97 protein-coding genes, 2 tRNA genes and 1 pseudogene (1 of these 100 cut by a window edge) are annotated in these 114718 nt (G+C 73.1%); 25 read left to right on the top strand and 75 right to left on the bottom strand.

Translation table 11 applies throughout. The features are described from left to right. Positions 1-22: 22 nt before the first annotated feature. Positions 23-94, top strand: a tRNA-Val gene (locus tag ACIGZJ_RS16350). Between the two features lie 41 nt (positions 95-135). Continuing rightward, positions 136-207 (top strand) — tRNA-Val (locus ACIGZJ_RS16355). 328 nt (positions 208-535) lie between these two features. Here ACIGZJ_RS16355 and ACIGZJ_RS16360 read toward each other — a convergent pair. Beyond that, the gene (locus tag ACIGZJ_RS16360) at positions 536-733 is read right to left on the bottom strand and encodes a hypothetical protein (RefSeq protein WP_392933803.1); all 198 of its coding nucleotides are present in this window, start codon (positions 731-733) and stop codon (positions 536-538) included. A 439-nt stretch (positions 734-1172) separates the two neighbouring features. Between ACIGZJ_RS16360 and ACIGZJ_RS16365 the strand changes: the two genes are divergently transcribed. Then, positions 1173-3422 (top strand): protein kinase, encoded by a 2250-nt coding sequence (locus ACIGZJ_RS16365; RefSeq protein ID WP_396457828.1) that lies wholly within the window; start codon positions 1173-1175, stop codon positions 3420-3422. Positions 3423-3751: 329 nt separating this feature from the next. On the opposite strand, the gene ACIGZJ_RS16370 is transcribed toward ACIGZJ_RS16365, so the two are convergent. Continuing rightward, positions 3752-4558 (bottom strand): TrmH family RNA methyltransferase, encoded by an 807-nt coding sequence (locus ACIGZJ_RS16370; RefSeq protein ID WP_396457829.1) that lies wholly within the window; start codon positions 4556-4558, stop codon positions 3752-3754. Between the two features lie 97 nt (positions 4559-4655). Here ACIGZJ_RS16370 and ACIGZJ_RS16375 point away from each other — a divergent pair, with 97 nt between their 5' ends. Continuing rightward, complete coding sequence (locus ACIGZJ_RS16375; RefSeq protein ID WP_396457830.1) at positions 4656-7427, top strand: SpoIIE family protein phosphatase; 2772 nt, start codon at positions 4656-4658, stop codon at positions 7425-7427. Between the two features lie 300 nt (positions 7428-7727). Here the strand turns inward: ACIGZJ_RS16375 and cobA are convergent, their stop codons facing one another. The 17 genes from cobA to ACIGZJ_RS16460 all read right to left on the bottom strand — a co-directional run bounded on the left by cobA (position 7728) and on the right by ACIGZJ_RS16460 (position 29713). After that, on the bottom strand, positions 7728-8975 hold the full coding sequence (gene cobA, locus ACIGZJ_RS16380) for a uroporphyrinogen-III C-methyltransferase (RefSeq protein WP_396457831.1): 1248 nt from the start codon (positions 8973-8975) through the stop codon (positions 7728-7730). 106 nt (positions 8976-9081) lie between these two features. Beyond that, the gene (gene cobT / locus ACIGZJ_RS16385) at positions 9082-12867 is read right to left on the bottom strand and encodes a nicotinate-nucleotide--dimethylbenzimidazole phosphoribosyltransferase (protein WP_396457832.1); all 3786 of its coding nucleotides are present in this window, start codon (positions 12865-12867) and stop codon (positions 9082-9084) included. A gap of 582 nt (positions 12868-13449) precedes the next feature. Further along, positions 13450-14712: a precorrin-6y C5,15-methyltransferase (decarboxylating) subunit CbiE gene (gene cbiE / locus ACIGZJ_RS16390; RefSeq protein WP_396457833.1), complete on the bottom strand. Its 1263-nt coding sequence runs from the start codon at positions 14710-14712 to the stop codon at positions 13450-13452. 197 nt (positions 14713-14909) lie between these two features. Next, positions 14910-15611 carry a GNAT family N-acetyltransferase gene (locus ACIGZJ_RS16395; protein WP_396457834.1) on the bottom strand — a complete coding sequence of 234 codons (702 nt, stop codon included), beginning with the start codon at positions 15609-15611 and terminating at the stop codon, positions 14910-14912. Between the two features lie 185 nt (positions 15612-15796). After that, the gene (locus ACIGZJ_RS16400) at positions 15797-16624 is read right to left on the bottom strand and encodes a MetQ/NlpA family ABC transporter substrate-binding protein (protein WP_396457835.1); all 828 of its coding nucleotides are present in this window, start codon (positions 16622-16624) and stop codon (positions 15797-15799) included. Positions 16625-16683: 59 nt separating this feature from the next. Beyond that, on the bottom strand, positions 16684-17430 hold the full coding sequence (locus ACIGZJ_RS16405) for a methionine ABC transporter permease (protein WP_396457836.1): 747 nt from the start codon (positions 17428-17430) through the stop codon (positions 16684-16686). Further along, complete coding sequence (locus ACIGZJ_RS16410) at positions 17427-18467, bottom strand: methionine ABC transporter ATP-binding protein (RefSeq protein WP_392933780.1); 1041 nt, start codon at positions 18465-18467, stop codon at positions 17427-17429. Before ACIGZJ_RS16410 ends, ACIGZJ_RS16405 begins: the two co-directional genes overlap by 4 nt. Positions 18468-19029: 562 nt before the next feature. After that, positions 19030-19533, bottom strand: a complete 504-nt coding sequence (locus tag ACIGZJ_RS16415) for a GNAT family N-acetyltransferase (protein ID WP_396457837.1) — start codon at positions 19531-19533, stop codon at positions 19030-19032. A 401-nt stretch (positions 19534-19934) separates the two neighbouring features. Continuing rightward, complete coding sequence (locus ACIGZJ_RS16420; protein ID WP_396457838.1) at positions 19935-20192, bottom strand: hypothetical protein; 258 nt, start codon at positions 20190-20192, stop codon at positions 19935-19937. A gap of 106 nt (positions 20193-20298) precedes the next feature. Then, positions 20299-21732 (bottom strand): argininosuccinate lyase, encoded by a 1434-nt coding sequence (gene argH, locus ACIGZJ_RS16425; protein ID WP_396457839.1) that lies wholly within the window; start codon positions 21730-21732, stop codon positions 20299-20301. Positions 21733-21841: 109 nt separating this feature from the next. Beyond that, a complete protein-coding gene (locus tag ACIGZJ_RS16430) occupies positions 21842-23035 on the bottom strand; it encodes an argininosuccinate synthase (RefSeq protein ID WP_396457840.1) in 1194 nt (397 codons plus the stop codon). Positions 23036-23364: 329 nt separating this feature from the next. Continuing rightward, complete coding sequence (locus ACIGZJ_RS16435) at positions 23365-23913, bottom strand: arginine repressor (protein WP_392933766.1); 549 nt, start codon at positions 23911-23913, stop codon at positions 23365-23367. 17 nt (positions 23914-23930) lie between these two features. Further along, positions 23931-25139: an acetylornithine transaminase gene (locus tag ACIGZJ_RS16440; RefSeq protein ID WP_396457841.1), complete on the bottom strand. Its 1209-nt coding sequence runs from the start codon at positions 25137-25139 to the stop codon at positions 23931-23933. After that, the gene (gene argB, locus ACIGZJ_RS16445) at positions 25136-26011 is read right to left on the bottom strand and encodes an acetylglutamate kinase (RefSeq protein ID WP_396457922.1); all 876 of its coding nucleotides are present in this window, start codon (positions 26009-26011) and stop codon (positions 25136-25138) included. The genes ACIGZJ_RS16440 and argB overlap by 4 nt, the downstream gene beginning before the upstream one ends. Positions 26012-26106: 95 nt before the next feature. Next, complete coding sequence (argJ, locus tag ACIGZJ_RS16450) at positions 26107-27261, bottom strand: bifunctional glutamate N-acetyltransferase/amino-acid acetyltransferase ArgJ (protein WP_396457923.1); 1155 nt, start codon at positions 27259-27261, stop codon at positions 26107-26109. Positions 27262-27275: 14 nt separating this feature from the next. Further along, the gene (argC, locus tag ACIGZJ_RS16455; protein WP_396457842.1) at positions 27276-28304 is read right to left on the bottom strand and encodes an N-acetyl-gamma-glutamyl-phosphate reductase; all 1029 of its coding nucleotides are present in this window, start codon (positions 28302-28304) and stop codon (positions 27276-27278) included. A gap of 209 nt (positions 28305-28513) precedes the next feature. Next, entirely contained in the window at positions 28514-29713 is a 1200-nt protein-coding gene (locus ACIGZJ_RS16460) for a methyltransferase (RefSeq protein WP_396457843.1), read from the bottom strand. Between the two features lie 98 nt (positions 29714-29811). Between ACIGZJ_RS16460 and ACIGZJ_RS16465 the strand changes: the two genes are divergently transcribed. Continuing rightward, positions 29812-30213 (top strand): VOC family protein, encoded by a 402-nt coding sequence (locus tag ACIGZJ_RS16465; RefSeq protein ID WP_392933758.1) that lies wholly within the window; start codon positions 29812-29814, stop codon positions 30211-30213. A gap of 55 nt (positions 30214-30268) precedes the next feature. Further along, positions 30269-30646 carry an RNA-binding S4 domain-containing protein gene (locus ACIGZJ_RS16470; protein WP_396457844.1) on the top strand — a complete coding sequence of 126 codons (378 nt, stop codon included), beginning with the start codon at positions 30269-30271 and terminating at the stop codon, positions 30644-30646. A gap of 183 nt (positions 30647-30829) precedes the next feature. On the opposite strand, the gene ACIGZJ_RS16475 is transcribed toward ACIGZJ_RS16470, so the two are convergent. Next, complete coding sequence (locus ACIGZJ_RS16475) at positions 30830-31720, bottom strand: SAM-dependent methyltransferase (RefSeq protein WP_396457845.1); 891 nt, start codon at positions 31718-31720, stop codon at positions 30830-30832. A gap of 262 nt (positions 31721-31982) precedes the next feature. Between ACIGZJ_RS16475 and ACIGZJ_RS16480 the strand changes: the two genes are divergently transcribed. Beyond that, positions 31983-32906 (top strand): polysaccharide deacetylase family protein, encoded by a 924-nt coding sequence (locus ACIGZJ_RS16480; RefSeq protein ID WP_396457846.1) that lies wholly within the window; start codon positions 31983-31985, stop codon positions 32904-32906. A 43-nt stretch (positions 32907-32949) separates the two neighbouring features. Here ACIGZJ_RS16480 and ACIGZJ_RS16485 read toward each other — a convergent pair whose 3' ends face one another. Next, positions 32950-33768: an SDR family NAD(P)-dependent oxidoreductase gene (locus ACIGZJ_RS16485; RefSeq protein WP_396457847.1), complete on the bottom strand. Its 819-nt coding sequence runs from the start codon at positions 33766-33768 to the stop codon at positions 32950-32952. 259 nt (positions 33769-34027) lie between these two features. Between ACIGZJ_RS16485 and ACIGZJ_RS16490 the strand changes: the two genes are divergently transcribed. Further along, positions 34028-34897: a 3-hydroxybutyryl-CoA dehydrogenase gene (locus tag ACIGZJ_RS16490; RefSeq protein WP_396457848.1), complete on the top strand. Its 870-nt coding sequence runs from the start codon at positions 34028-34030 to the stop codon at positions 34895-34897. A gap of 63 nt (positions 34898-34960) precedes the next feature. Here the strand turns inward: ACIGZJ_RS16490 and ACIGZJ_RS16495 are convergent, their stop codons facing one another. From ACIGZJ_RS16495 to infC, 8 genes are all read right to left on the bottom strand, one after another. Next, positions 34961-35800, bottom strand: a complete 840-nt coding sequence (locus tag ACIGZJ_RS16495; protein ID WP_396457849.1) for a chitosanase — start codon at positions 35798-35800, stop codon at positions 34961-34963. A 265-nt stretch (positions 35801-36065) separates the two neighbouring features. After that, a complete protein-coding gene (gene pheT, locus ACIGZJ_RS16500) occupies positions 36066-38567 on the bottom strand; it encodes a phenylalanine--tRNA ligase subunit beta (RefSeq protein WP_396457850.1) in 2502 nt (833 codons plus the stop codon). Then, positions 38567-39688 carry a phenylalanine--tRNA ligase subunit alpha gene (gene pheS, locus ACIGZJ_RS16505; protein WP_396457851.1) on the bottom strand — a complete coding sequence of 374 codons (1122 nt, stop codon included), beginning with the start codon at positions 39686-39688 and terminating at the stop codon, positions 38567-38569. Before pheS ends, pheT begins: the two co-directional genes overlap by 1 nt. Before the next feature lie 242 nt (positions 39689-39930). Further along, entirely contained in the window at positions 39931-41034 is a 1104-nt protein-coding gene (locus ACIGZJ_RS16510) for an ATP-binding protein (RefSeq protein WP_396457852.1), read from the bottom strand. A 51-nt stretch (positions 41035-41085) separates the two neighbouring features. Then, the gene (locus tag ACIGZJ_RS16515) at positions 41086-41961 is read right to left on the bottom strand and encodes a TrmH family RNA methyltransferase (protein WP_396457853.1); all 876 of its coding nucleotides are present in this window, start codon (positions 41959-41961) and stop codon (positions 41086-41088) included. Positions 41962-42174: 213 nt separating this feature from the next. After that, positions 42175-42570 (bottom strand): 50S ribosomal protein L20, encoded by a 396-nt coding sequence (rplT, locus tag ACIGZJ_RS16520; protein WP_030055649.1) that lies wholly within the window; start codon positions 42568-42570, stop codon positions 42175-42177. Positions 42571-42679: 109 nt separating this feature from the next. Then, positions 42680-42874 (bottom strand): 50S ribosomal protein L35, encoded by a 195-nt coding sequence (gene rpmI / locus ACIGZJ_RS16525; protein ID WP_329486877.1) that lies wholly within the window; start codon positions 42872-42874, stop codon positions 42680-42682. A gap of 140 nt (positions 42875-43014) precedes the next feature. Further along, positions 43015-43764 (bottom strand): translation initiation factor IF-3, encoded by a 750-nt coding sequence (gene infC / locus ACIGZJ_RS16530; protein ID WP_396457924.1) that lies wholly within the window; start codon positions 43762-43764, stop codon positions 43015-43017. A 484-nt stretch (positions 43765-44248) separates the two neighbouring features. Here infC and ACIGZJ_RS16535 point away from each other — a divergent pair, with 484 nt between their 5' ends. Continuing rightward, on the top strand, positions 44249-44626 hold the full coding sequence (locus ACIGZJ_RS16535) for a DUF1844 domain-containing protein (RefSeq protein WP_387949410.1): 378 nt from the start codon (positions 44249-44251) through the stop codon (positions 44624-44626). Between the two features lie 92 nt (positions 44627-44718). On the opposite strand, the gene ACIGZJ_RS16540 is transcribed toward ACIGZJ_RS16535, so the two are convergent. Then, complete coding sequence (locus ACIGZJ_RS16540) at positions 44719-45462, bottom strand: SseB family protein (RefSeq protein ID WP_396457854.1); 744 nt, start codon at positions 45460-45462, stop codon at positions 44719-44721. Positions 45463-45578: 116 nt separating this feature from the next. Between ACIGZJ_RS16540 and ACIGZJ_RS16545 the strand changes: the two genes are divergently transcribed. Both ACIGZJ_RS16545 and ACIGZJ_RS16550 read left to right on the top strand, forming a co-directional pair. Then, a complete protein-coding gene (locus ACIGZJ_RS16545; protein ID WP_396457855.1) occupies positions 45579-46823 on the top strand; it encodes an amino acid deaminase/aldolase in 1245 nt (414 codons plus the stop codon). A 270-nt stretch (positions 46824-47093) separates the two neighbouring features. Further along, positions 47094-48014 carry a lytic polysaccharide monooxygenase gene (locus tag ACIGZJ_RS16550; protein ID WP_396457856.1) on the top strand — a complete coding sequence of 307 codons (921 nt, stop codon included), beginning with the start codon at positions 47094-47096 and terminating at the stop codon, positions 48012-48014. Between the two features lie 139 nt (positions 48015-48153). On the opposite strand, the gene ACIGZJ_RS16555 is transcribed toward ACIGZJ_RS16550, so the two are convergent. The 4 genes from ACIGZJ_RS16555 to ACIGZJ_RS16570 form a co-directional block, all read right to left on the bottom strand. Beyond that, positions 48154-49314 carry a DUF2510 domain-containing protein gene (locus ACIGZJ_RS16555; protein ID WP_396457857.1) on the bottom strand — a complete coding sequence of 387 codons (1161 nt, stop codon included), beginning with the start codon at positions 49312-49314 and terminating at the stop codon, positions 48154-48156. A gap of 98 nt (positions 49315-49412) precedes the next feature. Then, positions 49413-50219 carry a 3-oxoacyl-ACP reductase gene (locus ACIGZJ_RS16560; RefSeq protein ID WP_396457858.1) on the bottom strand — a complete coding sequence of 269 codons (807 nt, stop codon included), beginning with the start codon at positions 50217-50219 and terminating at the stop codon, positions 49413-49415. 8 nt (positions 50220-50227) lie between these two features. Next, positions 50228-50470, bottom strand: a complete 243-nt coding sequence (locus ACIGZJ_RS16565) for a hypothetical protein (protein WP_396457859.1) — start codon at positions 50468-50470, stop codon at positions 50228-50230. After that, on the bottom strand, positions 50467-51855 hold the full coding sequence (locus tag ACIGZJ_RS16570) for a glutamine synthetase family protein (protein ID WP_396457860.1): 1389 nt from the start codon (positions 51853-51855) through the stop codon (positions 50467-50469). The genes ACIGZJ_RS16565 and ACIGZJ_RS16570 overlap by 4 nt, the downstream gene beginning before the upstream one ends. 155 nt (positions 51856-52010) lie before the next feature. On the opposite strand from ACIGZJ_RS16570, the gene ACIGZJ_RS16575 reads away from it, so the two are divergent. From ACIGZJ_RS16575 to ACIGZJ_RS16585, 3 genes are all read left to right on the top strand, one after another. Further along, complete coding sequence (locus ACIGZJ_RS16575; RefSeq protein ID WP_396457861.1) at positions 52011-52745, top strand: gamma-glutamyl-gamma-aminobutyrate hydrolase family protein; 735 nt, start codon at positions 52011-52013, stop codon at positions 52743-52745. Positions 52746-53084: 339 nt separating this feature from the next. Continuing rightward, positions 53085-54143 (top strand): cation diffusion facilitator family transporter, encoded by a 1059-nt coding sequence (locus tag ACIGZJ_RS16580; protein WP_396457862.1) that lies wholly within the window; start codon positions 53085-53087, stop codon positions 54141-54143. A gap of 104 nt (positions 54144-54247) precedes the next feature. After that, entirely contained in the window at positions 54248-55189 is a 942-nt protein-coding gene (locus tag ACIGZJ_RS16585) for a 5'-3' exonuclease H3TH domain-containing protein (RefSeq protein WP_392933713.1), read from the top strand. Positions 55190-55249: 60 nt separating this feature from the next. On the opposite strand, the gene ACIGZJ_RS16590 is transcribed toward ACIGZJ_RS16585, so the two are convergent. Next, a complete protein-coding gene (locus tag ACIGZJ_RS16590) occupies positions 55250-58105 on the bottom strand; it encodes a DEAD/DEAH box helicase (protein ID WP_396457925.1) in 2856 nt (951 codons plus the stop codon). A 253-nt stretch (positions 58106-58358) separates the two neighbouring features. Between ACIGZJ_RS16590 and ACIGZJ_RS16595 the strand changes: the two genes are divergently transcribed. Beyond that, positions 58359-58736 carry a hypothetical protein gene (locus tag ACIGZJ_RS16595; RefSeq protein ID WP_392933711.1) on the top strand — a complete coding sequence of 126 codons (378 nt, stop codon included), beginning with the start codon at positions 58359-58361 and terminating at the stop codon, positions 58734-58736. A gap of 28 nt (positions 58737-58764) precedes the next feature. Further along, complete coding sequence (locus ACIGZJ_RS16600) at positions 58765-59097, top strand: ArsR/SmtB family transcription factor (RefSeq protein WP_396457863.1); 333 nt, start codon at positions 58765-58767, stop codon at positions 59095-59097. A gap of 22 nt (positions 59098-59119) precedes the next feature. Here ACIGZJ_RS16600 and ACIGZJ_RS16605 read toward each other — a convergent pair whose 3' ends face one another. Next, a complete protein-coding gene (locus tag ACIGZJ_RS16605) occupies positions 59120-60292 on the bottom strand; it encodes an aminotransferase class V-fold PLP-dependent enzyme (RefSeq protein ID WP_396457864.1) in 1173 nt (390 codons plus the stop codon). Between the two features lie 78 nt (positions 60293-60370). Between ACIGZJ_RS16605 and ACIGZJ_RS16610 the strand changes: the two genes are divergently transcribed. From ACIGZJ_RS16610 to ACIGZJ_RS16620, 3 genes are all read left to right on the top strand, one after another. After that, positions 60371-62437: a prolyl oligopeptidase family serine peptidase gene (locus ACIGZJ_RS16610; RefSeq protein ID WP_396457865.1), complete on the top strand. Its 2067-nt coding sequence runs from the start codon at positions 60371-60373 to the stop codon at positions 62435-62437. An 84-nt stretch (positions 62438-62521) separates the two neighbouring features. Further along, complete coding sequence (locus tag ACIGZJ_RS16615; RefSeq protein ID WP_396457866.1) at positions 62522-62899, top strand: DUF2568 domain-containing protein; 378 nt, start codon at positions 62522-62524, stop codon at positions 62897-62899. Between the two features lie 206 nt (positions 62900-63105). After that, a complete protein-coding gene (locus ACIGZJ_RS16620) occupies positions 63106-65472 on the top strand; it encodes an immune inhibitor A domain-containing protein (RefSeq protein WP_396457867.1) in 2367 nt (788 codons plus the stop codon). A 127-nt stretch (positions 65473-65599) separates the two neighbouring features. Here the strand turns inward: ACIGZJ_RS16620 and ACIGZJ_RS16625 are convergent, their stop codons facing one another. The 7 genes from ACIGZJ_RS16625 to ACIGZJ_RS16655 form a co-directional block, all read right to left on the bottom strand. Beyond that, a complete protein-coding gene (locus ACIGZJ_RS16625) occupies positions 65600-67963 on the bottom strand; it encodes a collagenase (protein WP_392933696.1) in 2364 nt (787 codons plus the stop codon). 236 nt (positions 67964-68199) lie between these two features. Beyond that, entirely contained in the window at positions 68200-70632 is a 2433-nt protein-coding gene (locus tag ACIGZJ_RS16630) for a collagenase (protein ID WP_396457868.1), read from the bottom strand. Positions 70633-70820: 188 nt separating this feature from the next. Beyond that, positions 70821-71798 (bottom strand): ABC transporter ATP-binding protein, encoded by a 978-nt coding sequence (locus ACIGZJ_RS16635; protein ID WP_396457869.1) that lies wholly within the window; start codon positions 71796-71798, stop codon positions 70821-70823. Continuing rightward, on the bottom strand, positions 71795-72826 hold the full coding sequence (locus ACIGZJ_RS16640; RefSeq protein ID WP_396457870.1) for an ABC transporter ATP-binding protein: 1032 nt from the start codon (positions 72824-72826) through the stop codon (positions 71795-71797). The genes ACIGZJ_RS16635 and ACIGZJ_RS16640 overlap by 4 nt, the downstream gene beginning before the upstream one ends. 2 nt (positions 72827-72828) lie before the next feature. After that, positions 72829-73815, bottom strand: coding sequence for an ABC transporter permease (locus ACIGZJ_RS16645; RefSeq protein WP_392933688.1), 987 nt, complete (start codon positions 73813-73815; stop codon positions 72829-72831). After that, positions 73812-74771 carry an ABC transporter permease gene (locus tag ACIGZJ_RS16650; RefSeq protein WP_396457871.1) on the bottom strand — a complete coding sequence of 320 codons (960 nt, stop codon included), beginning with the start codon at positions 74769-74771 and terminating at the stop codon, positions 73812-73814. Before ACIGZJ_RS16650 ends, ACIGZJ_RS16645 begins: the two co-directional genes overlap by 4 nt. Positions 74772-74784: 13 nt before the next feature. Beyond that, the gene (locus tag ACIGZJ_RS16655; protein WP_392933684.1) at positions 74785-76536 is read right to left on the bottom strand and encodes an ABC transporter substrate-binding protein; all 1752 of its coding nucleotides are present in this window, start codon (positions 76534-76536) and stop codon (positions 74785-74787) included. Between the two features lie 285 nt (positions 76537-76821). Between ACIGZJ_RS16655 and ACIGZJ_RS16660 the strand changes: the two genes are divergently transcribed. Then, on the top strand, positions 76822-78222 hold the full coding sequence (locus ACIGZJ_RS16660) for an aminopeptidase P family protein (RefSeq protein ID WP_396457926.1): 1401 nt from the start codon (positions 76822-76824) through the stop codon (positions 78220-78222). Positions 78223-78305: 83 nt separating this feature from the next. Here ACIGZJ_RS16660 and ACIGZJ_RS16665 read toward each other — a convergent pair whose 3' ends face one another. Both ACIGZJ_RS16665 and ACIGZJ_RS16670 read right to left on the bottom strand, forming a co-directional pair. After that, entirely contained in the window at positions 78306-78953 is a 648-nt protein-coding gene (locus tag ACIGZJ_RS16665) for a response regulator (protein WP_396457872.1), read from the bottom strand. Next, on the bottom strand, positions 78950-80176 hold the full coding sequence (locus ACIGZJ_RS16670; RefSeq protein ID WP_396457873.1) for a sensor histidine kinase: 1227 nt from the start codon (positions 80174-80176) through the stop codon (positions 78950-78952). The genes ACIGZJ_RS16665 and ACIGZJ_RS16670 overlap by 4 nt, the downstream gene beginning before the upstream one ends. 162 nt (positions 80177-80338) lie before the next feature. On the opposite strand from ACIGZJ_RS16670, the gene ACIGZJ_RS16675 reads away from it, so the two are divergent. Further along, on the top strand, positions 80339-81415 hold the full coding sequence (locus tag ACIGZJ_RS16675) for an ABC transporter permease (RefSeq protein WP_396457874.1): 1077 nt from the start codon (positions 80339-80341) through the stop codon (positions 81413-81415). Next, positions 81412-82092, top strand: coding sequence for an ABC transporter ATP-binding protein (locus ACIGZJ_RS16680; RefSeq protein ID WP_396457875.1), 681 nt, complete (start codon positions 81412-81414; stop codon positions 82090-82092). The genes ACIGZJ_RS16675 and ACIGZJ_RS16680 overlap by 4 nt, the downstream gene beginning before the upstream one ends. A gap of 1 nt (position 82093) precedes the next feature. On the opposite strand, the gene ACIGZJ_RS16685 is transcribed toward ACIGZJ_RS16680, so the two are convergent. The 26 genes and pseudogenes from ACIGZJ_RS16685 to arc all read right to left on the bottom strand — a co-directional run bounded on the left by ACIGZJ_RS16685 (position 82094) and on the right by arc (position 107594). Next, the gene (locus tag ACIGZJ_RS16685) at positions 82094-82690 is read right to left on the bottom strand and encodes a Uma2 family endonuclease (RefSeq protein ID WP_396457876.1); all 597 of its coding nucleotides are present in this window, start codon (positions 82688-82690) and stop codon (positions 82094-82096) included. 101 nt (positions 82691-82791) lie between these two features. Next, on the bottom strand, positions 82792-83505 hold the full coding sequence (locus ACIGZJ_RS16690) for a GntR family transcriptional regulator (RefSeq protein WP_396457927.1): 714 nt from the start codon (positions 83503-83505) through the stop codon (positions 82792-82794). A 338-nt stretch (positions 83506-83843) separates the two neighbouring features. Beyond that, entirely contained in the window at positions 83844-84812 is a 969-nt protein-coding gene (locus ACIGZJ_RS16695) for an ornithine cyclodeaminase family protein (protein ID WP_396457877.1), read from the bottom strand. Next, complete coding sequence (locus ACIGZJ_RS16700; RefSeq protein WP_396457878.1) at positions 84809-85837, bottom strand: proline racemase family protein; 1029 nt, start codon at positions 85835-85837, stop codon at positions 84809-84811. Before ACIGZJ_RS16700 ends, ACIGZJ_RS16695 begins: the two co-directional genes overlap by 4 nt. Beyond that, positions 85834-87210, bottom strand: coding sequence for an aldehyde dehydrogenase family protein (locus ACIGZJ_RS16705; RefSeq protein ID WP_396457929.1), 1377 nt, complete (start codon positions 87208-87210; stop codon positions 85834-85836). The genes ACIGZJ_RS16700 and ACIGZJ_RS16705 overlap by 4 nt, the downstream gene beginning before the upstream one ends. 22 nt (positions 87211-87232) lie before the next feature. After that, positions 87233-88237 (bottom strand): proline racemase family protein, encoded by a 1005-nt coding sequence (locus ACIGZJ_RS16710; protein WP_396457879.1) that lies wholly within the window; start codon positions 88235-88237, stop codon positions 87233-87235. Positions 88238-88331: 94 nt separating this feature from the next. Then, positions 88332-89267 (bottom strand): dihydrodipicolinate synthase family protein, encoded by a 936-nt coding sequence (locus tag ACIGZJ_RS16715; RefSeq protein ID WP_396457880.1) that lies wholly within the window; start codon positions 89265-89267, stop codon positions 88332-88334. 97 nt (positions 89268-89364) lie between these two features. Then, positions 89365-90780 (bottom strand): NAD(P)/FAD-dependent oxidoreductase, encoded by a 1416-nt coding sequence (locus ACIGZJ_RS16720; protein ID WP_396457881.1) that lies wholly within the window; start codon positions 90778-90780, stop codon positions 89365-89367. After that, positions 90761-91075: a (2Fe-2S)-binding protein gene (locus ACIGZJ_RS16725; protein ID WP_392933659.1), complete on the bottom strand. Its 315-nt coding sequence runs from the start codon at positions 91073-91075 to the stop codon at positions 90761-90763. Before ACIGZJ_RS16725 ends, ACIGZJ_RS16720 begins: the two co-directional genes overlap by 20 nt. A 235-nt stretch (positions 91076-91310) precedes the next feature. Beyond that, positions 91311-92471: an NAD(P)/FAD-dependent oxidoreductase gene (locus ACIGZJ_RS16730; protein WP_396457882.1), complete on the bottom strand. Its 1161-nt coding sequence runs from the start codon at positions 92469-92471 to the stop codon at positions 91311-91313. Between the two features lie 130 nt (positions 92472-92601). Continuing rightward, a complete protein-coding gene (tatC, locus tag ACIGZJ_RS16735) occupies positions 92602-93492 on the bottom strand; it encodes a twin-arginine translocase subunit TatC (protein WP_392934646.1) in 891 nt (296 codons plus the stop codon). A 161-nt stretch (positions 93493-93653) separates the two neighbouring features. Further along, positions 93654-93974 carry a Sec-independent protein translocase subunit TatA gene (gene tatA, locus ACIGZJ_RS16740; protein WP_396457883.1) on the bottom strand — a complete coding sequence of 107 codons (321 nt, stop codon included), beginning with the start codon at positions 93972-93974 and terminating at the stop codon, positions 93654-93656. Between the two features lie 211 nt (positions 93975-94185). Then, positions 94186-94362, bottom strand: a complete 177-nt coding sequence (locus ACIGZJ_RS16745) for a hypothetical protein (RefSeq protein ID WP_387949486.1) — start codon at positions 94360-94362, stop codon at positions 94186-94188. A gap of 36 nt (positions 94363-94398) precedes the next feature. Beyond that, the gene (locus ACIGZJ_RS16750) at positions 94399-94788 is read right to left on the bottom strand and encodes a hypothetical protein (RefSeq protein ID WP_396457884.1); all 390 of its coding nucleotides are present in this window, start codon (positions 94786-94788) and stop codon (positions 94399-94401) included. A 27-nt stretch (positions 94789-94815) separates the two neighbouring features. Beyond that, positions 94816-95772, bottom strand: a complete 957-nt coding sequence (locus ACIGZJ_RS16755; protein WP_392933647.1) for a helix-turn-helix transcriptional regulator — start codon at positions 95770-95772, stop codon at positions 94816-94818. Next, on the bottom strand, positions 95769-96782 hold the full coding sequence (locus ACIGZJ_RS16760; protein WP_396457885.1) for a helix-turn-helix transcriptional regulator: 1014 nt from the start codon (positions 96780-96782) through the stop codon (positions 95769-95771). Before ACIGZJ_RS16760 ends, ACIGZJ_RS16755 begins: the two co-directional genes overlap by 4 nt. A 178-nt stretch (positions 96783-96960) precedes the next feature. Further along, positions 96961-97335, bottom strand: a complete 375-nt coding sequence (locus ACIGZJ_RS16765) for an FKBP-type peptidyl-prolyl cis-trans isomerase (protein WP_396457886.1) — start codon at positions 97333-97335, stop codon at positions 96961-96963. A 160-nt stretch (positions 97336-97495) separates the two neighbouring features. After that, positions 97496-98809: an FKBP-type peptidyl-prolyl cis-trans isomerase gene (locus ACIGZJ_RS16770; protein WP_396457887.1), complete on the bottom strand. Its 1314-nt coding sequence runs from the start codon at positions 98807-98809 to the stop codon at positions 97496-97498. A 294-nt stretch (positions 98810-99103) separates the two neighbouring features. Then, positions 99104-100090, bottom strand: coding sequence for an FKBP-type peptidyl-prolyl cis-trans isomerase (locus ACIGZJ_RS16775; RefSeq protein WP_396457888.1), 987 nt, complete (start codon positions 100088-100090; stop codon positions 99104-99106). Between the two features lie 128 nt (positions 100091-100218). Next, positions 100219-101580 (bottom strand): Pup--protein ligase, encoded by a 1362-nt coding sequence (pafA, locus tag ACIGZJ_RS16780; RefSeq protein ID WP_392933633.1) that lies wholly within the window; start codon positions 101578-101580, stop codon positions 100219-100221. 269 nt (positions 101581-101849) lie between these two features. Further along, entirely contained in the window at positions 101850-102617 is a 768-nt protein-coding gene (gene prcA, locus ACIGZJ_RS16785; protein ID WP_396457889.1) for a proteasome subunit alpha, read from the bottom strand. 31 nt (positions 102618-102648) lie between these two features. Continuing rightward, on the bottom strand, positions 102649-103446 hold the full coding sequence (prcB, locus tag ACIGZJ_RS16790; RefSeq protein WP_387949578.1) for a proteasome subunit beta: 798 nt from the start codon (positions 103444-103446) through the stop codon (positions 102649-102651). Then, positions 103443-103520 (bottom strand): annotated as a pseudogene (locus ACIGZJ_RS16795) (recombination endonuclease VII); the annotation flags it as partial. The gene prcB and the pseudogene ACIGZJ_RS16795, both read right to left, overlap by 4 nt. A 134-nt stretch (positions 103521-103654) precedes the next feature. Further along, entirely contained in the window at positions 103655-103873 is a 219-nt protein-coding gene (locus ACIGZJ_RS16800; protein WP_387949497.1) for a ubiquitin-like protein Pup, read from the bottom strand. Between the two features lie 174 nt (positions 103874-104047). Next, the gene (dop, locus tag ACIGZJ_RS16805; RefSeq protein ID WP_392933627.1) at positions 104048-105559 is read right to left on the bottom strand and encodes a depupylase/deamidase Dop; all 1512 of its coding nucleotides are present in this window, start codon (positions 105557-105559) and stop codon (positions 104048-104050) included. A 268-nt stretch (positions 105560-105827) separates the two neighbouring features. After that, positions 105828-107594: a proteasome ATPase gene (gene arc, locus ACIGZJ_RS16810; protein ID WP_392933624.1), complete on the bottom strand. Its 1767-nt coding sequence runs from the start codon at positions 107592-107594 to the stop codon at positions 105828-105830. Between the two features lie 284 nt (positions 107595-107878). Here arc and ACIGZJ_RS16815 point away from each other — a divergent pair, with 284 nt between their 5' ends. After that, a complete protein-coding gene (locus ACIGZJ_RS16815) occupies positions 107879-108181 on the top strand; it encodes a ferredoxin (RefSeq protein WP_392933621.1) in 303 nt (100 codons plus the stop codon). Positions 108182-108337: 156 nt separating this feature from the next. Here the strand turns inward: ACIGZJ_RS16815 and ACIGZJ_RS16820 are convergent, their stop codons facing one another. The 3 genes from ACIGZJ_RS16820 to ACIGZJ_RS16830 form a co-directional block, all read right to left on the bottom strand. After that, on the bottom strand, positions 108338-108922 hold the full coding sequence (locus ACIGZJ_RS16820; protein ID WP_396457890.1) for a hypothetical protein: 585 nt from the start codon (positions 108920-108922) through the stop codon (positions 108338-108340). A 163-nt stretch (positions 108923-109085) separates the two neighbouring features. Next, positions 109086-110045 carry a tRNA (adenine-N1)-methyltransferase gene (locus ACIGZJ_RS16825; RefSeq protein WP_392933617.1) on the bottom strand — a complete coding sequence of 320 codons (960 nt, stop codon included), beginning with the start codon at positions 110043-110045 and terminating at the stop codon, positions 109086-109088. 100 nt (positions 110046-110145) lie between these two features. Further along, positions 110146-111372 (bottom strand): site-2 protease family protein, encoded by a 1227-nt coding sequence (locus ACIGZJ_RS16830; protein WP_396457891.1) that lies wholly within the window; start codon positions 111370-111372, stop codon positions 110146-110148. Between the two features lie 174 nt (positions 111373-111546). On the opposite strand from ACIGZJ_RS16830, the gene ACIGZJ_RS16835 reads away from it, so the two are divergent. Together ACIGZJ_RS16835 and ACIGZJ_RS16840 are read left to right on the top strand one after the other, a co-directional pair. Next, positions 111547-112455, top strand: a complete 909-nt coding sequence (locus ACIGZJ_RS16835; protein ID WP_392933612.1) for a RecB family exonuclease — start codon at positions 111547-111549, stop codon at positions 112453-112455. Then, positions 112456-113127, top strand: a complete 672-nt coding sequence (locus ACIGZJ_RS16840; RefSeq protein WP_392933609.1) for a response regulator — start codon at positions 112456-112458, stop codon at positions 113125-113127. Positions 113128-113266: 139 nt separating this feature from the next. Here ACIGZJ_RS16840 and ACIGZJ_RS16845 read toward each other — a convergent pair whose 3' ends face one another. Beyond that, positions 113267-114718 carry the 3' portion of an ABC transporter substrate-binding protein gene (locus tag ACIGZJ_RS16845; RefSeq protein ID WP_396457892.1) on the bottom strand. 162 nt of this gene lie beyond the right edge of the window, so the window shows 1452 of its 1614 coding nt (coding positions 163-1614); its start codon lies beyond the right edge, outside the window; the stop codon is at positions 113267-113269.

A 114718-nucleotide genomic window follows, 5' to 3' on the forward strand; every position in this document is an offset into this window, starting at 1 on the left:
TGCTGCAGGACCGCCACACCAGGCGCGATTAGCTCAGCGGGAGAGCACTACCTTGACACGGTAGGGGTCACTGGTTCAATCCCAGTATCGCGCACGTCGGATCCTTCGGGGTCTGCTGCAGGACCGCCACACCAGGCGCGATTAGCTCAGCGGGAGAGCACTACCTTGACACGGTAGGGGTCACTGGTTCAATCCCAGTATCGCGCACAGTACAGGCAGAGGCCGTGATCCGTGAGGATCGCGGCCTCTGCCTTTTGTCATAGGTGCGCCCTGGCTTGGCTGCCTGTCGCGCGTGGGCGGAGAGGGATCGGGCCCGGCTGTACCGGCGGGCCCGGTAAAGATGAAGAGCCGCGTACGGACGCCCTCACCGACGTCCATACGCGGCATCTCCGCCTGCCGGGGTGCTCTGCGCACCGCTTCACGCCCGTCCGCGTGTCACCGCGGGCGCGGCCTTCCCCGGCGGCACCGGCTCCCCGTCCCCAGGGGATCCAGTGCCCGTTCAGTGGCCGGCCGGGCTGAGGCGCCCGGCCGGGTGTCAATGGCCGATCAGGTCGACGACGGCCTGGGCCTGGTTGGCCATCTGCTCCCAGCCGCCGAACAGCATGATCAGGAGCACCGCGCAGGGCAGCGCCATGGCCAGCGCCACCGCCGGGTGCCTGGTCGGCTCGGCGGCCTGGCGCTGGGCGAAGGCCGGCCGACGGCGGTGGGAGGATCCCGTGAGCTGCGGTGCCATGCCCATACTCCTGATTCGTGCGCTAGCTGTGCGCGCTGCCCGTGCTGATCGCTCGATGTTGGCGCGGTGGACGGCTTACCTCGGGGGACGAGCTCCCCGTCCACCGCTGAGCACAACGCTATTGCCCGAGGGGGTAGTCGGACGTCATGCCGTCGTACTGTTCTCCGGGCATCCCCGAGGATGACGATCAGACTTCGGGACTACTACCGCAGGGGGAGACGGTCTCGACCGAACCCCCGAGGGAACCCTGAGAGCCGACCCCGAGAAACGATTCGGCACCCTCACCACCCCGATGTCAGTGCAAGATCCGACAATCGCACGGCGGCTTGAGGTGTTGCGTATCAGCACACCGCAGCAGGCAGTCCGTAAGCTGTGCCAGACAGGAACTGACGATGCCCCAACGGACGGGGCCTCACCCACAGGCTGACGGGGAACGAAGATGGCGATGATGCGGCTGAGGCGTGAGGACCCCCGCATCGTCGGGCCGTACCGGCTGCACCGACGGCTGGGGGCCGGCGGCATGGGCGTCGTCTACCTGGGGTCGGACCGGCGGGGGCAGCGGGTCGCGCTCAAGCTGATCCGCGCCGAACTCGCCGAGGACCTGGAGTTCCGCACCCGCTTCGCCCGGGAGATCGCCGCCGCCTCCAGGATCCGGGGCGGCTGCACCGCCCGTGTGGTCGGTTCCGACATCGAGGCCGACCGGCCCTGGCTGGCCACCGCCTACGTCCCGGGGCCCTCGCTGTACAAGCGGGTCGGCGACGAGGGCGCGCTCAACTGGCCCGAGGTGGCCAGGATCGGGGCCGCACTGGCCGACGGACTGGTCAAGGTGCACGAGGCCGGGGTGGTCCACCGCGACCTCAAGCCGTCGAACATCCTGCTCTCCCCCCGGGGCCCGCGGATCATCGACTTCGGCATCGCCTGGTCGCGCGGGGCCAGCACGCTCACCCACGTCGGCACGGCGGTCGGCTCGCCCGGCTTCCTCGCGCCCGAGCAGGTGCGCGGGGCCGCCGTCACGCCCGCGACCGACGTCTTCGCCTTCGGGGCGACCCTGGCGTACGCGCTCACCGGGGACACCCCGTTCGGTTCGGGGGCCTCCTCCGAGGTGATGCTGTACCGGGTCGTGCACGAGGAGCCCGATCTGTCGGCCGTGCCACCGCAGTTGGCGCCGCTGATCCGGGCCTGCCTGGCCAAGGAGCCCGGCGAGCGGCCCGGCGCGGCCGCGCTGCACGAGCGGCTCAGCGAGCTGGCGGCGCGCGGTGCGGCGGGTGGTCCGGCTGCGGGATTCGGCGGGGCCGGGCAGGGTGGTCCGGGCTTTGGCGGCGCGGCGGCGGGCGGTGCCGGTGCCGCTCTCGGTGGAGTCGGGGTTGGTGGCGCGGGAGTCGGTGGCGCCGGAATCGGCGGCGGTGCCGGGGTCGGTGGTGGTGCGGTCCGTGCGGGTGGCGGGCGCCCGGGGGTTCGGCCGGCGGCCGGTCCGGGCGGCGGTGCGGTGCGCGGCGGGCCCACCACGCCGGTGCAGCCGTCCGGCCCCCCGCCGCAGGGTCCGGCGCAGCATGGCGTCCCCGCGCCCGGTCGGGCGCCGGACCCGGCGCGGGCCCGGGCCGCGGCGGGGAGCCGTCCGCACTCCGCGCCCCCGGCCGGGCAGAGCCCCTACCAGGGCGGTCACCGGGCTGCGCCGCAGCGACGGCCGCACGGGCAGTCGCCGACCGCGGCGATGCCCCGGCCGGAGGCCGCCCAGACCACTCGGCCGCTGCGCGAGCGCCAGCAGACCCCGCCGCCCGGACGGGCGGACCGGCCGGCCGGGCCCGGTGGAGCGGAGGGCTTCCGGGATCGGGAGCAGCGGGCCGACCGGCCCCGCGGGCGGACTCGGGACCGGCAGCACACGCCCGCTCCCGGCGTCCGTCCGAGCACCTCGCGGCAGCGGCTGCTGCGGCAGCGGGTGGTCGTCTTCATCACCGTCACGCTCGGTGTCGCGCTGGCCATCGCGGCGGCGCAGGGCTGTGAGGACCGCGGCAACCAGGGCCTCCGGGCGCCTGGCGGTACGCGGGTGAGCGCGGCGCCGGCCGAGCAGCCGACTCCCCCGGGGGCCGGGCTGTCGGCGGACGGGGCTACACAGTCCGCCGCCCCGCCGCCGGCGACACCGCTCTCGGCGGCGGCCCGCAGCAGCGCGCCGGCCGCGGAGGGGGCGCTGGCCCCTGCTCAGGGGGCCGTGCCGGTCGTGGACTGGCCGAACCGCAGCTACCCGGACCCGGCGGGCGGCCCGTCCGTCGCGCTGCGCGACGGACGCTCGGCGGGCAACGGGCCGCAGGTGGCGCTCAGCGCCGTACTCCCGGCCCGCTACAAGGGCGCGCCGGCGGCCCTGGTGATGCTGCGCCGGACGGAGGGCTCGGTGCCGCTCGACCTGGTGCAGCTGTTCTCGTTCAACGGGGACGCGCCGATGGCGCTGGCGTCCCGTTCCTCTGCCGCAGACCCGCAGGCGACGGCCACCTGGCGGCTCGACGGCGGCGCGCTGGTCCGCGAGGAGCGCGTCACCCAGACCGGCGCGGTCGCCTCGACGCGGTACACGGTGCGGGCCGACGGGAGCATCGAGGAGTCCTGGCCCGGCGCCGGCGCCTCCGGTGGCGGCACCGGCCTCACCAGCGTCCCGCCCCCTGCCGCCGCCCCGGCGCCGCCCACCGCGCCCACGGGCTGAGTAGCCGCCTCGGCAGGCGTTCGCGGTGTGGTCGGCTTGTGGGGGCGCCGTCTGCCGCACGCTTTCCCGGCCTGGCGTGGCAACCGGCCACTGCACAGGAAGTCGGGCAGGCCGACTTCCTACTCCTCGGCCTTGTGTTGGGCGTTCGGGGCGCAGCCAGGCGAAGCGGAGACGGGCAACCGCGGCCCGAGCCCGAGTGCGCTCCCCCGTGACGGCGCCGGTTATGAGCGTACTCTCCGGCCGTCTCTGCACTTTGCAAAGTGCAGACGGCAGACAAGGGCGGAGGTGGGAAGGGGCGCAGGCCCGGGGGTGGGAGCGGGGGGTGAAGGTCAGGCGGTGGTGACGGCGTAGAAGGCGACTGCGGCGGCTGCTCCGACGTTGAGGGAGTCGATGCCGTGGGACATCGGGATGCGGACGGGGTGGTCCGCGGCGGCGAGGGCCTGGGGGGTGAGTCCGTCGCCCTCGGCGCCGAGCATGAGGGCGGCCTTGGGGAGGCGGTTCGGGGTGAGGGAGGCCAGGTCGACGGCGGTGTCGGCGGGGGTGAGGGCGAGGAGGCTGAAGCCGGCCGCGCGGACGGCGTCCAGGGCCGCCGGCCAGGGGTCGAGCCGGGCGTAGGGGACGGCGAAGACGGCGCCCATGGAGACCTTGACGGCCCTCCGGTACAGCGGGTCGGCGCAGTCGGGCGAGAGCAGGACGGCATCCATGCCGAGCGCGGCCGCGCTGCGGAAGATCGCGCCCAGGTTGGTGTGGTCGACCAGCCCTTCCAGGACGGCCACCCGGCGGGCCGCGGTGAGCAGCTCGGCGGCCTCCGGCAGCGGCTTGCGCTCCATCGAGGCCAGCGCCCCGCGGTGGACGTGGTAGCCGGTGACGGCCTCGGCGAGCGCGGGCTCGACCACGTGGACCGGGGCGTCCACCTCCGCGATGACGTCGGCCATCACGTCCAGCCACTTCGCCGTCAGCAGCATCGACCGCATCCGGTAGCCGGCGTCGAGGGCGCGGCGGATGACCTTCTCGCCCTCGGCGATGAACAGGCCCTCGGCGGGCTCGCGGCGGCGGCGGAGTTCGACGTCGGTCAGGCCGGTGTAGTCGCCGAGGCGCGGGTCTGCGGGGTCGGTGATGGTGCTGGGTTCGGACACCCTGCGATCTTGCCAAGTCGGGGTGGCGAAGGCCAAACGGCCGACGGCCGGGATCGCTTAGCCTGGCCCTGCGGCTGCCGGAGTGCAAATATGCAGTATGGCCCGTTTTCCGGGCCGATCTTGGGCTCCGTCGGCCTCTGGTGATTCTGGTTCCGCCGTGTCCTCCCGATCCACCGGCACCGCCGGATCCGCCGGTGGGCGGCGCCCACACGGTCGGCACCAGCAGCCGCGAGCGGCGCGGCCGGGGTCGGCCGTGCGCCGGTCCGTGGCCGGTCAGGTGTTCGCCCTGCAGGTGCTCGTGGTGCTGCTGCTGGTGGCATCGGCCGCAGTGGCGCTGGTGGTGCAGTCCCGCAACGACGCCGCGCAGGAGGCCCGCAACCGGTCGGTGGCGGTCGCGCAGACCTTCGCCAACTCCCCCGGCATCGTCGCGGCGCTCCGTTCACCGGATCCGACGGCCCTCCTGCAGCCGAAGGCGGAGGACGCGCGGGTGGCCTCCGGCGTGGACTTCATCGTCGTCCTGAACACCGACGGCATCCGCTACACGCATCCGAACCCGGCCCGGATCGGCCAGAAGTTCGTCGGCGACTACCTGCCCGCGCTCAACGGGCAGGTGGTGACCGAGCGGGTCAACGGCACGATCGGGCCGCTGGTCCAGGCGGTCGTGCCGGTGCCTGCTCCCGACGGCTCGGTGGTCGGCATGGTCTCGGCGGGGATCACGATCGCCAATGTGAGCAGCGCGAGCGAGCGGCAGCTGCCGATGGTGCTGGGCGCCGCCGCGGTCGCGCTGGGACTGGCCACCTGCGGTACGGCGCTGATCAGCCGACGGCTGCGCCGCCAGACGCACGGGCTCGGCCCGGCCGAGATGACCCGGATGTACGAGCACCACGCGGCGGTGCTGCACGCGGTGCGCGAAGGGGTGCTGATCGTCGGCGGTGACGGGGTGCTGCTGCTCTGCAACGACGAGGCGCGCCGGCTGCTGGACCTGCCCGCGGACGCCGAAGGGCGTCCGGTGACGGAGCTGGGGCTCGACCACGCGCCGGAGCAGCTGCTGACGGCCAACCGGCCGATCACCGACGAGGTGGTGCTGGCCGGCGAGCGGCTGCTGGCCGTCAACGTCCGGCTGACCGACCGGGACGGCGGCCCGCCGGGCTGTGTGGCCACCTTGCGGGACTCCACCGAGCTGCTGGCGCTGTCCGGCCGGGCGGAGGTGGCGCAGCGGCGGCTGCGGCTGCTGTACGACGCCGGGGTGACGGTGGGCAGTTCGCTGGACGTGACGCGGACGGCGGAGGAGCTGGCGCAGGTGGCGGTGCCGCGGTTCGCGGACTTCGTGAGTGTGGACCTGGCCGAGCAGGTGCTGGAGGGCGAGGAGCCTCCGCCGGGGACGGCGCTGGGGAGGATGCGTCGGGCGGCGTTCTGCGGCGCGCGCGACGACTCGCCGTTCTACCCGGCGGGCACGGTGCTGGAGGTGGTTCCGGCCTCGCCGCTGGCCGGGACGCTGGACAGCGGGCTGCCGGCCGTCGAACCGCGGCTGGCGGAGGCTGAGGAGTGGCGCCGGCAGGACCCCGAGCGGGCCGCACAGGTGCTGGAGTACGGGGTGCACTCGCTGGTTCGGGTGCCGTTGCGGGCCCGCGGGGTGCCGCTGGGGGTGGTGCGGTTCTGGCGGGCCGATCGACCGGAGCCGTTCGAGGAGGACGACCTCGCGCTGGCGGAGGAGCTGGTCTCGCATGCCGCCGTCTGCATCGACAACGCCCGGCGGTACACCCGGGAGCATGCGATGGCGGTGACGCTGCAGCACAGTCTGCTGCCGCGCAGTCTGCCGGTGCAGAACGCGTTGGAGGTGGCGCATCGGTACCTGCCGGCCCAGGCGGGGGTGGGCGGGGACTGGTTCGACGTGATCCCGCTTCCGGGGGCACGGGTGGCGCTGGTGGTCGGGGACGTGGTCGGGCACGGACTGCATGCGGCGGCGACGATGGGGCGGCTGCGGACGGCGATCCACAACTTCTCGACGCTCGATCTGCCGCCGAACGAGCTGCTGGGGCATCTGGACGACCTGGTGAACCGGCTCGACCAGGAGGAGTCGGCGACCGGTGGCGGGGCGGCGCTGACGGGGGCGACCTGCCTGTACGCGATCTACGACCCGGTGTCGCGGCGGTGCACGTTGGCGAGTGCGGGGCATCCGCCGCCGGCGCTGGTGCACCCGGACGGGCGGGTGGAGTTCCCGGAGCTGGCGACCGGGCCGCCGCTGGGACTGGCGGTGCTGCCGTTCGAGACGGTGGAGCTGGAGGTGGCGGAGGGCAGTCGGCTGGTGCTGTACACGGACGGGCTGGTGGAGGACCGGCAGCGGGACATCGACGTGGGGCTGGAGCTGCTGCGGGCGGCGTTGTCCGGGCCGGACCGGACGCCGGAGCAGACCTGCGCGGATGTGCTGGGCGCGCTGCTGCCGGCGCATCCGCAGGACGACATCGCGTTGCTGGTGGCGCGGACGCGGGTGCTGGCCTCGGACCAGGTGGCGGAGTGGGAGGTGCCGTCCGACCCGGCGGCGGTGGGCGGCGTGCGGGCGGCGGTGGCGGAGCGGCTGGCTCTGTGGGGGCTGGACGAGGCGGCGTTCGTCACCGAGCTGATCCTGAGCGAGCTGGTGACCAATGCGATCCGGTACGGGACCGGGCCGATCCGGGTGCGGCTGCTGCGCGACCGGGCGCTGATCTGCGAGGTGTCCGACACCAGCAGTACCTCGCCGCACCTGAAGTACGCGGCGACGACAGACGAGGGCGGCCGCGGGCTGTTCCTCGTGGCGCAGTTCGCGGACCGGTGGGGCACCCGGTACACGGCCACCGGGAAGGTGATCTGGACCGAGCAGCCGTTGGAGTGAGTGCGTGGGGTGGGGTGGGGCAGCGCAGCACGGGGCTGGGCTGGGGCGCGGGCGGGGCGGCCAGGTGGAGGGCGGAGTGGGAAGTCGGGCGGGCCGACTTCCCACTCCGGACTGTTTGCAAAGTCGCACTTTGCAAACAGCCCGAACTACCCGGGGCCGCTTCGTTGAGCCGGTGCTGCACTTTGCAAAGTTGGACTTTGCAAAGTGCAGCACGCTCTCAGGGCGCAGGGGTCCGCTGAGGGCGGGGGTGGGCTCACGGCGGGGTGACGCCGTGGGCGGGGGGTGCTGGGGGTGGGAGGGTCAGGCGGGGAAGGCCGGGGCGAGGACGTTGACCACGTCGCCGATGACGATGACGGCGGGGGGCTTGATCTGCTCGGCGGCGACCGTGGCGGCGACGGTGGCGAGGGTGGCGTCGACCCGGCGCTGGGCGGCGGTGGTGCCCTCCTGGACGACGGCGACCGGGGTGTCGGCCGGGCGGCCGCACTCGATCAGCCTGGCCGCGATCGCCCCGATCTTGTCCACGGCCATCAGCAGCACCAGCGTGCCGTTCATCCGCGCGGCGGCCTCCCAGTTGGTCAGCGAGCGCTCGTCGTCCGGGCCGACGTGGCCGGAGATCACGGTGAACTCGTGCGTCATGCCACGGTGGGTGACCGGGACGCCGACCGCCGCCGGCACGCTGATCGAGCTGGAAATGCCCGGCACCACGGTGACCGGCAGCCCGGCCTCGACACAGGCCAGCAGTTCCTCGCCGCCGCGCCCGAACACGTACGGGTCGCCGCCCTTGAGCCGGACCACGAACCTGCCCGCCTTGGCGTGCTCGATCAGCGTGCGGTTGATCGCCTCCTGGGCCATGAACCGCCCGTACGGGATCTTGGACGCGTCGATCACCTCGACGTGCTCCGGCAGCTCGGCCAGCAGCTCGCGCGGGGCGAGGCGGTCGGCGACCACCACGTCCGCGTCCGCGAGCAGGCGGCGGCCGCGCACGGTGATCAGGTCCGGGTCGCCCGGGCCGCCTCCGACCAGGGCGACGCCCGCGCCGTGCGAGCGGAACTGGCGGGCGGCCAGCGAACCGTCCCGCAGGCCGTCCACGATGGTGTCGCGCAGGGCGGCGGAGTGCCGCGGGTCCCCGGTGAGGACGGCCACGGTGGCACCCGCGTCGCGGCCGCTGGCCGGGGTCCAGGCGGTGGCGGCCGCCGCGTCGTCGCTGCGGGCGCAGAACACCCGCTCACGCTCGGCCTCGGCGCTGACCGCCGTGTTGACCGCCGGGTCGTCGGTGGCGACCAGCGCGTACCAGGCCGCGGTGAGGTCGCCGTCCTGGTAGCGGCGCTCGTGCCAGGTCAGCTCGCCCGCGTCGGCCATGGCCTGGACGGCGGGGGTGGTCACGGGGGATATCAGGTGCACGTCCGCACCGGTGGCGAGCAGGGCCGGCAGTCGCCGCTGGGCGACGTGGCCGCCGCCGATCACGACCACGCGGCGGCCGGCGAGCAGCAGGCCGACCGGGTAGGGGGTGCGGCCCTCGGTGCTGGGGTGAGGAGTGGGCGCGGTCATGGGCGGTGCTCCTGGATCGGGGGTGAGGGTGGTGGGGGTACGGCGCGTCACCGCTTCGCGTACCGGCGCGCCCTCGGGCCGGTACGGGAAGCGGTGACGATGTGCGTCAGGCCTTCTCGGTGACCCCGGCGGAGTCGAACGTGGCTACATCGTGCATCGCACGGGCCGCACTCTGCACCAGCGGGAGGGCCAGCAGGGCACCGGTGCCCTCCCCCAGTCGCAGGTCCAGGTCGATCAGCGGCCGCAGTCCGAGCTTGGCGAGCGCGGCCTGGTGGCCGGGCTCGGCGGACCGGTGCCCGGCGATGCAGGCGGCCAGCACCTCGGGGGCGATCGCCTTGGCGGCCAGCGCGGCCGAACCGGCGATGACTCCGTCCAGGATGACCGGGGTGCGCAGCGAGGCGGCGCCCAGCAGGAAGCCGGCGAGGGCCGCGTGCTCCAGGCCGCCGATGGCGGCGAGGACGCCGATCGGGTCGCTCGGGTCCGGCTGGTGCAGCGCCAGTGCGGTGCGGATCACCTCGATCTTGCGGGCGTGCGTCTCGTCGTCGATGCCGGTGCCGCGGCCGGTGACCTCGGCCGGGTCCAGGCCCGTGAAGACCGAGATCAGGGCGGCCGAGGCGGTGGTGTTGGCGATCCCCATGTCGCCGGTGACCAGGGCCTTGTTGCCGGCGGCGACGAGGTCGCGGGCGGTCTCGATGCCGACCTCGATGGCCTTGAGGGCCTCCTCGCGGCTCATCGCCGGGCCCTGGGTCATGTCGTCGGTGCCGGGCTTCACCTTGCGCGGGAGCAGGCCGGTGGTGCGGCCCTGCTGGATCGCGTCGGGCAGCTCGGAGGCGACGCCGACGTCGACCACGCAGACCTCGGTGCCGATCTGCTTGGCGAAGGCGTTGACCACCGCTCCCCCGGCCAGGAAGTTGCCGACCATCTGGGCGGTGACCTCCTGCGGCCAGGGGCTGACGCCCTGGGCGTGCACGCCGTGGTCGGCCGCGAAGATCGCCACGCAGGCGGGCTCCGGGATCGGCGGCGGGCACTTGCGGGAGAGCCCGGACAGCTGGGCGGAGATGATCTCCAGCATGCCGAGGGAGCCGGCCGGCTTGGTCATCCGCTTCTGGCGGTCCCAGGCCTCGCCGAGGGCCTTGGCGTCCAGCGGGCGGATGCCGCGCAGGGTGTCGGCGAGCAGGCTGTGCGGCTCCTCGCCGGGCAGTGCGCGGTTGCCGTACTGCTCCTCGTGGACGACCCAGGAGAGCGGGCGCTTCTTGGCCCAGCCCTGCTGCTGGAGCTCGGGCTCGTCGGGGAAGACGTCGACGTAGCCGACGCAGAGGTAGGCGACGACCTCCAGGTGCTCGGGCAGGCCGAGCTCGCGGACCATCTCGTCCTCGTCGAAGAAGCTCACCCAGCCGACGCCGAGGCCTTCGGCGCGGGCGGCCAGCCAGAGGTTCTCGACGGCGAGGGCGGCCGAGTACGGGGCCATCTGGGGCTGGGTGTGCCGGCCCAGGGTGTGGCGGCCGCCGCGGGTGCGGTCGGCGGTCACCACGATGTTGACGGGCGTTTCGAGGATGGCCTCGATCTTGATTTCCTTGAACTGCTTGGCCCGGCCCTTGGGCAGCGAGTCCGCGAACGCCTCGCGCTGGCGCTCGGCGAGTTCGTGCATCTTGCGGCGGGTCTTGGCCGAGCGGATCACCACGAAGTCCCACGGCTGGGAGTAGCCGACGCTGGGCGCGGTGTGGGCGGCCTCCAGGACGCGGATCAGCACCTCGTGCGGGATCGCGTCCGGGCGGAAGCCGTTGCGGATGTCGCGGCGCTCGCGGATGACCTGGTGGACGGCGTCGCGGCCGGCCTCGTCGTAGCCGGGGGCGGCGGGGCCGCGCGGTTCGGCGGGCTCCTCGACGGGCTCCTCCGCGGCGGCCTCCTGGGCGGTCTCCTCAATGGGGCCGCCGGGGAGGACCTCGGCCTGGGCGTCGGTCGGGGCGTCGGCTGCGGCCTCGTCCTGTGCTTCGGCCGGCGGAGCGGCCGCGGTGTCCGGGGTGGACTCCGTCTCGGCGGCGGCCTCGGGCTCGGTGACCGGCTCAGCGGAGGGCTCAGCGGCCGGCTCGGGCTCCACGGCGGACTCGGTGGCGGGGGCGGCCTCCTGCACGGCGGCCTCCTGCGGCTGCTGCTCGGTCTCCGGGGCGGTCACGGCCTGGCCCGAGGGCATCTCGCCGGTGCCGACGGCGGTCTCCGCGGCGGTCCCGGCCTCGGCAGCGGGGGCGGCCTCGGCGGCGGGGGCGGCCTCGGCGGCGGGGGCGGTGACCTGGGTGTCGGCGGCATCGGGTGCCTGGTCGGCAGGCTGTGCCTCGATGGCGTGTTCTGCCACTGCGGCAGCCTCCGCCACGGCGGCCTGGTCTGCCTCAGGGGCACGGTCTGCCTCGGTGGCGCTCTGCGCCAGAGTGGCATCCTGCGCCGGGTCGGCATGCTGTGCCACCTCGGCAGGCTGTGCCTGCTCGGCGGTCGGCACCTCGGGCTGCGCCGCGGTCGCTATGGGGGCGGGCTGCTGCGGCGCGGCCGACTCGACGGGCTCGACCTGCGGCAGGCCGTGCGGGGTGGGCGCGGCGAGGAACGCCGAGATGCGCCGGGGCTGACCGGCCGGAGCGGCCGGCTGCTGCTCGGGCTGGGCAACGGCGCCGGGCTCGGTGACGACGTCGGTGGCGGTGACAGCGTCGGTGGCTGCCGGTGCGTCGACGGGAGCGGGCTGGACGACCGGTTCGGCCTGCGGCGTCTGCTCGACCGGCAGGGCCTGGTCCGCCACGGTCTCCGGGGCCGCCACGGCCTCCGCGGCCTCGACGGGCACCGCCTCGACGGTCGGCTCGGGCTGGACCTCGGGCTGGACCTCGGCCGCGACCGGCTCGACGGTCACCACGGGCTCGGCGGCCGGCTCGGCGATCTGCTCTGCGACCGGCTCGGCGACGAGGGCCTGCGGGGCCTCGACCTGCTGCGGAGCCTGCTGCACGTCCTGGACCGGCCGCACGTCCTGGACCGGCTGACCCGAGACGACCGGGACGCCCTGCGGCTGGGCCGGGGCCTGCACCGGAGCGGCCGTCGGCGCGGCGAACTGCGGCTCGGGCTGCCCGACGACGGGGATGACGACCGGGATGCCGTGCGCGGGCGTGCCGCCCTGCGACGGCCCGCGGTCGGCGAGCGAGCGGACCGGGACGTGGCCGGTCATCAGCGACGGGTCCGGGATCGGCGGACCGGCGTGCAGCGGGCGGCGCGGCGGCTGAGTCGCCGTCAGCGCGTCCTGGCCCGTCGCCTGCAGCGGGTTCTGGACGGCCTGCGGCTGGCCCTGGGCCTGCGCAAAGGCCTGGGCCTGCTGCGCGGCCGGGTCGGCGGCGCCGAGCAGCGGCGGCTCCAGCGGCGGCCAGGAGGGGTCGACCGGGATGCCCGGCGCGCCCGCCGCGGCCTGCTGCCCGTCCCCGTACTGCGCGGCGGCGTCCGGCTCGGTGGCGGAGGCGAGCGGCTCGCCCCAGGAGCCCTGCGGACCGGGCATCAGCAGGACGTCGTCATCCTCGTCGAGCAGGTCCGGCTGGTCGGGCTGGTCCAGGAAGTGGAAGGCGGGGCGGGGCGCACCGCCCTCGGCGGGCCAGCCCTCCCCGGGGACACCGGCGACCGGCACGCCGAAGCCGGGGGCCTGCCCCACGACACCTGCGCCCTGCGGCGGGATCACGGCGGCGCCGGGCGCCATCGCGCCCGGCAGGCCCGTCCCCGGCACCGCGGGGTTCGGCACGACACCGCCGTCCGTCGCGATGCCCTGCACGGGTGCGACGGGTACCGCGACGCCCTCCGGGCCGCCGAGCGGGTCGGGCCCGGCGAGCAGGTGCTCCGGCAGTCCCTCGTTCGGGACGTGGCCGCCATCGGTCATGTCAAAGCTCCTTCCAGGCCGCTGCCGCGTCCTTGGCGACGCGATCACCGACCGCAGCGCCCATCCGCACGGGCCGGGCCTGCACCGGCCCGCCCCTCAATCACACGCGGCCGCCGCGCCGGGGCGCTGCGGCCGAAGTCCTTCCGGCGCACTGCGGCACACCGGCCCGCGCACCACCCGTCAGGGTCGGCGCGCCATCTGAAACAACGACAACCCGGGGCAACCGGCACGACCGCACCGGACCCTACGGCATTCTCCAGGTCCGGCACGCGGCCCGTCGAATTGCCCACACTCCGAGCCACATCGGGTTGCAGCACGTCAAAAAGGCGACAAACCGACTGGATCGGGCAGGTCACCGGCCGCCGCAGCAGCCCAGGACGCCACACTACCGGCCCGGCACTGTCACCTCTCGAATCGGTGTCCGGATGCGACCTGGATCACCGCACGAGGGCGCGGGGAGGGGCCGCGGGCCGGCGGCCGACGTCGCACCGAAAGCCCACTGGAAGCCCCCCGGAGGCCTGCCGCAGACGCCCCGGGAACGCTTGGAAGCATGCCCGGGCCGGTGTCGGCGGCGCACTGTCTTCACACGATCTGCTCACCCCAGAGCAGGAGCACGCCCGGCTCCCCCGCCCCGAACCGCAGCCCCCCGCCGGCGGTCGCGCTCAGCGGCGCCGACTGCAGCAGGGCGCCGTCCGCCCGGTAGCCGGCCCCGGTGATCGCCCGGCGGAGCTCCTCCGCCTCCGCGAGGGTGCCGGCCACCGCCACGAACCGCTCGGGGCGGCGGGCCAGCACCGCGCGCACGACCTCCGGGCCGCCGGCCTCGACCACGGCCGCGTCCGGCTCCGGCAGCCCGCCCAGCACCTCCGGGCCGCGGCCGTGGACGGTCTCCACCTCGACGCCGTAGCGGCGCGCGTTGACGGTCAGCCGGGCGCAGGCCGCGCTGTCGGCCTCCACCGCCACCACGGCCGCGCCGAACCGGGCGGCCTCGATGGCGAGGGCGCCGCTGCCCGCGCCGACCGACCAGACCAGGTCCCCCGGACGGGCACCCAGACGGGCCAGCACCAGCGCGCGGACGTGCGCGGGGAGCGCGTCCGATGCGCCGGGCCCGTCCGCCGCGCGCCCGGCGCCCGTGTAGGCGTCACCGGGGAGCGCCCAGCCGCGCTCCGCGCCGGGGAAGCCGACCGGGCGCCCGGCCAGCCAGCCGGCCGCCTCGCCGTTCGCCCCGGGCTGCGGGCCGCCGCTGTTGCCGCCGATCACCAGCACCACGTTCGGGTCGCGCCAGACGTGGTCGGCGATCCGGTCCGAGGTGAGGACGGTGACGTCCTCCTCGGAGGTCCCGAGGGCCTCGCAGACCACGAAGGTGCGGTGCACCCCGCGCAGCATCAGCGCGAGTTCGGCGGGCCCGGCGCCGGGCGCGGTGAGCACCGCGACCTTGGGGTTGGCCCGGCAGATGTTGGCGGCGCGGCGCAGCCGTCCGCCGTGGGCGCTGACCACCTGGGCGTCCTCCCAGGGCATTCCGGCCCGGGCGAAGGCCGCGGCGACCGAGGAGACGGCGGGCAGGACCTCCAGTTCGAGGCCGTACTCGGGGCGGCGCAGGGTGCGGACGACGCCGAAGAAGCCCGGGTCCCCCTCGGCGACGACGACGGCGGCGCCGCGGTGTTCGGCGATCCGGTGGGCGGCGAGTCGGACGTTGCCGAGGACGATCCGTTCGGCGCCGGGCGGCACCGGGAGGGCGCTGAGTTGGTAGGGGGCGCCGGCCACCAGGGTCGCTGCGGCGAGCGCCGCGCCGGCGGCCTCGGTCAGCGGTGTGCCGTCCCACCCGATGACCGTGATCCGGTCAGCCATCTGCGGCCGTTCTCCCTCGCCTCGGTGCGCTCGTCCGCGCCGGTCCTTCGCGCGCCAGTCCTTCGCGCCGGGGTGCGGCGCCGGACAGAGGCTACCGGGTGTGATCCCCCTTGTGCCGACAACTCGGACACATGTCCGTCACGTACCCGGCGGCAGCGGCCTGCCGGACGGGCGAAGTGGATCAGGCAGGACGGGGGTCAGTCGCGCAGGACGTACCGGTGGTCGCCGTGCCAGCCGGACTCCGCCTCGACCGGGGCCTCCATGTCCTCGGGGAGCAGGCTCCACAGGATGACGTCGCTGCGGCTCTCCTCCCCGCCCCGGGCGCCGACCGGATCCCCCGCGGCCGACCCACCGGACCCGCCGGACCCGCCGACCCCACCGGAGCCGCCGGATTCGCCGCGCACTATCCAGGCGCTGCGCAGCACGCCCTCGCTGATGCCGCCGATCTTCTGGGCGACCTGCTGGGCGGCGGTGTTCCCGGCGGCGGTGCGCATCTCCAGTCGCAGGAAGCCGCGGTCCTCGAAGAGCCACTGGGCGACCCCGAGGACGGCCTCCGGCGCGTAGCCCTCGCCGCGGGCCCAGGGGGCGGTGACGTAGGCGATCTCGGTGGAGCGCAGCCGCCAGTCGGTGTTGCGCAGTTCGACCAGTCCGACCAGGCGCTGGGTGAGGTGCTCGGTGACGGCGAAGACGATGCCGCGGCCGGCCAGCCGGTGGGCGGGGGCGAGGGTGCGGGCGAGCTCGGCGGCGTAGCGCTCGGTGAAGGGGTGCGGGAGGTCCGTCCAGGCCAGGACCAGTTCGTCGGCCATCATGGCGGCCAGGCCGGGGGCGTCGTCCTCCGCAAGGGGGCGCAGCAGCAGCCGTTCGGTGCTGATGGCGGTCTCGGGGAAGCTCGCTGCCATGCCGTCTCTCCTCGCCGGGTCGTTGACACACCGTACGCCTCGCCGGTGCCCGGGTGTGACGCGGTGCACGGCCCGCACGACGGTACGTCAGAACTCGGCCTGTCAGGGTGTCACTACCTGCATACTGCCCGACCGGGCCCCCGCCGGGATGCGGCGGGGGCCCGGTCGGGGGCAGGCGGGGTGGCTCAGAAGGCGGGGATGACGGAGCCCTTGAAGGTGTCGTCGATGTACTTCTTCACCTCGGCGGAGTGGAGCAGCTCGGCGAGCTTCCTGACCCGCGGGTCGTTCTCCTTGCCCTGCTTGACGGCGAGGATGTTGGCGTAGGGGTTGCCCTCGGCCTTCTCCAGCAGCAGGGAGTCGCCGGCCGGCTTGAGGCCGGCGTCGAGGGCGTAGTTGCCGTTGATCACGGCGGCGTCGAGGTCGTCGATGGAGCGGGGCAGCTGGGCGGCCTCCAGCTCCTTCCACTTGAGGTTCTTCGGGTTGCCGGTGATGTCGGAGGGGGTGGCGGCGGTGCCGACGCCGGCCTTGAGGGTGATCAGGTTGTTGTCGGCGAGCAGCTTGAGCGCGCGGCCCTCGTTGGTGGCGTCGTTGGGCAGGCCGACGGTGGCGCCGTCCTTGAGGTCGCCGATGGCCTTGATCTTCTTCGAGTAGACGCCCAGCGGCTCCAGGTGGACCGGCTCGACCGAGACGATCTGGGTGCCGTGCTTCTTGTTGAAGTCCTCCAGGTACGGGACGTGCTGGAAGTAGTTCGCGTCGGCCGAGCCGTCCTGCACCGCGGTGTTGGGGGTCACGTAGTCGGTGACCTCCTTGATGGTGAGCTTGAGGCCGGCCTTGTCCGCCAGGTTGTCCTTGACGAACTTGAGGATCTGGCCGTGCGGGGTGGGGCTGGCGACGACGGTCAGCGGGGCGTTCGGGTCGGAGGACCCGGAGGACCCGGAGCTGCCGCAGGCGGCGAGCGAGAGGGCGATGCCGGCGGTGGCGAGGATGCTGGTGAACTTCAGGGCGTTGCGCACGAAAAGTGCCTTTCTGCGTGATACGGGGAGCCGCGTCCAGGTGCGGACGTCGGGTGGTCTCAGGGGGCGACGAGGTCCTCGCCGGAGGTGGCCGGGGCGCCTGGGGTGGTGCCGCGCGGGCCGAGCAGTCGCGGCCGGCCGCCGGTGCGGCCGCGGTTGGCAAGTCGGCGGACGGTGTAGTCGCCGAGCAGTTGGACGATGGTCACGATGATCACCAGCTCCGCGACGATGATCCACATGAAGCCGGTCTCGAAGCGGTAGTAGCCGTAGTTGACCGCGAGGGTGCCGAGTCCGCCGCCGCCGACCACGCCGGCCATCGCCGAGTAGCTGATCAGCGTGATGATCGTGGTGGTGACGGAGGCGGCGAGGCCGGGCAGGGCCTCGGGCAGCAGGGCCTTGCGGACGATGGTCCAGGTGGAGGCGCCCATGGCCTGGAGGGCCTCGATCAGTCCGCGGTCGACCTCGCGGACGGAGGTCTCGACGAGCCGGGCGAAGAAGGGGATCGCGCCGATGGTGAGCGGCACGGTGGCGGCCTCCCAGCCGATGGAGGTGCCGACCAGCCAGCGGGTGAAGGAGATCAGGGCGATCATCAGGATGATGAACGGCACCGAGCGGGCGATGTTCACCACGGCGCCGAGCACCTTGTTGACCGGCCGGTTGGCCAGCAGGCCGCCCTTGTCGGTGAGTACCAGCAGTACGCCGAGCGGCAGGCCGAGCAGCACGGTGACGACGGTGGAGACGCCGACCATCTGGAGGGTCTCCCAGGTGGCGGGCCACATCAGTTCCTGCATCTGGTCCCAGGTCATGCCGCCGCTCCCTTCGTCTTGTCGAAGCCGTCCGCGTCGAGGACGTCCACCTGCAGGCCCTGCTCGCGCAGGAAGCCGATCGGCACCACGTTGTCCGCCCGGGTGCCGGGGAGCTCGACCCGCATCCGGCCGACCATGCGGCCGGCGATGGTCTCGACGGCGGCGCCGAGGATGTTGATGTCGATCTGGTAGGTGCGGGCGAGCTGGGAGACGAACGGCTGGGCGGAGGTGTCGCCCTGGAAGGTGATCTCCAGGACGGTCTTTCCGGGGTGGCCGGAGGCGAACTCGCTGAGCGGGAAGAGCTCGCGGGCGAGTTCGGAGCCGGGCTTGGCCAGCAGGTCGGTCAGTTCGCCGGACTCGACCACCTTGCCGCCGCGCATCAGGGCGGCGGAGTCGCAGACGGACTTGATGACGTCCATCTCGTGGGTGATGAGCAGCACGGTGAGGCCGAGCTGCTGGTTGAGGTCGCGCAGCAGCTTGAGGATGGAGCGGGTGGTCTCGGGGTCGAGCGCGGAGGTGGCCTCGTCGGAGAGCAGCACCTTGGGGTCGCCGGCGAGGGCGCGGGCGATGCCGACGCGCTGCTTCTGGCCGCCGGAGAGCTGGCCGGGGTAGCTGCGGGCCTTGTCGGCGAGGCCGACCAGGTCGAGCAGTTCGGCGGCCCTGCGGCGGCGCTCGGTGCGGTCCAGGCCGATGATCTCCAGCGGGAGTTCGACGTTCTGCTGGACGGTGCGGGAGGCGAGCAGGTTGAAGTGCTGGAAGACCATGCCGATGCGGCGGCGGGCCTCGCGCAGCTCCCTGCCGGCGCGGTTCTCGCCGCCGGCGAGCGAGGTGAGCTCGACGCCGTCCACGGTGACCGTGCCGGAGCTGGGGCGCTCCAGCATGTTGACGCAGCGGATGAGGGTGGACTTGCCGGCGCCGCTGGTGCCGACGACTCCGTAGACCTCTCCGGGGCGGACGTGCAGGTCGACGCCGGCGAGGGCGGTCACCTCGCGGCCGCGGGAGCGGTAGACCTTCGTGAGGTCCGTGGTGGTGATCACAGCTGCTTCCGTGGGTCGGGGGCGGACGGCGTTCCACCGCCGGACCGGGTTGCGGTCGGCGATGCGGGCGGCGTTGCGCCAGGGGGGTCCGGACCTGCCACCCCTTGATCGTCGCCGCTGGGCGGCCGGGCCGCGCGACGGCGTGGCCCTTACGAGTCATCAGGGGAAGGCCGTCCGTCTGCGGGTGGGCAGGCGGACGGGGCGGCTTCTCAGCGGCGGCAGGGGGCGCGCTCACTCGGGTGGGAGCGGCCGGGGGTCTCGCTTCGGGGCGCGAGAGCGGGGGCGTCCCCAGCGGGAGGCCGGGGGGACAGTGGCCCTCAGCGGTGACACATTCGACAACACATGGCACGCTCACCTGCCGGCAGGGTGCCGGTGGGGGTCCATTTCGTCGTCGCAGTCATGTGAGCCAGTAAATCAGATCGATCGATCCCGTCCCAATTATTCGGACCGACCGTCCGCAATGCGGACGGCTACCGCTGTGACCTGCGGTGACACGCCTCGGCGCCGCCACCGATGGTCCGAATGGTGGCGGCGCCGGGTGGGGCGCGGGGCGGAGCGGGGCTCAGGCGGTGGCGGCGAGGCGCACCCCGGCGGGCTTCTCCAGGTGGACCAGGGTGAGCCGGCCGTCGATCTGCTCGACGGTGGTCTGGCGGTAGCCCTGGCGGGCGTAGAGGCGCAGGTTGCCGAGGCTGCGGTGGCCGGTGAAGAGGCGGTAGGCGGTCAGCGGGCCGTCGCCCTCGGCGAGGCGGCGCTCCAGCGCCTCCAGCAGGCGTCCACCGAGGCCGTGGCGCTGCATCCGGGGGTGGACCACCAGGCGCCCTATCCGGCCGATGCCGTCCGGGCCGACCTGGCCGCGGACGCTGCCGACCACCTCGCCGCCGAGGCGGGCGACCAGGAAGTGCTGCTCGGTCAGCTCCTCGCGCAGGCTCTCCAGGGACTGCGTCAGCGGCTCCAGGGTCCAGTCGCCGTACAGCTCGGCCTCGCTCTGGTAGCCGAGGTACTGGAGTTTGAGGATCTGTTCCGCGTCCTCGGCGTCCGCCGCCGCGATGATCACGCTCATGCCCATGTGCTGGGGCCTCCCCATCGTCGTGCCCGGCGCGCAAACGTGAGGGTGCCGCACCGGATGCCCTGCCGGAGATGTCCCGGCCGGGGATCTGCCCTGACCGGGGGTGGCGCACGAACGTACCAGCCGCAGGGCCCTGGTCGGGCCCGCGACACCGGCGACGCGCTCACGCTCAGTATCCAAGCGATCGCGGCGTCGTCAAGAGCTACGTTCGCCACCGCTCTACCCGCGTGTCAGCTGCTCTCAACCTCCCGGCCGCCCGACGTGGCGAGGGTCACGTCGGACCGCCGGGGCGGGCCGGGCGCGGGTGGCGGACGGGGACGGACGGGCCGGACCGCACGGCGGGGCCCGGCGGGCGGGCGCGGACGGGCGGTCGCGGCGGGCGCGGACGGGCGGCGACGGGGTCACAGGTGGCGTTCGGTGTGCAGCAGGGTGCGCAGGCAGGCGAGGCAGCGGGAGCGGGTGGGGCCGATGGAGCCGTGCGGCATGCCGAGGCGGACGGAGAGCTCGCGGTAGCTCGGCGGCGGGTCCTCGGCGAGGGCGGCGACCAGTTGCGGGCAGCGGCCGGGCAGCGCCGCCACCGCCTCGCGGACGACGCGTCGGCGGCGCTCGGCGAACACCTGCTCCTCGGCGGAGGGGGCGTGGGGGAGGTTGGTGCACATACGGTGAATGACTCGCCCCGGGCGGGGCCGGTCACGGCCGTCGGGGCCGGAGCACGCGAAAGGGGCGCGGCGGTCAACCCGCCGCGCCCCTCCCCCGGCTTCGGGGTCAGCCCTTGACCCACTCCTGCTGGGCCGCCAGGTCCGCCTTCACCTCGGCGAGCTGGACGGCGACCGCCGACGGGGCCGTGCCGCCGCGCCCGCTGCGCGAGGCGATCGCACCGTGGACGCTCAGCACGGAGCGGACCTCGGGGGTCAGGTGCGGCGAGATCCCGGCGAACTGCTCGTCCGTCAGGTCGCCGAGCTCGATGCCCTGTTGTTCGCAGACCTTCACACAGGCGCCGGCCACCTCGTGCGCGACCCGGAACGGCACGCCCTGCTTGACCAGCCACTCGGCGATGTCGGTGGCGAGCGAGAAGCCCGCCGGGGCCAGCTCCTCCAGCCGCTCCCGGTGCACGGTGAGGGTGGCCATCATCCCGGTGAAGGCCGGCAGCAGCACCTCCAGGGTGTCGCAGGAGTCGAAGACCGGCTCCTTGTCCTCCTGGAGGTCCCGGTTGTAGGCGAGCGGCAGTGCCTTGAGCGTCGCCAGCAGGCCGGTCAGGTTGCCGATCAGGCGGCCGGACTTGCCCCGGGCCAGCTCGGCGATGTCCGGGTTCTTCTTCTGCGGCATGATCGAGGAGCCGGTGGAGAAGGCGTCGTGCAGCGTGATGAAGCCGAACTCCTTGGTGTTCCAGATGATCACCTCCTCGGCGATCCGGGAGAGGTTGATCCCGATCATCGCCGTGACGAAGGCGAACTCCGCGACGAAGTCCCGCGAGGCGGTGCCGTCGATCGAGTTGCCGACCGAGCCCCGCTCGAAGCCCAGCTCGGCGGCCACGGCCTGCGGGTCCAGGCCGAGCGAGGAGCCGGCCAGCGCGCCGGAGCCGTACGGCGAGACGGCCGTGCGGACGTCCCACTGGTGCAGCCGCTCGGCGTCCCGGCCGAGGGCCTGCACGTGCGCGAGGACGTGGTGGGCGAACAGGACGGGCTGCGCGTGCTGGAGGTGCGTGCGGCCCGGCATGGCGGTGTCGGGGTGCGCCTCGGCGAGGCCGACCAGGGCGTGCTGGAGGTCGAGCACCAGGCCGCCGATGATCCTCGCGTGGTCCCGCAGGTACATCCGGAAGAGCGTGGCGATCTGGTCGTTGCGCGAGCGGCCGGCCCGCAGCTTGCCGCCGAGGTCGGCGCCGAGCCGCTCCAGCAGACCGCGCTCCAGCGCGGTGTGGACGTCCTCGTCGGCGATCGTGCCGGTGAAGGTGCCGGCCTCGACGTCGGCCAGCAGCCGGTCGAGGCCGCCGAGCATCCCGGCGAGCTCCTCGTCGCTCAGCAGGCCGGCCTTGTGCAGGACGCGGGCGTGGGCCTTGGAGCCGGCGATGTCGTACGGCGCGAGGCGCCAGTCGAAGTGCACCGAGGCGGAGAGCTTGGCCAGCGCCTCGGAGGGACCGTCGGCGAAGCGTGCGCCCCACAGGCGGACGTCGCCACCGGAGGCGTTCTGGTCGGCAGACATCGCTTGGGCTCCTTACGCGGGTGGTTCGGGAGGGGTTCGGAGGGGTTCCGAAGAGGGGGTGGGCCCCGGCCGCGGGGTGCGACGGCCGGGGCCCGGTGAGGGTGGCCTGTCAGGCGAGGTCGCGCCGGGCGGCGATCTTCGAGGACATCCCGAAGATCTCGATGAAGCCCTTGGACATCGACTGGTCGAAGGTGTCGCCGGTGTCGTACGTGGCGAGGTTGAAGTCGTACAGCGACTGGTCCGACTTGCGGCCGTTGACGACGGCCCGGCCGCCGTGCAGGACCATCCGGATCTCGCCGGTGACGTGCTGGTTGGCCTCGTTGACGAAGCCGTCCAGGGCCCGCTTGAGCGGGGAGAACCACAGGCCGTCGTAGACCAGCTCGGCCCAGCGCTGCTCGACCTGCCGCTTGTAGCGGGCCAGTTCGCGCTCGACGGTGACGTTCTCCAGGGCCTGGTGGGCGGTGATCAGGGCGATCGCGCCGGGGGCCTCGTAGATCTCCCGGGACTTGATGCCGACCAGCCGGTCCTCGACCATGTCGAGGCGGCCGATGCCCTGGGCGCCGGCCCGCTTGTTGAGCTCCTCGACGGCCTGCAGGACGGTGACCTTGCGGCCGTCGATGGCGACCGGGACGCCGGCGTCGAAGGTGATGACCACCTCGTCGGCCTCGCGCTGGAGGGCCGGGTTCTGGGTGTACTCGTAGACGTCCTCGATCGGGGCGTTCCAGATGTCCTCCAGGAAGCCGGTCTCGACGGCCCGCCCGAAGACGTTCTGGTCGATCGAGTACGGGGACTTCTTGGTGGTGGCGATCGGCAGGCCCTTGGCCTCGGCGAAGGCGATCGCCTTGTCCCGGGTCATCGCGTAGTCGCGGACCGGGGCGATGCACTTGAGGCCGGGGGCCAGCGAGTTGATGCCGACCTCGAAGCGGACCTGGTCGTTGCCCTTGCCGGTGCACCCGTGGGCGACGGTGGTGGCGCCGTGCTTCTGCGCGGCGGCGACCAGGTGCTTGACGATGACCGGCCGGGACAGCGCGGACACCAGCGGGTACTCGCCCTGGTAGAGGGCGTTGGCCTTGATGGCCGGCAAGCAGTACTCGTCGGCGAACTCGTCGCGGGCGTCCGCGACCTCGGCCTCGACGGCACCGCAGTCCAGCGCGCGCTGGCGGATGACGTCCAGGTCCTCGCCGCCCTGGCCGACGTCGACGGCGACGGCGATGACCTCGGCGCCCGTCTCCTCGGCGATCCAGCCGATGCAGACGGACGTGTCCAGACCGCCCGAGTAGGCGAGTACGACGCGCTCGGTCACGGCTTTCTCCTTCACAACTGTGCGAACAGGTTTACGGCGATAGGCATAAGTATGCACTACACCGTATGAAACTCAAAACCCCGGCACACGGGTGCGGGGAGGCGGGGTCGCGCGGGCCCTGCCGGGCGGGCGCGCGGGGGTGGGGACGGGCCGGCTCCGGCGCGGCGCGCGGGGCGCGCGGGTGCGGGGAGGCGGGGAGGCGGGGCGCACGGGTGCGGGGTGCGCGGGTGCGGGGAGGCGGGGCGCACGGGTGCGGGGTGCGGGGTGCGGGACGCGCGGCAGGGGGCCGAAACGGCCGGTGGGCCCGGAGTCCGGGCCCACGGGAGGGTCTACTGGGCCTTCGCCTGAGCCAGTTGCATCAGGTGGTCGGCGAGGGCCTGGCCGCCGAACGGGTCGCGGCTGATCAGCAGCACGGTGTCGTCGCCGGCGATGGTGCCGATGATCTCGAACACCTCGGCCTGGTCGATCGCGGACGCCAGGAACTGCGCGGCGCCCGGCGGGGTGCGCAGCACGACGAGGTTGCCGGAGGCGGTGGCGGAGACCATGAGTTCGCCGGCCAGCCGGGCCATCCGGCCCTCGCTGGCCGACTCGCCCATCGGTGCGCGCGGCGTGCGGTCGCCGCCCTCGGCCGGGACGGCGTAGATGAGCGCGCCGTCCCGGTTGCGGATCTTGACCGCGCCCAGCTCGTCCAGGTCCCGGGAGAGGGTGGCCTGGGTGACCACCAGTCCGTCGTCCGCGAGCAGCTTGGCGAGCTGGCTCTGTGAGCGGACGGGCTGGCGGGTGAGCAGGTCCACGATCCGCCGGTGGCGCGCGGTGCGGGTCTGCGGGACCTGCGGCGTCGGGCCGGCGGCGGGTTGGCCGGAGTGGGGAACGGTCATGTGATTATTCTCCCGGACTACGCTCGGCTCGCATCGGCCGGGGCGTTCTCGCGCACCGACCGGAGGATGTCCGGCAGCGCGGCGAGGAAGGCGTCCGCCTCCTGTTCGGTGAGCACCAGCGGGGGCGCGAGCCGTACGGCGTCCGGGACGGCGGCGTTCACCAGGAAGCCGGCCTGCTGGGCGGCGGCCTGGAGCCGGGCGGAGACGGGTTCGGTGAGCACGATGCCGAGCAGCAGTCCGGCGCCGCGCACGTGGGAGACGAGCGGGTCGCCGATCGCCTCGATGCCGTGCCGCAGCCGCTCGCCGATCTTGCGGGCGTGCTCCAGCAGCCCCTCGGACTCGATGGTGTCGAGGACGGCGAGGGCGGCGGCGGCGACCACCGGGTTGCCGCCGAAGGTGGTGCCGTGCTGGCCGGGGGTGAGCAGGTCGGCGGCGTCGCCGAAGGCCAGGACGGCGCCGATCGGCAGGCCGCCGCCGAGGGCCTTGGCGAGGGTGACGACGTCCGGGTCGACGCCGTCCTCGGCCTGGTGGGCGAACCAGTGGCCGGTGCGGCCGACGCCGGTCTGGATCTCGTCCAGGACGAGCAGGGTCCCAGTGGCGCGGGTGATCTCGCGGGCGGCCCGGAGGTAGCCGTCGGGCAGCGGGATCGCGCCGTTCTCGCCCTGGACGGGCTCCAGGAAGACGGCGGCGGTCCCGGTGGTGACGGCGGCGCGCAGGGCCTCGATGTCGCCGAACGGGACGTGGGTGACGTCGCCGGGCAGCGGGAGGAAGGGCGCCTGCTTGGCCGGCTGGCCGGTGAGCGCGAGGGCGCCCATCGTCCGGCCGTGGAAGGCGCCCTCGAGGGCGACGACGTGGGTGCGGCCGGTCCGCCGGCTGATCTTGAAGGCGGCCTCGTTGGCCTCGGCGCCGGAGTTGCAGAAGAAGACCCGCCCCTCGCGGCCGGAGAGCGCGAGAAGCCGCTCGGCGAGCGCGATGGTGGGCTCGGCCATGAAGAGGTTGGAGACGTGGCCGAGGGTGGCGATCTGGCGGCCGACCGCCTCGACGACGGCGGGGTGGGCGGTGCCGAGGGCGTTGACGGCGATGCCGCCGAGGAGGTCGGTGTACTCCTTGCCGTCGGCGTCCCAGAGCTTGGCGCCCTCACCGCGGACCAGCGGGATGCGCGGGGTGCCGTAGTTGTCGGTGAAGGCGTGCTGCCACCGGTCGGTGAGCTGTTCGTTGCTGGTCATGCGAGTCCCCCGGTCACGGTCGGTTCGTCGTCCGGCACGACCATCGTGCCGATGCCCTCGTCGGTGAAGATCTCCAGCAGCAGGGAGTGCTGGACCCGGCCGTCCAGGACGCGGGCGGTCCCGACGCCGGAGCGGACGGCGCGCAGGCAGCCCTCCATCTTGGGGAGCATGCCGCTGGCCAGGCCGGGCAGCAGCTCCTCCAGTTCGCTCGCGTTGAGCTGGCTGATCACGTCGTCGGAGTTCGGCCAGTCGGCGTAGAGGCCCTCGACGTCGGTGAGGACGACGAGCATCTCGGCGCCGAGGGCGACCGCGAGGGCGGCGGCGGCGGTGTCGGCGTTGATGTTGTAGACGTGGCCGTCGGTGCCCCGGGCGATCGAGGAGATCACCGGGATGCGGCCGTCGGCGATCAGCGCCTTCACGGCGCCGGCCTCGATGTTGACGATGTCGCCGACCAGGCCGATGTCCACCTGCTCGCCGTCGACGACGGCGTAGCGCTTGACGGCGGTCATGGTGTGGGCGTCCTCGCCGGTCATCCCGACGGCGAACGGGCCGTGGCCGTTGAGCAGCCCGACGAGTTCGCGCTGGACCTGGCCGGCGAGCACCATCCGGACCACGTCCATGGTCTCGGGGGTGGTGACCCGCAGGCCGTTGGTGAAGGAGGACTCCAGGCCCAGCTTGGAGAGTTGGGCGCTGATCTGCGGGCCGCCGCCGTGCACCACGACGGGGTGCAGGCCCGCGTAGCGCAGGAAGACGACGTCCTGGGCGAAGGCCGCCTTGAGGCCCTCGTCCACCATGGCGTTGCCGCCGAACTTGATCACGATGGTCTTGCCGTGGAAGCGCTCCAGCCACGGCAGGGCCTCGATCAGCGTCATGGCCTTGGGCAGCGCGGTGTTGTTGCGGGCCTGTTCGCCCTTGGGTGCGATCTGCACGTCTTCTGGTCCCCGGCTCGGTTGGCTGGTGGCGGCTGTCAGCTGGAGTAGGCGCTGTTCTCGTGCACGTAGTCGGCGGTGAGGTCGTTGGTCCACAGTGAGGCGGCGGCCTGGCCGGCGTTGAGGTCGGCGGTGATGACGATCTCGCGGCCGGTCATGTCGACGAGGTCGCGGTCCTCCCCCACGCTGCCGTTGCGGCAGACCCAGATGCCGTTGATGGCGACGTCGAGCCGGTCGGGGTCGAAGGCGGCGGCGGTGGTGCCGATCGCGGCGAGGACGCGGCCCCAGTTGGGGTCCTCCCCGTGGAGGGCGCACTTGAGGAGGTTGTTGCGGCCGATGACGCGGGCGACGTCGACGGCCTCGTCCTCGGTGGCGGCGCCGGTGACGTCGATCCGGATGTCCTTGCTGGCGCCCTCGGCGTCGCCGATCAGCTGGCGGGCGAGGTCGGCGCAGACGGTGCGGACGGCCTCGTCGAACTCGGCCTGGCCGGGGGTGGTGCCGGAGGCGGCGGAGGCGAGCAGCAGCACGGTGTCGTTGGTCGACATGCAGCCGTCGGAGTCGACCCGGTCGAAGGTGGTGCGGGTGGCGGCGCGCAGCGAGGTGTCCAGGGCGGCGGCGTCGAGGTCGGCGTCGGTGGTGAGGACGACGAGCATGGTGGCGAGGCCGGGGGCGAGCATGCCGGCGCCCTTGGCCATGCCGCCGACCGTCCAGCCGGCCGGGCTGGTGACCTGGGCGGTCTTGTGGACGGTGTCGGTGGTCTTGATGGCGATCGCGGCGGCCTCGCCGCCGGTCTGCGTGAGCTCGGCGGCGGCGAGGGCGACGCCGGGCAGCAGGACGTCCATCGGGAGGCGGACGCCGATCAGGCCGGTGGAGGCGACGGCGACCTCGCCGGCGCTCAGCCCCAGCTCCTCGGCGACCCGTTCGGCGGTGGCGTGGGTGTCCTGGAAGCCGAGCGGGCCGGTGCAGGCGTTGGCGCCGCCGGAGTTGAGGATCACGGCGGAGACCTGGCCGCCCTTGAGGACCTGCTCGGACCAGAGGACGGGGGCGGCCTTGACGCGGTTGGCGGTGAAGACGCCGGCGGCGGCGAGCGAGGGGCCGTCGTTGACGACGAGGGCGAGGTCGGGGGTGCCGGAGGCCTTGATCCCGGCGGTGACGCCGGCGGCCCGGAAGCCCTTGGCGGCGGTCACGCCCACGTTCTGGTGGTCGGTCACGGTGCGACTCCGTTCAGGGGAAGGCCCAGCTCCTCGGGCAGCCCGAGGGCGATGTTCATGCTCTGTACGGCGCCGCCGGCGGTGCCCTTGACCAGGTTGTCGATCGCGCTGATCGCGATGATCCGCCCGGCGTTCTCGTCCAGGGCGACCTGGACGAGGGCGGCGTTGGAGCCGTAGACGCTGCTGGTCTGGGGCCACTGGCCCTCGGGCAGCAGGTGGACGAAGGGCTCGTCGGCGAACGCCTCGGTGTAGGCGGCGCGCAGGCTCTCGTTGGTCACGCCGGGCCTGGCCTTGGCCGAGCAGGTGGCGAGGATGCCGCGCGGCATCGGGACGAGGGTGGGGGTGAAGGAGACGCTGACCCGCTCGCCCGCGACGGGGGTGAGGTTCTGGGACATCTCCGGGGTGTGCCGGTGCAGGCCGCCGACGCCGTAGGCGCTGACGTTGCCCATCACCTCGCTGCCCAGCAGGTGCGTCTTGGCGGCTTTGCCGGCGCCGGAGGTGCCGGAGGCGGCGACGATCACGGCCTCGGGCTCGGCGAGCCGTGCCGCGTACGCGGGGAAGAGCGCGAGCGAGACGGCGGTCGGGTAGCAGCCGGGGACGGCGATCCGGTTGCCGCCCTTGAGTGCGGCGCGGTGGCCGGGCAGCTCGGGCAGGCCGTAGGGCCAGGTGCCGGCGTGCGCGGAGCCGTAGAACTGCTCCCAGTCGGCGGCGGCCTTGAGCCGGAAGTCGGCTCCGCAGTCGACGATCAGCACGTTCTGGCCGAGGGCCTCGGCGACGGCGGCGGACTGGCCGTGCGGCAGGGCCAGGAACACCACGTCGTGGTCGGCCAGCACCTCGGGGGTGGTGGGCTCCAGGATCCGGTCGGCGAGCGGGATCAGGTGCGGCTGCAGCGCGCCGAGCCTGGTGCCCGCGTTCGAGCCGCCCGTCAGCGCCCCGATCTCCACCTCCGGGTGGCCGAGCAGCAGGCGCAGCACCTCACCGCCCGCGTAACCGCTCGCGCCGGCGACGGCGACTCGCAATGCCATGGCAGTTTCCCTCCTTGGTCGGAGCATGAATATACGCATCACGGAACATTCATGCAAGGGAGTGCAGGGCGGGGCCACGGTGCGCCCGCTCCGCACCCCCGGGCCGGGATGCTCCGCCCGCCGCCTGGACGACTGCCCCGGCAGCGAGATGAGCTTAGGCTACCCTTAGTTGATCGTGGGGCGTCCCGCACGGGGCGCGGCCGGCCGGGTCAGCGGCGGACGGCCCGCAGCACCACGAACTTGGGGTTGCCGGCGACGAGTTCGCAGTTGCCGAAGAGGCGGCGCAGCTTGACGTGGTAGCCGAGGTGCCGGTTGCCGACCACCCAGAGCTCGCCGCCGGGGCGCAGGGCGCGGCGGGCGCCGGTGAACATCCGCCAGGCGGTGGCGTCGGTGGTGGCCTGGTGGGAGTGGAACGGCGGGTTGTTGAGGACGAGGTCCACCGAGCCGGGTTCGACCGCCTCGGCGCTCAGCGCGTCGGCGGCGCGGAACTCGGCGGGGGCGTCCGGGCCGAGGTTGGCGCGGAAGGTCGCCTCGGCGGAGGCGACGGCCTGGTGGGACTCGTCGATGAACAGGAGCCGGGCGCCGGGGGCGGCCAGCGCGGCGGCGGTGCCGACCACGCCGTTGCCGCAGCCGAGGTCGACGACCGTGGCGCCGGGGGCCGCGGTCGGCAGGTGGCCGAGGAGGAACCGGGTGCCGATGTCCAGGTGTTCGGCGCAGAAGGTGCCGGCGTGGTTGGTCACGGTGCGCCCGGAGGCGGCGCCGATGTCGGCGGGCAGGGCGTAGCTGCGCGGCCAGGGGCTCGGACCGGGGTCGAGCGCGGGGTCGGGGGTGCAGAAGATCAGCCGGGCCTTGCGGACCGCGAGGGAGGTGCGGGTCGGGCCGAGGATGCGCTCGAAGAGCCGGAGGGTGGAGGTGTGGATCTCCGTGACCATGCCGGTGCCGACCACCACCGTGCCGGGGTGCATCGCGGGGGCCAGCCGGTGCAGTTGGTCCTCCAGCAGCGCGAGGCTCTTGGGGACGCGGACCAGCAGGACGTCGATGCGGTCCGGCGGGGTGTCGCGGGTGGAGAGCAGCCGGACCGCGGCGGGGTCGGCGCCGCGGCGGGCGAGGTTGGCGGCCGTGGCGCGCTGGGCGAGGTGGGAGTCGCCGATCCCGGTGGGGCGGTGGGCGGCGAGGGCCGTGGTGAGGGCGCCCCAGCGGTCGCCGAGGACGACGACGGCGCGGCCGGCCAGGTCGGTCGCGGCGCCCTGGGCGCTGTCGCCCTCGCCCGCGAGGTGGCGCAGCAGGTACTCGTCGGCGGCGTCCCAGGCGCGCAGTTGCTCGCGCGGGTCCTCCGGGTAGCGCGTGAGGTCGTAGGTGCCCCACGGAGTGGCGAAGGACGTGGCTGCGGGCGTGCTGAGGCGGTTCATCGTGATCTCAGGCTAGCCGACGGGCGGGCGGCGGCGGCCCGGGCGGCCGATACTGGAAGGGCCCGCCCGGAGGGGCCGGACCGGAAGGGGCCTGGGCCATGGACTGGAAGCTCGAAGTGGTGGTCGTCCCGGTGGCGGACGTGGACCGGGCCAGGCTGTTCTACGAGGAGCAGGCCGGGTTCACCGTCGACCACGACACCCGGCTCGGTGACGGTGTGCGGGTCGTGCAGCTCACGCCGCCGGGTTCGGGGTGCTCGATCGTGGTCGGCACCGGGGTGACGGAGGCGCCGCCCGGCTCGATGAAGGGCCTGCAGCTGGTGGTGGCGGATGTGCAGCGGGCACACGGGGAGCTGGTCGCCCGGGGCGTGGAGGTCAGCCCGGTCCAGCACTTCGAGGACGGCGCCCGGGTGGACGGGCCGGGCGGGGAGTGGAACTCCTTCGTGTTCTTCAACGACCCGGACGGCAACGGCTGGGCCGTCCAGGAGTCGCCGCCCCGGTAGGCGCGGGTGTTCTGCGGGCTGCGGCCCGGGCCGCGGGCCTGGGTAGGCTCGGAGGATGGTCGAAGACGAGGGAAGCGTCCGGGTCGACAGCTGGATCTGGTCGGTGCGGCTGACGAAGACCCGGGCGCTGGCCGCGGCGGCGTGCCGGGCCGGGCATGTGCAGGTGAACGGGGACCGGGCGAAGCCGGCGCAGGCGTTGAAGCCCGGGGACGAGGTGCGGGTGCGCCAGGACGGGTTCGAGCGGGTCGTCGTGGTGAAGCGGCTGGTCCGCAAGCGGGTCGGCGCGGGTGTCGCGGCCGAGTGCCTGGTGGAGACCGGCCCGCCGCGCCCGCCGCGGGACCAGGTGATGGTGGCCGGCGAGCGCGACCGGGGGGCCGGGCGGCCCACCAAGCGTGACCGGCGCGAGCTCGACCAGCTGCGCCAGGGGCGGTAGTACGGCCGGCGGTCGGGGGCGGCCCGTGCGGGGCGGCCCGTGCGGCGCCGTACCGGGAGCCGTGCCGAACGCCGCGCGGCCCCGGGCGCCCGGAAGGCGGCGCCGGGGCCGGTCGGCCGCCCGGTGGTTCAGCGTTCGGCGGTGCCCGGAGAAGACGGCTGAAGGCCGGTCAGTGCTTGCCGGTCAGTGTTTGAAGGCGACGGCCGCGTACGCGGAGACGTCCTGCCACCCGGTCGGCAGCTGCCCGGTGGGGACGTGCCCGGCCTCCGGACGCCAGAGCGGGAGTTGGACCAGGCCCGGGCCGGTGAACTCGAAGTCCCCGAAGAACGGCTCGACGGCGGCGCGCGGGCGCAGCACCAGCGGGGCGCTGGCGCTCTTGTAGATCCGGGTGCCCTCGGCCGCGCTCTCCCGGGAGGCGAAGTCGGGGCTGCCGTGCGAGAGGATCAGCGCGCTGCCCGGCGCGAGCGCGTCGCGCAGGGTCCGGACGATCTCCTGGGCGCCGTCCTCGTCCCGGATGAAGTGCAGGACCGCGACCAGCATCAGCGCCACCGGCTCGCCGAGGTCGACGGACGCGCGCAGACCGGGGTGTTCGAGGATCGAGACCGGGTCCCGCAGGTCGGCCTCGATGACGGAGGTGTGTCCGGCGGGGTGGCCGGCCAGCAGCGCGCGGGCGTGGGTGGCCACGATCGGGTCGTTGTCGATGTAGACCACGCGGGCGTCCGGGGCGGCGCGCTGGGCGACCTCGCTGGTGGAGCCGATGGCGGGGATGCCGGTGCCGATGTCGATGAACTGGCGGATGCCCCGGCCGGCCACGAACTCGACGGCGCGGCCGAGGAACTCGCGGTTGGTGCGGGCCAGCAGCGGCAGTGCGGGGTAGGCGGCGATGGCGGCCTCGGCGGCCTTGCGGTCGGCCTCGAAGTTGTCCTTGCCGCCGAGGTAGTAGTCGTACATCCGGGCCGTGTGCGGGACGCCGGTGTCCAGCTCGGTGGGCGGCTGCCAGTCCTCGGACTTCGCCCAGTCCCAGTCCGTGTCCGCCCCCGCGGCCGCCACGGCGGTGCCCTCGTCCTCGTGCATCCTGTCCGCCCCCTATGCTGACCTGCCGGAATGCGCACCGCTGCGCTGCAGTGCCCCGGCCGACCAGCGAACTGCTCGGCGGGAACGGTCTGTTGCCACGTACCGGGCGGTGCGCCGTGATCGTATCCGACGACACCGTGCGGAAACAGCGCGAGTGCAGGTTCCTGCAACGCCCGCCCGGCCGGGTACGGGCACGTCAACCCGACCCCGGGGGCACCCTCCGAATCGCCTGGGCGCCGCGTCGTCCCTATGCTGACTGCCGATGACTGCCGACCGCCGCACCGTACTGCGCTCCGCCGCCAAGCTGGCCGTTCTCACCGCCGTCGGCGGGCTGCTCACCGCGTGCGGGGACAACACCCCCCGCCGGGCGGATCCCGGGCTCCTCGCCGTACACGCCGGCACCGTCGACCCGCAGGGCGGCGACCCGGGCGCCGTCGACCCGGCCTGGGCGGCCGGCGAGGGCCCGGCCTCCCCCGCGCCGACCGCCTCGCCCGACCCGGCCCCCTCCCCGGACCTCCCGGCCACCCCCGCCCCGACCGCCACCGCGCCGCCCGCCCCGCCCGCACTGCCGCCGCTGGCCCCGGGCACCCCGGCCGAGGTCGCGTACGGGCCGCGCACCGGCCGGAACGTCGCCCTGACCTTCCACGGCAGCGGGGACCCGAAGCTGGCCACCGCCGTGCTGGAGATCGCCGAGCAGCGCGGCGCCAGGCTCACCGTGATGGCCGTCGGCAGCTGGCTGGACCAGCAGCCGCAGATGGCCCGTCGGATCCTGGACGGCGGCCACGAGTTGGGCAACCACACCCAGAACCACCAGAACATCTCCACGATGACGCCGGAGCAGGCCCGCGCCGAGATCGCCCAGTGCGCGGAGCGGCTGCAGCGGCTCACCGGTTCGATCGGCCGCTGGTTCCGGCCGTCCGCCGCCCAGTACGCCACTCCGATGGTGCGCGAGCAGGCCCGGGCGGTCGGGTACGAGCACGTGCTCTCCTTCGACGTGGACCCGCGCGACTACAGCGACCCGAGCGCCGCCGAGCTCCAGCGCCGGGTGCTCGGCTCGGCCAAGGGCGGCTCGGTGGTCGCGCTGCACATGGGCCACCAGTGCACGGTGGACGCGCTGCCCGGCATCCTCGACGGCCTGGCCAAGGCCGGGCTCAAGCCGGTCACCGCCAGCCAGCTCTGCGCGTAGGTCCTGTCGGGCCCCCGGCCCTCGGACTCCCGGCCCGGCGGGCTCAGCCCATCGGGTCCTGCGGCCCGTAGGGGCGCAGCCGCAGCGTCCGGGCGTCGGCTTCGCGGATCTCCTCGGCACGCCGGACCAGCTCCTCCAGGTTGTCCCGTCCGGCGTGGATGAAGCGCCCGTGCAGGGCGTCGAAGCGGCCGCGCGCCGCGTCCACCGTGACGGCGACCATGTAGGGGATGGAGCCCCAGGTCTTCATGTCCTGGAACATCGGCATCCCGGCGGTCATGTCGGTGGCCACTGCGCCGGGGCTGATGTCGAGGACCACGATGTGGTGTCCGGCGAGCGAGTCGGCGATGTTGTCGGAGAGCTGGAACAGCGCGCCCTTGGAGGTGGCGTAGGCGGTGTAGTTGCCGTCGGGGCGCAGCGCGAACCCGGAGTTGAGGTTGACCACCCGGCCGCGGCCGCGCTCGACCATGCCGGGCAGGACGCAGCGCAGCAGGTTGTAGGGGCCGCGCAGGTTGGTCTCGATCACCTGCCACCAGTGGTTGGGGTCGGTCTCCCAGAGCGGGACCTCGGCGCGGTCGACCTGGCCGGCGTTGTTGACCAGGAGGTCGACCGGGCCGAGGTCGCGTTCGACGACCCGGACGGCCTCGCGGACCGAGCCGTGCCGGGTGACGTCCGCGGTGACGGCGACCCCGCGGGAGCCGTGCCGGGCGCACTCCTTGAGGGTGTCGGTGAGGGTCTCGTGGGTGCGGCCGACCAGGCCGACGCCCATGCCCTCGGCGGCCAGGCCGATGGCGATCTCCCGGCCGATGCCCCGGCCGGCCCCGGTGACCAGGGCGACCTGTCCTCTGAGCGATCCCGACGGCATCCCGTTGCTCCCTTCGCCTGCCCCCGACCGTCCCGCATTCTGTCCGTCCGCGGGCGGGTCGGTACCCGGGCGCACGGGCGGCGGGAGCGGCCTCACCCGTTCGGCCCAGCCGGGGAGGGGATGACCTACCAGCCGGTACGGAGTAGTAACGTCGTCGGGGCGGTGCACCGGTTCACGCATTCCGGTACGCCCCCCGCTGAACAGCAGCTTGCTGGGACACCTCGCTGGGCCACCCCCAGCACCACCGAAGGGCAACGGAGTGAGTGACATCGCGCGCGTCGGAGTGATCGGCTGCGGTCTCATGGGGTCGGGCATCGCGGAGGTCTTCGCCCGGGCCGGGCTGGACGTCCTGGTGTCGGAGGCCAGCGGTGAGGCGCTGGAGTTCGGCCGGACCAGGCTGACCAACTCCCTGGACACCGCGGTCAAGCGCGGCAAGCTGACCCCCGAGCTGCGCGACGAGGCGCTGTCCCGGCTGGCCTTCACGACCGACCTGGCGGACTTCGCCGACCGCGACCTGGTGGTCGAGGCGGTCGCCGAGCGCGAGGACATCAAGGTCAAGATCTTCCAGACCCTGGACCAGGTGGTGGAGCGCCGCGACGCGATCCTCGCCTCCAACACCTCGTCGATCCCGATCGTGAAGCTGGCCGCCGCCACCTCGCGCCCGGAGCAGGTCATCGGCCTGCACTTCTTCAACCCGGCGCCGGTGCAGAAGCTGGTCGAGGTCATCCCGACGCTGACCACCTCGGCCGCCACCACCGAGCGGGTGGAGGCCTTCGCCACCCAGGTCCTCGGCAAGGAGCCGATCCGGGCCCGCGACCGCGCCGGCTTCGTGGTGAACGCGCTGCTGGTGCCGTACCTGCTGTCGGCGGTGCGGATGTTCGAGTCCGGCGTGGCGACCGCGTCCGACATCGACAAGGGCATGGAGGCCGGCTGCGCCCACCCGATGGGCCCGCTGCGGCTGTGCGACCTGATCGGCCTGGACACCATCGTGTCGATCGCCGAGTCGATGTACGACGAGTACAAGGAGCCGCTGTACGCCGCTCCCCCGCTGCTGTCCCGGATGGTCGACGCCGGGCTGCTGGGCCGCAAGTCCGGCCGCGGCTTCTACGACTACACCGCGAGCGTCTGACCGGAGCACGCGTGAGGGGCGGGGGAGGCCGCGGCCTCCCCCGCCCCTTCGTCGTGCCCGCGCTCAGCTGTTGATGGCGTAGCTGTCGCCGTAGACCTTCCACTTGAGCGGGGGGTTGAGGTCGAAGTTCTTCGCGTTCAGGAAGACCAGCTGCTCGGTGTCGACGCGGCTGGTGTCGGAGTGCGCCTCCTCCAGCTTCATGGCGGCCTTGCGGGCGTCCAGGAAGGCCTTGAGGTAGGTGGCCTCGTCGCCGCCCTGTGCGGGGGACTTGGCCTTCTTCAGGGCGTTCTTGCGGATGGTGCCGAAGCCCGCCGCGTCGAAGCCGCCGCCGTGCATGACGATGGCGTCGTAGTAGGCGAACTGGCCGAGCGCGCGCAGGCCGTCGGCCTTGGCCTGGTTGACGGCGGGGTTGAAGTAGACGCGGTCGCGCTCGTCGTTCTGGGCCTGCAGGAAGACGGAGTCCTTGGCGGCGGTGGCCCAGTCCTTCACGAAGGCGCTGCCGAGGCCGCTGTGCGACTCGGTGCCGTTGACCTTGCGCAGGGCCGGCAGGTACTTGGCGAGGATGTTGCCGGGCTTGAGGTCGGTGTAGTGCTCGACCAGGTCGAGCATGTCGCCGGTACCGGAACAGAAGCCGATGATGCCGGCGGTGTAGCCGCGCCCGTCCTTGATGTCCTCGATGTACTTGTACTGCGCCTTCCAGTCCAGCGAGGAGTTCTCGGCGCTGGACACCAGCTGCATCGCGATGTCCTTCTTGTGCGGGTCGTCCAGGCCGACGGCCTTCACCTGGACGACGGCCGCGGCCGGTGCGGCGTGGGCGGCGCCGGCCGCCGCCACGGTGGCGGGCGCGGCCACCAGGAGGGCGGCGAGGGCTATGCGTACGGTGCGGTGCTGCGGACGGTGCATCTGACGCTCCGTTTCCTTGGCCCGGGCAGGGGGTACCCAGGCTCCGTGGGAGTTAGGAAACTTTCCTAACTAAGAGATAGCGCCCACCGCGGCGCGCCCGCAAGGGGTTTGACGCAAACTCCTCAAGTCGACATCGCCTCAGGTCGCCATCGCTGCAAGCCGCAACCGCTTCAGACCGCGCGGCCGAAGCGCGCACCGCCCGGCACGCCGAAGGGCCCCTGGAGACCGGGTGGTCTCCAGGGGCCCTTCGGTTGCGGCCTGCGGATCAGGCGCCGCGCAGCACCGCGCCGGTGCGGGCGAGGGCCTCGGCCACGGCCGCCTCGCGGGCGGCGCTCGCCTCGTCGGCGGTCAGCGTGCGGTCCGCGGCGCGGAAGCGCAGCGCGTACGCCAGCGACTTGCGGCCGGTGCCGACCTGCTCGCCGGTGAAGACGTCGAACAGCCGGATGCCCTCCAGCAGTTCGCCCGCGCCGGAGCGCAGCGCCGCCTCCACCTCGGCGGCCGGGACGGCGGCGTCGACGATCAGCGCCACGTCCTGGGTGGCCACCGGGAAGCCGGAGACCGCCGGACCGGAGACCCGCTCGACGCCGTCGGCGGTGAGCAGGTCGAGGTCCATCTGCATCGCGCTGCTGCGCTCCGGAAGGCCCATCGCCTTCACCACGCGCGGGTGCAGCTCGCCGGCGTGGCCGACCACCCGGTCGGTGCCGGCGACCAGCAGCTCGGCGCAGCGGCCCGGGTGCCAGGGCATCAGCTGGCCCTGGCGCACGGTCAGTTCGACACCGGCCGCGCGGGCCACCGTGCGGGCCGCCTCGACGGCGTCCGCCCAGGAGGCCCCGGCGCCCTTGCCCCACCAGCCGGAGGGCAGCCGCTCGCCGGCCAGCGCGACGGCGACCCGGCGCGGCTGGTGCGGCAGGGCGGCGTCGAGGGCGGCGAGCTCCTCGTCGCTGGGACGGTGGTCGACGGCCGGGCGCGGCGCGACGGACAGCTCGTCCTTGGGCAGGAAGACGGTACCCGTCTCGAAGATCGCCAGGTCGGTGTTGCCGCGCCCGATGTTGCGGCGCAGCGCCCCGAGCAGGCCCGGCAGCAGCGTGGTGCGCAGCGCCGGCTCCTCGTCGTTGAGCGGGTTGACCAGCTTGACCGTACGGCGGCGGCGGTCGTCCTTCTCCAGGCCGAGCGCGTCGAAGGCGGCCTCGCCGACGAACGGGTAGTTGTTGACCTCGACGTAGCCGGCGCCGGCCAGCGCCACGCCGACCCGGCGGTGCATCCGCTGGGCCTCGGTCAGGCCCTTGCCCGGCGGCACGGTGGGCATCCGGGCGGGCACGTTGTCGTAGCCCTCCAGGCGGATGACCTCCTCCGCGAGGTCGTACGGGTCGGTGAGGTCGGGCCGCCAGGTCGGCGGGGTGACCTCCAGGATGTCGGCGCCCGCGACGGAGCAGCCGATCTCCTGCAGGCGGCGGGTGACGGTCTCGCGGCCGTACTCGGCGCCGGCCACCCGGTCGGGCAGGTCCGCGGCAATGGTGATGGTGCGCACCGGGTGCGGGGCGGCGATGTCGGTGACCCCGGCCTCGGCGGTACCGCCGGCGATCAGGACCAGCAGGTCGACGGCGCGCTGCGCGGCGGCGCGGGCGGCCTCCGGGTCGACGCCGCGCTCGAAGCGCTTGGACGCCTCGGAGGGCAGCTTGTGCCGCTTGGCACCGCGGGCGATGGCGACCGGGTCGAAGTGCGCCGCCTCGATGATCACCTCGGTGGTGCCCGGGCCTGCGGCCGGGTCGAGGATCTCGGTGGAGGCGCCGCCCATGACGCCGGCCAGGCCGATCGGGCCACTGTTGTCGCAGATCAGCAGGTCCTCGGCGGACAGCTTGCGCTGGACGCCGTCGAGGGTGGTGAGGCGCTCGCCGTTCTCGGCCCGGCGCACGGTGATCGGGCCGTCCACGCGCTGCTTGTCGTAGGCGTGCAGCGGCTGGCCGACCTCCAGCATCACGTAGTTGGTGATGTCGACGGTCAGCGAGATCGGGCGGATGCCGGACTTCTGGAGCCGGCGCTCCAGCCAGATCGGGGACTTGGCGGCGGGGTCGAGGCCGATCACCGTGCGGGCGACGAAGCGGTCGCAGCCGGCCGGGTCGGCGACCTTGACCAGGTAGCCGAAGGAGTTGGCCGGGGGCACGTCCAGCAGCGCCGGGTCGGCCAGCGGCAGCCCGTACGCGGCGGCGGCCTCACGGGCCACGCCGCGCATGGACAGGCAGTAGCCGCGGTCCGGGGTGACGGCGATGTCCAGCACCTCGTCGACGAGCTGGAGCAGCTCGATCGCGTCGGTGCCGGGCTCGTGGTGCTGCTCCAGCACGATGATGCCGTTGTGGTCGTCGCCCATGCCCAGCTCGCGGGCGGAGCAGATCATGCCGGCCGAGGTGTGGCCGTAGGTCTGCCGCGCGGCGATCGGGAACGGGCCGGGCAGCACCGCGCCCGGGAGGACCACGACGACCTTGTCGCCGACGGCGAAGTTGGTCGCGCCGCAGACGATCTCCTGCGGTGCGCCGGTGCCGTTGGCGTCGCCGACGTTGACGAAGCAGTGCCGGATCGGCTTCTTGAAGCCGGACAGCTCCTCGATGGAGAGCACCTGGCCGACGACCAGCGGGCCCTTGAGGTCGGCGCCGATCTGCTCGACGGTCTCGACCTCGAGGCCGGCGCGGACCAGGCGCTCCGCGACGTCGCGGCCGGTCTCGCCGGCCGGCAGGTCGACGTACTCGCGCAGCCAGGAAAGCGGGACGCGCATCAGATCTCCATCCCGAACGGGAGGGTGAAGCGGACGTCACCCTCGACCATGTCGCGCATGTCGGCGACGTTGTGACGGTTCATCAGGATCCGCTCCAGGCCCAGGCCGAAGGCGAACCCGCTGTAGCGGTTCGGGTCGACACCGCAGGCGATCAGCACGCGCGGGTTGACCACGCCGCAGCCGCCGAGCTCGATCCAGCCCTCGGAGGAGCAGGTGCGGCAGGGCTTGTCCGGGTTGCCGACGCTCTCGCCGCGGCAGACGAAGCACTGCAGGTCGATCTCGGCGCTCGGCTCCGTGAACGGGAAGTACGAGGGGCGCCAGCGCAGCTCCAGGCCGTCGCCGATCAGCTTGGACACCAGCTGCTCGATGGTGCCCTTGAGGTCGGCGAAGGTGATGCCCTCGTCCACGGCCAGGCCCTCGACCTGCCGGAAGACCGGGGTGTGGGTGGCGTCCAGCTCGTCCGTGCGGTAGACCCGGCCGGGGCAGACCACGTAGATCGGCGGCTCGCGGTCGAGCATCGTGCGGGCCTGGACCGGGGAGGTCTGGGTGCGCAGCACCACGCCGGAGTCGGCGGAGCCGTCCGGGGCCTGGACGAAGAAGGTGTCCTGCATCGAGCGGGCCGGGTGGTCCGGGCCCAGGTTGAGGGCGTCGAAGTTCAGCCACTCGGCCTCGACCTCGGGGCCCTCGGCTACCTCGTAGCCCATGGCCACGAAGGTGTCCTCGATGCGCTCGGCCATCGTGGTCAGCGGGTGGCGGGCGCCGCGCGGGGTGCGGTCGTACGGCAGCGTGACGTCCACCGCCTCCTCGACCAGTACGCGGGCGTCGCGCTCCGCCTCCAGCTCGGCCTGCCGCCGGGCGAGGGCCTGGTTGACGGCGCCCCTGGCCTGGCCGATCAGCTTGCCGGCGGCGGCCTTGGCGTGCGGGGGCAGGGCGCCGATCTCGCGGTTGGCGAGGGAGAGCGCGGAGCGGTCGCCGGTGTGGGCGACCTTGGCCTGCTTCAGCTCGTCCAGGGTGGTGGCGGCGGCGAAGGCTGCGAGGGCCTCGTCGCGGGCCTGCTCCACCACCTCGGGCTTGAGTGCCTCGACCTCGACCGGGTCGTACGACTTGTTGGGTGCCGACATCTCTATCTTCCCGTGCTCCTGCTCGTCCGTGCTCAGGTAAGGGGCTCGCCTCTGCGTCACGCCCGGCGTGGCCGGGGCACGGGCAACCGCTCTCCGTACCGAAGAGGGGGATGTCCGCGGCGCAGCCGCGCAGGGCGTTGCACAACGCCAAAGGTCGAGTGTAGTCGCAGTGCGTAGCGCGACTGTCGTGAAGCCCGTCCGGGAGCGCCCGTGAGCCTGCTCGGCTCCTTGCCCGCGCTCGGTCAGAGCATGAAGTCGGGCACCCCGGCGGGCAGGATAAATCGGAACCGGGCGCCGCCGCCGGGTGCGCGGTCGACGCGGACCGAGCCTCCGTGGGCCTCCACGATGCCCTTGACGATGTAGAGGCCCAGGCCCGTGCCGCCGCGCTTGGAGCCGCGCCAGAAGCGGGTGAAGACGCGCGGCATCGACTCCTCGGGGATGCCTCCGCCTTCGTCGCTCACGGTGATCGCTGTGCCTTCCACGATGCGGGGCGGGGTGCCGGGGCGCTCCCAGACGGGTGCCTCGACGACCTCCTTGGCCGGTGCCACCTCGATCGTGACAGTTCCCTCGCCGTGCCGCACCGCATTTTCCAGCAGGTTGGCGAGCACCTGGTCGACCTTGTCGGGGTCGGCCCACAGCACGGTGAGCGGCTCGCCGATCCGGATGTCGAAGCGGTCCTCGGGGGTGCCGGCGGCGACCTTGCCGTCCACGTGCCGGCGCACGGCGGCGGCCAGGTCGACCACCTGCTTGCGCAGCTCCAGCCGGCCGGCGTCGATCCGGGAGATGTCCAGCAGTTCGGCGATCAGCCGGGTGACCCGGTCGGCGTCGGCGTCGACGGTCTCCAGCATCAGCCGCTTCTGCCCGTCGGTGAACCGCTCCCACTTGGCCAGCAGGGTCGCGGTGAAGCCCTTGACGCTCGTCAGCGGCGAGCGCAGCTCGTGGGCGACGGTCGCGATCAGCTCGGCGTGGCTGCGCTCGGTGCGGCGGCGGGCCTCGGTGCCGCGCAGGGCGATCACCAGCCGCTCCAGCGGGCCCTGCGGGCTGGCCCGGACGTACCGGGCGGAGACCAGCACCTCACGGCCGCCGGGCAGCAGCAGGTTGCGCTCGGGCTGGCTGGTGCGGATCGCCAGGCCACCGTACGGATCGGTCAGCTGCCACCAGCGGCGGCCGTCAAGGTCCTCCAGCGGCAGCACGTCCGCCAGCGGGCTGCCGAGCGCGTCCTGCGGTGCGATGCCGGTCAGCCGGGAGGCCGCGCGGTTGAAGCAGACCACCCGGCCCAGGGCGTCGGCGACCACCAGGCCGTCCGGCAGGTCGTCCGGGTCCAGTTCTGCCCCGCTGACGGCCATGGGTGTCCTCCCCGATTACCCACCGTGTCTTTCCCCCCACCGAGGCAGACCCTAGCGCTCCTGGCCCTGTGCGCGACACCCTCCGGGCGAGCGCTGAGCACGTGCGGAGGCGTAGAGGCAGACGGCGGCGGCCGTGGCGAGGTTGAGGCTCTCGGCGTGTCCGTGGATCGGTACGCGCACCACCTCGTCGGCGAGTGCGCGGGTCTCCTCCGGAAGACCCCAGGCCTCGTTGCCGAACACCCATGCGCCGGGCGCGCCCAGGGTGCCCTCGTCCAGCTCCTGGTCGAGGTCGCGCTCTCCCGCGCCGTCCGCGGCCAGGACCCGTACGCCCGCCTCGCGCAGCCGGGCGACGGCCTCCTCGACCGGCACGCCGACGGCGACCGGGAGGTGGAACAGGCTGCCCACGGAGGCCCGGACGGCCTTGGGGTTGTACAGGTCGACCGAGGCGTCGGTCAGCACCACGGCGTCCGCTCCGGCCGCGTCGGCGGTGCGCAGCACGGTGCCGGCGTTCCCGGGGTCGCGGACGTGCGCGAGCACCGCCACCAGCTGGGGGCGGGCCCTGAGCACCTCCTCGAAGGGGGTGTCGATGAAGCGGCAGAGCGCCACGATGCCCTGCGGGGTCACGGTGTCGCAGATCTCGGCGACGACCTCGTCGGTGGCGGTGAGCACCGGCAGCCCCTCGGCGAGGGCGGCGGCGACGATGCCGGCGTGCCGTTCGGCGGCCTCGGGGGTGGCGTACACCTCGACCACGGCGTGCTCGGACGAGCCCGGCAGCTTCCCGAAGGCGACGGCCTCGCGGACGGCCTGCGGGCCCTCGACGAGGAAGCGGCGCTCCTTGGTGCGCTGGTTCCGCTTGGCGAGCCGGCGGGCGGCGATCACCCGGGGCGAGCGCAGGGAGGTCAGCAGGGGGGTGTCGGTGCTCGGCATGTTCTCGTCTCTGGGGCGGGGAGCCGGTGGCGGGGGGCCGGTGCAGCGGGCCCGTGCGGCGGGCCGGTACGCGGGGGCCCGTGCGGTCGGGGCGTGCGGTCGGGGCGCGCGCGGTCGGGCCGGGGGCGCGCGGAGCGCGAAACGCGCGGAACGCAAAACCGGACCCGCAGGATGGAGCCTGCGGGTCCGGTCAGCTCAGCTGATCCAGGAGGATCAGGCGGCGTCGGCGGCAGCCTTCGGGGCGTTGACGTCGGCCGGCAGCGCCTTCTGGGCGACCTCGACGAGCGACGCGAACGCGCCCGGGTCGTTGACCGCGAGGTCCGCAAGCATCTTGCGGTCGATCTCGACGCTCGCGGCCTTCAGGCCCTGCACGAAGCGGTTGTAGGTGATGCCGTTGGCGCGGGCCGCAGCGTTGATGCGCTGGATCCACAGCTGACGGAAGTCGCCCTTGCGCTTCTTGCGGTCGTTGAAGTTGTAGACCAGAGAGTGGGTGACCTGCTCCTTGGCCTTGCGGTACAGACGCGAGCGCTGGCCCCGGTAGCCGCTGGCGCGCTCCAGGATGACCCGGCGCTTCTTGTGGGCGTTGACTGCCCGCTTGACGCGTGCCACTTGATTACTCCTTGAGTTGGACCACGGACTACTTCACGTGGTCCGTCATTCGAATGGGTCGGGAAGGATCAGCTGCCCCGTCGACGGCTCGCGCCGGACGGGAGGGCGATCACTTGCCGAGAAGCTTCTTGATCTTCTTGGCGTCAGCCGGGGCCACCACGACGGTGCCGGCCAGCTTGCGGGTCAGCGTGGAGGGCTTGTGCTCCAGGAGGTGGCGACGGCCCGCGCGCTCGCGCAGCACCTTGCCAGAGCCACTGATCTTGAAGCGCTTGCTGGCGCCACTGTGCGTCTTCTGCTTCGGCATTTCGCCGTATCTCCTCGTCGGTCCGTCCACGCCCGCGCGGTTTGCGCCGCGCGGGCGTGAAGGATGGATCTGTGATGACCGGGCGGGACGCCCCGTCACCCTGGTGGCCGGTCCCCCGGGCCGCCCTGGCCGGTGAAGGCTCAGGCGTCCTGGGAGGCCTCGGCCGGCTGCTCGACCTCGGCGGCGGCCTCGGTGTCCTCGGCGGCCTCGACATCCTCGATGTCGTCGGCCTCGTCGGCATCCGCCTCGGCCGCGGCATTCTCGGCCTCGAGCGCCGCGTCCTCGTCCAGCTCGGCGGCGTCGGAGCCGGGGGTCCGGCCCTGTCGCTCGGCCTTGCGGGCGTCGGCGAGCGCGCGGGCCTCGGCCATCGCCTCGGTCTTCTTCTTGTGCGGGCCAAGAACCATGATCATGTTTCGGCCGTCCTGCTTGGCCGAGGACTCCACGAAGCCCAGGTCCTGGACGTCGTTCGCCAGCCGCTGCAGCAGTCGGAAGCCCAGCTCGGGGCGGGACTGCTCACGACCGCGGAACATGATCGTGATCTTGACCTTGTCGCCCTGCTTGAGGAACCGGACGACGTGACCCTTCTTGGTGTCATAGTCGTGCGGGTCGATCTTCGGCCGGAGCTTCATCTCCTTGATGACCGTGTGCGCCTGGTTCTTGCGCGCCTCACGGGCCTTCATGGCCGACTCGTACTTGAACTTGCCGTAGTCCATGAGCTTGCACACCGGCGGCCGGGCGGTCGCCGCGACCTCGACGAGGTCAAGGTCGTACTCCTGCGCAAGCTCCAGCGCCTTGGCAAGCGGCACAATGCCGACCTGCTCGCCGCTGGGACCGACGAGTCGCACCTCGGGGACGCGAATCCGGTCGTTGATGCGGGGCTCGGTGCTGATGGGGCCTCCTCGGTTGCACCTTCTGCGATGCGGCCGTCGGGCGGCGGTCGCACGTAGTGGACTCGACCACTGGGCGGGGCTTCATTCGTGCTGCGCTGCCTGACTTGCTGGTAGGCACTGCATGCACCGCGACACGAAAAAAGCCCCGCTCGGTGCAAGCGGGGCTCCACATATCCGGGGGCGGTACCCGGTGAGGGGTACTGCGGCGGCTCGGCGCCCTGCGGCGCCTGTCGCGGACCGGGACCCGTCGACGGTGAGGCCGATCAGGTGGGAGACTTTCGCGGTTGCCCTCTCGGGCCTCCTGTGAGTGGAGCCTCCACTTGCTGGCCAGGCGCCCTGGGGGCTCCCGGCCGGTCAGTCTCGAAGCATACAGCGTTTCGACTCCCGGCGGTATTCCGCCCCTCGCTCCCCGTGGCCCGGGCCGTCCCCCCGCTCCCTTGTACGCTCCTGGTGTACGTACACCGGCACGACGGAGTGAGTCCCCTTGAGCACCGAGCCCACCCAGAACCCCGCCTCCGACGACGAGGCGCTCGGCTTCGACGACCTCACCCGGGACATCGCCGAGGTCCCGGCCGTCGAGGTGATCACCACCGTCGCGGTGCACCTGATGAGCGCGGCCGCCGTCAAGTGCGGGCTGGCCGAGGGCGGCGAGGCGGACAAGGACCTCGACGAGGCCCGCAAGCTGATCACCGCGCTGGCCGGGCTGGTCACCGCCGGCGCCCCCGAGATCAGCAACTTCCACGCCGCGCCGCTGCGGGACGGCCTGAAGTCGCTCCAGCTGGCCTTCCGCGAGGCCTCCCTCGTCCCGGACGCCCCGGGCGCGGGCCCCGGCGAGAAGTTCACCGGGCCGGTCTACGCCTGAGTCCTGACTGCCCGGCGAAACCGCCGGACACCGCTGAAGGCGCCCCCTCGTGCGACGAGGGCGGCGCCTTCAGCGGTGTCCGGGGCCTGCCGCTACCGCTGGTACAGCGGCTCGCCGGGCAGCCGGGCGCCGGCCGGCAGCACCGCCAGGCTCAGGCCGCGGTCGAGCCGGACCCGCAGCACCGGATCCGCCGCGACGGCCTGCCCGACCCGCTGCGCGGCCGCCTGGACGGCCTGCTGGTCCAGGCCCGGCTCGAACACCACCACGAGCAGGCCGTCCCCGTCCTCGTAGGGCGCCAGCAGGCCGGTCACCACCTGCGGCTCGGCCGCCAGCAGCGTCCGCACCGCCTCGCGCACCTCGGGGTCGCGCACCGGCGGCAGGTAGGGGCGGTTCTCCGCCAGCGCGCGCAGCCGGGCGCCGGACAGCTGGTAGGCCACCGGGCCGGCCGGGTCGATCAGCAGGGTGTCTGCGCGCTCGGAGAAGGCCACCATCGCGGCCTGCGGCGCGGCCACCGGCGCCGGGCGGGCGTCGGCCCGCCAGCGGGCCATCGCCTCCAGGGAGGTGAAGGCGGGCAGCGCCCGGCGGCCGTCGGGGGCCTCGACCACCGGGACGGCCATGTCGCTGGTCTTCTCGTGCTTGTGGCCGTGCGCGTCGACCTCCACCTCGCCGAGGATCGCGACGATCGGCACCATCAGCCGGGTCGGCGTCAGCGCCGCGAGCACCTCCGGTTCGGCCGTGCGGTCCTCGGACCAGCGCGTGAGCGCCGCGGCGAGCGCCGGGTCGGCGGTGCCGTCGTCCTCGGCGAATCCTGGGTTCGGAATGTTCTTGCGATCCACCCGGCCGACCCTATGCCACCTCACGCCCCCCGCCCGGTCCGGCCGCCCGGGCCCGGCCTGGGCCGGTCGTGTCACGCCCCTACCCACCGGTAGTGGCGGTGTGGCAGTCTGCGCGCATGGCCACGCCCGAACTCGCCGCCCGCACCGCCGCGTCCGCCCTCGCCGAGGCCTCGCCCGGCGCCGACCGGGCGCGGTACGACCGGGCCACCGCGGGGCTGGACGGCCCGGTGGCCGTGGTCGACCTGGCGGCCTTCGACGCCAACGCCGCGGACCTGGTGCGGCGGGCCGCGGGCAAGCCGGTGCGGGTGGCCAGCAAGTCGGTGCGGTGCCGGGCGCTGCTGGAGCGGGTGCTGGCGATGGACGGCTTCGCCGGGGTGATGAGCTTCACCCTCGCCGAGTCGCTCTGGCTGGCCCGCCACGGGTTCACCGACATCCTGCTCGCCTACCCCTCCGCCGACCGGGCCGCCTTCGCCGAGCTCACCGGCGATCCGGCGCTGGCCGGCGCCGTCACCGTGCTGCTGGACGACCCGGCCCAGCTGGACCTGATCGACCGCGCCAGGACCGGCACCGCCGAGATCCGGGTCTGCCTGGAACTGGACACCGCACTGCGGCTGTTCAACGGCCGGGTCCGGGTCGGCGCCCGGCGCTCGCCGCTGCACGCGCCCGAGGACCTGGGCGCCTTCGCCGAACTGGTGCAGCGCCGCCCGGGCTTCAGGGTGGTCGGGCTGATGGCGTACGAGGGGCACATCGCCGGGGTCGGCGACATCGTGCCCGGGCGGCCGGTGCGCTCGCGGATGATCCGGCTGATGCAGGCCAGGGCGCGCGCCGAACTGGCCGAGCGCCGCGCGGCCGCGGTGCGGCGGCTGCGGCAGGTCGCCGACCTGGAGTTCGTCAACGGCGGCGGCACCGGCAGCGTCGAGTCGACCGTGGCCGAGCACGCGGTGACCGAGGTCGCGGCCGGCTCCGGGCTGTACCTCCCGCGACTGTTCGACCACTACCGCTCGTTCCGGGGCCGCCCGGCCGCGCTGTTCGGCCAGCCGGTGGTGCGCCGGCCCGGCCTCGGCGTGGTGACGGTGCTCGGCGGCGGCTACCCGGCCTCGGGCGCGGCCGGACCGGACCGCTCGCCGGTGCCCTACCTGCCGCAGGGGCTGCGCTACGACCCGATGGAGGGCGCCGGCGAGGTGCAGACGCCGCTGCTCGGCGCGGCCGCCGACGACCTGCTGATCGGCGACCGGGTCTGGTTCCGGCACGCCAAGGCGGGCGAGCTGTGCGAGCGCTTCCCCGAGCTGCACCTGATCGAGGGCGACCGGGTGGTGCGCAGCGTCCCGACCTACCGGGGCGAGGGGCTGACCTTCCTCTGAGGGCGGCCGGCCGGGAGCGCCTCGGCCGCGGCTTAGCCAGACCTTAAAAGGGCCCGATGGGACACCTAACTCCGGTGTCCCATCGGGCCTTTGTGCTGCGCGTACGGCTACAGTCCGTCAAAAAGTACGCCACCACGGGCTATTGCCAGTTGGTCTAGTCCAATCATACGCTCAGCCGGGGGTCAGAGTGCCGGGCCGGCGGCCCCTCGGGCAGACGTGTCCACTCCCCCACACTCTCGGCCCGGAAGACGGTCAAGGAGTCCCCACCCCATGTCCTTCAAGCGAAGTGCCCTCTCCGTCGGCGTCCTTGGCGCCGCCTTCATCGCCGTGGCGGCCTCCACCGCCGGTACGGCCAGCGCCCACGGCACCATGACCAACCCGGTGAGCCGGGTCGCGGCCTGCTACGCCGAGGGCCCGGAGACCCCCAAGTCCCAGGTGTGCAAGGACCTCGTGGCGATGAGCGGCACCCAGCCGCTGTACGACTGGAACGAGGTCAACATCGCCAACGCGGACGGCCACCACCAGGCGCTGATCCCGGACGGCAAGCTCTGCTCGGCGAACCGGGACAAGTACAAGGCCCTCGACCTGCCGCGTACCGACTGGCCCGCCACCCCGGTGAGTTCGGGCTCGTTCAACTTCAAGTTCCGCGTCACCGCGCCGCACCAGGGCAACCAGACCGTCTACATCACCAAGCAGAGCTGGGACCCGACCAAGCCGCTGAAGTGGTCCGACCTGGAGGCCACCCCGGTCGCGGTCATCCCGACCAGCCGGACCGCCGCGGACGGCTACTACAGCTACACCGGCACACTGCCGCAGCGCACCGGCCGCCAGCTGCTCTACATGGTGTGGCAGCGCACCGACAGCCCCGAGGCCTTCTACAGCTGCTCCGACGTCGACTTCGGCGGCGCGGCCACTGCCGGGCAGCCGGTCTCGGCCCTCGCCGCCGACGCTCCCGTCGCGCCGAGCGAGCAGCAGATCGCCGCGGGCCAGTCCAAGTCCACCGTGTCCCACAACGGGCACGGCGGCAACGCCCTCGAGCCGGCCGGCGCGGTCGTTCCGACCGCCAACGCCGCCGTCGGCACCTCGGCCACCGGCCCGCTGCTGCTGAGCGGCGCCGCCGCGATCAGCGTCGGCTGGGCCGGCATGGTTCTCCGGCGTCGTCGTATCGAGGCTGTTCGACGCGGCGCCTGACCGCCGGAGGCCGGGGCCGGACCGTTCACCGACCCCCGTGCGGTCCGGACCCGGCCGATGCCCCCGCATCGGGTGAAACCATGACGGCGGCCCACCCGGAATCCGGGTGGGCCGCCGTGCGTGAGCAGCGCGGGGCCGGTCAGGTGTTGGCGCCGCCGTCGGCGCCGCCCGGGCCGCCACCGCCGGGGAAGGCGGGGAGCTTGCCGGTGTAGTCGGCGATGCCCTTGACGATCGTGTCCATCACGGCGACGTCGGGCGCCTTGTCGGCGATGTCGAAGCCGAGGTGGACGGCGACCAGGTTCTTGCCGTCGGCGGACGGGAAGACCACGGTCTCGACGTAGCCGTCGTTGCCCTTCGCCGCGTCGACCTTCCAGCGGACCAGGTAGCCGTCGCGTCCGTCGACCTTGACCGCCTCGGACTTCAGCTCCTCATGGGAGTTGATCTCGTTGTAGGACTCCTTGGCGGCCTTCTCGATGTCGGCCTTGGCCGCCGCCTGGACGTCGCTGCCGCCCCCGGCGATCCGGTTGGTGTTGGCGCCGCCGAGCGAGCACTGGTTGGCGTCCCCGGTCGCGCCCTCGCACTTGTACGAGCCGATGCTGAGTGCGGCGTAACCGTCGCTGGTGGTGCCGCCCTCCCAGCCGGCGGGGACGGGCAGGGTGATCCGGTTGACCAGGTCGGCCGCGGTGCCGCCGCCGGCCTGCTTGCCGTCCCCGGAGCCGCCGTTGCCGCCGCCCTTGCCGTTCCCGTTGCCGCCGTTCCCCCCGTTTCCGCCGCCCTTGCCGTTCCCGTTCCCGTTCCCGTTGCCGTTCCCGTTGCCGTTTCCGTTGCCGCCGTCACCGAAGTCGGGCAGGCCGCCCCAGGGGCCGTTCTCACCGCGCGGGGCGGCCTGCGGCGTGACCCGGCGCGAGCCCCGGTCCGAGTCGTGGTCCATCGCCAGGTAGGTGACGCCGGAGCCGACGCCCAGCCCGAGCACGGCCGCCACGGCGGCCGCCACGACCGCCGCGGAGGGCTTGCGCCGGGGCTTGGGCGGCTGCGGCGCGGCCGTGCCGTAGGCGGCGCCGAAGGGGGGCGGCTCGGGGTAGCGGACCGACGGCCCGCTGCCCAGCACCTCCCCCTCCAGCACCGTCGTCTCGGCGGCCGTCTCCGGCCCCGGAGCCGTCGCCTGGGCCGGCGGGGCGTCCGAGGGTGCGGGCCGGGTGTCGGCCGTCCAGCCCTTGCCGTCCCACCAGCGCTGCGGCCTCGGGTCGCCGCCGGTGTCCTTGGGGTCCGGGTACCACCCGGCGGGGATCTGCTCACTCACGAAAGAGAATCTAAAGGGCGCCGGATAAACGCGATATCAGCGCGGGCCCGAATTCCCGGTGTTTTCCATGAGATTCCGGTGAGAACCCCGGATGCGGCCTACAACGGGGTGACGTAGGCCCCCGCGATGCCGCCGTCGACCAGGAACTCGCTCGCCGTGATGAAGGACGAGTCGTCGCTCGCCAGAAAGGCGACGGCGGCCGCGATCTCCTCCGGCCGGGCGAAGCGGCCCAGCGGGATGTGCACCAGGCGGCGCGCCGCCCGCTCCGGGTCCTTGGCGAACAGCTCCCGCAGCAGCGGGGTGTCCACCGGCCCGGGCGACAGGGCGTTGACCCGGATGCCCTCCCGGGCGAACTGCACACCCAGCTCCCGGGACATCGCCAGCACCCCGCCCTTGGAGGCGGTGTACGAGATCTGCGAGGTGGCCGCGCCCATCCTGGCCACGAAGCTGGCGGTGTTGATGACCGACCCGCGTCCGTGCCGCCGCATGTACGGCAGCGCCGCCTTGCAGCACAGGTAGACGGAGGTCAGGTTGACCTCCTGGACCCTGCGCCAGGCCGCCAGGTCGGTGGTCAGGATGGAGTCGTCCTCCGGCGGCGAGATCCCGGCGTTGTTGAACGCCACGTCCACGCTGCCGAAGGTCTCGTAGGCCTCGTCGAACAGCGCCTCGACCATGTACGGGTCGGTGACGTCGGTGTGCACGAAGAGGCCGCCGACCTCGGCGGCGGCCGCCTTGCCGGTCTTCTCGTCGAGGTCGGCGCAGACCACCCGGGCCCCCTCGGAGGCGAGCCGGCGGGCGGCGGCCAGGCCGATGCCGCTGCCCGCGCCGGTGATCACGGCCGTGCGGCCGACCAGCCGCCGGCAGACCGGGGCGTCCTTCGCGGTCCCGGCTGGCTTCTCGGTCATGGGGGCTCCTACTCCTCGGACCCTGGGGCTCGGTGTGGATGAAGACGTTCTCGGTCTCGGGTCTCGGTGAAGCGGCGCAGCGCGTGCGCCCCGTCCTCGAAGGGCGGCACCGCGGCGACCGGGCCGAGGACCATCTCGGTGGCGGCCGGCCCGCCCGGGTCGGCGGGGTCGAGGACGTCGGCGGGGTCGAGGACGTCGGCGGGGTTGTAGGCGTCGGCGGTGCCGGCGGTGGGCCCGGGCAGGGTGCTCACATCCGCTCGAAGGACCGGTAGCGCTCCCAGTCGGTGATGGCGCCGTCGTAGGCGGCCTGTTCGACCCGCGCCATGTTGAGGTAGTGCTCGACCACGTCGGCGCCGAAGGCGGCGCGGGCGAGGTCGCTCCGCTCCCAGAGGTCGGCGGCCTCGCGCAGGGTGGCGGGCACCCGGGCGTACTCGTCGACGGCGTAGGCGTTGCCGAGGCAGGGGGCCGGCAGGTCGAGCTTCTGCTGGAGGCCGTGCAGCCCGGCGGCGATCATGCCGGAGACGGCGAGGTACGGGTTGACGTCGCCGCCGGGGACGCGGTTCTCCATCCGCAGGCCGGGGCCGTGGCCGACCACGCGGTAGGCGCAGGTGCGGTTGTCGCGGCCCCAGGCGACGGCGGTCGGGGCGAAGGAGCCGGGCCGGTAGCGCTTGTAGGAGTTGATGTTCGGCGCGTAGAGCAGGCTGAACTCGCGCAGCGCGACGAGCTGTCCGGCGAGGAAGTGGCGCATGGTGTCGGTCATCCGCCCGTCGCGTCCGGCGAAGGCGGGGGCGCCCACGGCGTCGCGCAGCGACAGGTGGATGTGGCAGCTGTTGCCCTCGCGCTCGTCGTACTTGGCCATGAAGGTGAGCGCGCAGCCCTGTTGGGCGGCGATCTCCTTGGCGCCGGTCTTGTAGACGCTGTGCTGGTCGCAGGTGGTGAGGGCGTCGGCGTAGCGGAACGCGATCTCGTGCTGGCCGAGGTTGCACTCGCCCTTGGCGGACTCCACGACGAGTCCGGCGCCGGCCATCTCGTTGCGGATCCGGGCGAGCAGCGGCTCGACCCGGGCGGTGCCGAGCAGGGAGTAGTCGACGTTGTACTGGTTCGCCGGGGTGAGGCCGCGGTAGCCGCCGAGCCAGGCCTGTTCGTAGGTGTCGCGGAAGACCAGGAACTCCAGCTCGGTGCCGATGTCGGCGGCGAGGCCGTACTCCGCGAGGCGTTCGATCTGGCGGCGCAGCAGCTGCCGCGGTGCGGCGGCGACGGGGCGCCCGCCGTGCCGGGCGAGGTCGGCGGTGACCTGGGCGGTGCCGGGCTGCCAGGGGGTGAGCCGCAGGGTGGCGAGGTCGGGGCGCATGGCGAAGTCGCCGTAGCCGGTCTCCCAGGAGGAGAGGGCGTAGCCGTCCACGGTGTTGAGGTCGATGTCGACGGCGAGCAGGTAGTCGCAGGCCTCGGCGCCGTTCTCGGCGACCTCGTCGAGGAAGAACCGGGCGGCGAAGCGCTTGCCCTGGAGGCGGCCCTGCATGTCGGTGAAGGCGAGGGCGACGGTGTGGATCTCGCCGGTGTCGACCAGGGTGCGCAGCTGGTCCAGGGTGAGCGGCGGGCGCGGCGGCGCGGTGGCACCGGGGGTGTGGTCGGGCATGGCGGAACCCTCCTACTCGATCACTCAGCGAGATCAACCGGTCACAGCGAACCGTACGGCCTGGGCCGGACGGCGCGGAAGAGGGCGGGCGGGTGTGGCGCGCCGATATGCGTGGTTGACGAGGGAACGGGCGGTGCGGGAGGAGAATGCCCGCCATGGATCGCAGGCCTTTCATCGGCGTCAGCACCTACGTGGTGGACGCGAGTTGGAGCGACTGGCGGGACCGCCGGGTGGCGCTGGTGCCCGAGCGGTACACCGCATACGTGCGGGATGCGGGCGGGATCGCGGTGCTGCTGCCGCCGGACGCCGCGGAGCGCGCACCGGAGGTGCTCGCCCGGTTGGACGCCCTGGTCATCGCGGGCGGGCCGGACATCGACCCGGCGTACTACGGGCAGCCGCCGCACCCCCGCACCGAGGTGGACTCACCGGAGCGGGACCAGTGGGAGTCGGCGCTGATCCGGGCGGCGCTGGCGGCGGGGATCCCGCTGCTGGGCATCTGCCGGGGCATGCAGGTGCTGAACGTGGTCTGCGGCGGCTCGCTGGTGCAGCACCTGCCGGACGTGGTGAGCCCGGACGTGCACGGCGGCTCGCCCGGCAGGTACGGGGAGCACACCGTGCGGCCGGTGCCCGGGACGCTGCTCGGCGGGCTTCTGCCGGAGACCGAGCTGGCCGTGCCGACCTTCCACCACCAGGCGGTGGACCGGTTGGGCGCCGGGCTGCGGGTGGGCGCGTACGCGCCGGACGGCACCGTCGAGTCGGTGGAGGGGCCGGGCTTCACGCTGGGCGTGCAGTGGCACCCGGAGCAGGGCGAGGACCTGCGGGTGATGCAGGCGCTGGTGCGGGCGGCGACGGCGGCCCGGTCGGTGCCGCTGGAGGCGGTGGCCGGCTAGGCCCTGGACGCGCCGGGCAACTCCCGTCGCGTTGGCGGGAGTTGCCTGGTCGGGCAGCGGCCGGGCCCGGAGTGGAGGGGCGGAGGTCCGGAGGCGGACGGGTCGGGCCGGGGGGCTCGGGGTGACCTGACGGGGGGCGGCGGCGTTGAGGAGGTGGCGCCCGACGGGGGGCGTCCCGCCTGCTCACCACGGGCGTGCTCCGATCGGGCGAGGGGTGCCAGGCGGCAACGACAACGGTCACCAGTACAGCCTTTGGATCTTTGTCCGATCTGCGGTTCACTTCGGGTGCAGGGCGGTTGCGCCCCTTACCCCACCCCGTGCGTCCAGGAGAGGACTTCGATGGCCGGGCACGAGCACTCCCACGATGATCATGCGCATGACCACGGGCACGCCCACGGCGGCCGCGGTCACGGCGGGCACGGTCACGGCGGGCACTCGCACGGGGTGGCCGCCGACGCCGACCGCCGCTGGCTGCTGAGCGCGCTCGCACTGATCGTGGTGTTCATGGCCGGCGAGGTCGTGGTGGGCTTCGCCGCCGAGTCGCTGGCGCTGATCTCGGACGCCGCGCACATGCTCACCGACGCCGCCTCGATCGTGCTGGCGCTGGTCGCGATGCGGCTGGCCGCCCGGCCGGCGAGGGGCGGGTACACCTACGGGCTCAAGCGGGCCGAGATCCTCTCCGCCCAGGCCAACGGGGTGACGCTGCTGGTGCTCTCCGCCTGGCTCGGCTACGAGGCGGTCGCCCGGCTGATCGACCCGCCGGACGTGGCCGGCTCGCTGGTCCTGGTCACCGCGCTGGTCGGGATCGTGGTCAACCTGGCCGCCGCCTGGTGCATGTCCAAGGCGAACCGCAGCTCGCTGAACGTCGAGGGCGCCTTCCAGCACGTGCTGACCGACCTGTACGCGTTCATCGCCACCGCCGTCGCGGGTGCGGTGATGCTGATCACCGGCTTCTCCCGGGCCGACGCGATCGCCTCGCTGATCGTGGTCGCGCTGATGCTGAAGGCCGGCATCGGCCTGGTCCGGGACTCCGGGCGGATCTTCCTGGAGGCCGCGCCGGCCGGGATCGACCCGGACGCGGTGGCGGACCGGATGGTCGCCCAGCCGCTGGTGGAGGAGATCCACGACCTGCACATCTGGGAGATCACCTCCAACCAGCCCGCCCTGTCCGCACACATCCTGGTCACCCCGGGCGGCGACTGCCACGCGGTGCGTCGCGGGCTCCAGCGCCGGCTGGCCGACGAGTACGGGATCACCCACAGCACCCTCCAGGTGGACCACGTCGGCGAGGACGAGGCGGGCGGGCTGCTGCAGATCACCGCGCCGACGGACACCGGCCCCGAGCACTGCGCCGACTCGCACGGCCCGGTCCACCGCGCCGGCCCGCACAAGCACTGACCCGCCGCGGCCCTGGACCGGTACAGGCGCTGACCGGCCGCGGACACGGAGCGGGCCCGGGACCGGCACGGGCGGGGAGGGGCGCGGCGTCGGTCCGGTACGGCATGATCGGAGGCGTGACCGCACCCGTGACCGCACCGCGACTGATGCTGCTCGACTCCGCCAGCCTCTACTTCCGGGCCTACTACGGTGTGCCGGACACCCTGCGCTCGCCGCAGGGTGAGCCGGTCAACGCCGTCCGGGGCCTGCTGGACTTCATCACCCGGCTGGTCCAGGACCACCGCCCGGACCAGCTGGTCGCCTGTATGGACGCCGACTGGCGCCCGCAGTGGCGGGTCGACCTGGTGCCCTCCTACAAGACGCACCGGGTCGCCGAGGCGGCCGAGGACGGCGAGGAGGAGGTGCCGGACACCCTCGCCCCGCAGGTCCCCGTGATCGAGCAGGTGCTGGACGCGCTCGGCATCGCCCGGGTCGGCTCCCCCGGCTACGAGGCCGACGACGTGATCGGCACCCTGACCGCCCGCGCCACCGGGCCGGTGCAGATCGTCACCGGCGACCGCGACCTGTTCCAACTGGTGGACGACGCCCGCGGGATCACCGTCCTCTACCCGGTCAAGGGGATGGGGAACCTCCAGGTCACCGATGACGCCGTGCTGCTGGAGAAGTACGGCGTGCCCGGCTCCCGGTACGCCGACATGGCGGCGCTGCGCGGGGACCCGAGCGACGGCCTGCCGGGCGTCAAGGGCATCGGCGAGAAGACGGCCGCCCAGCTGATCAACGAGTACGGCGACCTGGCCGCGATCCGGGCCGCCGCCCTGGACATCGGCTCGAAGCTGACCCCGGCCCGGCGCCGCAACATCGTCGAGGGCGGCGCCTACCTGGACGTCGCGCCGACGGTGGTGCGGGTCGCCGAGGACGCGCCGCTGCCGGACTTCGACCCGGCGCTGCCGCACGAGCCGCTGGACCCGATGTCGCTGGAGGAGCTCTCCGCCCGCTGGGGCCTCGGCACCTCCCTGGAGCGGGTCCTGGCCGTCCTGGCCCGCTGAGCCGCGGCGCGCGAAAGGGGCCCGTCGAGTTGACGGGCCCCTTCCTGTTGCGCGCCTGCGTCAGCCCACCGAGGAGTAGGCGATGATGCCGCGGCGCAGGCCGTCGACCGCCTTGCGGGCGGTCCGGCGCAGCTCGGCGTCCTCGCCGGCGGCATCCTGGATCTGGCCGAGGACGTCGATCAGCTGCTTCGTCCAGCGGACGAAGTCGCCGGCCGGCATGTCGGCGTCGCGCAGCACCTGGTCCAGGCTGTGGCCCAGCGCCCAGCGGTAGGCCGGCCAGGCGAAGCCGAGGTCCGGCTCGCGCTGGCCGACGCCCTCGGCGGTGTTGATCCGGTGCTGCTCCTCCAGGGCGTCCAGGTGGCCCCAGATCCGGACCATCTTGCCGAGCGCCTCCTTGGCACCGCCCTCCGGGACGCGGGGGGCGGCGGCGTCGTCGGACTGCCGGGCCTCGTAGACCAGCGCCGAGGCGCAGGCGGCCAGCTCGGCTGCGCCCAGCCCGCTCCAGACGCCCTCGCGGATGCACTCGGAGGCGAGCAGGTCCAGCTCGCCGTAGAGCCGGCCGAGCCGCTTGCCGTCGTCGGTGACGGTGTCGCCCCGGAGGTAGCCGAGGTCGGTGAGCAGCCCGCAGACCCGGTCGAAGGTGCGGGCGATGGTGTGCGTGCGGGAGCGCATCCGGCGCTCCAGCTGCTCGGTGTCGCGGTGCAGCCGGTGGTAGCGCTCGGCCCAGCGGGCGTGGTCCTCGCGCTCGTCGCAGCCGTGGCACGGGTGCTGGCGCAGCTCGGCCCGCAGCCGGCTGATCTCCGGGTCGTCGGCGGCGGCCGCGCGGCCCTTGCGGAACCGCTCGGGCTCCAGGTGGCCGGCCTTGGTCCGCAGCGCGGAGGCGAGGTCGCGCCGGGACTGCGGGCTGCGCGGGTTGAAGGACTTGGGGATGCGCACCCGCTCGACGGCGGTGACCGGATGCGGGAAGTCGATCATGGCGAGCCGCTTCACCTGCCGCTCGGAGGTGAGCACCACCGGGCGCGGGCCGTCGGCGAAGTCCGGGTGGCGCGGGTTGCCGCGCGGGGAGCGGCTGACCGGCGGCAGGCCCGGGTCGAGGACGAGGGCGAGGCCGGCGAACTTGCCGGTGGGGACGTGGATGACGTCGCCCGGCTTGAGCTGCTCGATGGACTCGACGGCCTCGGCCCGGCGCTGGCTGGTGCCCTCGCGGGCGAGGTCGTTCTCCCGGTCCTTGAGCCGCCGGCGCAGGTCCATGTACGCGTCGAAGTCCCCGAGGTGGCAGGTCATGGACTCGCGGTAGCCGTCGAGCCCCTCCTCGTTGCGCTGGACCTGGCGGGCGATCCCGACCACCGAGCGGTCCGCCTGGAACTGCGCGAAGGACGTCTCCAGGAGCTCGCGGGAGCGGTGCCGACCGAACTGGGAGACCAGGTTGACGGCCATGTTGTAGGACGGCCGGAACGAGGACTTCAGCGGGTAGGTGCGGGTGCCGGCCAGGCCGGCCAGGGCCTCCGGGTCGAGGCCGCGCTGCCACAGCACGACGGCGTGGCCCTCGATGTCGATGCCGCGCCGCCCGGCCCGGCCGGTGAGCTGGGTGTACTCGCCGGGGGTGATGTCGGCGTGGGTCTCGCCGTTCCACTTGACCAGCTTCTCCATGACCACCGAGCGGGCGGGCATGTTGATGCCGAGCGCCAGGGTCTCGGTCGCGAAGACGGCCTTGACCAGGCCCTTCACGAAGAGCTCCTCGACCACCTCCTTGAACCGCGGCAGCATGCCGGCGTGGTGGGCGGCGATGCCGCGCTCCAGCCCGTCCAGCCACTCGAAGTAGCCGAGGACGTGCAGGTCCTCGTCGGGGATGTCGGCGCAGCGCTCCTCGACGATGGCGCGGACCCGGCCCCGGTCGCCGTCCTTGTTGAGCCGCAGGCCCGAGCTGAGGCACTGCTGCACGGCGGCCTCGCAGCCGGCCCGGCTGAAGATGAAGGTGATGGCGGGCAGCAGGCCCTCGGCGTCCAGACGGTCGATGACGTCGACCCGGCCCGGGGTCCAGACCTTGCCGGGCCGCCCGTTGGGCATGCTCCGCCCGCGGCCGCGGCCGAACCTGTCGCGGGGGTTGCGGTCGAGCTCGGAGCGGGCGAGGCGGACCAGCTCGGGGTTGACCGCCTTTGCCGGGTTGCGCGGGGCGTCCTTGGGCCGGCCGTCGCGGTCCGGATTGGCGAACAGGTCGTACATCCGGTTGCCGGCCATCACGTGCTGCCACAGCGGCACCGGGCGGACCTCGGAGACGATCACCTTGGTGCCGCCGCGCACGGTGTCCAGCCAGTCGCCGAACTCCTCGGCGTTGGAGACGGTGGCGGAGAGCGAGACCAGCGTGACGGACTCGGGGAGGTGGATGATGACCTCCTCCCAGACGGCGCCGCGGAAGCGGTCGGCGAGGTAGTGCACCTCGTCCATGACCACGTAGCCGAGGCCGTTGAGGGTGCTGGAGCCCGCGTAGAGCATGTTGCGCAGCACCTCGGTGGTCATCACCACCACGGGGGCGTCGCCGTTGACGCTGTTGTCACCGGTGAGCAGGCCGACCTTGTCGGCGCCGTAGCGCTTGACCAGGTCTCCGTACTTCTGGTTGGAGAGGGCCTTGATCGGCGTCGTGTAGAAGCACTTGCGCCCGCCCTGGAGGGCGAGGTGGACCGCGAACTCGCCCACGATGGTCTTGCCGGAGCCGGTGGGGGCGGCGACCAGGACGCCCGAGCCGCCTTCCAGGGCCTGGCAGGCCTCCAGCTGGAATTCGTCCAGCGGGAAGTCGTACAGCTGCTGGAAGCCGTACAGGGCGGTGGCCTGCTCCTTGGCCCTGCGGCGGAAGGCCGCGTACGCCTCGGCGGGGCTCAGCTCCTGGTCTTCGGACTGCTCGGGCTGAGGGGTGTTCATCGCCGTCCGGGTGTGGTTGGTGTGATCTCGCATCTCAGCGAGAGGTTACCCGGGAGGACCGACATCGATAGCACCGTTTTTCGTGCGAAGAGATGCGACGAGATCAGTTCTCTCTCAGATCCATAGTTGCAAACATCTTCAAGTGATCACGATGGCACCGGCTTCGAACTTCTCCGGTCATCCTCGGTGGACGGCCCGCAACCCTCCCTACATTCGGAGCCCAACAGCCACCACGCACGGGAGGAGCAAGACGATGGCGAACCTGGAGACGTCCCTCAAGGAGGCCATGGGCATCGACGGCGCGATCGGCGTCGCCCTGGTCGACTACGGCAGCGGCATGGCGCTCGGCACCCTCGGCGGGGACACCGGCGAGCTGGACCTCAACGTCGCCGCCGCCGGCAACACCGACCTGGTCCGGGCCAAGATGCGGACCATGGAGATGCTCAGCCTCCACGACAACGAGATCGAGGACATCCTGGTCAGCCTGACCAGCCAGTACCACCTGGTCCGCCCGCTCACCACGCAGAACGGCCGCGGCCTGTTCCTCTTCCTGGCGCTCAACCGCGGCCGCTCCAACCTCGCCATGGCCCGCCACCAGCTCAAGCGGATCGAACTCGCACTGGAGATCTGACCGGCCTGCCACCAGGGAGGGGAGAGTCGTGGCGGTAGCGCTGTACCAGGCGAAGGCCGAGTTCTTCCGGATGCTCGGCCACCCCGTCCGGATCCGGGTCCTCGAGCTGCTGCAGGCCGGGCCGACGCCCGTGCGCGACCTGCTGGGGGAGCTGGAGGTCGAACCGTCCAGCCTCTCCCAGCAGCTCGCGGTGCTGCGCCGGTCCGGCATCGTCACCGCCACCCGCGAGGGCGGCACGGTGGTGTACGCCCTGGCCGGCGGGGACGTCGCCGACCTGCTGCGGGCGGCCCGGCGGATCCTGACGGTGCTCCTCGCCGACCAGCACCGGCTGCTCGCCGAGCTGCGGGCGGCCGCCGACTGACCGGCCCCGCCGGGCCCGCCCGTCAGCCGCGCAGCATCTCCCCCAGGGCCGCCGCCAGCCGCTCGTACTCCTCCGGCCGGTTGTACAGCTGCGCGCTGACCCGCAGCACGCCGCCGCCCGCCCAGGGACGCACCGCGATCCGCACCGCCGCCCGATCCCACAGCCAGGCCATCACCGCGCGGGCGTCCGCCTCGACCTCGCCCCGCCCCGGCGGCAGCCGCAGTGCGCGCATCGGCACGCCCGCCTGGCCCGGCAGCGGCCGCAGCCCGGCGCGTTCGGCCAGCACCCGCTGCCCGTGTTCGGCGAGCCGGTCGTTGTGTGCGCGCACCCGCTCGGCGCCGAGCCCGTGCAGCACCTCGAAGCCGGCCGGGGCGGCCAGCCACGGCGTGTAGTCGACGGTGCCGCGCCACTCGACGGCGGCCGGGAAGCCCCCGGCGTGCTCCCAGGACACGGCGAGCGGGCGGACCCTGCCGGCCCACTCGGGGCGGACCGCGAGCAGGCCGGTGGCCCGCGGGGCGAAGGCCCACTTGTGCAGGTTGCCGACCCAGAAGTCGGCGGCCTCGTCGATCGGGTCGGTGAAGGTGCCGGGGGCGTGGGCGCCGTCCACCACGGTGGTCACCCCGCGCCCGCGCAGGTCGGCGAGCAGCTCGGGGGAGGCGATCCGGCGGGCGCCGACCGAGGTGATCTGGTCCAGGACGGCCAGCACCGTGCGGTCGTCCACCCCGGCCAGGACGGCCTCGCGGACGGTGTCCTCGTCCGGGGCGTCCAGCGGCAGCGGGACGACGTGCACCTCGGCGCCCGTCTCCGCCGCGCGCCGGCGCACCGCCAGCTCGACCGCGCCGTACCCGTGGTCGGTGAGCAGGATCCGGTCCCCGGCCGCCAGCGGGACGGAGTCCAGCGCGATGGCGATGCCCTCGGTGACGTTGCCGACCAGCACCGACCGGTCCGGGTCCGCGCCGAGCTCGGCGGCGAGCCCGACCCGGGCCGCGGCCACCCGGGCCGGCAGGTCGGCGAAGAAGCCGTCCGGGTCGCGTTCCATCTCCCTGCGCAGCCGCTCCTGGACCCGCTGGACCGGAACGGGGACGGCGCCGTAGGAGCCGTGGTTGAGGTGCGCCGTCTCCCGGTCCAGCGTGAACAGACCGTCCGTGTCCGGCAGGGGGGCCGGGGGCTCGACGGTCCGCGGGGCCTCGATCACGATTCCTCCGTCATGATGTGTGACATTTCACATGACATAATACTGGTGAGCCGACCGCCTCGCGGAGACCATCGGGCGGTGACCATCACCGACCCCTTTCTCTCCCTCAGCGCCCGCACCGGCCGCTTCACCTACGGCGCCCCGCGCGCGTTCGTCCTCGCCGGGGACGGCAGCCGGCTGCTCCTGCTGCGCTCGACCGGCTCCGAGGACCCGGTCGACCGGCTCCGGCTGCTCGACCTGGCCACCGGTCAGGAGCGCCTGGTCGCCGACCCCGCCGGGCTCGCCCCGGAGCGCACCGGCGACCGGGACGACCTGCCGGCCGTCGAGCGCCGCCTGCGCGAGCGTATCCGGCTCACCGCGGCCGGCATAGGCTCGTTCGCCGCCACCGCCGACTGCGCGACCGCCGTCTTCGCCCTGGACGGCCGGCTGTTCCGCACCGACACCGCCACCGGCGCCACCACCGAACTCCCCACCGCCGGACCGGCCTTCGACCCGCGCCCGGCCCCGGACGGCCGACGGATCGCCTACGTCGCCGGGGACGCGCTGTACGTCCACCCCGACCCCCGCCCGCTCAGCCCGGCCGACGGCGCCCGCTGGGGCGTCGCCGAGTTCGCCGCCGCCGAGGAGCTGGGCCGCTCCCGGGGCCACTGGTGGCGCCCGGACGGCGGCGCGCTGCTGGCCGCCCGGGTGGACGAGTCCGACCTGCCCCGGCGCTACTTCGCCGACCCGGCCCGGCCGGCCGAGCCGTCCGAGGACTTCGCCTACCCGCAGGCCGGCGGGCCCAACGCCGAGGTGCGGCTCTGGATCCTCGGCCTCGACGGCACCCGGGTCCAACTGCACTGGGACACCGAGGCGTTCCCCTACCTCTGCGCCGCCGAATGGGCCTCCGACGAGGAGATCCTGCTCACCGTCGCCGACCGCCTGCAGCAGAACGTGCTGCTGCTCGGCGCCGACCCGGCCACCGGCGTGTGCACCGAACTCTCCCGCACCACCGACGAGTTCTGGGTGGACGACCTGCCCGGCACCCCGGCCCGGCTGGACGGCGGCCGACTGCTGACCGTACTCGACACCCCCGAGGCCCGCGGCCTGGCGGTGGACGGCAAGCCGCTCAACACCACCGGACTGCAGATCCGCCGGGTGGTCGGCCGGCTGCGCGGGCGGCTGCTCTGCGAGACCGGCGAGGGCGACCCGGCCGACCAGCACGTCCACCTGATCGACCCGGACGGCGGCGCGCCCGAGCGGCTCAGCACCGGCCCCGGCGTCCACTCGGCCCTCGCCGCCGGCGAGACCCTGCTGCTCACCTCCGCCGGTCCGGACGGGGTCCGCCGCCGGGTGCTGTTCCGGGGCGAGGAGATCGAGCTCGCCGACCACGCCGCCGCGCTGCCCTACCGGGTCACCCCGCAGCTCGCCCGGGTCACCGAACTCGCCCTGCCCACCGCCGTCGTGTACCCGCGCGAGCACCGGGCCGGCGAGCGGCTGCCCGTCCTGCTGGACGTCTACGGCGGGCCCGGCTTCCAGGCCGTGGCCAACGAGCCGCGCCGCTGGCAGCTCCGCCAGTGGTGGGCCGACCAGGGCTTCGCCGTGGTCACCACCGACAACCGGGGCACCCCCTTCGTCTCCCCCGACTTCACCCGGGCGATCTTCCGCCGGTTCTCCCAGGTGGCGCTGGACGACCAGGTGGCCGCCCTGCACGCGCTCGCCGCCACCCACCCCGACCTCGACCTCACCCGGGTCGCCGTGCGCGGCTGGTCCTACGGCGGCTACTTCGCGGCGCTCGCCGTCCTGCGCCGCCCGGACGTCTTCCACGCCGCCTGCGCGGGCGCGGCACCGACCGACTTCCGCCAGTACGACACCGCGTACACCGAGCGCTACCTCGGCCTGCCGCAGGACAACCCCGAGGGCTACGCGGCCGACTGCCTGGTCGACGACGCGCCCGGCCTCTCCCGGCCGCTGCTGCTGATCCACGGCCTGGCCGACGACAACGTCCACCCCTCGCACACCCTGCTGCTCTCCCAGGCGCTCACCCGGGCCGGCCGGGCGCACCGCGTGCTGCCGCTGCCGGGCATCACCCACATGACCCCGAACGGGGTGAACGAACAGCTCACGGCCGCCGAACTCGCCTTCCTGCGCGAGACCGTCGGGTGATCCGTTGAGTTCACCGGTACCGCCTGCCACACTCCGGGTGCGGTGCCCGCACGGGCGCCGCACCCGACGGGGGAGGCAGGACGGATGAGGATCGCCAGACCGGGACCGGTCTCCGCACGGAAGTGGACCCCGCTGACCGTCGCCAACGGCGCGCTGGCCTTCGCCCTGGAGCTGGGGCTGCTCGCGGCGCTCGCCCTCTGGGGCTTCGGGACGGGCTCGGGGCCGGTGGCCAGGACGCTGCTGGGCGTCGGCGCACCGGCGCTGGCGATCCTGGTCTGGGGGCTGTTCCTGGCGGCGGGCGGACCGAGGGTGCGGCTGCCGGTGGCCGCCGAGATCGCGCTCAAGCTGCTGGTGCTGGCCCTCGGCGCGCTGGCCCTGGACGCCGCCGGGCACCCGGCGGCCGGCCTGGTGTTCGGCGGCCTCGCGCTGCTCAGCGTCGCCGTGGAGTACACCGCGAGGTGACGGACCGGCCTCCGGAAGGGGCGTCGTGCGGACCCACCGCACGACGCCCCTTCCGCATGCGCCCACCGGGCGGCCATCGGTTTGCCCACCGGTGTACCCACTTCTGTGCCCACTGATGCGCCAACACTCTTCCGTGTGACCCATGACATGTGAAATATTACCTGCGCCCATCCGGTCACCCCCATCTCCCCGAAAGGACCGGTCAGTTGCGCAGACTGTCCGCGGTACTCGCGGCAGCGCTCACCACGAGCGCGATAGCGGCCACCCTCCTCGGCACCCCCGCCCAGGCCGCACCCCCCTCCCCCGCCGCCACCATCGCGGCCCAGAGCGCGCAGGAGGGCGGCGCCGAAGCCCCGCCCGGCCCGCTCGCCCCCCAGGAGCGCGAGCGCCAGTCGCTGCGCACCAAGGCCCTGGAGCAGCTCAACAAGGGCGCGGTCGCCAAGACCTCCGACAAGCGGGCGCCCGCCAAGGTGAAGGTCGGCAACGACTACGTCCAGCTCGCGCAGCAGCGCAAGGACAAGGTCTTCGTCATCCTCGCCCAGTTCGGCGACGAGGTGGACAACTCCACCCTCTACAACGGCCAGCCCCGCTACGCCGGCACCCCCGGCCCGCGTGCCAACACCATCCCCAAGCCCGACAAGAGCGACAACCACACGCTCTGGAGCAAGGACTTCAGCCGGGACTACTACCAGCAGCTGTTCTTCGACGACCGGCCCGGCGCCGTGTCGATGCGCAACTACTACCGCACCCAGTCCTCCGGCCGGTACGACATCGAGGGCACCGTCAGCAACTGGGTGACCCTGCCGTACAACGAGGCCCGCTACGGCAGCAACAAGGGCCCGCAGGGCTCCGGCGCCTGGACCCAGGGGCAGGAGTTCATCCGGGACGCGGTCAAGGCCTGGTACGACGGCGAGGTCGCCAAGGGCCGCTCCGCCGCGGACGTCAAGGCCGAGCTGGCCCAGTACGACGTCTACGACCGCTACGACCACGACAAGGACGGCGAGTTCAACCAGCCGGACGGCTACCTGGACAACGTCGTCGTCGTGCACGCCGGCGTCGACGAGACCTGGGGCGGTGGCGCCCAGGGCGCCGACGCCCTGTGGGCGCACCGCAGTTGGGCCTTCCCGGACGCGTCCGGGCAGACCGGTCCGACCGGCAACAAGATCGGCGGCGCGCCGGTCGGCGACACCGGCCTGTACGTCTACGACTACGTCCAGGGCGGCGAGAACAGCGGCGTCGGCCTGTTCGCCCACGAGTTCGGCCACAACCTCGGCCTGCCCGACCTGTACAGCACCAGCGGCGGCGACAACAGCGTCAACTTCTGGTCGCTGATGTCCTCCGGCTCGTACCTGGGCAAGGAGAAGAACACCACCGGCGCCTACCCGGGCGACCTCGACGCCTGGAGCAAGCTGCAGTTCGGCTGGCTCAACTACGACGAGGCGCAGGCCGCGACCCGCTCCAGCCACGCGCTCGGGGTCAGCAGCTACAACACCGACCAGGCCCAGGCCGTCCTGGTCCACCTGCCGGACAGCACCACCACGACCGACCTCGCCGACCCGTTCCAGGGCGGCCGGCAGTGGTGGAGCGACACCGGTGACAACCTCGACAACGCGCTGGCCCGCACCGTCGACCTGCGGTCGGTGAGCGGCCCGGCCGCACTCGACGCCGCCGCCTGGTACGACATCGAGCAGGACTACGACTTCCTGACCGTCGAGGCCTCCACCGACGAGGGCAAGACCTGGAAGGCCCTCGGCGGCACCGTCGACGGCGCCCCGATCGGCACCACCGCCGCCAACACGCCTGGCTTCAGCGGCACTTCGGGCACGTACCGGAAGGTGCACATCCCGCTGGACGGCTACGCCGGCCAGCAGGTGCGGCTGCGGTTCCACGTCACCTCCGACAACAACACGCACGGCCGGGGCGTGCTCGTCGACGCCGTCCGGATCACCGCCGGCGACACCGAGCTGTTCGCCGACGGCGCCGAGAACGGCGCGGGCGACTGGACGGCCACCGGCTTCTCGGTCATCACCGGCCGCGCCGCCGTCAAGCAGCACCCGCGGGCCTACATCGTCGAGAACCGCCGCTACACCGGCTACGGCGCCTTCCTCAAGACCGGCCCGTACAACTTCGGGTACTCGGGCGTCGAGGGCAAGCAGAACATCGTCGACAACTACCCGTACCAGGAGGGCGTGCTCATCTGGCTCTGGGACACCGCGTACGGCGACAACAACACCAAGGACCACCTGGGCGGCGGCCTGATCCTGCCGATCGACGCCCACCCGGCGCCGATCCGCTTCAAGGACGGCACCCTGGTCAACGGCCGCGCGCAGACCTTCGACGCGACCTTCTCGCTCAAGCCCACCACGGCGTTCACCCTGCACAAGGCGGGCGTCGCGGTGAAGGTCCCGTCCGAGCCCGCCGTCCCGGCCTTCAACGACCGCACCGGCGTGTACAGCGACCCGGCCACCCCGCAGCTCGGGGTGAAGGTGCCCGACACCAACACCAAGATCGAGGTGGTCCGCGAGACCCACGGCGGCCAGCTCACCACCGTCAGGGTCGGCCCGGCCTCCTGACCCCGGCAGCAGCAGAAGGCCTCGGTCCCCGCTCAGGAGCGGGGGCCGAGGCCTTCTGCCTTGGTCCCGGCCGGGCGCGGCCCTCGTGAGGTTCCCCGCCGCGCCCGACCGGGGGTCGGTGGGAGGACTACCGCCGCAGCGGGCCCTCACAGGTGTAGTCGGCGGTGCCGGCCTGGCCGGAGGGCCAGACGTCGACCTTGCCGAACCAGCAGTTCATGTCGGCCAGGTTGTTGGCCGCCGCGCCGCCGCGACCGAGCAGGAAGTAGTCGACGGTGCCGGCCATGTCCCCCCGGACCCGGCCCGCATCGGCCGCGTTGGTGAGGTTGGCCGTGATGCGGCCCGTGCAGGTGAAGCGCATCTTGTTGTTCCAGTCGCCGTTGTCCTTGCAGGTCGGCGAGTTGGACGTGGCCGCGGCCAGCGCGGCCTGCACCTCGGAGGCGTAGGCGTACTGGAGCGAGCCGTTCGGGGCGTAGCGGGTCACCGGGACGAGCAGCTTCTCCGCCAGCGGGATCTCCGCGTCCAGGAAGGCCGAGTACTCGCGCTGCAGCGCCGCGTCCCGGCCCAGGCGGTCGCGCCAGGCGTCGTAGCCGGCACGGTCGTCGGCCCGCATGAGGCGGTACATCTCGGCCAGCTGGTCGGGGTGCTTCTCGCCCAGCAGGTTGAAGAAGGTCGCCGCGTACGGGTAGACCGTGAAGCCCCGCGAGGCCCAGGTGGCCTGGAGGATCTGGGCGATGGTCAGACGGGCGGCGCCGTACCCCTCCACCGAGGCGATCTGGTTGACCATCATCTTGCGCGCCTTGACGCCCCCGTCACGGGTGGAGCCGGCGAAGTACTCGGCGGTTCCCTCGTTCATGGCGAAGGTGGAGTCGTCGGTCCAGCGGGCGGAGTTGGCGGGGCCGGGGATGGCCCAGCGGGCGTTGAGGTAGTGGGTGTACTCGTGCCGGAACAGCTCCTCCAGGCTGAAGTACGACTCCTCGCTGGTGCGCTGGTAGGTGTAGAAGGTGGAACGGCCCTCCACGAACATGCCGCCGTTGTTGACGTCACCGATCCCGAAGAGCAGGTTCTGCAGGTTGATGTAGCTGGACTTGGTGCCGTACAGCTGGATTTCCAGGGTGGGGTTGGGGTCGTCGGCCACCGGCCGGTCGGTCCCGATCACCCGGAAGAACTGGGCCTTGACCTGCTTGGTCGCGTAGTACAGCTGGTCGGCGGTGGCCCGGTCGAGCGGGGTGTGGATGATCAGGCCGCCGTTGTCGTAGCTGTACGTGTTCGGCAGGATCTCCTTCTGGACGTCGGCCCGGCAGACGTTGTACTGGCCGCAGGTCCCCATCTCGTTGAGCCACACGCCGAGGCTGGCCCAGGGCTTGCTGAGCCGGCCGAAGACATCGGTGACCTGCGTGAAGGTCTGGCCCGCCTGGTCGCGCAGCCCGGACTTGAGCGCGTCGATGGTGCTGAACCGGCCGTACTCCAGCATCGCGTCGCCGGCCGCCCACTCGCTGCCGGTGCCCTTGAGGTGCCGGTAGCCCGCGTACGCCCGGAAGGCCTCGCGGTAGCCGGTGTCGGCGGCCACGGCGGCCCGGAACAGCCCCTGCGGGTCGTCCCCCTCGTTGTAGACGCCCTGGAAGTTGAGCTGCAGGGCGCTCTGGACGGCCCAGTTCCAGCCGTAGTCGCCGACCGCGGCGCTGCCGGGGGCGAACATCCCGAGGACCCGCTTGACCAGGGGGATGCGGCCGAGCCGGAGGGTCGGCATGGTGCCGGTCTGCAGCAGCTCGCCCATCGCGCTGCCCGCGGCGGTGGTCGGCTCGAACACCCTGGGGTTGGCGGTGTAGCGGGCGATCGCCCGGTCGAGGGCCGCCGTGGTCACGGCGTCGCGGATGTCGATCACGTCGTGGTGGTAGAAGTCGAACAGCACCGCGACGTGCAGGAAGTACCAGAGTTCCCTCTGGTTCAGGTTGTCGGCGCTGTCGAAGGACGGCGCCAGATCGCTGATCCGGTCGGCCACCGCCCGGACGTGGGCGCCGGTCATCACCTTGGCGAACCGCGCGTCCCAGCTGGTCAGCAGCGGCAGCAGGCACTCCTGGTACGGGTGCCGGCGGTCGGCGAGGAAGTCGGCCAGCTCACCCGGGGTGAGTGCGCTGAACCGCTCGACGGTGCAGGGTGCGGCCTGGTCCGCGGCGGCGGCGACCGGCGCCGTGCCGGCCGGCGCCGCGGCCTGCGGCGCGGCGGTGGTCGGCTGGAGGGCCGCGGCGCCGGGCCAGCCGCCGGGACCGGCCGAGAAGGCGCCGGCCGGCGCGGCGGCCTGGTGGGCCACCTCGCCGTCGGGGCCGTACGCGGCCTGGCCGAAGGCCCCGCCCGGGGTGGCGGCGGAGGCGGCGCCGGCGGCAGCGGCGGCGGGGTTGCCGGCCGCCTGCGCGCTCTGGACGAGCGGCGCGGCCAGGGTTGCGGCGAGTGCGATCGAGAGCATGGTGGTGCGCATGCGTCGCGTGGAAGACACCAATGACTCCTGCGAGTGTGGGGTGATGGGCAGTTGGTGTCGTGCAGGAACCCCGTACCGACCCGTGGGGATTGTGGAGGCGGGCGGCACGAGGGACCGGGCCCGGGCGCGGCGGGGAGAGGTGTGCGCCCGGGCGGGGCCGGCCGGGTGGAAGGAACGGCCGGATCAGGCCCGTACGGGCCCACCGCGGAAGCGGTTGAACGGCAGGCCCGTACGGGGGTCTTGGGGAGCGGGGTCTACCGCCGCAGCGGGCCCTCGCAGGTGTAGTCGGCGGTGCCCGCCGTGCCCGAGGGCCAGACGTCGACCTTGCCGAAGGTGCAGTTCATGTCGTTGAAGTTGTTGGCGACGTCCTTGGTCCTGGTGAGGATGAAGTAGTCGACCGTGCCGGACATGTCCTTGAAGACCTTGTCCTGGCTGCCCGCGTCGGACAGGTTGGCGGTGATCCGGCCGGTGCAGACGAAGCGCATCGGCTTGTTGTCCCAGTCGCCGTTGTCCTTGCAGTTCGGCGTGTTGGAGGTGGCCAGCGCGAAGGCGGACTGCACCTCGGAGGCGTAGGCGTACTTCAGCGAGCCGTTCGGCGTGAAGGCCGTCTGCGGCACGTACAGGTTGTTCACCGCGGCGATCTGGGCGTCCAGGAAGGCGCTGTACTGCGCCTGGAGCGCGGCGTCCGCGCCGACCCGGTTGCGCCAGGCGTCGAAGCCCGCCGGGTCGTCGGCCCGCTGGTAGCCGTACATCTCGCGGATCAGCGAGGGGTGCTGCTGCCACAGGAACTCGAAGAACGTGCCGGCGTAGTTGTAGAAGTGGAACGCCGGGGTGTCCGTGTAGGTGGCGTGGATCAGCTCGTTGACGGTCATCCGCGGCAGGCCCTTGGCCTCGTCGGCGGCGAGCTTGGCGACCAGCGACCTCCGCACCAGGATGCCCTGGTCGCGGGTGGCGCCGTCGAAGAACTCGGCCGTGCCCTCGTCCATCGCGGTGGTCTTGTCGCCCGCGTACCAGCGCGGCTCGTTGAAGTAACCGGGCGTCGCCCAGCGGCCGTTGAGGTAGTGCACGTACTCGTGCCGGAACAGCTCCTCCAGCGTGAGCTGGGAGTCCTGCGGCACCCTGCGCTGGTAGGTGTAGAAGGTGGCGCCGCGCTCGATGTACATGCCGCCGTTGGCGGTGGAGTAGCCGGTGAGCACCGGCTGGTACACCTCGTAGTCGGCGCGCGAGGCGTAGAGGTGGATGTGCAGCGTGGAGTTGACGTCCCCGGCCAGCGGCACATCGGTGCCCAGCACCCTGAAGTACTGGCTCTTCACCTGCTTGCTGGCGTAGTACATCTGGTCGACGGTGGCCTTGTCGAGAGCCGTGCGGACCTCGATCGCGCCGTTGTCGTACCGGTAGGTGTTGGGGAAGATCCGCGCCTCGAGCTGGTCGGTGCAGACGCCGTACTGCGCGCAGACGTTGAAGTAGGCGGCCCAGCCGATGAGCTTCACCCACGGGTCGGAGAACTCGCCGAAGGCCGTCTTCGCCGCGTCGAGCAGCGGGCCGAGCTCGACGGTGACGCCGTCCCGCAGCTGGGCTATCTGGCCGAAGCGACCGGCCTCCGCCATCGCGTCGCGGGCCACCCAGGCGTTCCTGGTGCCCTTGAGGTGGCCGTAGGAGGCGAAGGCCCGGAAGGACGTGCGGTAGCCGCCGTCCGCGGCCACGGCCGCCGTGAACGCCGGGTCCTGGTCGCGGATGCCCAGGTAGTTCAGGTTGAGCGCGGCGAGCGCGGCCTTGCCCCACAGGACGTTGTCGGCGACGGTGGTGCCCGGGGCGAGGACGGCCAGGATCCGGCTCGCCACCTGGAGGTTGTGCTGGCGCAGGCCGAAGCTGCCGGCCGTGATGGCCAGCTCCCGGATCGTCGCCGCGGCGCGGTCGGTGACGTCGAAGGCGTGGGCACTGCCGGTGTACGCCTCGATCGCCCGCTGGATCGCCGCCAGGGTGGGCGCGTCGGTGACGTCGATCTCGGCGCGGCTGTAGTCGTGGTAGACGGTGGCGTGCAGGAAGGTCCACAGCTCGTACAGGTGCGAGGCGCCGGTGCCGTCGTCCGCGGCCGCGAGCCGGGTGATCCGGTCGGCGACCGCCTGCACGTGGGCGTCGTCCATGGTGGTGGCGAAGCGGGCGTCCCAGGTCCACAGGAGGGAGGTCAGACAGCCGTCGGCGCTCACCGCCGGGTCGGTCAGGAAGTCGGCCAGCTGCGCCGGCCCGAGGCCGGTCATGCCGTCGAGCGTGCAGGGCACCCCGGCGGCCGTGGTGGCCGGCGCGGCGGCGGTGGCGGTGGCCGGGCCGTCCGCCGTCGGGGCGGGCGCGCCGACGTGGTCGGGCAGCAGGCCGGGGACGAGCGCGTCGCCGAGCGAACCGCCGCCGGGCGCGGGGGCGGCGGTGCCGGCCCTGGCGACGGCGTCGCCCAGGCGGTCCACCTCGTCGTAGCCGGTCCGGGCGCCGTCGAAAGTCCCGGCGGTGGACGGCGCGCCGGTGGACGGCGTACCCGTGGACGGCGCGCCGGCAGGCTGGGTGCCGACGGACTGGGTGCCGACGGCCGGCTGCGCGGCACCGAACGCCTGCGCGCTCTGGACGAGCGGCAGCGTGAGGGTGGCGGCCATCGCGGCCGCGAGCAGAACTCTTCGGCCGGTACGGGAAGTTGACACCAGTGCTCCTGGGATGTGGAGGTGTGGGGGGGTGGAGCGGTGTACCTGTGCAAACGCGAAAGGGCGCGGTGTGGGGTGCGACCTCTGGCGGGTGTTGCGCCCGTCGGGCACATCTGGGGCTGCACCGCCGGGCGTGGGGCGCCGGCGGTACAGCGGCAGACGGGCCCGAAGGACCTTCAGGCCGCGGCCTAGGCCTCCGGGAAGTGGCAGGCCGCCTCCCGGGTGCCCGGTCCGGCGATCTGCAGCAGCGGCCGCTCGGTGCGGCAGACCTCCTGCACCTTCGGGCAGCGCGGGTGGAAGCTGCACCCGCTCGGCGGGTTCGCCGGACTCGGCGGGTCGCCGAGCAGCACGATCCGCTCCCGGGCCCGCTCCGCCGCCGGGTCGGGCAGCGGCACGGCGGAGAGCAGCGCCCGGGTGTAGGGGTGGGCCGGGTTGCCGTAGACCTCCGCCTTGTCGCCGATCTCGACGATCCGGCCGAGGTACATCACCGCGACCCGGTCGCAGACCCGCTTGACCACCGAGAGGTCGTGGGCGATGAAGATGTACGCCAGGCCTAGCTCCTTCTGCAGGCGCTCCATCAGGTTGACCACCTGGGCCTGGATGGAGACGTCCAGCGCGGAGACCGGCTCGTCGGCGACCACCAGCCGCGGCGAGGTGGCCAGCGAGCGGGCGATGCCGATCCGCTGCGCCTGGCCGCCGGAGAACTCGTGCGGGTAGCGGTCCAGGTGCTCGGGGATCAGCCCGACCAGCTCCATCAGCTCCGCCGCCCGCTTGCGCGCGTCGGCCGCGCCGGTGCCCTGGACCAGCAGCGGCTCGGAGATGATCCGGGCCACCGTCTGCCGGGGGTTGAGCGAGGAGTACGGGTCCTGGAACACCATCTGCAGGTCCCGGCGGTGCGGGCGCAGCTGGGCCTGGGTCAGTCCGCCGATCTCGGTGCCGTCGAAGTCGACGGTGCCGGAGGTCGGGTCGATCAGCCGGACGACCATGCGCCCGGTGGTGGACTTGCCGCAGCCGGACTCGCCGACCAGGCCGAGGGTCTCGCCGGCGCCGACGTCGAAGCTGACGCCGTCCACGGCCCGGACGGGCGCGCCGGGCCGGCCGGTGCGGGACCGCCGTCCGGGGAAGGTCTTGACCAGGTCCCGGACGGACAGCAGGGGCTCGGTCATCCGAGGGCTCCTTCCGCCACCAGCGGCAGATGGCAGGCGGCCTGGTGGCCGGTGGAGAGCGGCCCGAACTGCGGGCGCTCGGCGAGGCAGCGGGCGTGCTCCGGTGCGGTGGCGGCGGTGGTGCGGGCGCAGCGCGGGGCGAAGGAGCAGCCCGGGGAGGGGTTGATCAGCGACGGCGGGCTGCCGGGGATGGCCCGCAGCGGGGCGTCGTCGGTGTCGTCGAGGCGGGGCAACGAGTCGAGCAGCCCGCGGGTGTACGGGTGCGCGGGTGCGCCGAACAGCCTTTCCACGGGGGCCTGTTCGGCGGCCCGGCCGCCGTACATGACCATGACCTCGTGGGCGACCCGGGCGACCACGCCGAGGTCGTGGGTGATCATCACGACGCCGAGGCCGCGGTCCTGTTGGATCTTGGCGATCAGGTCGAGGATCTGGGCCTGGACGGTGACGTCGAGAGCGGTGGTGGGCTCGTCGGCGATCAGCAGGTCCGGCTCGCAGGCGAGGGCCATGGCGATCATCACGCGCTGGCGCATGCCGCCGGAGAACTGGTGCGGGTACTCGTCCACCCGGCGGGCGGGTTCGGGGATGCCGACCTCGCCGAGCATCTCGATCGCGCGCTGGCGGCCCGCCTTGCGGGAGGCCTTGAAGTGGATCCGGTAGTGCTCGGCGATCTGCTCGCCGACGGTGTAGAAGGGGTGCAGGCTGGAGAGCGGGTCCTGGAAGATCATGGCGATCCGCCGGCCCCGGACGGTGCCGAGTTCCCGCTCGCTCAAGCCGTTGAGCTCCTGGCCGTTCAGCCGGATCGAGCCGGTGACGCTGGCGCCGCGGTGCAGGCCCATGACGGCCAGCGAGGTGACGGACTTGCCGCTGCCGGACTCGCCGACCAGGCCGAGCGTCCGTCCGGCCTCGACGGCGAAACTGATGCCGTCGACGGCCTGGACGAGGCCGCGCGGGGTGTTGAACGCGACCCTGAGGTCGTCGACCTCCAGGAGAGCGCCGTGCCCTCCGATGAGCTCGCTTCGCTCGCCCATGGTCAGTACCTCACTCTCGGGTCGACGTATGCGTAGAGCACGTCGACCAGCAGGTTCGCGGCGACGATGAAGAAGGCCGCGAGCAGGGTGACGCCGAGGATGACGGGCTGGTCGGAGCGGAGCAGGCCGTCGTAGAAGAGCCGTCCGATGCCGGGCAGGCCGAAGATGGACTCGGTGATCACGGCGCCGGCCAGCAGGCCGCCGAGGTCCATGCCGAAGATGGTGAGGATCGGCGTCATGCCGGAGCGCAGCCCGTGCTTGACGGTGACGGTCCGGGACGGCAGCCCCTTGGCCCGGGCCGTGCGGATGTACGGCTCGGCCATCGCCTCGATCATCGAGTTGCGGCTCTGCCGGGCGTACATGGCCGCGTACAGCAGGGCCAGGGCGGTCCAGGGCAGCAGCAGGTTGGACGCCCAGGCGACCGGGCCGTCGGTGAAGTCGTGGTACGCGGGGTAGGGCAGCAGGCCGGCGGTCCGGACGACGCCCCAGATCAGCATGATCGAGGTGAAGTAGACCGGCAGCGAGGCGGTGCCGACCGAAAGCACCATCAGCGTTCGGTCGGTGAGGCTGCCCTTGCGCAGCGCCGAGGTGACGCCGGCGCCGAGGCCGAGCAGCAGCCAGAGCACGGACGCGCCGAGGGCGAGCGACACGGAGACCGGCAGGCGGTCGACGAGCAGGTCCCAGACCGGCAGCGAGTACTCGTAGGAGTAGCCGAGGCAGGGGAAGCCGCAGTGGACGGCGCTCAGGCCGCTGCCGTAGTCGCGGCCGGCCACGATGCCGGAGAGGTAGGAGCCGAACTGCTCCCAGATCGGCGCGTCGAGGCCCATCGCGGCCTTGACCTCGGCGAGCCGCTCGGGGCTGCAGGTCTTGCCGCAGGCGGCCGCGGCCGGGTCGTTCGGCAGCAGGTAGAAGATGGTGAAGGTGATGGCGCAGATGGCCAGCAGGATGCCGGCCACGCCGAGCAGTCTGCGGCCGAGGAAGAGGATCACGACCGGCCTCCCCGGGGGTCGAGGATGTCCCGCAGCGCGTCGCCGAGCAGGGTGAAGGCGAGCACGGCGATGAAGAGGAAGGCCGTCGGGATCAGGAAGTACGTCGGGTCGATCTCGTAGTGCACGATGGACTCGGCGATCATCTGGCCCCAGGAGGCCGTGGGCGGGCGGACGCCTACGCCGAGGTAGGACAGGGCCGCCTCGGTGGCGATCATGCCGGGGATCAGCAGCGTGGTGTACGCGATGATCGGGCCGGAGACGTTCGGCAGGATCTCCCGGGTGAGGATGCGCCAGGAGCGCGCGCCGCCGACCTTGGCGGCCTCGACGTACTCGCGGTGCTTGAGCGAGAGGGTCTGGCCACGGACCACGCGGGCGATGCCGGGCCAGCCGAACACGCCGATCACCAGGGTCATCAGCAGGATCCGGTTGACGTCCTTGGCCACCGACATCATCGCGATCATGAAGATCAGCGACGGGAACGACATCGTGAGGTCCATCAGCCGGGACAGCACGGTGTCGACGCGGCCGCCGAAGTAGCCGGACGCGATACCGGCCAGGGTGCCGGAGACCACGACCACGGCGGTGGCGGTGAAGGCGATGATCAGCGACACCTGGCCGCCGTGCAGGACCCGGGCGAACAGGTCGCGGCCGGTGACCGGCTCGACGCCGAACCAGTGCCGGGCGCCGATGCCGCCGAAGTCTCCGATGGGCACGCCGCCCAGGTACGGGTCGATGGCCCGCTTGTCGAACTCCTCGGGGGACCAGCCGCCGAGCGCGCTCAGCGGACCGGCCAGGGCCGCCATCAGCACCAGGACGCCGACGGTGATCAGGCCGAACCGGGCCGAACCGCGGGCCCAGAGCTGGTCCCAGACCAGCCGCCAGGGCCCGCGCCCGGCCTTCTCGGGGCCCGCCGCCGCGACGGGCGCGGCGGCGGGCTCAGTGGAAGTACTACTCATGGCGAAAGATCCCTCAGCCCTGGCTCTTCGAGGGGTCCTTGAGGCCGATCACGGCCATGTCGATCATGCCGGCGTAGCCGGAGTTGCCGAACGCGCCGGCCACGTTGGTGCCGGCCAGCAACGGGCGGCGCTGCCACATCAGCGGGACGGCCGGGGCCTTCTTCATCAGGTCCTCGTCCAGCTGCGCCCAGGCCTTGTTGGCCTCGTTGACGTCTGTCATGGCCGCGATCTGGTCCATCCGGTCCATCGTGGCCTGGTCGCGGAACTGGCTGTAGTTGCCCTGGTTGCCCTTCTCCTTGATGGTCCGGCCGTCGAACAGGAACGGGAAGAAGGTCGCGGCGGACGGGTAGTCCGGGCACCAGCCGTTGATGGTCAGCTCAGGGGCGTTCTTGGTGTCGCCGAGGGTGTCGGTGAAGGCCGACGGGTCGACGGTGTTGACGGTGACCTGGATGCCGGCCTTGCTCAGCGACTGCTGGATGGCCTCGCCGCGGGTCTTGTCACCGAGCGAGACGGTGAGCGAGAGCTTGAGGTCGGACTTGCCGGCCGCCTTCAGCATGGCCTTGGCCTTCTCCGGGTCGCCGGCGGCGGGGATCTTCAGCGGGTCGGCCTTGGTGCCGCCGTTCAGCGACGGCGGCAGGAAGGAGGTGGCGACGTCGGCCATCGCGGGGCCGCCGAACGCGGTGACCTGGGCCTCCTTGTCGACGGCGTACATCATCGCCTCGCGGACCTTCGGGTCGTCGAAGGGCGCCTTGGAGGTGTTCAGGTAGAGGCTGTCGGTACAGCCGGTGCGCTCGGCCACCATGCGGGCCTTGACGTCCGCCTTGGGCAGCACCTTCGGCACGGACTCGGGGCGCATCCACGGCATCTCGATGGCGGAGGCGTCGGCGCCGTCGCTGGCGATGATGCGGTCGTCGACCTGGCCGCCCTTGAGGCCCTGGGTCACCACGATCTTGTCCGGGTAGGCCTTGCGGACCGGGTCGCCGGCGGGGTCCCAGTTGGTGTTGCGGACCAGCACCAGCTGCTTGCCGCGGTCGTAGGTCTCGATCTTGTACGGGCCGGAGGAGAACGGCCGGATGTCGTACTGGGTGCCCTTCTCCTGGGCCTGCGGCACCGGGGAGAACGTCGGCAGGGTCGCGGTGTAGGCGAACTCGGCGACCGGGCGCTTGAGGCGGAAGACGATGGTCTTGTCGTCCGGCGTCTCGATGCTCGACAGGTGCTCGCCGGTCAGCGGGCCCTTGTAGTTCTCGCCGCCGGCCAGGTACTGGGCGGCGTAGTCGGGGCCGCCGGTGAGGTCGGGGGAGAACGAGCGCTCGACGTTGTACTTGATGTCGGCGGACTTGATCGGGCTGCCGTCCTCGTACTTGAGCCCGTCCTTCAGGGTGAAGGTCCAGGTCTTCCCGCCGTCCGACGGGCGGCCGGTGTCCGTGGCGAGGTCCGGTACGATCTCGCTTCCGGCGGCGCCCGGCTCGGCCTTGAAGGTGACCAGGGTGCGGTAGATCAGGCGGGTGCCGAAGTCCATGTGCGGCAGCGTCCAGTTGCGGGCCGGGTCGAGGTGCGCGAAGTCCTGGTTGGTCAGCACGGTGAGGGTGCCGCCCTTGACCGGCGTGCCGCCGATGATCGTCCCGGTCTCGGCGCCCGGGCCCTTGGTGGCGCTCGGCGCGGCGTCCCCGCCGGTGTCGCTCTTGTCGTTGCTGCAGGCCCCGAGGCCGAGGGTCAGTGTGGCTGCGATGGCCGCCGCGAGGGCGGCGTGGGTGCGCCTGGTCATGTGCAACTCCGCAATGGGGGGCCGGAGGTGAAGGCCCGTGACTCGCCCCGGGGCAGGTCCGGGGCCAGACCGGGAGGGCGACTTCAGGGGTCTAGCCGCTCCACGGTGTGACCCGTAACATAGTAATGTGAAATTGCACTGCACAAGAGGTGGCGGCTCCCGTTACCGACCTGTGTCCGTGCAGCACCCCCAGCCCCTTTAGGAGTACCTCCGGTGACCCTCCGTCAGACCGGTCTCAACACCGGCAGCCACGACCTCCCCGTCTCCCCCGCCCTGGACGCCTTCATGGGCACCGCCTGGGCGCCCACCCCGCTCCCCGCCGAGCAGCGCGTTCCCGGGTACGCCGTCATGCCGCGCCGCCGGGCCCGGCTGTCCGCCGCCTTCCCGGGCGAGCGGCTGATCGTCCCGGCCGGGGAGCTCAAGGTCCGCAGCAACGACGAGGACTACCGCTTCCGCCCGCACAGCGCGTACGCCTGGTTGACCGGCCTCACCGGCGAGGACCAGGTCGGACACATCCTCGTCCTGGAGCCCTCCGGCCCGGAGGGCCACGAGCCGGTGCTCTACCTGCGCCCGCGCTCCCCGCGCGGCGGCCCCAACCGGGGCTCGGAGTTCTACCGCGACCGCCGCTACGGCGAGTTCTGGGTCGGGCGCCGCCCCGACCTCGCCGAGGCCTCCCGGCTCACCGGCGTGCGCACCGAGCACCTCGACGACCTGGAGAAGCTGCTCACCGGCCCGCAGCCCGCCACCCGGGTGCTGGCCGGCGTCGACCCCGCGCTGGACGCCGTCACCGAGCGGCCCGGCTCGCCCGCCCTGGCCGCGGGCGACGGCCGGCTCGCCTCCGTCCTGTCCGAGCTGCGCCTGGTCAAGGACTCCTGGGAGGTCGAGCAGCTCCAGCTCTCCGTCGACCACACCGTGCTGGGCTTCCAGGACGTCGTCCGCGCGCTGCCCACCGCCCTGCAGCACACCCGCGGCGAGCGCTGGATCGAGGGCGTCTTCAACCTGCGCGCCCGCGCCGAGGGCAACGGCACCGGCTACGACACCATCGCCGCGTCCGGCGCCCACGCCTGCGTCCTGCACTGGATCCGCAACGACGGCGCGCTCGACCCGAACGCGCTGCTGCTGCTCGACGCCGGCGTGGAGACCGACACCCTCTACACCGCCGACATCACCCGCACCCTCCCGCTCAGCGGCACCTTCTCCCCCGTCCAGCGCCAGGCGTACGAGCTGGTCCTCGCCGCCCAGGACGCCGGCATCGCCGCGCTCCGGCCCGGCGCCAGCTTCCGCGACTTCCACCGCGCCGCCATGCGGGTCATCGCCGAGGGCCTCGCCGACTGGGGCGTCCTGCGCGTCCCCGCCGAGCAGGCCCTCCAGGAGGACAGCGGCATCTTCCGCCGCTACACCCTCTGCAGCACCGGCCACATGCTCGGCCTCGACGTGCACGACTGCGCCAAGGCCCGCGCCGAGACCTACCTGGACGGCGTCCTGGAGGAGGGCCAGGTCCTCACCGTCGAGCCGGGCCTCTACCTCCAGCCCGACGACGAGACCCTTCCCCCCGAGCTGCGCGGCCTCGGCATCCGCATCGAGGACGACCTGGTGATCACCGCCGACGGCGCCCACCTGATGTCCGGCGCGCTCCCCCGCACGGCCGACGGCGTCGAGTCCTGGATGGCGAACCTGCTGTCCTGACCGCCGGCCCGCCGAAGGGGTGCACGGGCGCGGGCGCGCCGCGCGGTCAGCGGCGCGCCCGTGACGGGAGCGGTCCGGACCGCTCAGGCCCCGCGGCGGATCAGCCCCCGCCCGCGCGCCTCGCGCACCGCCGCGGTCCGCGAGTCCACCCCCAACTTCACGTAGATGTGCACCAGATGGGATTTCACGGTGGCCTGGCTGAGGTGCAGGTGCTGACTGATCTGCCGGTTCGTCAGCCCGTCCGCCACCAGCCCGAGCACCTCCGTCTCCCGCGCGCTCAGCGCCGCCGCGGGCGTCCGCATCCGCTCCAGCAGCCGGTCCGCCACGGTGGCCGCCAGGGCCGTCCGCCCCGCCGCCGCCGACCGGACGGCCCGGGCCAGCTCCTCCGGCGGCGCGTCCTTCAGCAGGTACCCGGTGGCGCCCGCCTCCAGCGCCGGCACGGTGTCGGCGTCCGTGTCGTAGGTGGTGACGATGAGCACCCGGGGCGCCCCGGGCCGGGCGGTGATCGCCGCGGTGGCCTGCGCGCCGTTCATCGCGGAGCCCGGCCCGAACTGCAGGTCCATCAGCACCACGTCCACCGCCAGCTCGCCGGCCAGCTCGACGGCGCGCTCCGCCGTGGCCGCCTCGGCGACGATGGCGAGGTCCGGCTCGGCCTCCAGCACCGCCCGCAGCCCGGCCCGGACCACCGGGTGGTCGTCGGCGAGCAGCAGGCGGATCACCCCGCCGGTCACGGCCGCTCCCCGGCGGCGACCGGCAGCAGCACGGCGAGCGCCGTGCCCTCCCCCGGGGCGGACTCCACGGTGAAGGTGCCGCCGAGCGCCCTGGCCCGCGCCCGCATCGACGGCAGGCCGAAGCCCCCGTCGGCCGCCGGCCCGCCGGCCGCCCCCGGCCCCGCTCCCGCGCCGGCCCCCGCCGGGTCGAACCCGGCCCCGTCGTCGAACACGTCGAGTGCCACCTCCCCCTCCATGTAGCTGAGCGTCACCTCGGCGCGCGAGGCGTGCGCGTGCCGCACGGTGTTGCCGAGCGCCGACTGCGCGATCCGCAGCAGCGCCACCTCCTGCGGCACCGGCAGCCCCACCGGATCCCCGGAGACGTGCAGATGGACCGGAAGGCCGCTGTGCGCGGTCGTGGTGGCGCACAGCCGGCCCAGCGCGACCGGCAGCGAGGCGTCGTCCAGGCCGGGCGGGGTGAGCGCGCGCACGAAGCGGCGCGCCTCCTCCAGGTTGTCCTGGGCCGCCTGCCGGGCCTGCTCGACGTAGCCGCCGGCGGCCTCGGTGCGCTCCGGCAGGGCCCGCTGGGCGGCGCGCAGCAGCAGCTGGATGCTGGAGAGGCTCTGCGCGAGGGTGTCGTGGATCTCCCGGGCCAGCCGCTCCCGCTCGGCCAGCACCCCCGCCGCGTGGTGGGCGGCGGCCGCGTCGGCGCGGGCGGCGGTCAGCTCGTCGATGAGCCGGCGCCGCTCCTCGCTCTCCCGGTAGAGCGCCTGGTAGCCGCGTACGGTGGCGGTGGCGACGGCGGCCCCGAGCGCCGGGCCGATGGCCGCCGCGGCGGTGAGGGCGTGCTGGTGCCAGGAGTAGGCGGTGATCGCCGCCACGGCGGTGGCGGCGACGGCTGCGGGCCCGGTCCGGCGGCCGAGCAGGTGCAGCTCCAGGAAGTACAGCGGGAAGGCCAGCCAGACCCCGTCCGGGGTGGTGACCAGCAGCGCTGCCCAGGCGGCCCCCAGCAGTCCGAGCCAGAGTGCGGCGGCCCGCCGCGACCGGCGGACGGCCGCCAGGAACGGGCCTGCCGCGTAGACCGCGGCCATCGCGAGCGCGGCGGAGGCGACCGCTGCCGGATCGCCGCCGCGGCCGGCCGCGGCGCGGGCCACGGCGAGCCCGAGCAGGCCCGCCACCAGCAGGTGCAGGCAGACCTGGAGTACGCGGGCGACGGGGGTGGTGCGGGGTTGTTCGGTCGCCATCCGTCCAGCCTAGGAGCAGCCCCGCCGTCCGGCATCAATCAAAAGGTTGAACTCCGCTTCCGCCCTTGGACGCCGAGGATCCAATCCCCGGTGCGATGCCCGCGCCGCCCCGCCCCGGCCACTGTGGGGAGCGTCGTACTGGGACCGGAGAAAGGGCTCGTCGTGTTCGTCGCCTGGAGGGATCTGGGGTTCGCCAAGGGGCGGTTCGCCCTGATGGGGAGCGTCATCGTACTGATCACCGTGCTGGTCGGCCTGTTGTCCGGCCTGACCGCCGGCCTCGGGCGGCAGAACATCTCGGCGATCACCGGGCTGCCCGCCGACCACCTGGCCTTCTCCCGGCCGGCCGACGGCCAGAAGCTCTCCTTCACCGACTCCCAGGTCACGCCCGAGCAGTGGCAGGGCTGGGCACGGGAGCCGGGCGTCACCGCGGCGCAGCCGCTCGGCATCGCCACCACCAAGGCGGCGGCCGGGCAGCGCACCGCCGCGCTCGCCGCCTTCGGGGTGCCCGAGGGCTCCGCCCTCGCCCCTCCGGGCGCGCAGCCCGGCTCCGGCCGGGTCGTCCTGTCGAAGGCCGCCGCCGACCAGCTGGGCGGCCTGCGGCCGGGCGCCGAGCTGACCCTGGCGGGCCGCCCGCTGCAGGTCGCGGCGGTGGCCGGCGACGCCTCGTACAGCCACACCCCGGTCGTCTGGACCGGCCTCGGCGACTGGCAGCAGCTCGCCCCGGGCGGCGCCGGGCACGCCACGGTGATCGCCCTCACCACCGCCGCCGGCGCGGACCTCGCCGCCGCCGACTCCCGGTACGGCACCGAGACCCGCGACCGCGACGGCGCACTCGCCGCGATCGGCTCCTACACCTCGGAGAACGGCTCGCTGCAGCTGATGCGCGGGTTCCTGTTCGCCATCTCGGCCCTGGTCATCGGCGCCTTCTTCACCGTCTGGACGATCCAGCGCAGCGGCGACGTCGCCGTGCTCAAGGCGCTCGGCGCCTCCACCGGCTACCTGCTGAAGGACGCGCTCGGCCAGGCCGTCCTGCTGCTGGTGCTCGGCACGGCCGCGGGTACCGCGGTCGCACTCGCCGCCGGGGCGGTGATCGGCTCGGCCGTGCCGTTCGTCCTGGACGCCCCGACCCTGCTGTTCCCGGCCGCCGTGATGATCGTGCTCGGCGCGGTCGGCGCGGCCCTGTCCATCCGGCGGATCACCTCCGTCGACCCGCTGACCGCCCTGGGGAACGCCCGATGAGCCTGCACCTCGACCGCATCACCCTCACCTACCCGGACGGCGACGGCCGGCTCACCGCCCTGGACGAGGTCTCGCTCACCGTCCCCAAGGGCTCGCTCACGGCGGTGGTCGGCCCGTCCGGCTCCGGCAAGTCCAGCCTGCTGGCCGTCGCCGCGACGCTGATCGCCCCGGACCGCGGCCGGGTGGTGGTCGACGGCGTCGACACCACCGGGCTGGGCCGCGCCGGGCTCACCGCGCTGCGCCGGCACCGGATCGGCGTCGTCTTCCAGCAGGCCAACCTGCTGCCCTCGCTGACCGCGGCCGAACAGCTCCAGGTGATGGCCCACCTGGACGGCCGCTCCCCGCGCGCCGCCCTCCCCCGGGCCCTCGAACTCCTCGCCGCGGTGGGCCTGCGCGACCAGGCCGCCCGCCGGCCGCACCAGCTCTCCGGCGGTCAGCGCCAGCGCGTCAACATCGCCCGCGCCCTGATGAACGATCCGACCGTCCTGCTCGTCGACGAGCCGACCAGCGCCCTCGACCACGAACGCGGGTCCGCCGTGATCGACCTGATCACCGAGCTCACCCACCGCCGCGCCACCGCGACCGTACTGGTCACCCACGACCGCACCCATCTGCGGGCCGTCGACCAGGTAGCGGAGGTCCACGACGGCCGGCTGACCGTCCCGGCGGCGGCCTGAGCTACTTCTTCGTGGTGAGCACGTCGTCCACCGAGAGCGTCACGGACGCCCCGATCGACTCGGGCAGCGTGAACGACTGGCCGGGGTGGTGGACGGCGTGCACCCGGTACTCGCCGTCCTGCGGCTCGGTGAGCACCATGACGCGCTGGTTGGCGCGGTCCACGATGACGTAGACCGGCACCCCGGCGGAGGCGTAGACCGTCGGCTTCCGCTTCAGGTCGTCGCTGAGGTTGGAGGAGGTGACCTCCAGGACGAGGCGGAAGACCGCAGGGTCGTAGCTGTTGTACTCGATCAGTCGGTCGTCGCTGCCCGCGTCGAGAACCGCCAGGTCGGGGACGGCGAAGTCGGACGGCCCGTCCGGCAGCCAGATGCCGACGCCTTGGAAGACCTCCGTCTCGCCGTCGTCCAGCCCTGCCGCGAAGAACAGCTTCATGAGCCTGGTGAGAGACCGGCTGTGAGGGAGGTTGGGCGCGGGCGTCACGGCGATCTGGCTCCCGATGATCTCGACCCGGTAGCCGGGGAACTGCTTGGAGATCAGTTCGGCGGCTTCGAGTAGCGTCGGCTGCTCCATGGGTTCTTCCACTGCTGCGGCGGACATGGAATTCCTCCTGGCTGCCGATGTCGAGAGCATCATCGTAGAGCCCGGGCGCCGATCACCGCCTGATCACCGGTGTTCACCCGAACGAGTGCCGCAGGCCGTTACCGCGACCGCAGCCGCAGACCCGGCGGGGCCGCCTCCGGCGACTCCTCCCGGCCGGCCGCCCAGAGCGAGCGGACGTGGCCGAGATGGCGGGACATGCACTCCTCGGCGGCGTCGGCGTCGCCGGAGATCATCAGGTCGAGCAGCTCCAGGTGCTCCTCGGCGGAGGAGACCAGCTCGCCTCGCTGGTCGAGCCGGTTGAGGCCGTAGAGCCGGGAGCGCTTGCGCAGGTCGCCGACGACCTCGACCAGGCGGGCGTTCCCGGCCAGGCCCAGCAGATCGAGGTGGAACTGGCGGTCGGCCTCCAGATAGCCGATCAGGTCGTGCTTGCGGGCCGCCGCGACGATCGCATCGGCCTGCGGGCGCAGGGCCTCCAGCTGCTCGGCGGCGGCGGAGCGGGTGACCCGGCCGATGGTGGGGACCTCGATCAGGGCGCGGATCTCGGTGAAGTCGTCGAGGTCGCGCTCGGTCAGCTCGGTGACCCGGAAGCCCTTGTTGCGGACGGCCTCGACCAGGCCCTCGCGGGCGAGGTCGAGCATGGCCTCGCGGACGGGGGTGGCGGAGACCCCGAAGTCGGCGGCGAGGGCGGGTGCGGAGTAGACGACACCGGGGCGCAGCTCGCCGGAGATGAGGGCGGCGCGCAGCGCGTGGGCGACCTGGTCGCGCAGCCGCTCCTGGACGGAGATCAGGGTGCGGGGTTTGAGGTCGGCCATGGTGTTCCTCCGGTGGTTGCTGAACACCAGCGTACAATGTCACGTTACGTTGAGTGTGCAACAGTCTGGGATTCGGGTGATCCCTGAGCATCCCGAAAGAACGTGTCACCCCATGGTGGCAGCGGCCGCCGGCCGTGACAACGGCCGGCGGCTCCCCACTCCTCACGGCTTGCCGAAACTCCTCACGGCTTGCCGAACGTCGAGGCGGCGTAGGGCGGGCACTCCCGCACCGGGATGCCGCCGGCGACGGGCACGGGCACGCAGAAGCGGCCGGTGCGGCGGGGGATCCCTCCCCGCCGCACCGGCCGCAGCCTGTCCGTCGCCCTGCTCCCGCCCGGTCAGCCGCCCTGGCGGTGGACCTCCGCCGCGACGGCGAGGTCCTGCCAGGCCATCCCGACGCTCTTGAAGAAGCGCGGGCGGTCGGCCGGCACCGGGACTTCGCCGCGCACCAGCTCGGCCAGGTTCCACAGCGTGTCCGCGCCGGTGACGCCTGCCGCCAGCAGGTCGCCCGCCTCGCGCAGGGCGGCGGCGCGTGCCTCCACGTAGAGCGCGGCGCGGCGGACCAGCACGGTGTCCACCTCGCGCGCCTGCGGCTCGTGGGAGCCCACCGCCGCGACCACCGCGTGGTCGGGCACCAGGGCGCCGTCGAACAGCGGGGTGCGGGCCGTGGTGCAGCAGACCACCAGGTCGGCGTGGGCCACCGCGGACGCCGTGCCGACGACGGCCTCCAGCCCGCGCCGGCGGGCGTACGCGGCCAGCGCCTCGGCGGGCTCCGCGCGCCGGGCGACCACCGTCACCCGGGTCAGCGGGCGCACCCCGAGCAGCGCGTCCAGGTGCCCGTACGCCTGCGGTCCCGCGCCGAACAGGACGAGGTGCGCCGCATCCGGCGCGGCCAGCCGGCGCAGCGCGACGGCGGTGACGGCGGGCGTGCGCAGCGCGGTCAGCGCCGCGCCGTCGAGCAGCGCGAGGGGCTGCAGCGTCGGGCCGTCCAGCAGCAGGTAGCTGCCGGTGATCCGGGGCAGTCCGACGGCCGGGTTGGCGGGCACCACCCCGGCGATCTTGACGCCCGCGTACCGGTCCGAGGCGGCCGGCATCAGCAGCAGCTCGCCGGCGGGCACCGGCACGGCCGAGCGGGCCGGCCCGGCCTCCGGGTCCAGGCCGTCCAGCAGCACCTGCTCGATGGCGTCCGCCGCCTGCGCGGGGGTCAGGTCGACGGCGCCCGGCGCGACGCGCGGGAGCGGCTCAGCGGCCGCGCCGGACAGAAGGGGGGCGGCCGCGGGGTCCGCGGCCGCGCGGGGGTCGGTCACAGCAGGAACCCCGCCCCCAGCTCGTCCCGCGCGTCCAGCAGGAAGCGGTGCTCGCCGGTGCGGTACGCCGTGCCGGTGACCTCGGTGACCACGCCGCCGGCCAGCGGGTCGCCGCCCGAGGGCACCCGGCCGGTGAACTCCGTCCCGATCACCGATTCGTGCCGCAGCTCCTCGCCGGGTGCCAGCCGCCCCTCGGCGGTGAGCACCGCGAGGCGGGCCGAGGTGCCGGAGCCGCACGGGGAGCGGTCGATCTGGCCGTCGGCGAAGACGGTGACGTTGCGCTGGTGCGGGCCGGACGGCGTGTCGGGCAGCTCGTCGTACAGGATGACCCCGTACACGCCGGACAGCCGCGGATCCTCGGTGTTGCGCACGGCGGGCGAGCCCGCCAGGGCCGCACGGATCTCCCGCCCGGCCGCCGTCAGTTCGGGCAGCTGCGCGGTGGTCACCGACAGGCCCAGCGCCGCCGCCGGAACCGAGGCGTAGCAGGCGCCGGAGTGCGCGACGGCGACCTCCACGACCCCTCGGGAGGTCTCCACCGGAAGCTTCAGCGCACTGACCACGGTCGGCACGTTGCGGAAGGTCACCCCGGTGGTCCGCCCGCCCGCGCGGTGCACCGTGGCGGTGACCCGCCCGGAGGGGACGTCGATCCGCACCCGGGCGACACCGTCGTCCGGGGCCGCGACCAGACCGGAGTCCACCGCCCAGGCGCCGAGCGCGATGGTGCCGTGCCCGCAGGCGGTGGAGTAGCCGTCCTTGTGCCAGAACAGCACGCCGAGGTGGGCCTCGTCGTCGTCCGGCGGCACCAGGAAGCCGCCGTACATCCCGGCGTGGCCGCGCGGTTCGCGGGTCAGCAGCCGCCGGACGTCGTCCAGCGCGCTCGGCCGCGGGGCCGTCGCCTCGCCGCCCGCGCCGAGCGCGATGGCCCGCCGCTCGGCGACGCTGTCACCGGGGATCACCGGCGCGCCGGTCAGGACGATCCGGAACGGCTCGCCGGCCGCGTGGTAGTCGACCGTCTCGACGATCACGACGCGCCCCCGGCCGGAAGCAGCGTCACCGTCCGGCTGGCGGTGTAGAAGTCCAGTGCGGCGGCGCCCTGTTCGCGGTCGCCGTGGCTGGCGCCCTTGGCCCCGCCGAACGGCAGGTGGAAGTCGACGCCGCTGGACGGGGCGTTGACCCGGATCATGCCCGCGTCCAGCCGGTCGGCGGCGGCCAGCGCCGCGTCCAGGTCGCGGGTGTGCACCGAGGCCGACAGCGTGTACGGGGTGTCGTTGGCGAGCGCGATCGCCTCGTCCAGGTCGGCCGCCGCGTGCAGCACGGCGATCGGGCCGAAGAACTCCTCGCGTCGCAGCGGGTGGTCGTCCGGCACGTCGGCGACCAGGGTCGGGGCGAGGTACCAGCCGGTTCGCTCCGGTGCGCCGCCGCCGGTCAGCACCTCGGCCCCGGCGTCCCGGGCCGAGGCCACGGCCGCGACGATCTCGTCCCGGGTCGCGGAGTTGATGACCGGCCCGCACGACGTGTCGTCGACCTGCTCCAGGGCCTTCACCAGGGCGGCCCGCAGCGGCTCGTACGCCGCGCCGACGGCGATCACCCGGCTGGTGGCGGTGCACTTCTGCCCGGCGTACCCGGCGATCGCGGCGGCCAGGTGGGCGGCGGCCTGCGCCATGTCGGCGTCCGGAAGGACCAGTGCCGCGTTCAGTCCGCCGAGTTCGGCCTGGACCGGGATGCCGCGCTCGGTGGCGGTCCGGACGACCTGTCGGCCCACTCCGGTGGAGCCGGTGAAGGAGACGACGTCGGCGCTGCCGACCAGCTCGCCGCCCTCCGCGCCGCCGCCCGGCAGCACGGTGAAGACGTCCGCCGGCAGACCGGCCTCCGCGACCAGCTCGGCCAGCCGCAGCGCGCAGCCGATCGCCTCCGAGGACGGCTTGAGCACCACGGAGTTGCCGACGGCCAGCGCCGGGGCGGCCTTCCAGGTGGGGATCGCCAGCGGGAAGTTCCACGGCGTGACCAGCCCGGCCACCCCGTACGGGCGGCGGCGGGTGAGCAGCAGCCCCGGCCCGGCGGCGGTCTCGTGCACGGCGCCGGACGCCGCGAACGGCGCCTGCGCGTAGTAGCGCCAGATCGCGGCGGTGCGGGCGACCTCGCCGCGCGCCTCGGCGAGCGGCTTGCCGACCTCGCGGACGACCAGCGCCGCCAGCTCCTCGGCGTTCGCCTCGACCAGCTCGGCGATCCGGGTGAGCGCGGCGGAGCGGGCACCGGCACCGGCGGCGAGCCACCCGGCCTGCGCGGTCCGGGCCCGGCCGACGGTGGCCCGCACCGCTTCGACACCGGGTGCGTCGACCGCGGCCACGAGGTCCTCGGGATCGGCGGGGTTGTACGAAAGGATCGTCACAGCAGGCAGCCCTTCAGGGTGTTCAGGCGGTTCAGAGCAGGAACCCGGCCGGGAACGGGTCGCTCGGGTCGAGGAAGTACTGGGCGGTGCCGGTGACCCAGGCCCGTCCGGTGACGGTGGGCACCACTGCGGGGTGCCCGGCCACCTCGGTCTCCTCGACCAGGCGACCGGTGAAGGTCGTCCCGATGAAGGAGTCGTTGCGGAAGTCCCGGCCGATCGGCAGTTCGCCGCGCGCGTGCAGCTGGGCCATCCGCGCGGAGGTGCCGGTGCCGCAGGGCGAGCGGTCGAACCAGCCGGGGTGGATGGCCATCGCGTGCCGGGAGTGCTCGGCGGTGGAGCCGGGAGCGAGCAGCTGGACGTGGTGGCAGCTGTGGATGGACGGGTTGTCGGGGTGCACCGGCCGGTCCGGGCCCGAGTTGATCGCGTCCATCAAGGCCAGGCCCGCGTCCAGGATGTCCTGCTTGCGCTCGCGCTCGAACGGCAGCCCGAACTCGGCGAGCGGCAGGATGGCGTAGAAGTTGCCGCCGTAGGCGAGGTCGTAGCCGACCGTGCCGTATCCGGGCACCTCGATCTTCCGGTCCAGCGCGACGCTGTACGAGGCCACGTTGCGGATCGTGACGGCCTTGGCCGCGCCGTCCTCGACCTGCACCTCGGCGACGACCAGTCCGGCGGGGGTGTCCAGCCGGATGGTGGTGACCGGCTCCACCACGGGGACCATGCCGGTCTCCACCAGGACGGTGGCGACGCCGATGGTGCCGTGCCCGCACATCGGCAGGAGGCCGGACACCTCGATGTAGAGCACGCCGAAGTCCGCGTCCGGCCGGGTCGGCGGCTGCAGGATCGCGCCGCTCATCGCGGCGTGGCCGCGGGGCTCGTACATCAGCAGCGTGCGGAAGTGGTCCAGGTGCTGCTGGAAGTGCACCCGGCGCTCGGCCATCGTGGCGCCGGGGATGACCCCGAACCCTCCGGTGATGACCCGGGTGGGCATGCCCTCGGTGTGCGAGTCGACGGCGTGGAACACGTGGCGGCTGCGCATGTGGGTGTGACTCCCGTCGGGTGGGGGGGGTGGTGGGGCCGGGCCGGCTGCCCCCGCAGCCGGCCGATCCCGGGCTTGTCGAGCTGCGCGCGTACTACGCGAGGCCCTCGGCGAGCGCCTTCTCGGTGGCCGCGCGGACGGCCGTCTCGATCTCCGGGGACAGCGGCAGGCGCGGCGGCCGGGTCGGGCCGCCGGGGCGGCCGGCGATGTCCTGGGAGAGCTTGATCGCCTGGACGAACTCGGTCTTGGAGTCCCAGCGCAGCAGCGGGTGCAGCGCCTTGTAGAGCGGCAGCGCGACGTCCAGGTCGCGGGCGACCGCGGCGCGGTAGAGCGCGACGGTGGCCTCCGGCAGGGCGTTCGGGTAGCCGGCGATCCAGCCGACGGCGCCGGCCACGGCCAGCTCCAGCAGCACGTCGTCGGCGCCGATCAGCAGGTCCAGCCCGGGGGCCAGCTCGGCGATCTCGTACGCCCGGCGGACGTCGCCGCTGAACTCCTTGACCGCCACGATCGAGCCCTCGGCGTGCAGCTTCGCGAGCAGCGACGGGACCAGGTCGACCTTGGTGTCGTACGGGTTGTTGTACGCCACGATCGGCACGCCGGCCTTGGCGACCTCGGCGTAGTGGGCGCGGACGATGGCCTCGTCGGCGCGGTAGGCGTTCGGCGGCAGCAGCAGGACGGAGCCGGCGCCGGCCTCGGCCGCGTGCTCGGCCCAGCGGCGGGACTCGGCGCTGCCGTAGGCGGCCACGCCGGGCATGACGCGGGCGCCGTCGCCGGCCGCCTCGACGGCGACCGCGACGATCCGGCGGCGCTCCTCGTCGGTGAGGGTCTGGTACTCCCCCAGCGAGCCGTTGGGGACGACGCCGTCGCAGCCGGAGTCGATCAGCCAGCGGACGTGGTCGGCGTAGGCGTCGTAGTCGACGGAGAGGTCCGAGCGCAGCGGGATCGTGGTGGCGACCATGACGCCGCGCCAAGGACGAGTGGTGTCGTACGGGGTGTTGGACACGAGGGACTCCTTGGTGAGGTGTGACATTTTATTAGAGGGCGCGGGCGAGGGCAAGTGCCTACGCCCGCGGGTTCGAAAGCCGTTTCCCGACCGGGTGCGATCCGGCCGGGAAACGGGGTCCAGGTCAGTCCGGTGCGCCTGCGGCGAGCTGCGAGAGCGGCACCGGACAGGCCAGCGGGCGCCGGTCGGCGGTCGGTTCCCCGCCGCCGGCCAGCGCGGCCACGGCCGGACCGCACATCCGGCCCTGGCACCAGCCCATCCCGGCCCGGGTGAGCAGCTTGACCGTCCGGGCGTCGCCGGCGCCCAGCTCCTCCACGGCCTCCGTGATCCGGGCCGCGGGGACCTCCTCGCAGCGGCAGACGTCGGTGTCCGGGCGCAGCCACCCCGTCCAGCCGGGGCCGGGGCGGTGGGCGGCGGCCATCAGGTCGGCGAAGGCCCGAAGCCGGGAGCGGCGGCGCAGCAGGGCGGCGTGCGGGAGCCGGTCGGCCACGGCGTGCGCGGCCAGCTCCCCCTCGGCGATCGCCAGGTCGGCGCCGCCGACGCCGCAGGTCTCGCCCGCCGCCCAGAGGCCGGGGACGGTGGTGCGCATCCGGGCGTCGACCTTCAGCGCGACCGCGCCGTCGGCGACGGCCCGGGTGTCGGCGCCCAGCTCGACGGCCAGCTCGATCTGCGGCAGCAGTCCGTGGCCGACGGCGACGGCGTCGCAGGCGATCCGCCGCTCGGTGCCGGGCACCGGCCGCCAGTCGGCGTCCAACCGGGCCACCGTGACGGCGGTGACGCGGTCGGTGCCGTGCGCCTCCACGACGGCGCTGCGGCGACGCAGCCGGACGCCGTGGCGCAGCAGGGCGGTGCCGTGGCCGGCGCCCTCGACGAGCTTGGCCGGGACGGCGGCCAGCACGCCGGGGCGCCGGGCGTAGCCGAGGTAGTCGGTGGCCTCGACCACCGCGGGCACCTCGGCCCCGGCGGTGACCAGGGAGGATGCTGCCGCCAGCAGCAGCGGTCCACTGCCGGCCACCACGATCCGTCGGCCCGGCAGGACCAGGCCCGCCTTGAGCATCGCCTGCGCTCCGCCGGCGGTGACCACGCCGGGCAGCGTCCAGCCGGGGAACGGCAGCTGCCGCTCGTAGGCCCCGGTGGCCAGCAGGACGGCGCGGGCCCGGACGGTCGCCCGCTCCTCGGCCTGCGCGCCGAGCGTGACGTGCACCGCCCAGGCGTCGGCCGCCTCGCCGGTTCGCTCCAGCGCCCAGACCTGGTGTCCGCCCAGGAAGTCGACCAGGCCGATCTCCTGGTGTGCGGCGAGCCGGTCGGCCAGCCCGGTGTAGACGGACCAGCCGTGGTGCAGCCGGTCCGGCCGGGCGGCGCCGAGACCGGGCGCGGGGTGGCGGTAGTACTGGCCGCCGGTGCGCGGGCCCGCGTCGAGCAGGGCGCAGCGCAGCCCGAGGTCGGCGGCGGTGACGGCGGCGGCGAGGCCGGCCGGGCCGGCTCCGATCACCGCGAGGTCGTACCCGGGGCGGCGGGCGTCAGACGGCGAGGTCGGCACGGCCGTTGCCCTCCTGGGTGGTGACGGTGGTGCCGGGCTCGGCGGGGATCAGACAGGTCCGCTGGTTGGGGCGGCCGTCGACGACCGCCAGGCAGTCGAAGCAGGCGCCGATTCCGCAGAACGCCCCGCGCGGCCTGCCGCCGACCCGGGTGGTGCGCCAGGCCAGCACGCCGTCCGCCCACAGGGCGGCGGCGATCGACTGCCCGGGCAGTGCGGTCACCGGTCGCCCGTCGAACTCGATGGTGTGGGCGGTGCCGGGTACCGCCCTGACCAGGGCGGCGGGGGTTCGGCGCATCGGCGGCGTCTCCGTTCCGATCGGGAGGCTGAGCGGGTGCTGAGCGAGGTGCTGAGCGAGGTGCTGAGCTAGGTGCAGGGCAACGGTGCTGCGCAACGGTGCCGAGCAGGACAGGGGGCGGGGCATGGGGCAGGTCATGAGCCGGGGGCCGGTCCCGGATCGCCCGTCGGTGCACTTTGCAAAGTGGCTATCCACTTTGCAAAGTCATCAGACTCTTTGCAAAGTGCACCGACGGTCAAGCGGCGACCGGAAACCGGTCCGCCCTGAAGGGCGTGAGGTCCAGCGAGGGCGCCTTCCCCACCAGCTGCTCGCTGATCAGCAGCCCGGTGGCCGGGGCCAGCCCGATGCCCGCGCCCTCGTGCCCGCAGGCGTGGTAGAGCCCGGGCACCCGCGGGTCGGCCCCGATCGCGGGCAGGTGGTCGGGCAGGTACGGCCGGAAGCCCCGGTAGGCGCGCAGCACGTTCACATCCGCCAGGACGGGGAACAGCGCGGCGGCCTGCGCCGCGAGCCGGTTCAGCACCTCCACCGAGAGCGTCCGGTCGAAGCCGACCCGCTCCCGGCTGGCGCCGATCAGCACCGGCCCGCCCGGCGTGCCCTCGACGACCGCCGAGGTCTGCAGCGCCGCCGACCCGCTGGCGACGTCCGCGACGTAGTCGGCGGCGTAGACCTTGCGCCGGACGATCCGCGGCAGCGGCTCGGTCACCAGGACGAATCCGCGCCGCGGCAGCACCGGCAGGTGCACCCCGGCCAGGGCGGCCAGCTCGCCGCCCCAGGTGCCGGCCGCGTTGACCACGGCGGGCGCGTCCAGCCTGCGCCGGTCGGTGTCGACGCCGAGCACGGCGCCGTCCGGCCCGGTCCGCACCGCCCCGACCGTCTCGCCGGTGTACAGCAGCGCACCGTCGCGGCGGGCGGCCCGCAGCAGGTGGGCGGCGGCCAGGGCGGGCTGGACCTGGGCGTCCTGCGGGTAGAGGAAGCCGCCGGCCAGGCCGGATGCGAGGTGCGGTTCGAGCTCCTGCAGCCGTTCGCCGGGGATCTCCTCGGCGACGACGCCGACCGCGGCCTGCTCGGCGGCGAAGGCGCGCAGGGCGTCCTGCCGGGCCGGGGTCGCCGCGACCACCAGGCCGCCCTTCGGCTCGTACTCGACGTGTTCGCCGAGGGTTTCGGCGAGCCCGGTCCAGAGCCCGGTACTGAACAGCGCGAGGTCCAGCTCGGGGCCGGGCTCCTTGTCGGAGACCAGGAGGTTGCCCTCACCGGCCCCGGTGGTGCCGCCGGCGACCGGGCCGCGGTCGACGACGGCGACGGAGAGTCCGGCGCGGGCGGCGTAGTAGGCGCAGGCGGCACCGACCACGCCGGCACCGACCACGACGACATCCAGGGAGGTCTTGGACTTGGGCACGTCAGTAATATGTCACATGCCATCCCGCCTGCCAAGACCGCCCCGCCGAACGGCCAAACCGACGCAAAGAAGCCCCGGCCAGCCGACACTCGGCGGACCGGGGCTCCTTGACGAGACGATCACCGGCCGATCAGGTGATGTCGTCCATCTGCTCGTGGCGGGCGGCCGGCACCGGTGCGCTCGCCACCGGCGCCGTGGAGGCCTCCACCGCCTCCGCCCCGGAGACCGGCTGGACGCTGAGGTCCAGCTGCGAGGCCTCCTCGTCGTCCAGCGCGAGGTCCGGGTTGCGCCTGGCCTTGCGCTTGTCGTTCACGATGGCGATCCCGACCGCGACGAAGTACAGCGCCCAGATCGGTGCGGCGAGCACCAGCATGCTGACCGGATCGGCGCTCGGCGTCGCGAAGGCGGCGAACACGGTGATGGCCATCACGATGCCGCGCCACCAGCCGAGCAGCCGCCTGCCGGTGACCATGCCGACGATGTTCAGCATCACCAGGAGCAGCGGGAACTCGAAGGCGAGGCCGAAGACCAGCACCATCCGGGTGGCGATGTCGAGGTAGTCCTCGGGTGGCAGGATCGGCGTGGTGTTGTTCGGCGTGAACGAGATCAGCACGTCGACCGTGGTCGGCAGCACCAGGATGGCGCAGCTCACGCCGGCCAGGAACAGCGGCGCCCCGCAGGCCATGAAGATGACCGTGTACTTCTTCTCGTGCTTGTGCAGGCCGGGCGCGATGAAGGCCCACACCTGGTAGAGCCAGATCGGCACGGCCGCGACCACACCGGCCGTCAGCGACACCTTGAGCATCCAGGTGAAACCGGCGGTCAGACCGATGTTGGAGACCTGGGCGCACTTGCCGTGGAACTGGGAGGAGGTCTCCGGCGTGCAGTGCGGCAGGGGCTTCAGCAGGAAGTCCTCGATCTGCTTGTGGTAGATCGCCGCAACGATCGTGACGATCACGATCGCCAGGACCGACTTGACCACGCGGTTCCGCAGTTCCCGCAGGTGGTCGGCGAGCGCCATCCGCCCGTCAGGATCCTTGGGCGCCTTCGACGCCTTGGAGAGCTTGCTCAACCCCGGTCCTCAACTCGTGCGTCGAGGCCCGCCGGTCGGCGGGCCTCCATGGTCACGTGCGGCACGTCCCGTACGTGGATCGCCCGCCGCACCTGCGGCGGGCGTGCCGCTCACCGCGGTTGTCCGCCGTCCGGGGCGGAGTGCGCGGACTGTCCGGAGGCAGGCTCGGCCACCGGCCGGGCCGTCGCGGACGCGCCGGGGGCGGCCTGGATGGTCCTGGCCGTCCCGGACTCGGCGCCCACCGCGGACGCGGGCGGCTGGGCCGGCGCGTCGGCGTCCTGCGCGCCGTCGGAGCGCATCGCCTTGGTCTCGCTCTTCAGGATCCGCAGCGACTGGCCGAGCGAGCGCGCCAGATCGGGCAGCCGCTTGGCGCCGAAAAGCAGAATGGCAAGGACCACGACCACCAGGATCGCGGTCGGCGAGATCCGCATGCTCGACCACCTTCAGTCATGGCGGCACCGACAGGCCGCCCGCTGCGGGGATGGTAACCGCTGCGGGTGACACCTGGACGACGGCCGCCCGAACGGGACAGCGGCCCCCGTCGCACCTCAGGAGCCTGCTGAGAGGGTAACCCGACGCCCCCCGCGCGCATCAGCCCCCGTACCGCTCACGGCCGGGCCGTGGTACGGCTCACCCGGCGCCTCAGCGCCCGGGCACCGCCGCGGCGAGGTCGCCGGCCGCCTCGGCCAGCGCCCGGGAGGCGGCGTCCACTCCCTTGGCCAGGGCCCGCACGTCCAGCCAGAGCCGGACCGCGAGGACCCCGAGGACCAGCAGCCCGGCGGTGGCGAGCAGTACGGCGGCGACGAGCATCCAGGACATGCGCACCACCCTATCCGCCGGGCCCGGTGGCCCTGCTCAGCCCTCGGCCGGGACGAGTCCCCCGCCCGGGAACAGTCCCCCGGCCTGGACGACGTTCCCGCCCTGGACAGCGCCCTGGCCCGCGCCCCTGGCCTGCCCGCCGCCCGACTGCGGTCCGCCGAACTGCGGTCCGCCCGCGGCCGGGCCGACCGCGCCCGGGCCGACCGCGCCCGCCGTAGCGGCGCCCTCCACCGGGACGAGCCGCATGGTGCGCACCCCGGCGCCGGTCAGCGCCGCGACGATCTTCTCGCCGGCGGCCTTGCGCACCGCCGCCCCGCAGAGCGGGCAGCCGAAGCTGTAGTGGGCCTGGTCCGGAGTCCGACCGAAGGTCAGGCGGAACTCCTCCGCCGGCAGCTCCACCTTCTCGCGGCACTCCGAGCAGTACACCTTGAATCTGGTACCCGGCTCCACGGCTCAGTCCCGTCCGTCCCCGTACCCGGCCAGCGCCTCCAGCGCCGCCGAACGCGCCTGCTCGACGAGCTCGGGCGGGGAGACGATCCGGCCGTCCCGGCCCAGCCGCAGCGCCAGCGGGCGCAGCTGGGAGGGGTCGGCGCTGCGCAGGGTGATCCGCAGCCCGCCGTCGGGGAGTTCCTCGGCGCGGTCGTGGGTGTAGTACTCGGCGACCCAGCGGCCGCCGGAGGTCACCTCGACGACCACCTCGGGGTCGTCGGCGGAGGGGTTGACCAGTCCGCCGGAGAGGTCACGGGGCTCCCGGCGCGGCGGGTCGGCGGGGGCGTCGAGCACCTTGATCTCGGCGACCCGGTCGAGCCGGAACATCCGGTGGTCCTCGGAGGTCCGGCACCAGGCCTCGAGGTAGGTGTGGCCCTCGGTGAGCAGTCGGATCGGGTCGACCTCGCGCTCGGTCATCCCGCCGCGCCCGTGCGAGTAGTAGCGCAGCCAGAGCCGGCGGCCCTCGCTGAGCGCGCGGTCGATGTCGGCGAAGACGTGGCTCTCGGCCTCGAAGGTGACGCCGACCCGGGCGCTGCCCTCGGCGCTGTCCCCGGCGGCGTTCTCGATCTTGGCGACGGCCCGGGTGAGCGCCTCGCGGTCACCCGCCCGCAGTCCGGGCAGGCCGGCCACCGCGCGGGCGGCGACCAGCAGCGCGGTCGCCTCGTCGGCGGCCAGGCGCAGCGGCTGGGCGACGTCGTCGACGTTGTGCCACCAGATCCGCTCGCCGTCGGTGTCGATGTCGAGCAGGTCACCGCCGCGGAAGCTGGTGCCGCACATGGGCAGCACGTTGAGGTCGCCGATCAGCTCGCGTTCGGTGATGCCGAAGGCGCGGGCCACCTCGGCCACCTCGGCGCCCGGCCGTTCGCGCAGGTAGGTGACCAGCGAGAGCATCCGGCGGGTCTGGTCGATGGCGTTGCTCATGCCTGTGCTCCCTCTCCAACGGCGGTGACCGGCTCCACGGCGGTGACCGGTTCAACGGCGGCCACCGCGCGCAGCCGCTCGATCACGTCGGCGCGCAGCTCCTCCGGCCCGAGGACCAGGACGTCCGGTCCGAACTCGGCGAGGTCGGCGCCCAGCCCGTTGCCGTACGGGATCTCCAGCTCGTCCCAGGCCTCGTCGATCCGGCGGGTGCTGAGCGCCTTGGTGCGCAGCGGGAACCCGGCGCCGCGGCGGACCTTGACGGCGGCGGTCGCGGTGGCGCCCTCGCCGGCGAACTTGGCGACGGTGGCGCGGACGTCCACGTGCTCGGGTACGGCGCCGAGGAAGGCGCCGCTGCGGGCGCGGACCTTGGCGGTGATCCGGCTGAGCCGGAACACCCGGGCGTCGCCGCGGTCGCGGTCCCAGCCGGCCAGGTACCAGTGGCCGCGCCAGCACTCCAGGGCCCAGGGCTCGACGCTGCGCTGCTCGGCGGTGGCGGCGCCGGCCTTGCGGTACTCGAAGGTGACCGGGCGGCGGTCGCGGGCGGCGGTGAGCAGCGGCTCGAAGGCGGCCTCGCGGGCGGGGATGCGCGGCTCCAGGGCGGTGCGGCCCTCGGTCTCGGTAAAGGGGACGCCGGCCGCGCGCAGCTTCTGCAGGGCTCCGCTGGCGGCGCCGGACATCTTGGCCTGCTGCCAGACGCGGGCGGCCAGGGTGAGGGCCGCGGCCTCCTCGGCGTCGAGGGCGATCTCCGGCAGGCGGTTGCGGTCGGCGCGGGCGAGGTAGCCGAGTTCGCCGTCGAGGGCGTTCTCGTCGACGTCGATGACCAGACCGAGTTCGCGCAGGTCGTCCTTGTCCCGCTCGAACATCCGGTTGAAGGCGTCCTCGCTGCTGTTCTGCCAGGCCTCGCGGTACGCCTCGATGGATTCCCGCAGCTCCTTCTTGGAGAGCGGCCGTCTGGTGTTCATCAGGCACAGGGCGAGATTCATCAGCCGCTCTGCCTTGGCGATCGCCATCGCTGACCCTTCCGGTGTGCCGCGCCGCGCGCGGGGTGCGCCCGCCGGGCAATTGTCGACCCGGCGGGACCGACCGTACCGGTAGCGGTACGCAGTGCAAAAGCCGCGTCCGGAAATGCCGCGGGCCGCACCCCGCAGGCGGGGTGCGGCCCGGTGGAGCGGCCGGTGTCGGACGGTGTCAGACGCCGAGCAGGTCGACCACGAAGATCAGGGTCGAGCCGGCCGGGATGAGCGGGCTCGGCGACTGGTTGCCGTAGGCCAGGTGGGCCGGGATGGTCAGCTCGCGGCGGCCGCCGACCTTCATGCCGGCGACGCCCTGGTCCCAGCCCTTGATGACGCGGCCGCCACCGAGCGGGAACTTGAAGCTGCTGCCGCGGTTCCAGCTGGCGTCGAACTCCTCGCCCGACTCGAAGGTGACACCGACATAGTGCACCTCGACGACCTGGCCGGGCTTGGCCTCCTCGCCGGTGCCGACCTCGATGTCGCGGATCTTCAGCTCGGTCGGCGCGTCGCCGACCGGGAAGTCGATCTCCGGCTTCGTCTTGTTGCTCACTGCTGCCTCTTCTCGCGATTGGTTCCATTCATGACCAAGCGGCGGGCGCCCGCACCCGGTCCGTTCCCGGACCACGGTACGGGCGCCCGCCGCCCGTCCGGGCCCGGCCACGCGGCCGGACCCGAAGGTCACACGCACACCATTGTCACCCGAAAGTGGATCAGCCGACGCCCGCATCCAGGATGTCGACCACGAACACCAGGGTGGAGTTGGCCGGGATGTCGCCCTGCGCCTGGTCCTTGTAACCGAGCGAGGCGGGGATCACCAGCTCGACCCGGCTGCCCACGGTCTGGCCCTCCAGGCCCTGGTCCCAGCCGGCGATGACCTGGCCGCCGCCGACCGGGAAGGAGAACGCCTGGCCCTTGCTCAGCGAGGAGTCGAAGACCTTGCCGTCCTTGAACAGCGCGCCGGTGTACTGGACGACGACCTTCTCGCCCTTCTCCACCTTGGGGCCGGTGCCCTTGATCAGGACGTGGGACTTCAGCTCGGTCGGGTCGGCGGCGCCGGCGACCGGGGTGATGTCGGCCGGCTTCTTGCCGTTGTCCTTGACCTGCGGGAAGTCCGCGGGCGGCGGGGTGACGGTGCCGCTGACCACGGCGTCCGGGGCGTTGCTGTTGCGGATGTCGATGACGAACACCAGGTTGTCCTTGGCGCCGATCGACATGCTCGGGTTGCCCTGCGAGCCGAACGCGGCGGCCGGCGGGGCCACCACGAGCAGCCGGCTGCCGGCCTTCTTGCCGAGCACGGCCTGGTCCAGCGCCGGGATCAGCGCGTCCATGCCGGCCTGGAAGATCTGCTGCTTGCCCTTGTCGTCGTACGAGCTGGGGATGTCCTTGCCGGTCGTCCAGTCCTTGGCGGTGTAGTCGACCGAGGTCCAGGAGTTCTTCTCGACCTTGGCGCCGGTGCCCTCGGAGAGGACCTTCACCACGAAGCTGCCGTCGGACTGCTCGGCGGGCACCTCGATGCCGGCCTTGGTGCCGAACGCGCCGGTGATCGTCGGCATCACCTTGGCGCTGTCCTTGATCGGCGGCACCGGGTCGGCGGTCGGCGTGGCCGGGGCGCTCTTGGCGGCGTCCGGCTTGGCGGCCGTGTCGGCCTTGTCGCCGCCGTCGCGGTTGACCACGTACAGCGTGATGCCGCTGCCGACCAGCAGCACGGCGAGCACGGTGCCGAGGATCACACCGAGTCGGCCGACCCCGGGCGGGTTCTCGTCGTAGCCGGCCTCGGAGCTGTCCTGGCGGCGCACGTTCGACGCGAAGATCTGCGGGGTGTCCTCGGTCTTCGTCCCACCGACCGGCCGCGGGGCCTGGCCGGGCTGGGCCCAGCCCGCCTGCTGCTTCAGGATCGACGGCGGTACGACGATCGACTCGCCGTCGCCCGGAAGCGGACCGCCGGGCCGCGAGTCTGCCGGGTCCCCGGCGGAGTTTCCGTTCGCGGTGCCGGCCCCGCCCGGGCTCGACGCTTTCTCAGACATGACTCCCCATCCATCTCGCCACGAGGTCTTCGAGGTCTACGGCCGGCGTCGTGATCGCCGGGGTGCGGTCGCACTGCCGCCCGGACCCCGCACATCGGCGGCGCCTACCACAGTGCGAGGGCAGTATGACAGGTCAGGATGAGGGCGGACGCTTCCTTGTGCGAGCGCCCGCCCAAGCGTACGGAATCCACCCCGTCGCTTCCTAGGGCGCATCGGAACAATTCCCGCCAGGTGCATGGCGAGAACCGCCGGACCGCCCCGGGCAGGGCCTGGGCCGCTGGGCCCGGTCCGGACCTACACCGCCTCAAGGATGTCGATCACGAACACCAGGGTCGAGTTCGGCGGCACCGAGCCCTGGGCGCTGTCCTTGTAACCGAGGGCCGGCGGCACCACCAGCTCGACCCTGCTGCCCACGGTCTGCCCGACCAGGCCCTTGTCCCAGCCCTCGATCACGCTGCCGGTGCCGATCTGCAGCGCCTGCGCACCGCCGTGGCTCCAGGACGAGTCGAACTGCTGGCCGTTGCTCCAGAGCACCCCGGTGTACTGCACCACCAGGGTCTGCCCGCTCTTGACCTGCTTGCCCTCGCCCTTGATCAGCACCGCCTGCTGGAGTTCGGTGGGCGCCGGCTGGCCGGGCGGAATGGTGATCGTCACCGCGGCCTTGCCGTTGTCCTTCACCTGCGGCAGCGTCGCCGGCGGCTGGGTCATCGCGCCCGAGAGCGTGGAGTCCTGCGGCAGGCTCTCCATGATGTCCAGCACGAACACCACGGTGTCCCCGCCGGCCACCCCGAGCTGAGTGTTGCCCTGGCTGCCGAACGCGGCGGCCGGCGGCGCCACCACCAGCAGCCGGCTGCCGACCTTCTTGCCGAGCACGCTCTGGTCGAAGGCGGGCACCAGCTGCCCGCTGCCGGCCTGGTACAGCTGCGGCTTGCCGCCCTCGTCGTAGGAGCTCGGCAGGTCCTTGCCGGTCGTCCAGTCCTTCGCCGTGTAGTTGACCGTCACCCAGTCGCCCTTGTTGACCGTGGAGCGGTCGCCCTCGCTGACGGTGTTCACCACGAACTGGCCGCTGGGCTGGCCCTCGGGGAGGGTGATGGTGGCCTTGCTTCCGAACCCGCCACCGGACAGCGTCGGCATCGGCGAGGCCTCGCTCACCGGCGACGGCACGGTGGGGGCCGCGCTGGACGCCGTGGGCGAGGCCGGGCTGGCCGCCTTGGTGGAGCTGCTGCAGGCGACCGCCAGCAGCAGCGGCAGGGTGAGAAGCAAACCGGCGGTGCGACGCACGGTGTTCCTAACTGTCGGTCAAAGTCGGTCTCCGGACTCGACGGACAGCGTATGCCCAGGCGGTGTCCGGCCCCGGTAGACAACGCCGGGGCCGGACACCGCAAAGATCACATCGGGGCCGGGGCCGCTCACATCCCCGCGATCAGCTTCTCCACCCGCTCGTCCACCGAGCGGAACGGGTCCTTGCAGAGCACCGTCCGCTGGGCCTGGTCGTTCAGCTTCAGGTGCACCCAGTCCACCGTGAAGTCCCGGCGCTGCTCCTGCGCCCGGCGGATGAAGTCCCCGCGCAGCCGGGCCCGGGTGGTCTGCGGCGGGATCGACTTGGCCTCGAAGGTCTTGAGGTCCGTGGACACCCGCTTCGCCTGGCCCTTGCCCTGGAGCAGGTAGAACAGCCCGCGCCGGCGGTGGATGTCGTGGTACGCGAGGTCGATCTGGGCCACCCGCGGGTTGGACATGCTCATCTCGTGCTTGGCCCGGTAGCGCTCGATGAGCTTGTACTTCATGATCCAGTCGATCTCGGTGGCCACCGAGTCGAGGTTCTCGGTGCGGACGGCCTCCAGGGTGCGGCCCCAGAGCTCCAGCACCGTGGCGATGGTGCCGGTGTTGATGCCCTTGCGGTCCGCGAACTCCAGCGCCTTGGTGAAGTACTCCTCCTGGATGTCCAGGGCGGAGGCCTCCCGGCCGTTGGCGAGCCGCACCTGGTGGGTGCCGGTGAGGTCGTGGCTGACCTCGCGGATCGCCCGGATCGGGTTCTCCAGGGTGAGGTCGCGCATCACCACGCCGGCCTCGATCAGCCGCAGCACCAGGTCGGTGGCGCCGACCTTGAGCAGGGTGGTGGTCTCGGACATGTTGGAGTCGCCGACGATCACGTGCAGCCGGCGGTACCGCTCGGCGTCGGCGTGCGGCTCGTCACGGGTGTTGATGATCGGGCGGGAGCGGGTGGTCGCGGAGCTGACCCCCTCCCAGATGTGCTCGGCCCGCTGGCTGACGCAGTACACCGCGCCCCGCGGGGTCTGCAGCACCTTGCCGGCCCCGCAGATCAGCTGCCGGGTCACCAGGAAGGGGATCAGCACGTCCGCCAGCCGGGAGAACTCGCCGTGCCGGGCCACCAGGTAGTTCTCGTGGCAGCCGTAGGAGTTGCCGGCCGAGTCGGTGTTGTTCTTGAACAGGTAGACGTCGCCCGCGATGCCCTCCTCGTGCAGCCGCCGCTCGGCGTCCACCAGAAGCCCTTCGAGGATGCGCTCGCCCGCCTTGTCGTGCGTCACCAGCTCCACGACGTCGTCGCACTCGGGGGTGGCGTACTCGGGGTGGGAGCCGACGTCGAGGTAAAGCCGGGCCCCGTTGCGCAGGAAGACGTTGCTGCTGCGGCCCCAGGAGACAACGCGGCGGAAGAGGTACCGGGCCACCTCGTCCGGCGACAGCCGTCGCTGCCCCCGGAATGTGCAGGTGACTCCGTACTCGTTCTCCAGCCCGAAAATTCGGCGGTCCATGGCACCTTCTTTCGAAGGAATCACCGGTTGTGGCCGGTGAGCGGATCGGGATCCTGAACTCTGCGGCGCCAGGCCGCAGCAGGCCTTGAAGGCTGATCCCCTGCTTCGGCGGCGGGCAGGGCTTGTCCGGGGCCGGCCGTCAGGCAGGCTCGGAGTCCCGCGGTCTCGACCGTCGGTGAGGAGTCACGAGGCATCCGTTCTCTGAGAGGGCCTCCGGGGAGGCCCCGTACGGCGGCGGACAGCCGCCGTACGGGACCACTCCCGTCTTGCTAGTCCGACTCGTCCGCCGGCGCGGCGGCCGCCGGCTTCTCCTCGTCGTCCGTCTCGGCGGACTCGTCCCCGTCGAGCAGCCGGGCGAGCTGGCCGCCCAGGATGCGCTTGAACTTGCGCTGCTGGAAGCGCTGGCGGTCGAGCACCGCCACCTCCAGCTGCTCGGGGGTCAGGGTGCGCGGGCTGCCGCCGTTGGGATCCCGGGCGAGGGAGTCCACGGCGACCTTGACCGCCTCGGTGAGGGACAGCCCGCTGCGGTGGCGCTGTCCCAGGTAGTTGCCGATCGAGTCGGCGTTGCCGCCGACCACCACGTAGCTCTTCTCGTCGACGACCGAGCCGTCCGGGGTGAGCCGGTAGATCTGGTCCTCGTCCGGGGTGCGGCCGACCTCGGCCACGATCAGCTCGACCTCGTACGGCTTCTCGCCGACCGAGGAGAAGATGGTGCCGAGCGTCTGGGCGTAGACGTTGGCCAGGCCCCGGGCAGTGACATCGGCCCGGTCGTAGGAGTAGCCGCGCAGGTCGGCGTAGCGGACGCCGCCGATCCGCAGGTTCTCGAACTCGTTGTAGCGGCCGACCGCCGCGAAGGCGATCTTGTCGTAGATCTCGGAGACCTTGTGCAGCGCCCGGGAGGTGTTCTCCGCGACGAAGACGATGCCCTCGGTGTAGGTGAGCACGACCACGCTGCGACCGCGCGCGATGCCCTTGCGGGCGTACTCCGCGCGGTCCGCCATGGCCTGCTGGGGCGAGACGTAGAACGGTGTCGACACCGGCGGTCGTCCCTTCCTTGGTAGGTGATGGCTAGAGCAGCGGGGCCTGCGGGCCGTTGGGGTGGATCAGGCGCTCGTCGGTGATCGAGACGGCGATCTCGGAGACCTCGGCCTCGGTGAGCCGGCGGAAGCCGTCCTCGGTGATCAGCGAGACGATCGGGAAGATCTTGCGGGCGAGGTCCGGACCGCCGGTCGCGGAGTCGTCGTCGGCCGCGTCGTAGAGGGCCTGGACGACCAGGGTGGAGGCCTGCCGGGCCGTCAGGTCCTTGTGGTAGAGCTTCTTCAGGGAGCCCCGGGCGAAGACCGAGCCGGAGCCGGTGGCGGCGAACCCGCGCTCCTCGGAGCGGCCGCCGGTGACGTCGTAGTTGAAGATCCGGCCGCGGCCGAGGTCGAGGTCGTAGCCGGCGAACAGCGGGACGACCGCGAGGCCCTGCATCGCCATGCCGAGGTTCCCCCGGATCATGGTGGTCAGGCGGTTCGCCTTGCCCTCCAGGGAGAGCACGGTGCCCTCGATCTTCTCGTAGTGCTCCAGCTCCAGCTGGAACAGCCGGACCATCTCGACCGCGAGGCCGGCGGTGCCGGCGATGCCGACCGCGCTGTACTCGTCGGCCGGGAAGACCTTCTCGATGTCCCGCTGGGCGATCACGTTGCCCATGGTGGCGCGGCGGTCACCGGCGATGACCACGCCCTTGTCGAAGACCGCGGCGACGATCGTCGTCCCGTGCGGGGCCTCGACGACGGCCCCCTCGGGCAGGCCGCGGCGGCCCGGGATCAGCTCCGGCTGGTGGTCCGCCAGGAACTCGAGGAACGACGAGGATCCCGGGGTCAGGAAGGCAGCCGGTAGACGCCCGGTGCCACGAGTGTTGGCTTCCACACGATTCCTTCCAGGTAGCTTGAAGCGCGCGCTGCCCGCACCCTACCCGCCCGGCGATCACTATCCACCCGTGGCTGGGGCCGGACCCGGGCGGACGAACGGCCTTCGCCGCCCGCCCGCCGTGACGGTCGCAACCGAGAATTCCCTGAATGCCCGGACGGGGTTACTGGCCGCCCTTTTGCACGAACTGCCGCACGAAATCCTCGGCATTGGACTCGAGGACCTCGTCGATTTCGTCCAGAACCGCGTCGACGTCGTCGCTGAGCTTTTCCTGGCGTTCCTTGAGGTCGTCGGAATTCTGCGCTTCCGCGGTCTGCTCCTCGACCTCCTCGGAGGAGCGGTTCGCCCGCTGCTGGCCGCCGTCGGTGTCCTTGCTCGCCATTTCCCTCACCCCGCTCGATTCGTCTGGCACGGTTTGGTCGCTGCTTGCTGCACCGACCCTATACACAAGGTGCGACAACCGCTCCCGGTTTGCCGGTGGCGCTTCCTGTCCAACACCCGCTGCCACCCCGGATGATTCCCATTCGACGGCCGTTCACCCGTGGTGATCGAAAAGTTACCCGCCGGAGAGGACCCGGAGCAGGTCCTCGGCCGTGCGACAGCGGTCCAGCAGTTCCTTGACGTGGTTGCGGGTCCCCCGCAGCGGCTCCAGCGTGGGCACCCGCTGCAGCGAGTCCCGGCCGGGCAGGTCGAAGATCACCGAGTCCCAGGAGGCCGCCGCGACGTGTTCCGCGTACTGCTCGAGGCAGCGGCCGCGGAAGTACGCCCTGGTGTCCTCCGGGGGCTTGGAGACGGCCCGCTCGACCTCCGCCTCGGTGAGCAGCCGCTCGAACCTGCCGCGGGCCACCAGGCGGTTGTAGAGGCCCTTCTCGGGGCGCACGTCGCTGTACTGGAGGTCCACCAGGTGCAGCCGCGAGTTGTCCCACTCCACGGCGTCCCGGCTGCGGTAGCCCTCCAGGATCTCCCGCTTGGCGACCCAGTCCAGCTGCCGCGAGAGCGACATCGGGTCTCGCTCCAGGCGCCCCAGCACGTCCTCCCAGCGGGCCAGCACGTCGATGGTCTGCTCGTCCGCGTCGGTGCCGAAGCGGTCCTCGACGTACTTGCGGGCCAGTTCGAAGTACTCCAGCTGAAGCTGGACCGCGGTGAGCTTGCGCCCGTTGCGCAGGGTGATCAGATGCTTGAGGGTCGGGTCGTGGGAGACCCGGTGCAGGGTGCGCACCGGCTGGTCGACGGCGAGGTCCGAGGCGATGAAGGAGTCCTCGATCATCGACAGCACCAGGGCGGTGGTGCCCAGCTTCAGGTAGGTGGAGATCTCCGAGAGGTTGGCGTCCCCGATGATCACGTGCAGCCGGCGGTACTTCTCGGCGTCGGCGTGCGGTTCGTCCCGGGTGTTGATGATCGGCCGCTTGAGGGTGGTCTCCAGGCCGACCTCGACCTCGAAGTAGTCGGCGCGCTGGCTGATCTGGAAGCCGTGGGCGGAGCCGTCCTGGCCGATGCCGACCCGGCCGGCGCCGGTGACCACCTGGCGGGAGACGAAGAACGGGGTGAGGTGGCGGACGATGTCGGCGAACGGCGTCGCCCGCTTCATCAGGTAGTTCTCGTGGGTGCCGTAGGAGGCGCCCTTGTTGTCGGTGTTGTTCTTGTAGAGGTGGATGGTCTGCCCGTTGGGCAGTTCCAGGGCGCGCTGGGCGGCGGCCGCCATGATCCGCTCGCCGGCCTTGTCCCAGAGCACGGCGTCGCGAGGGTTGGTCACCTCGGGCGAGCTGTACTCGGGGTGCGCGTGGTCCACGTAGAAACGCGCGCCGTTGGTGAGGATGACATTGGCGAGGCCGATGTCCTCGTCGGTCAACTGGCTGGCGTCCGCGACGTCGCGCGCGAGGTCGAAGCCCCGGGCGTCGCGCAGTGGATTCTCCTCCTCGAAGTCCCAGCGGGCCCGCCGTGCCCGGTGCATCGCCGCCGCGTACGCGTTGACGATCTGGGACGAGGTGAGCATGGCGTTGGCGTTGGGGTGCCCGGGCACGGAGATCCCGTACTCGGTCTCGATGCCCATCACGCGCCGTACGGTCATGCGGCCCTCCTTGCCCGGTGTGCCGCCCCCCACGGGCGGGACACGCTGACGTACCGCTGAACAACACCGACGCCGGCGAGGTGCCGCGAGCGGTGGGTCGAGCCTAGAACGCCGCACCGACGGGCGGCCCCCGAGACGCGCCGTCCGGCTGCGGGGCCGCGAGGCGCCACAGCCGGACGGGGTGCGTGCTGCTCCGGGGACCGCCGGCGGCCCGGGGTACTGCGGGTAGTGCTCCTGCGGGTGGTGCTCCTGCGGGTACTGCGCGCGCTTACAGGTACTGCCCCGTGTTGGCGACGGTGTCGATCGAGCGGCCGGACTCGGCGCCCTGCTTCCCGGTGACCAGCGTGCGGATGAAGACGATCCGCTCGCCCTTCTTGCCGGAGATCCGGGCCCAGTCGTCCGGGTTGGTGGTGTTCGGCAGGTCCTCGTTCTCCTTGAACTCGTCCACGCAGGCGGCGAGCAGGTGGGAGACGCGCAAGCCCCGCTGACCGTGGTCGAGGAAGTCCTTGATGGCCATCTTCTTCGCCCGGTCGACGATGTTCTGGATCATCGCACCGGAGTTGAAGTCCTTGAAGTACAGGACCTCCTTGTCACCGTTGGCGTAGGTGACCTCCAGGAAGCGGTTCTCCTCGGTCTCGGTGTACATCCGCTCGACGACGGCCTGGATCATCGCGTCCACCGTCGCCTCGACGGAGCTGCCGTGCTCCTTGAGGTCGTCCGGGTGGAAGGGCAGGCTGCCCTTGAGGTACTTGGAGAAGATGTCCTTCGCGGCCTCGGCGTCCGGACGCTCGATCTTGATCTTGACGTCCAGCCGGCCGGGCCGCAGGATCGCCGGGTCGATCATGTCCTCGCGGTTCGAGGCGCCGATGACGATGACGTTCTCCAGGCCCTCCACACCGTCGATCTCGGCCAGCAGCTGCGGGACGATGGTGTTCTCCACGTCCGAGCTGACACCCGAGCCGCGGGTGCGGAACAGCGACTCCATCTCGTCGAAGAAGACGATGACGGGCGTGCCCTCGCTGGCCTTCTCCCGAGCCCGCTGGAAGACCAGGCGGATCTGCCGCTCGGTCTCGCCGACGTACTTGTTGAGCAGCTCGGGGCCCTTGATGTTGAGGAAGTAGCTCTTGCCCTGAGGGCGGCCGGTGACCTCGGCGACCTTCTTGGCCAGCGAGTTCGCCACCGCCTTGGCGATCAGCGTCTTGCCGCAGCCGGGCGGGCCGTAGAGCAGCACCCCCTTGGGCGGGCGCAGCTCGTACTCCTTGAAGAGGTCGGCGTGCAGGTAGGGCAGCTCGACCGCGTCCCGGATCAGCTCGATCTGGTTGGCCAGACCGCCGATCTGGCGGTAGTCGATGTCCGGGACCTCCTCGAGGACCAGCTCCTCGACCTCGGACTTCGGCACCACCTCGTACACGTAGCCGGAGCGGGGTTCGAGCAGCAGGGCGTCCCCCGCCCGGATGGTGATCTCGCGGAGCGGTTCGGCGAGCCGGACCACCCGCTCCTCGTCGGTGTGCCCGACGACCAGGGCGCGTTCGCCGTCCTCGAGGATCTCCTTGAGGGTGACGATGTCGCCGATGCTCTCGAAGGCCATCGCGTCCACGATGTTGAGGGCCTCGTTGAGCATCACCTCCTGGCCGCGCCGCAGCTCGTCGAGGTCGACGTTGGGGCTGACGTTCACGCGGAGCTTGCGCCCGCCGGTGAAGATGTCGGCGGTGCCGTCCTCGTTCTGGCTGAGGAAGGTGCCGAATCCGGCCGGGGGCTGTGCCAGCCGGTCCACTTCCTCCTTGAGGGCCACGATCTGGTCGCGGGCCTCTCGCAGGGTGGAGGCGAGCCGTTCGTTCTGGGCGGTCACGCCGGCCAGGTTGGTCTGGAGCTCGACGATCCGCTCTTCGAGGATTCTCGAATTGCGCGGCGAGTCGGCGAGCTTGCGGCGCAACACGGCGATTTCCTGCTCAAGGTACGAGACCTGAGCGGTCTCGTCGGAACCACGAGCGGGCCTGCCGGTGCTGCGGTTGTAGTCGTCATCGTGGGCTGCCACGGTCCTCACCTCCTCCGGGGAGCTGGACGCTTCCAGACCCTACCTGGGACCAGGGGTCCGTAAACCCCTAGATCAAGAAAGATGGAACGGGCGTGTCCGATCTTCGCCCTCGCGTGCTTCCCCTCTGCTAAGGGGATACCCAGCGCGCACCGCCCAAAGCCGACCAGATGTATCGTCGAGCGAGTCGATATCCGATCGCGACCGAGGCCTTCGGTCCGATCGTTGTACGAATGGCGGGAATGCCCTCAATCAGGGGCGACCCGGGACAGAAACGGCAGGGGACCATGTCGGTGAGCGGTGAGGCGACGGCGAGCGAGCCGCTGGAGGTGTGGATCGACCAGGATCTGTGCACCGGTGACGGCATCTGCGTGCAGTACGCGCCGGAGGTCTTCGAGCTCGACATCGACGGCCTGGCGTATGTGAAGGGCCCGGACGACGAGTTGCGCCAGGAGCCCGGCCAGAGCGCCCCGGTGCCGCTGACGCTGCTTCAGGACGTGGTGGACTCCGCGAAGGAGTGCCCCGGCGACTGCATCCACGTGCGCCGGACCACCGACCTCGTCGAGGTCTACGGCCCGGACGCGGACTGACCCCGCCCCAGGCTCGCGGGCGGGCACCACTCCCGCCCCGAGCCGAAGGGGCGCGCCGGTGCCGAAAGCGACGAGCGACGAGCGAGGTACGAGCGCCGGAGCGAGGAGCGTCGGCGCCGGGTCCGAGCGCCCCGGAGGCGAGCGGGCGAGTAACAGTCAGGACTGCGCGAGCGGGGCGGCGGTCTGGGACCGGTCCCAGCCGCCGCCCTTGCGCGTCCAGGTGAGGTCCAGTGAGATGTCCGGGCTGAAGCGCGGCACGTCGTCGCTGGAATACCCCTGACCGTGGCCGGTGATGACGCCGTCGCTGCGCAGCCCGAGCCGGCTGACGGTGAGGTTCTCGCGCTCGGAGAGCAGCGTGGCCAGTACCGCGGGGCGGCCGCCGGGGCCGGGGCCGAGCAGGTAGACGGCGTCGGGCGGGGTGCCGTTCTCGGCCGCGCAGTGCGCGGCGGCGACGGTGCCGGGCCGTCCGTCGCCGAGGTCGGCGGCGAAGCTGACCGATATCTTCACCGGGAACGGCCCGCAGTCCAGCGGGAGTTCCGCCTTCGCCGGGTCGGGCGCGGTGGCCGCCGGTATCGCCTTCGCGGTGGGGCGGATCGGGCCGGGGGTGCCGGTGGCCGGGTTCGCGGCGAGCGCGGTGGCCACCACGGCGGCGCAGCCGGCGGTCGCGAGGGCCCAGTGCCAGGGGGCGGAACGGGCGTGTGCGGGGCCGTTGCGGCCCTGCGGTGTCTGCTGCTCAGCCATCGTCCCGACCGCGCTCTCCACCAGGCGTTCCCCTCCTGTGGGCTGTGTGAGCGAGCATCGTCCCACACCTCGGCGACGGCGAAATGCGCCGGGGTGCGCAGGTAGCACGAAGGGGTGGCACGGTGGGCACAAGCCCGTCGTGCCACCCCTGTCGGGCGTACGGTCAGCCGAGGTCGGTCTGCTCGTCCCCGGAGGTGCGGGCTGCGGCCCGGGCCGCGGCGCGCTCCTGGAGGCTGGGCTCGGCCGTCGCGTTGTCGTAGTCCTCGCCGTACGCGCCCTTGGCGGGGCGGCGGCGGCGCAGCGGCGGCTCGACGCCGTCGGCGAGCCGGCGGGCGGTGAGCAGGAAGCCGGTGTGGCCGATCATCCGGTGGTCCGGGCGGACGGCCAGGCCCTCCAGGTGCCAGGTGCGGACCATGGTCTCCCAGGCCTGCGGCTCGGTGTAGGTGCCGTGCTCGCGCAGTGCCTCGACGGTCTTGGACATCTGCGTGGTGGTGGCCACGTAGCAGCAGATGAGGCCGCCGGGGACGAGCGCCTTGGAGGCGACGTCCAGGCACTCCCAGGGGGCCAGCATGTCGAGGATGACGCGGTCGACGTCGCCCTCGACCAGGTTGTCCTGGAGGTCGCCGACGGTGAGCTTCCAGGCCGGGTGCGGCCCGCCGAAGTAGCGCTCGACGTTGCTCTTGGCGATGTCGGCGAAGTCCTGGCGGCGCTCGTAGGAGGCGAGCATGCCGGTGTCGCCGACGGCGCGCAGCAGGTAGGTGGAGAGCGCGCCGGAGCCGACGCCGGCCTCGACCACGCGGGCGCCGGCGAAGATGTCGGCCATGGCGAGGATCTGCCCGGCGTCCTTCGGGTAGATCACGGCGGCGCCGCGCGGCATGGACAGGACGTAGTCGGGGAGCAGGGGGCGCAGCGCGAGGTACGGGACGTTCCCCGTGGTACGCACGACCGTGCCCTCGGGGGCGCCGATCAGCTCGTCGTGCGGGAACGCACCCTTGTGGGTGTGGAACTGGTTCCCGGCCTGGAGCGTGAACGTGTAGTGGCGGCCCTTCGGGTCGGTCAGCTGGACCTGGTCCCCGACCTGGAAGGGCCCGCGTCGGCGGGTGGCACCGGTCGGTTCGGACATGCGGACAATCCTAAGGGAAGCAGGCGCTCCGCCCGACCACAATGATCACCGGCCCGGTCGCGGCCGTGCCGACGGCGGGCCGGGGGCGCGGGCCGCGGGGTCAGTGCCCGGTGACGGCCGCGGTGAGGCGCTGCTCGATGTCGGTGAGCGCGGCGACGCCGTAGACCCGGCCGTCCTCCTCGACGACCAGGTACTCGCCGGCCGGGGTGGCGCGGACGGCGCGCAGCAGGTCCTCGCCGGTGAGCTCGGCGGACAGCCGCAGGCCGGGTTCGAGGTCGCGGGCGAGCGCGCCGACGGCGACCCAGGGGCGGCGGTGCTCGGGTACGGCGCGGACGGCGGACTCGCGGACCAGGCCGACCGGTTCGCCGCGGCCGTCGACCACCACCAGGGCGCCGGCGCCGCCTTCGCGGGCGCGGCGCAGCGCCTCGCCGAGGGGGGTGTCGGCGGTGACCTCGACGGCCCGGCGGGCGAGCTCGCGCAGCCGCAGGCCGGGCAGGGCCTCCTTGAGGCGGGCGTTGCGCAGGCTGCCGCCGGCGCCGTTCCAGATGATCGCGGCGAGGACGGCGGCGAGGACGGCGTCGACCAGGGTGTCGGTGGTGCTGCGCTCGACGCCGCGGGCGGCGCTGAGCAGCGGCAGGCCGATCAGGACGGCGACGGCCAGGGCGCGGCCGACCCAGGCGGCGGCGACGGTGCCGCTCATCGGTCTGCCGGTGGCGGCCCAGACGACGGCGCGCAGCATCCGGCCGCCGTCCAGCGGCAGGCCTGGCAGCAGGTTGAAGGCGGCGACGACGAGGTTGGAGACCATCAGGCCGGTGAGCAGGACCCCGGGCACGGTGGAGAGCTCGACGGCCTGGACGGCGAGGTAGAAGGCGCCGCCGAGGGCCAGGGAGAGCAGCGGGCCGACGAAGGCCAGCCAGAACTCGCGCCACGGGGTCTCGGCCTCGTTCTCGATCTCGGAGACGCCGCCGAAGAACTGCAGCTGGATCCGGCGCACCCCGAGCCGGTAGCGCAGGGCGACCAGGGTGTGGGCGAGTTCGTGGACGAGGACGGAGCCGTAGAAGGCGACGGCGAAGGAGAAGGCCACCAGGTAGCGGGTGCCGCCGAGCTCGGGCAGCACGCGGTCGAGCTGGCCGCCGAAGACCCAGGTGATCAGGGCGGCGATGACGAACCAGGAGGGGGTGACGTAGATCGGCACGCCGAAGGGGCGGCCCATCAGGATGCCGCCGCGCCGCTCGGGCTCCTCGGGCGGCGGCGGGGGCCCGGGGCGGGCGCCGTGGTCGTCGTGCGGTGGCTGGTCGGAGGTCTGCCGACCCCTGCTGTCGCTCACCGTGATCCCTTCAGGTCGAGTCCCCCGTCGTGCACCGCGCGTCGGTGCGCCCACGCTACGTGATCTGGGCCGCAACGCTCCGCGCGCCCCTCTCGGTGGCTTCATACCCACTGTGCGGGCGTTGTGGCAGCACCGTGGCAGCGGGATGACAGCGCAGGGCAATAGGGTCGGGGTATGCAGCAGACCGACCACAGCAGTGCCGCCGCGGCTCCGGCGCGCCCGGCGTCGCCTCCGAGCGGCCTGTCCCCGTCGCGTGCGGGGGATTTCCTGACCTGCCCGCTGCTGTACCGGTTGCGGGTGATCGACCGGCTGCCGGAGCCGCCGAGCCAGGCGGCGACCCGCGGCACCCTGGTGCACGCGGTGCTGGAGCGGCTGTTCGACAGCCCGGCGGCGGATCGCACGCCGGACCGGGCGCTGGGCCTGCTGCGCCCGCAGTGGGAGCGGCTGCTGGGCGAGCGCCCGGAGCTGGTCTCGCTGTTCCCGGACGATCCGGACGGCGGGGCGCTGACGCGCTGGCTGGCGGACGCCGAGAAGCTGGTCGAGCGGTGGTTCCGGTTGGAGGACCCGACGCGGCTGCACCCGGTGGAGCGGGAGCTGTACGTGGAGACGGCCCTGGAGTCGGGGCTGCTGCTGCGCGGGTACATCGACCGGGTGGACGTCGCGCCGACCGGTGAGGTCCGGCTGGTGGACTACAAGACCGGCCGGGCGCCCTCGCGGGACTTCGAGGGCAAGGCGATGTTCCAGATGAAGTTCTACGCCCTGGTGGTGTGGCGCTGGAAGGGCGTGATCCCGAAGCGGCTGCAGCTGGTCTACCTGGGCGGCGGAGGGGACGTGGTCAGCTACGACCCGGACGAGGCGGATCTGCTGGCGGTGGAGCGCAAGCTCCAGGCGCTGTGGGAGCGGATCTCGCTCGCGGTGGCCACCGGGGACTTCCCCGCCACCCGCAACCGGCTCTGCGACTGGTGCGACCACCAGGCCAGCTGCCCGGAGTTCGGCGGCACTCCGCCGCCGTACCCGTTGCCGCTGGCCCGAACGTCTGACGAAGACGATCCCACGGGGGATCCGATGAGCAAGGAGTCCTAGGTGACGATCCGAGTGCTGCTGGTCGACGACCAGCCGCTGCTGCGCACCGGTTTCCGGATGATCCTGGAGGCCGAGTCCGACCTGGTGGTGGTCGGCGAGGCCGGCGACGGTCAGCAGGCGCTGGACCAGGTCCGGGCGCTGCAGCCCGATGTGGTGCTGATGGACATCCGGATGCCCAGGATGGACGGCGTGGAGGCGACCCGCCGGATCGCCGGTCCGGGGCGGGACGGTCCGGCCAAGGTGCTGGTGCTGACCACCTTCGACCTGGACGAGTACGTGGTGGAGGCGCTGCGCGCGGGCGCCAGCGGCTTCCTGCTGAAGGACGTGCCGGCCGAGGAGCTGGTGCAGGCGATCCGGGTGGTGGCGGACGGCGCGGCGATGCTGGCGCCGAGCATCACCCGGCGGCTGCTGGACATGTACGCCACCAAGCTGCCCTCGGGCGAGGAGGCGCCGCCGCAGGCGCTGAACTCGCTGACGGAGCGCGAGTTGGAGGTGTTGAAGCTGGTGGCGCGCGGGCTGTCGAACGCGGAGATCGCGGCGGAGCTGTTCGTCAGCGAGACGACGGTGAAGACGCACGTCGGCCATGTGCTGACCAAGCTCCAGCTGCGCGACCGGGTGCAGGCGGCGGTGTACGCGTACGAGAGCGGGCTGGTGCGTCCCGGCGCGCTCTGAGCCCGTGCGGCGCCGGCCCGGCCCGGTCCGGATGTGACGGTGGCCCGTCCGTTCCCCTTGCACCCTGGGGGGATCGGACGGGCCACCGTGCTGAGGGTGGCCCGGCGCACCGAACCGCTCGGTGCACCGGGCTGTTCGCCTACTTGCCGACCCGGCTGATCTCCCAGAAGCGGAAGACGCCGGTGGTGTCGACGGTCGACTCCACGCCGGTGATGTTGGAGCGGGAGACGAAGAAGGCCTTGTTCTGGAAGAGCGGGATCAGCGGCGCGTTCTCGGCGACGATGGTCTGGATCTGGTTGAAGGTCGCGGCGGCGGCGCCGCGGTCGGCCTGCTTGAGGCTTTCCGGCACGAGCTTCTGGCTGATCCGGGGGTCGTCCCAGCCGTGGTGGTACGAGCCGCCCTCGACGATCAGCGGCGCCACGTAGTTGTCGGCGTCGGGGTAGTCGGCGAACCAGCCGATGATGTACGCCTGGTACTTGCCGTCGATCCAGCCCTTCTTGAAGGTGTCCCAGTCGGCCTCCTGCTGGACCGCCACCTGGAACAGGCCGCCGGCCTCCAGCTGCTTCTTCAGGGCGTCGGACTCGGCGCCCTCGGCGCGCGAGCGGGACCAGGTGAGGTTCAGCTTGACCGGCAGCGGGACCTTGGCGGCGGTCAGGATCGCCTTGGCCTTGTTGACGTCCTGGTCGCCGTACTTGTCGAAGAAGGCGGTGTTGTGGCCGATGACGCCGGCCGGGACCATCGAGTACAGCGGCTGGACGGTGCGCGCGAAGACGTCGCGGGCGAGCGCCTTGCGGTCGATCAGCTGGGCCGCGGCCTGCCGGACGGCGACGTTGCCGCCGGTCGCGTCCTTGGTGTTGAAGACCAGGGAGCGGGTGTCGTTGCTGTCGCCCTCGACGACCTGCAGGTCGGTCTTGCCGCCCTGCTGCTCGGAGCGGATCTGGGCGGCGGTGTTGGGCTCCAGGCTGTTGTCGGTGAGGTCGACGTCGCCCTTGTCGAGCGCGGCCTTCAGCTCGACGGCCTTGTCGAAGTAGCGGAGCGTGAACTTCTTGTTCCGCAGCTTGGCGTCGCCGGTGTACTTGTCGTTGGGCGTCAGGACGACCTTGCCCGGGATCTTGGCACCGCTGCCGGCCGTGATGGTGTCGACCGAGTCGATCTTGTACGGGCCGGAGCCGACCAGCTGGTCGTTGGCCAGCAGCTTGTCGGCGGGGAAGACCTGGTGGTCGACGATGGCACCGGCCGGGCCGGCCAGCTTGGCGGGGAGCACCGCGTCGGGCTGCGAGAGGTGGAAGACCACCTCGGTGTCGCCCTTGGCCTCGACGGTCTTGATCGAGTCGAGCAGGCCGGAGGGGCCGTTCTCGTCCTTGATCTTCTTGCTGCGCTCGATGGAGTACACCACGTCGGCGGCGGTCAGCGGGTGGCCGTTGGAGAACTTCAGGCCGGCGCGCAGCGTGCAGTGGTAGGTCATGGCGTCGCCGCCGGTGAACTCGCAGGACTGCGCGGCGTCCGGGCTCGGCGAGCTGGAGGCCGCGGGGAAGGTCAGCAGCGACTGGAAGGTGTTGCGCAGCAGCAGCCAGGAGCCGGCGTCGTAGGC

The sequence above is a fragment of the Kitasatospora sp. NPDC052868 genome, from assembly GCF_044547105.1.
In the GTDB taxonomy this organism is placed as follows: Bacteria; Actinomycetota; Actinomycetes; order Streptomycetales; family Streptomycetaceae; genus Kitasatospora.

What these genes read in the sequence shown, in the direction of transcription:
- ACIGZJ_RS16360 (WP_392933803.1), bottom strand. Translation starts at nt 733, where the DNA reads ATGGCACCGCAGCTCACGGGATCCTCCCACCGCCGTCGGCCGGCCTTC.
- ACIGZJ_RS16365 (WP_396457828.1), top strand. Translation starts at nt 1,173, where the DNA reads ATGGCGATGATGCGGCTGAGGCGTGAGGACCCCCGCATCGTCGGGCCG.
- ACIGZJ_RS16375 (WP_396457830.1), top strand. Translation starts at nt 4,656, where the DNA reads ATGGCCCGTTTTCCGGGCCGATCTTGGGCTCCGTCGGCCTCTGGTGAT.
- cobA (WP_396457831.1), bottom strand. Translation starts at nt 8,975, where the DNA reads ATGACCGCGCCCACTCCTCACCCCAGCACCGAGGGCCGCACCCCCTAC.
- cobT (WP_396457832.1), bottom strand. Translation starts at nt 12,867, where the DNA reads ATGACCGATGGCGGCCACGTCCCGAACGAGGGACTGCCGGAGCACCTG.
- cbiE (WP_396457833.1), bottom strand. Translation starts at nt 14,712, where the DNA reads ATGGCTGACCGGATCACGGTCATCGGGTGGGACGGCACACCGCTGACC.
- ACIGZJ_RS16395 (WP_396457834.1), bottom strand. Translation starts at nt 15,611, where the DNA reads ATGGCAGCGAGCTTCCCCGAGACCGCCATCAGCACCGAACGGCTGCTG.
- ACIGZJ_RS16405 (WP_396457836.1), bottom strand. Translation starts at nt 17,430, where the DNA reads ATGACCTGGGACCAGATGCAGGAACTGATGTGGCCCGCCACCTGGGAG.
- ACIGZJ_RS16415 (WP_396457837.1), bottom strand. Translation starts at nt 19,533, where the DNA reads ATGGGCATGAGCGTGATCATCGCGGCGGCGGACGCCGAGGACGCGGAA.
- ACIGZJ_RS16420 (WP_396457838.1), bottom strand. Translation starts at nt 20,192, where the DNA reads ATGTGCACCAACCTCCCCCACGCCCCCTCCGCCGAGGAGCAGGTGTTC.
- argH (WP_396457839.1), bottom strand. Translation starts at nt 21,732, where the DNA reads ATGTCTGCCGACCAGAACGCCTCCGGTGGCGACGTCCGCCTGTGGGGC.
- ACIGZJ_RS16435 (WP_392933766.1), bottom strand. Translation starts at nt 23,913, where the DNA reads ATGACCGTTCCCCACTCCGGCCAACCCGCCGCCGGCCCGACGCCGCAG.
- ACIGZJ_RS16440 (WP_396457841.1), bottom strand. Translation starts at nt 25,139, where the DNA reads ATGACCAGCAACGAACAGCTCACCGACCGGTGGCAGCACGCCTTCACC.
- argB (WP_396457922.1), bottom strand. Translation starts at nt 26,011, where the DNA reads ATGACGCTGATCGAGGCCCTGCCGTGGCTGGAGCGCTTCCACGGCAAG.
- argC (WP_396457842.1), bottom strand. Translation starts at nt 28,304, where the DNA reads ATGGCATTGCGAGTCGCCGTCGCCGGCGCGAGCGGTTACGCGGGCGGT.
- ACIGZJ_RS16460 (WP_396457843.1), bottom strand. Translation starts at nt 29,713, where the DNA reads ATGAACCGCCTCAGCACGCCCGCAGCCACGTCCTTCGCCACTCCGTGG.
- ACIGZJ_RS16465 (WP_392933758.1), top strand. Translation starts at nt 29,812, where the DNA reads ATGGACTGGAAGCTCGAAGTGGTGGTCGTCCCGGTGGCGGACGTGGAC.
- ACIGZJ_RS16470 (WP_396457844.1), top strand. Translation starts at nt 30,269, where the DNA reads ATGGTCGAAGACGAGGGAAGCGTCCGGGTCGACAGCTGGATCTGGTCG.
- ACIGZJ_RS16475 (WP_396457845.1), bottom strand. Translation starts at nt 31,720, where the DNA reads ATGCACGAGGACGAGGGCACCGCCGTGGCGGCCGCGGGGGCGGACACG.
- ACIGZJ_RS16480 (WP_396457846.1), top strand. Translation starts at nt 31,983, where the DNA reads ATGACTGCCGACCGCCGCACCGTACTGCGCTCCGCCGCCAAGCTGGCC.
- ACIGZJ_RS16485 (WP_396457847.1), bottom strand. Translation starts at nt 33,768, where the DNA reads ATGCCGTCGGGATCGCTCAGAGGACAGGTCGCCCTGGTCACCGGGGCC.
- ACIGZJ_RS16495 (WP_396457849.1), bottom strand. Translation starts at nt 35,800, where the DNA reads ATGCACCGTCCGCAGCACCGCACCGTACGCATAGCCCTCGCCGCCCTC.
- pheT (WP_396457850.1), bottom strand. Translation starts at nt 38,567, where the DNA reads ATGCGCGTCCCGCTTTCCTGGCTGCGCGAGTACGTCGACCTGCCGGCC.
- pheS (WP_396457851.1), bottom strand. Translation starts at nt 39,688, where the DNA reads ATGTCGGCACCCAACAAGTCGTACGACCCGGTCGAGGTCGAGGCACTC.
- ACIGZJ_RS16510 (WP_396457852.1), bottom strand. Translation starts at nt 41,034, where the DNA reads ATGGCCGTCAGCGGGGCAGAACTGGACCCGGACGACCTGCCGGACGGC.
- ACIGZJ_RS16515 (WP_396457853.1), bottom strand. Translation starts at nt 41,961, where the DNA reads ATGCCGAGCACCGACACCCCCCTGCTGACCTCCCTGCGCTCGCCCCGG.
- rpmI (WP_329486877.1), bottom strand. Translation starts at nt 42,874, where the DNA reads ATGCCGAAGCAGAAGACGCACAGTGGCGCCAGCAAGCGCTTCAAGATC.
- ACIGZJ_RS16545 (WP_396457855.1), top strand. Translation starts at nt 45,579, where the DNA reads ATGGCCACGCCCGAACTCGCCGCCCGCACCGCCGCGTCCGCCCTCGCC.
- ACIGZJ_RS16550 (WP_396457856.1), top strand. Translation starts at nt 47,094, where the DNA reads ATGTCCTTCAAGCGAAGTGCCCTCTCCGTCGGCGTCCTTGGCGCCGCC.
- ACIGZJ_RS16560 (WP_396457858.1), bottom strand. Translation starts at nt 50,219, where the DNA reads ATGACCGAGAAGCCAGCCGGGACCGCGAAGGACGCCCCGGTCTGCCGG.
- ACIGZJ_RS16570 (WP_396457860.1), bottom strand. Translation starts at nt 51,855, where the DNA reads ATGCCCGACCACACCCCCGGTGCCACCGCGCCGCCGCGCCCGCCGCTC.
- ACIGZJ_RS16575 (WP_396457861.1), top strand. Translation starts at nt 52,011, where the DNA reads ATGGATCGCAGGCCTTTCATCGGCGTCAGCACCTACGTGGTGGACGCG.
- ACIGZJ_RS16580 (WP_396457862.1), top strand. Translation starts at nt 53,085, where the DNA reads ATGGCCGGGCACGAGCACTCCCACGATGATCATGCGCATGACCACGGG.
- ACIGZJ_RS16585 (WP_392933713.1), top strand. Translation starts at nt 54,248, where the DNA reads ATGATCGGAGGCGTGACCGCACCCGTGACCGCACCGCGACTGATGCTG.
- ACIGZJ_RS16590 (WP_396457925.1), bottom strand. Translation starts at nt 58,105, where the DNA reads ATGAACACCCCTCAGCCCGAGCAGTCCGAAGACCAGGAGCTGAGCCCC.
- ACIGZJ_RS16595 (WP_392933711.1), top strand. Translation starts at nt 58,359, where the DNA reads ATGGCGAACCTGGAGACGTCCCTCAAGGAGGCCATGGGCATCGACGGC.
- ACIGZJ_RS16615 (WP_396457866.1), top strand. Translation starts at nt 62,522, where the DNA reads ATGAGGATCGCCAGACCGGGACCGGTCTCCGCACGGAAGTGGACCCCG.
- ACIGZJ_RS16635 (WP_396457869.1), bottom strand. Translation starts at nt 71,798, where the DNA reads ATGACCGAGCCCCTGCTGTCCGTCCGGGACCTGGTCAAGACCTTCCCC.
- ACIGZJ_RS16640 (WP_396457870.1), bottom strand. Translation starts at nt 72,826, where the DNA reads ATGGGCGAGCGAAGCGAGCTCATCGGAGGGCACGGCGCTCTCCTGGAG.
- ACIGZJ_RS16650 (WP_396457871.1), bottom strand. Translation starts at nt 74,771, where the DNA reads ATGAGTAGTACTTCCACTGAGCCCGCCGCCGCGCCCGTCGCGGCGGCG.
- ACIGZJ_RS16655 (WP_392933684.1), bottom strand. Translation starts at nt 76,536, where the DNA reads ATGACCAGGCGCACCCACGCCGCCCTCGCGGCGGCCATCGCAGCCACA.
- ACIGZJ_RS16660 (WP_396457926.1), top strand. Translation starts at nt 76,822, where the DNA reads ATGGGCACCGCCTGGGCGCCCACCCCGCTCCCCGCCGAGCAGCGCGTT.
- ACIGZJ_RS16670 (WP_396457873.1), bottom strand. Translation starts at nt 80,176, where the DNA reads ATGGCGACCGAACAACCCCGCACCACCCCCGTCGCCCGCGTACTCCAG.
- ACIGZJ_RS16680 (WP_396457875.1), top strand. Translation starts at nt 81,412, where the DNA reads ATGAGCCTGCACCTCGACCGCATCACCCTCACCTACCCGGACGGCGAC.
- ACIGZJ_RS16685 (WP_396457876.1), bottom strand. Translation starts at nt 82,690, where the DNA reads ATGTCCGCCGCAGCAGTGGAAGAACCCATGGAGCAGCCGACGCTACTC.
- ACIGZJ_RS16690 (WP_396457927.1), bottom strand. Translation starts at nt 83,505, where the DNA reads ATGGCCGACCTCAAACCCCGCACCCTGATCTCCGTCCAGGAGCGGCTG.
- ACIGZJ_RS16710 (WP_396457879.1), bottom strand. Translation starts at nt 88,237, where the DNA reads ATGCGCAGCCGCCACGTGTTCCACGCCGTCGACTCGCACACCGAGGGC.
- ACIGZJ_RS16715 (WP_396457880.1), bottom strand. Translation starts at nt 89,267, where the DNA reads ATGTCACACCTCACCAAGGAGTCCCTCGTGTCCAACACCCCGTACGAC.
- ACIGZJ_RS16725 (WP_392933659.1), bottom strand. Translation starts at nt 91,075, where the DNA reads ATGCGCCGAACCCCCGCCGCCCTGGTCAGGGCGGTACCCGGCACCGCC.
- tatC (WP_392934646.1), bottom strand. Translation starts at nt 93,492, where the DNA reads ATGGCGCTCGCCGACCACCTGCGGGAACTGCGGAACCGCGTGGTCAAG.
- tatA (WP_396457883.1), bottom strand. Translation starts at nt 93,974, where the DNA reads ATGCGGATCTCGCCGACCGCGATCCTGGTGGTCGTGGTCCTTGCCATT.
- ACIGZJ_RS16745 (WP_387949486.1), bottom strand. Translation starts at nt 94,362, where the DNA reads ATGTCCTGGATGCTCGTCGCCGCCGTACTGCTCGCCACCGCCGGGCTG.
- ACIGZJ_RS16755 (WP_392933647.1), bottom strand. Translation starts at nt 95,772, where the DNA reads ATGAGCAACGCCATCGACCAGACCCGCCGGATGCTCTCGCTGGTCACC.
- ACIGZJ_RS16760 (WP_396457885.1), bottom strand. Translation starts at nt 96,782, where the DNA reads ATGGCGATCGCCAAGGCAGAGCGGCTGATGAATCTCGCCCTGTGCCTG.
- ACIGZJ_RS16770 (WP_396457887.1), bottom strand. Translation starts at nt 98,809, where the DNA reads ATGTCTGAGAAAGCGTCGAGCCCGGGCGGGGCCGGCACCGCGAACGGA.
- pafA (WP_392933633.1), bottom strand. Translation starts at nt 101,580, where the DNA reads ATGGACCGCCGAATTTTCGGGCTGGAGAACGAGTACGGAGTCACCTGC.
- ACIGZJ_RS16800 (WP_387949497.1), bottom strand. Translation starts at nt 103,873, where the DNA reads ATGGCGAGCAAGGACACCGACGGCGGCCAGCAGCGGGCGAACCGCTCC.
- dop (WP_392933627.1), bottom strand. Translation starts at nt 105,559, where the DNA reads ATGACCGTACGGCGCGTGATGGGCATCGAGACCGAGTACGGGATCTCC.
- ACIGZJ_RS16815 (WP_392933621.1), top strand. Translation starts at nt 107,879, where the DNA reads ATGTCGGTGAGCGGTGAGGCGACGGCGAGCGAGCCGCTGGAGGTGTGG.
- ACIGZJ_RS16820 (WP_396457890.1), bottom strand. Translation starts at nt 108,922, where the DNA reads ATGGCTGAGCAGCAGACACCGCAGGGCCGCAACGGCCCCGCACACGCC.
- ACIGZJ_RS16825 (WP_392933617.1), bottom strand. Translation starts at nt 110,045, where the DNA reads ATGTCCGAACCGACCGGTGCCACCCGCCGACGCGGGCCCTTCCAGGTC.
- ACIGZJ_RS16835 (WP_392933612.1), top strand. Translation starts at nt 111,547, where the DNA reads ATGCAGCAGACCGACCACAGCAGTGCCGCCGCGGCTCCGGCGCGCCCG.